At 65.2% G+C, this 91,837-nt stretch carries 83 protein-coding genes and 4 pseudogenes; 54 read left to right on the plus strand and 33 right to left on the minus strand.

Features of this window, described 5'->3' with window-relative positions; genetic code table 11:
- Window positions 1–98: 98 nt before the first annotated feature.
- A pseudogene (locus tag ACVWZ5_RS21505) lies at window positions 99–953 on the plus strand (cyclase family protein); the annotation flags it as partial.
- A gap of 15 nt (window positions 954–968) precedes the next feature.
- Here the strand turns inward: ACVWZ5_RS21505 and ACVWZ5_RS21510 are convergent.
- Both ACVWZ5_RS21510 and ACVWZ5_RS21515 read right to left on the minus strand, forming a co-directional pair.
- Window positions 969–2,114, minus strand: coding sequence for an AAA family ATPase (locus ACVWZ5_RS21510; protein ID WP_186599963.1), 1,146 nt, complete (start codon window positions 2,112–2,114; stop codon window positions 969–971).
- A 14-nt stretch (window positions 2,115–2,128) separates the two neighbouring features.
- On the minus strand, window positions 2,129–2,989 hold the full coding sequence (locus ACVWZ5_RS21515) for an RNA ligase family protein (protein WP_280070627.1): 861 nt from the start codon (window positions 2,987–2,989) through the stop codon (window positions 2,129–2,131).
- Window positions 2,990–3,287: 298 nt separating this feature from the next.
- Between ACVWZ5_RS21515 and ACVWZ5_RS21520 the strand changes: the two genes are divergently transcribed.
- The 3 genes from ACVWZ5_RS21520 to ACVWZ5_RS21530 all read left to right on the plus strand — a co-directional run bounded on the left by ACVWZ5_RS21520 (window position 3,288) and on the right by ACVWZ5_RS21530 (window position 4,901).
- A complete protein-coding gene (locus ACVWZ5_RS21520; protein ID WP_023630431.1) occupies window positions 3,288–3,506 on the plus strand; it encodes a hypothetical protein in 219 nt (72 codons plus the stop codon).
- 238 nt (window positions 3,507–3,744) lie between these two features.
- The gene (locus ACVWZ5_RS21525) at window positions 3,745–4,170 is read left to right on the plus strand and encodes a potassium channel family protein (protein WP_028688838.1); all 426 of its coding nucleotides are present in this window, start codon (window positions 3,745–3,747) and stop codon (window positions 4,168–4,170) included.
- Between the two features lie 161 nt (window positions 4,171–4,331).
- Window positions 4,332–4,901, plus strand: a complete 570-nt coding sequence (locus tag ACVWZ5_RS21530) for a GNAT family N-acetyltransferase (protein WP_062574025.1) — start codon at window positions 4,332–4,334, stop codon at window positions 4,899–4,901.
- 42 nt (window positions 4,902–4,943) lie between these two features.
- On the opposite strand, the gene ACVWZ5_RS21535 is transcribed toward ACVWZ5_RS21530, so the two are convergent.
- From ACVWZ5_RS21535 to ACVWZ5_RS21545, 3 genes are read right to left on the minus strand one after another with little or no spacing between them, the layout of a single operon-like run.
- Window positions 4,944–5,588 (minus strand): hypothetical protein, encoded by a 645-nt coding sequence (locus ACVWZ5_RS21535; protein WP_253249259.1) that lies wholly within the window; start codon window positions 5,586–5,588, stop codon window positions 4,944–4,946.
- A 19-nt stretch (window positions 5,589–5,607) separates the two neighbouring features.
- Window positions 5,608–6,975 carry an MBL fold metallo-hydrolase RNA specificity domain-containing protein gene (locus tag ACVWZ5_RS21540; RefSeq protein ID WP_084942288.1) on the minus strand — a complete coding sequence of 456 codons (1,368 nt, stop codon included), beginning with the start codon at window positions 6,973–6,975 and terminating at the stop codon, window positions 5,608–5,610.
- Window positions 6,966–7,892 (minus strand): universal stress protein, encoded by a 927-nt coding sequence (locus tag ACVWZ5_RS21545; RefSeq protein WP_186599961.1) that lies wholly within the window; start codon window positions 7,890–7,892, stop codon window positions 6,966–6,968. The genes ACVWZ5_RS21540 and ACVWZ5_RS21545 overlap by 10 nt, the downstream gene beginning before the upstream one ends.
- Before the next feature lie 177 nt (window positions 7,893–8,069).
- Between ACVWZ5_RS21545 and ACVWZ5_RS21550 the strand changes: the two genes are divergently transcribed.
- Entirely contained in the window at window positions 8,070–8,618 is a 549-nt protein-coding gene (locus ACVWZ5_RS21550; protein ID WP_062574022.1) for a GNAT family N-acetyltransferase, read from the plus strand.
- Window positions 8,619–8,647: 29 nt separating this feature from the next.
- Here ACVWZ5_RS21550 and ACVWZ5_RS21555 read toward each other — a convergent pair whose 3' ends face one another.
- Window positions 8,648–9,574, minus strand: coding sequence for a universal stress protein (locus ACVWZ5_RS21555; protein ID WP_028688832.1), 927 nt, complete (start codon window positions 9,572–9,574; stop codon window positions 8,648–8,650).
- A gap of 118 nt (window positions 9,575–9,692) precedes the next feature.
- Here ACVWZ5_RS21555 and ACVWZ5_RS21560 point away from each other — a divergent pair, with 118 nt between their 5' ends.
- The 3 genes from ACVWZ5_RS21560 to ACVWZ5_RS21570 are packed head-to-tail and all read left to right on the plus strand — an operon-like array spanning window position 9,693 to window position 12,198.
- Complete coding sequence (locus tag ACVWZ5_RS21560) at window positions 9,693–10,151, plus strand: hypothetical protein (RefSeq protein WP_280070625.1); 459 nt, start codon at window positions 9,693–9,695, stop codon at window positions 10,149–10,151.
- Window positions 10,152–10,153: 2 nt separating this feature from the next.
- The gene (locus tag ACVWZ5_RS21565) at window positions 10,154–10,975 is read left to right on the plus strand and encodes a helix-turn-helix domain-containing protein (RefSeq protein WP_280070624.1); all 822 of its coding nucleotides are present in this window, start codon (window positions 10,154–10,156) and stop codon (window positions 10,973–10,975) included.
- Window positions 10,960–12,198, plus strand: a complete 1,239-nt coding sequence (locus ACVWZ5_RS21570) for an MgtC/SapB family protein (RefSeq protein ID WP_096050158.1) — start codon at window positions 10,960–10,962, stop codon at window positions 12,196–12,198. Before ACVWZ5_RS21565 ends, ACVWZ5_RS21570 begins: the two co-directional genes overlap by 16 nt.
- A gap of 115 nt (window positions 12,199–12,313) precedes the next feature.
- On the opposite strand, the gene ACVWZ5_RS21575 is transcribed toward ACVWZ5_RS21570, so the two are convergent.
- Window positions 12,314–12,856, minus strand: coding sequence for a chalcone isomerase family protein (locus tag ACVWZ5_RS21575; protein WP_280070623.1), 543 nt, complete (start codon window positions 12,854–12,856; stop codon window positions 12,314–12,316).
- 107 nt (window positions 12,857–12,963) lie between these two features.
- Here ACVWZ5_RS21575 and ACVWZ5_RS21580 point away from each other — a divergent pair, with 107 nt between their 5' ends.
- Window positions 12,964–13,734, plus strand: coding sequence for an SDR family NAD(P)-dependent oxidoreductase (locus ACVWZ5_RS21580; RefSeq protein ID WP_280070622.1), 771 nt, complete (start codon window positions 12,964–12,966; stop codon window positions 13,732–13,734).
- A gap of 14 nt (window positions 13,735–13,748) precedes the next feature.
- On the opposite strand, the gene ACVWZ5_RS21585 is transcribed toward ACVWZ5_RS21580, so the two are convergent.
- Both ACVWZ5_RS21585 and ACVWZ5_RS21590 read right to left on the minus strand, forming a co-directional pair.
- Entirely contained in the window at window positions 13,749–14,075 is a 327-nt protein-coding gene (locus ACVWZ5_RS21585) for a putative quinol monooxygenase (protein ID WP_062574016.1), read from the minus strand.
- 64 nt (window positions 14,076–14,139) lie between these two features.
- Window positions 14,140–15,147, minus strand: coding sequence for a zinc-binding alcohol dehydrogenase family protein (locus ACVWZ5_RS21590; protein ID WP_084942294.1), 1,008 nt, complete (start codon window positions 15,145–15,147; stop codon window positions 14,140–14,142).
- A gap of 106 nt (window positions 15,148–15,253) precedes the next feature.
- Here ACVWZ5_RS21590 and ACVWZ5_RS21595 point away from each other — a divergent pair, with 106 nt between their 5' ends.
- Complete coding sequence (locus ACVWZ5_RS21595; protein WP_280070621.1) at window positions 15,254–16,144, plus strand: LysR family transcriptional regulator; 891 nt, start codon at window positions 15,254–15,256, stop codon at window positions 16,142–16,144.
- Here the strand turns inward: ACVWZ5_RS21595 and ACVWZ5_RS21600 are convergent.
- The 4 genes from ACVWZ5_RS21600 to ACVWZ5_RS21615 form a co-directional block, all read right to left on the minus strand.
- Window positions 16,138–16,761 carry a dTMP kinase gene (locus ACVWZ5_RS21600; protein ID WP_084942295.1) on the minus strand — a complete coding sequence of 208 codons (624 nt, stop codon included), beginning with the start codon at window positions 16,759–16,761 and terminating at the stop codon, window positions 16,138–16,140. The genes ACVWZ5_RS21595 and ACVWZ5_RS21600 overlap by 7 nt on opposite strands.
- Window positions 16,762–16,804: 43 nt before the next feature.
- Window positions 16,805–17,227, minus strand: coding sequence for a PA0061/PA0062 family lipoprotein (locus ACVWZ5_RS21605; protein WP_084942296.1), 423 nt, complete (start codon window positions 17,225–17,227; stop codon window positions 16,805–16,807).
- Between the two features lie 173 nt (window positions 17,228–17,400).
- A complete protein-coding gene (locus ACVWZ5_RS21610; protein WP_280070620.1) occupies window positions 17,401–18,300 on the minus strand; it encodes a proline iminopeptidase-family hydrolase in 900 nt (299 codons plus the stop codon).
- Between the two features lie 98 nt (window positions 18,301–18,398).
- Window positions 18,399–19,160 (minus strand): LuxR family transcriptional regulator, encoded by a 762-nt coding sequence (locus ACVWZ5_RS21615; RefSeq protein WP_062574010.1) that lies wholly within the window; start codon window positions 19,158–19,160, stop codon window positions 18,399–18,401.
- 172 nt (window positions 19,161–19,332) lie between these two features.
- Here ACVWZ5_RS21615 and ACVWZ5_RS21620 point away from each other — a divergent pair, with 172 nt between their 5' ends.
- The 6 genes from ACVWZ5_RS21620 to ACVWZ5_RS21645 are packed head-to-tail and all read left to right on the plus strand — an operon-like array spanning window position 19,333 to window position 25,549.
- The gene (locus ACVWZ5_RS21620; RefSeq protein ID WP_062574009.1) at window positions 19,333–20,223 is read left to right on the plus strand and encodes a proline iminopeptidase-family hydrolase; all 891 of its coding nucleotides are present in this window, start codon (window positions 19,333–19,335) and stop codon (window positions 20,221–20,223) included.
- Between the two features lie 3 nt (window positions 20,224–20,226).
- Complete coding sequence (locus ACVWZ5_RS21625) at window positions 20,227–21,174, plus strand: ABC transporter permease (protein ID WP_062574008.1); 948 nt, start codon at window positions 20,227–20,229, stop codon at window positions 21,172–21,174.
- Window positions 21,171–22,019, plus strand: a complete 849-nt coding sequence (locus tag ACVWZ5_RS21630) for an ABC transporter permease (RefSeq protein WP_062574007.1) — start codon at window positions 21,171–21,173, stop codon at window positions 22,017–22,019. The genes ACVWZ5_RS21625 and ACVWZ5_RS21630 overlap by 4 nt, the downstream gene beginning before the upstream one ends.
- Window positions 22,016–23,002, plus strand: a complete 987-nt coding sequence (locus ACVWZ5_RS21635) for an ABC transporter ATP-binding protein (protein WP_280070619.1) — start codon at window positions 22,016–22,018, stop codon at window positions 23,000–23,002. Before ACVWZ5_RS21630 ends, ACVWZ5_RS21635 begins: the two co-directional genes overlap by 4 nt.
- Window positions 22,999–23,973 (plus strand): ABC transporter ATP-binding protein, encoded by a 975-nt coding sequence (locus ACVWZ5_RS21640; protein ID WP_084942297.1) that lies wholly within the window; start codon window positions 22,999–23,001, stop codon window positions 23,971–23,973. The genes ACVWZ5_RS21635 and ACVWZ5_RS21640 overlap by 4 nt, the downstream gene beginning before the upstream one ends.
- Before the next feature lie 34 nt (window positions 23,974–24,007).
- Entirely contained in the window at window positions 24,008–25,549 is a 1,542-nt protein-coding gene (locus tag ACVWZ5_RS21645; protein WP_280070618.1) for an ABC transporter substrate-binding protein, read from the plus strand.
- Between the two features lie 43 nt (window positions 25,550–25,592).
- Here the strand turns inward: ACVWZ5_RS21645 and ACVWZ5_RS21650 are convergent, their stop codons facing one another.
- Together ACVWZ5_RS21650 and ACVWZ5_RS21655 are read right to left on the minus strand one after the other, a co-directional pair.
- A complete protein-coding gene (locus ACVWZ5_RS21650) occupies window positions 25,593–27,740 on the minus strand; it encodes a hypothetical protein (RefSeq protein WP_457340838.1) in 2,148 nt (715 codons plus the stop codon).
- Window positions 27,727–28,929, minus strand: a complete 1,203-nt coding sequence (locus ACVWZ5_RS21655; protein WP_084942299.1) for a DUF3142 domain-containing protein — start codon at window positions 28,927–28,929, stop codon at window positions 27,727–27,729. Before ACVWZ5_RS21655 ends, ACVWZ5_RS21650 begins: the two co-directional genes overlap by 14 nt.
- 592 nt (window positions 28,930–29,521) lie before the next feature.
- On the opposite strand from ACVWZ5_RS21655, the gene ACVWZ5_RS21660 reads away from it, so the two are divergent.
- The 12 genes from ACVWZ5_RS21660 to ACVWZ5_RS21715 are packed head-to-tail and all read left to right on the plus strand — an operon-like array spanning window position 29,522 to window position 45,323.
- Window positions 29,522–31,396, plus strand: coding sequence for a 3-dehydroquinate synthase (locus ACVWZ5_RS21660; RefSeq protein ID WP_280070616.1), 1,875 nt, complete (start codon window positions 29,522–29,524; stop codon window positions 31,394–31,396).
- 5 nt (window positions 31,397–31,401) lie between these two features.
- A complete protein-coding gene (locus ACVWZ5_RS21665) occupies window positions 31,402–32,271 on the plus strand; it encodes a UbiA family prenyltransferase (RefSeq protein ID WP_374119868.1) in 870 nt (289 codons plus the stop codon).
- The gene (locus ACVWZ5_RS21670; RefSeq protein ID WP_062573999.1) at window positions 32,268–33,041 is read left to right on the plus strand and encodes an EboA domain-containing protein; all 774 of its coding nucleotides are present in this window, start codon (window positions 32,268–32,270) and stop codon (window positions 33,039–33,041) included. The genes ACVWZ5_RS21665 and ACVWZ5_RS21670 overlap by 4 nt, the downstream gene beginning before the upstream one ends.
- 25 nt (window positions 33,042–33,066) lie before the next feature.
- Complete coding sequence (locus ACVWZ5_RS21675) at window positions 33,067–33,951, plus strand: TatD family hydrolase (protein ID WP_062573998.1); 885 nt, start codon at window positions 33,067–33,069, stop codon at window positions 33,949–33,951.
- Window positions 33,948–35,180, plus strand: coding sequence for a metabolite traffic protein EboE (gene eboE, locus ACVWZ5_RS21680; RefSeq protein WP_280070615.1), 1,233 nt, complete (start codon window positions 33,948–33,950; stop codon window positions 35,178–35,180). The genes ACVWZ5_RS21675 and eboE overlap by 4 nt, the downstream gene beginning before the upstream one ends.
- Window positions 35,170–36,615, plus strand: coding sequence for an alkaline phosphatase family protein (locus ACVWZ5_RS21685; protein WP_457340850.1), 1,446 nt, complete (start codon window positions 35,170–35,172; stop codon window positions 36,613–36,615). Before eboE ends, ACVWZ5_RS21685 begins: the two co-directional genes overlap by 11 nt.
- Window positions 36,594–37,736 carry a hypothetical protein gene (locus ACVWZ5_RS21690; RefSeq protein WP_062362262.1) on the plus strand — a complete coding sequence of 381 codons (1,143 nt, stop codon included), beginning with the start codon at window positions 36,594–36,596 and terminating at the stop codon, window positions 37,734–37,736. Before ACVWZ5_RS21685 ends, ACVWZ5_RS21690 begins: the two co-directional genes overlap by 22 nt.
- Window positions 37,737–37,746: 10 nt before the next feature.
- The gene (locus ACVWZ5_RS21695; protein WP_084942302.1) at window positions 37,747–40,134 is read left to right on the plus strand and encodes a hypothetical protein; all 2,388 of its coding nucleotides are present in this window, start codon (window positions 37,747–37,749) and stop codon (window positions 40,132–40,134) included.
- A 57-nt stretch (window positions 40,135–40,191) separates the two neighbouring features.
- Window positions 40,192–41,115 carry a hypothetical protein gene (locus ACVWZ5_RS21700; RefSeq protein ID WP_343580309.1) on the plus strand — a complete coding sequence of 308 codons (924 nt, stop codon included), beginning with the start codon at window positions 40,192–40,194 and terminating at the stop codon, window positions 41,113–41,115.
- A gap of 18 nt (window positions 41,116–41,133) precedes the next feature.
- Window positions 41,134–42,426 (plus strand): hypothetical protein, encoded by a 1,293-nt coding sequence (locus tag ACVWZ5_RS21705; RefSeq protein ID WP_457340839.1) that lies wholly within the window; start codon window positions 41,134–41,136, stop codon window positions 42,424–42,426.
- 3 nt (window positions 42,427–42,429) lie between these two features.
- Entirely contained in the window at window positions 42,430–44,250 is a 1,821-nt protein-coding gene (locus tag ACVWZ5_RS21710; protein WP_343580312.1) for a hypothetical protein, read from the plus strand.
- A 23-nt stretch (window positions 44,251–44,273) separates the two neighbouring features.
- A complete protein-coding gene (locus ACVWZ5_RS21715) occupies window positions 44,274–45,323 on the plus strand; it encodes a hypothetical protein (RefSeq protein ID WP_084942306.1) in 1,050 nt (349 codons plus the stop codon).
- A gap of 317 nt (window positions 45,324–45,640) precedes the next feature.
- Here the strand turns inward: ACVWZ5_RS21715 and katB are convergent.
- The 3 genes and pseudogenes from katB to ACVWZ5_RS21730 form a co-directional block, all read right to left on the minus strand.
- Window positions 45,641–47,181, minus strand: a pseudogene (gene katB, locus ACVWZ5_RS21720) (catalase KatB).
- Between the two features lie 168 nt (window positions 47,182–47,349).
- The gene (gene arfB, locus ACVWZ5_RS21725; protein ID WP_084942307.1) at window positions 47,350–47,763 is read right to left on the minus strand and encodes an alternative ribosome rescue aminoacyl-tRNA hydrolase ArfB; all 414 of its coding nucleotides are present in this window, start codon (window positions 47,761–47,763) and stop codon (window positions 47,350–47,352) included.
- A gap of 56 nt (window positions 47,764–47,819) precedes the next feature.
- Window positions 47,820–49,046, minus strand: coding sequence for an NADH:flavin oxidoreductase/NADH oxidase family protein (locus ACVWZ5_RS21730; RefSeq protein ID WP_028688797.1), 1,227 nt, complete (start codon window positions 49,044–49,046; stop codon window positions 47,820–47,822).
- A gap of 207 nt (window positions 49,047–49,253) precedes the next feature.
- On the opposite strand from ACVWZ5_RS21730, the gene ACVWZ5_RS21735 reads away from it, so the two are divergent.
- The gene (locus ACVWZ5_RS21735; RefSeq protein WP_084942329.1) at window positions 49,254–50,207 is read left to right on the plus strand and encodes an acetoacetate decarboxylase (ADC); all 954 of its coding nucleotides are present in this window, start codon (window positions 49,254–49,256) and stop codon (window positions 50,205–50,207) included.
- A gap of 114 nt (window positions 50,208–50,321) precedes the next feature.
- On the opposite strand, the gene ACVWZ5_RS21740 is transcribed toward ACVWZ5_RS21735, so the two are convergent.
- Window positions 50,322–50,747 (minus strand): MerR family transcriptional regulator, encoded by a 426-nt coding sequence (locus ACVWZ5_RS21740; protein ID WP_062573988.1) that lies wholly within the window; start codon window positions 50,745–50,747, stop codon window positions 50,322–50,324.
- Window positions 50,748–50,865: 118 nt separating this feature from the next.
- On the opposite strand from ACVWZ5_RS21740, the gene ACVWZ5_RS21745 reads away from it, so the two are divergent.
- The 12 genes from ACVWZ5_RS21745 (at window position 50,866) to ACVWZ5_RS21800 (ending at window position 65,623) form a co-directional block, all read left to right on the plus strand.
- Window positions 50,866–51,696 (plus strand): alpha/beta fold hydrolase, encoded by an 831-nt coding sequence (locus tag ACVWZ5_RS21745; protein ID WP_028688795.1) that lies wholly within the window; start codon window positions 50,866–50,868, stop codon window positions 51,694–51,696.
- A 108-nt stretch (window positions 51,697–51,804) separates the two neighbouring features.
- Window positions 51,805–52,818, plus strand: a complete 1,014-nt coding sequence (locus ACVWZ5_RS21750) for a ligase-associated DNA damage response exonuclease (protein ID WP_062573987.1) — start codon at window positions 51,805–51,807, stop codon at window positions 52,816–52,818.
- A complete protein-coding gene (locus ACVWZ5_RS21755; RefSeq protein WP_062573986.1) occupies window positions 52,815–54,461 on the plus strand; it encodes an ATP-dependent DNA ligase in 1,647 nt (548 codons plus the stop codon). Before ACVWZ5_RS21750 ends, ACVWZ5_RS21755 begins: the two co-directional genes overlap by 4 nt.
- The gene (locus tag ACVWZ5_RS21760) at window positions 54,461–57,058 is read left to right on the plus strand and encodes a ligase-associated DNA damage response DEXH box helicase (protein ID WP_457340840.1); all 2,598 of its coding nucleotides are present in this window, start codon (window positions 54,461–54,463) and stop codon (window positions 57,056–57,058) included. The genes ACVWZ5_RS21755 and ACVWZ5_RS21760 overlap by 1 nt, the downstream gene beginning before the upstream one ends.
- Window positions 57,055–57,717 carry a ligase-associated DNA damage response endonuclease PdeM gene (pdeM, locus tag ACVWZ5_RS21765; protein ID WP_457340841.1) on the plus strand — a complete coding sequence of 221 codons (663 nt, stop codon included), beginning with the start codon at window positions 57,055–57,057 and terminating at the stop codon, window positions 57,715–57,717. Before ACVWZ5_RS21760 ends, pdeM begins: the two co-directional genes overlap by 4 nt.
- Window positions 57,718–58,085: 368 nt before the next feature.
- Window positions 58,086–59,243 carry a cationic peptide resistance protein CprA gene (gene cprA, locus ACVWZ5_RS21770; RefSeq protein ID WP_062573983.1) on the plus strand — a complete coding sequence of 386 codons (1,158 nt, stop codon included), beginning with the start codon at window positions 58,086–58,088 and terminating at the stop codon, window positions 59,241–59,243.
- 267 nt (window positions 59,244–59,510) lie between these two features.
- Window positions 59,511–60,809 carry an NAD(P)/FAD-dependent oxidoreductase gene (locus ACVWZ5_RS21775; RefSeq protein WP_062573982.1) on the plus strand — a complete coding sequence of 433 codons (1,299 nt, stop codon included), beginning with the start codon at window positions 59,511–59,513 and terminating at the stop codon, window positions 60,807–60,809.
- A gap of 30 nt (window positions 60,810–60,839) precedes the next feature.
- Entirely contained in the window at window positions 60,840–61,205 is a 366-nt protein-coding gene (locus ACVWZ5_RS21780; protein WP_050705511.1) for a cupin domain-containing protein, read from the plus strand.
- Window positions 61,206–61,400: 195 nt separating this feature from the next.
- Entirely contained in the window at window positions 61,401–62,372 is a 972-nt protein-coding gene (locus ACVWZ5_RS21785) for a helix-turn-helix transcriptional regulator (RefSeq protein ID WP_457340842.1), read from the plus strand.
- Between the two features lie 96 nt (window positions 62,373–62,468).
- A complete protein-coding gene (locus ACVWZ5_RS21790) occupies window positions 62,469–63,338 on the plus strand; it encodes a transporter (protein WP_186599926.1) in 870 nt (289 codons plus the stop codon).
- Between the two features lie 9 nt (window positions 63,339–63,347).
- Window positions 63,348–64,517 (plus strand): MFS transporter, encoded by a 1,170-nt coding sequence (locus tag ACVWZ5_RS21795; RefSeq protein WP_457340843.1) that lies wholly within the window; start codon window positions 63,348–63,350, stop codon window positions 64,515–64,517.
- The gene (locus ACVWZ5_RS21800) at window positions 64,514–65,623 is read left to right on the plus strand and encodes a class II histone deacetylase (RefSeq protein WP_062573978.1); all 1,110 of its coding nucleotides are present in this window, start codon (window positions 64,514–64,516) and stop codon (window positions 65,621–65,623) included. The genes ACVWZ5_RS21795 and ACVWZ5_RS21800 overlap by 4 nt, the downstream gene beginning before the upstream one ends.
- A 91-nt stretch (window positions 65,624–65,714) precedes the next feature.
- Here ACVWZ5_RS21800 and feaR read toward each other — a convergent pair whose 3' ends face one another.
- The 5 genes and pseudogenes from feaR to ACVWZ5_RS21825 form a co-directional block, all read right to left on the minus strand.
- Window positions 65,715–66,680 (minus strand): transcriptional regulator FeaR, encoded by a 966-nt coding sequence (feaR, locus tag ACVWZ5_RS21805; protein ID WP_081100287.1) that lies wholly within the window; start codon window positions 66,678–66,680, stop codon window positions 65,715–65,717.
- Window positions 66,681–66,830: 150 nt separating this feature from the next.
- On the minus strand, window positions 66,831–67,394 hold the full coding sequence (locus tag ACVWZ5_RS21810) for a DUF3156 family protein (RefSeq protein ID WP_457340844.1): 564 nt from the start codon (window positions 67,392–67,394) through the stop codon (window positions 66,831–66,833).
- Complete coding sequence (locus ACVWZ5_RS21815; protein ID WP_062573976.1) at window positions 67,375–68,874, minus strand: APC family permease; 1,500 nt, start codon at window positions 68,872–68,874, stop codon at window positions 67,375–67,377. The genes ACVWZ5_RS21810 and ACVWZ5_RS21815 overlap by 20 nt, the downstream gene beginning before the upstream one ends.
- Window positions 68,875–69,086: 212 nt before the next feature.
- Window positions 69,087–69,596 (minus strand): annotated as a pseudogene (locus ACVWZ5_RS21820) (flavin reductase family protein); the annotation flags it as partial.
- Between the two features lie 62 nt (window positions 69,597–69,658).
- The gene (locus ACVWZ5_RS21825) at window positions 69,659–70,828 is read right to left on the minus strand and encodes a p-hydroxyphenylacetate 3-hydroxylase oxygenase component (protein ID WP_028688782.1); all 1,170 of its coding nucleotides are present in this window, start codon (window positions 70,826–70,828) and stop codon (window positions 69,659–69,661) included.
- A gap of 287 nt (window positions 70,829–71,115) precedes the next feature.
- Between ACVWZ5_RS21825 and ACVWZ5_RS21830 the strand changes: the two genes are divergently transcribed.
- From ACVWZ5_RS21830 to ACVWZ5_RS21855, 6 genes are all read left to right on the plus strand, one after another.
- Window positions 71,116–72,603: an aldehyde dehydrogenase family protein gene (locus ACVWZ5_RS21830; protein WP_457340845.1), complete on the plus strand. Its 1,488-nt coding sequence runs from the start codon at window positions 71,116–71,118 to the stop codon at window positions 72,601–72,603.
- Complete coding sequence (locus ACVWZ5_RS21835; protein WP_253249263.1) at window positions 72,603–73,265, plus strand: helix-turn-helix transcriptional regulator; 663 nt, start codon at window positions 72,603–72,605, stop codon at window positions 73,263–73,265. The genes ACVWZ5_RS21830 and ACVWZ5_RS21835 overlap by 1 nt, the downstream gene beginning before the upstream one ends.
- Before the next feature lie 76 nt (window positions 73,266–73,341).
- On the plus strand, window positions 73,342–74,160 hold the full coding sequence (locus ACVWZ5_RS21840) for a molybdenum cofactor biosynthesis F family protein (protein ID WP_084942315.1): 819 nt from the start codon (window positions 73,342–73,344) through the stop codon (window positions 74,158–74,160).
- Window positions 74,157–74,948 (plus strand): SDR family NAD(P)-dependent oxidoreductase, encoded by a 792-nt coding sequence (locus ACVWZ5_RS21845; protein WP_301141784.1) that lies wholly within the window; start codon window positions 74,157–74,159, stop codon window positions 74,946–74,948. Before ACVWZ5_RS21840 ends, ACVWZ5_RS21845 begins: the two co-directional genes overlap by 4 nt.
- On the plus strand, window positions 74,945–75,712 hold the full coding sequence (locus ACVWZ5_RS21850) for an SDR family oxidoreductase (protein WP_457340846.1): 768 nt from the start codon (window positions 74,945–74,947) through the stop codon (window positions 75,710–75,712). The genes ACVWZ5_RS21845 and ACVWZ5_RS21850 overlap by 4 nt, the downstream gene beginning before the upstream one ends.
- A gap of 168 nt (window positions 75,713–75,880) precedes the next feature.
- The gene (locus ACVWZ5_RS21855) at window positions 75,881–77,167 is read left to right on the plus strand and encodes an alginate export family protein (RefSeq protein WP_253249264.1); all 1,287 of its coding nucleotides are present in this window, start codon (window positions 75,881–75,883) and stop codon (window positions 77,165–77,167) included.
- Between the two features lie 86 nt (window positions 77,168–77,253).
- Here the strand turns inward: ACVWZ5_RS21855 and ACVWZ5_RS21860 are convergent, their stop codons facing one another.
- Window positions 77,254–78,132 (minus strand): Dyp-type peroxidase, encoded by an 879-nt coding sequence (locus tag ACVWZ5_RS21860; RefSeq protein WP_084942318.1) that lies wholly within the window; start codon window positions 78,130–78,132, stop codon window positions 77,254–77,256.
- Window positions 78,133–78,306: 174 nt separating this feature from the next.
- On the opposite strand from ACVWZ5_RS21860, the gene ACVWZ5_RS21865 reads away from it, so the two are divergent.
- The gene (locus tag ACVWZ5_RS21865) at window positions 78,307–79,200 is read left to right on the plus strand and encodes a bile acid:sodium symporter family protein (RefSeq protein WP_062573968.1); all 894 of its coding nucleotides are present in this window, start codon (window positions 78,307–78,309) and stop codon (window positions 79,198–79,200) included.
- Window positions 79,201–79,215: 15 nt separating this feature from the next.
- On the opposite strand, the gene ACVWZ5_RS21870 is transcribed toward ACVWZ5_RS21865, so the two are convergent.
- Complete coding sequence (locus tag ACVWZ5_RS21870; protein ID WP_084942319.1) at window positions 79,216–79,677, minus strand: sterol desaturase family protein; 462 nt, start codon at window positions 79,675–79,677, stop codon at window positions 79,216–79,218.
- Window positions 79,678–79,750: 73 nt separating this feature from the next.
- Here ACVWZ5_RS21870 and ACVWZ5_RS21875 point away from each other — a divergent pair, with 73 nt between their 5' ends.
- Window positions 79,751–80,521 carry a class I SAM-dependent methyltransferase gene (locus ACVWZ5_RS21875; RefSeq protein WP_062573966.1) on the plus strand — a complete coding sequence of 257 codons (771 nt, stop codon included), beginning with the start codon at window positions 79,751–79,753 and terminating at the stop codon, window positions 80,519–80,521.
- A gap of 338 nt (window positions 80,522–80,859) precedes the next feature.
- Window positions 80,860–81,573 (plus strand): MgtC/SapB family protein, encoded by a 714-nt coding sequence (locus tag ACVWZ5_RS21880; protein WP_084942320.1) that lies wholly within the window; start codon window positions 80,860–80,862, stop codon window positions 81,571–81,573.
- On the opposite strand, the gene dksA is transcribed toward ACVWZ5_RS21880, so the two are convergent.
- From dksA to ACVWZ5_RS21895, 3 genes are all read right to left on the minus strand, one after another.
- Window positions 81,570–81,977 (minus strand): RNA polymerase-binding protein DksA, encoded by a 408-nt coding sequence (gene dksA, locus ACVWZ5_RS21885; protein ID WP_028688769.1) that lies wholly within the window; start codon window positions 81,975–81,977, stop codon window positions 81,570–81,572. The two genes, ACVWZ5_RS21880 and dksA, sit on opposite strands and share 4 nt — an antisense overlap.
- Window positions 81,978–82,054: 77 nt before the next feature.
- On the minus strand, window positions 82,055–83,392 hold the full coding sequence (locus tag ACVWZ5_RS21890; RefSeq protein WP_084942321.1) for a dihydroorotase: 1,338 nt from the start codon (window positions 83,390–83,392) through the stop codon (window positions 82,055–82,057).
- Window positions 83,393–83,394: 2 nt separating this feature from the next.
- Window positions 83,395–83,955, minus strand: a complete 561-nt coding sequence (locus tag ACVWZ5_RS21895; protein WP_062362175.1) for a gamma carbonic anhydrase family protein — start codon at window positions 83,953–83,955, stop codon at window positions 83,395–83,397.
- A gap of 146 nt (window positions 83,956–84,101) precedes the next feature.
- Between ACVWZ5_RS21895 and ACVWZ5_RS21900 the strand changes: the two genes are divergently transcribed.
- From ACVWZ5_RS21900 to ACVWZ5_RS21910, 3 genes are all read left to right on the plus strand, one after another.
- The gene (locus ACVWZ5_RS21900) at window positions 84,102–84,611 is read left to right on the plus strand and encodes a GNAT family N-acetyltransferase (protein WP_062573964.1); all 510 of its coding nucleotides are present in this window, start codon (window positions 84,102–84,104) and stop codon (window positions 84,609–84,611) included.
- 64 nt (window positions 84,612–84,675) lie between these two features.
- Window positions 84,676–86,304: an MFS transporter gene (locus ACVWZ5_RS21905; RefSeq protein ID WP_280070598.1), complete on the plus strand. Its 1,629-nt coding sequence runs from the start codon at window positions 84,676–84,678 to the stop codon at window positions 86,302–86,304.
- Window positions 86,301–87,431, plus strand: a complete 1,131-nt coding sequence (locus ACVWZ5_RS21910) for an HlyD family secretion protein (RefSeq protein ID WP_457340847.1) — start codon at window positions 86,301–86,303, stop codon at window positions 87,429–87,431. Before ACVWZ5_RS21905 ends, ACVWZ5_RS21910 begins: the two co-directional genes overlap by 4 nt.
- Before the next feature lie 19 nt (window positions 87,432–87,450).
- Here the strand turns inward: ACVWZ5_RS21910 and ACVWZ5_RS21915 are convergent, their stop codons facing one another.
- The 4 genes and pseudogenes from ACVWZ5_RS21915 to ppk2 all read right to left on the minus strand — a co-directional run bounded on the left by ACVWZ5_RS21915 (window position 87,451) and on the right by ppk2 (window position 90,465).
- Window positions 87,451–88,140, minus strand: a complete 690-nt coding sequence (locus ACVWZ5_RS21915) for a hypothetical protein (RefSeq protein WP_457340848.1) — start codon at window positions 88,138–88,140, stop codon at window positions 87,451–87,453.
- Window positions 88,137–88,742, minus strand: a complete 606-nt coding sequence (locus ACVWZ5_RS21920; RefSeq protein WP_280080850.1) for a hypothetical protein — start codon at window positions 88,740–88,742, stop codon at window positions 88,137–88,139. Before ACVWZ5_RS21920 ends, ACVWZ5_RS21915 begins: the two co-directional genes overlap by 4 nt.
- Window positions 88,743–88,806: 64 nt before the next feature.
- Window positions 88,807–89,511, minus strand: coding sequence for a hypothetical protein (locus tag ACVWZ5_RS21925; protein WP_457340849.1), 705 nt, complete (start codon window positions 89,509–89,511; stop codon window positions 88,807–88,809).
- Between the two features lie 135 nt (window positions 89,512–89,646).
- A pseudogene (ppk2, locus tag ACVWZ5_RS21930) lies at window positions 89,647–90,465 on the minus strand (polyphosphate kinase 2).
- Window positions 90,466–90,722: 257 nt separating this feature from the next.
- Between ppk2 and ACVWZ5_RS21935 the strand changes: the two are divergent.
- Window positions 90,723–91,355, plus strand: coding sequence for a hypothetical protein (locus ACVWZ5_RS21935; RefSeq protein WP_062573960.1), 633 nt, complete (start codon window positions 90,723–90,725; stop codon window positions 91,353–91,355).
- The last annotated feature ends 482 nt before the right edge of the window (window positions 91,356–91,837 follow it).

The raw sequence follows: 91,837 nt of genomic DNA on the forward strand, positions 1-91,837 counted from the left end.
TCCACAGCTACAACAACTACCTGTCGCCAATAGCCATGGAGCAGCAGGCGGCTTGATCACCGTAATCGGTGTCCGGAAAAACTTGACCAGAACAATCCTCCCCCTACGGCCCAAACGACGAAATCGGCGCCGCCAACCTCCTCACCCCCGAGGTGGTCAAGCAAGCCATCACCCTGGTCAAGACCGGCAAGACCTACCCCCTCGCCGTCCCCGTCAGCAAGGACCTGCCTGCCTTCCGCCACCGCAGCTTCCACCTCTACAACATCCAGCCCGGCGAACAGGCCGGCCAGACCCTGGGCAAGAACAAGTTCAGCTTCAACGACGAGTTGGTCAACGGCTGGACCGGCGTCGGCACCCAGCTCAACGGCATCGGCCATATCGGTATCGACAACGTCTACTACAACGGCAACAAGGCCGCCGACTTCGTCACCGTCGAAGGCGTGACCAAGCTCGGTGTGGAAAAAGTGCCGCCGATGGTCACCCGCGGCGTGGTGCTGGACATGACCGCCTACTATGGCAAGGCCATCGTGCCGGGCGGTACGTCGTTCACCGTCAACGACATCAAGGCGGTGCTCAAGCGACAAGGCATCACTCTGCGCAAGGGTGACGTGGTGCTGTTCAACACCGGCTGGCTGGAGCTGATTGGCAAGGACAACGCGCAGTTCCTCGCCACCGAGCCAGGCATCGACCTGCCGGCGGCCGAGTGGCTGGCCGACCAGGGCATCGTTGCCTTCGGCGGCGACACCTGGGCCTCGGAGGTCTACCCGAACCCTACCGGTGAGGAGTTCCCGGTCAACCAGTTCATGCTGGCCAAGCGCGGCATCTACAACCTGGAGCTGATCGACACCCGCGCCCTGGTACGCGACAAGGCCTTCGAGTTCCTGTTCGTGCTGGGTCAGCCGCTGTACAAGGGTTCGACGCAGGTCAATATCAACCCAGTGGCCATCTACTGATCGATCGGGTGCCGCTCACCCCGTCACCACCTCATACCTCACCCGATGCGCCTCGGTCGGCAGCGGCACCTCCCACTTGAACAGCATCCGCCGTATATCGTCATTGCGCAGCGATGTATCCCGTCGCTGGTTACGCCGCATGACCTCGTCCTCCGGCCGCTCCAGGTAGACGATCTCCACTTGCGCCCCGTAGCCATACAACAAGTCCAGGGTACGGCTGCGCATCTGCGCCGACAGGTGCGTCGAGTTCCACACGAAGGGCCTGCGCTCACGCAACAGTGCCTTGGCCCGGTCGATGGCGTAGTGCGCGGCGGCGCCTTCGTTCTGGCCGTGACGCAGGCCCAGGGCCTGGCGCGCGTCGTCGAACGACACCACTGGCAGGTCCGGGTGGTGTCGGGCGGTCCAGGTGTCCTTGCCGCTGGCCGGCAGGCCCGAGAGCATCACCACCTGGGACCCTTGGGGTTCATGCAACGCATAGTCCGGATGCACACGGGCGCCACGCAGGTATTGAATGCGCGTGTAGTCGTCAGCAAACGCCCTGGGCCCATGCAAGCACCCCTCCTCTGCCGCCAGATCGCGCCACAGTTCGATGGCGATCAGCACATCGGCCTTCCCGGCATAGTGGCGCCCCTGCATGTCAGCCTCGGCCACCGCACAGAGCATCCACACCGGCAGCTCCCAGGACAGCTTGTGCAGCAGGAACTCCGCGCTGCGTCCGCTGCGGTCACCCTGCAGGGCAAAGAACGGCAGTTGATGCACAGTGATGATCCGGCAGATCTGTTCGCGCAGCGCGAACGGCACGCCGGCGCGCCACAACAGCAGACGCGCATCCACCGCGCCCCGGCGCGAGTGGCCGGGTTGGCCGATGCGCCCGGTCTGCGGGTCGATCACCGTGGTGTCGGGCTTGGCGATGTCATGCAGCAAGGCGGCGAAGAACAGCACGAAGCGCTGCTCGGCGCTGGCGTCGCGGTAGGCGCGCTGCGCCAGCAGCGCCTCGACCACCAGGCGGGTATGGACCCATACATCGCCCTCGGCGTGATAGGTCGGATCCTGCGGGGTGTCGGCCAGGCGTGCCAGGGCCGGGATGGCCGCCAGGCAAGCGGCGCTGTCCATGTCGTGCCCGGGGTCGGGCACCAGTTGTTGCAGTTGTCGAATATCCATTTCAGGAAGCTCCTTCAATCGCCGCGGCGTGCGCCGTGCCAGTCCTGGGACAGGCGCGGTGCGTAGAGATCGACGCCGGCGGCCAGTTGATTGGGTATGTACGGTTGGTTGGCATGGTGCTGGTCGGCGTCGAGGATGGCCTGGACGAAGTCCTGGCGCACCCACTTGAGCCGGCCCAGGGTCTGGCGCTCGTCTTCAAGCTTCAGGTACAGCCCCTCCATGCGGCTCGAGCGGTCGCACTGGCGCCAGGCGCGGGCCAGATCGAGGCCTTCGCGGCGCACCACCTGCTCGAACACTTCGCGCCATTGCGCGGTCTTGGCCAGCGAGTCGCCGAGCAACGCCATCAGCTCGGCGTAGCGGCGCGGTGCCGGGCCTTCGTACAGCACCGGCACCGACAGCACCGGGCCGTCGGCGAGCAGGCGGCGGCGCGCCGCGGTGGACAGGAACAGCCCCGTGGCGCGGTCCCACACGTCGAACTCGCAGAAAAAATGCGGCAGGTGGTCGTAGAACACCGAGTGCTTCTTGTGCAGCCACTCGCCATACAGCACGAAGCGGTCTTCAAGACGCTCCAGCAACCAGTGCTCGTGGGCGACGGCCCATTGCTTGAACAGGTTGAACTGGCGCTCGCGGCCACCGCCGGTGAGGTAGTGGCCACGCGACTGCAGGCGGAGTTCTCCACCGTTGCTAAAGCTGATGCCGGCGTTGGCGCCGTCGAGTTTCTCTTCCACCACCAGCCATTGGCCGGTCAACGTGCCATAGGCCACCTGGCCGGCATCGCTGTCGTCGTCCTGCAGGCGCGAGCCTTGCAGATGGGGTGTGCGAGGGTATTTGAGCAGTTCGAGGGAATGTGCGTCGGCACGAAAATCCATGTTCATGGGTTTCTCCTTGGAAATAGGGAAAAACCGACGACAGGATCAGGCAGGTACGAGGATGAAGCGCCGCCGCGCGCAGGCGCGGGCAGCCATCAGGCACGATGGACCGTCGTCGGTATCAGGCGTGTTTGATGGCGCAGGGCACTGGCTTCACCACTTTGGGAAAAGGTTGCGGGGATTCGAGGGCGCGCATTCAACAGCATGTGCCGTCAGCAAGTCAAGCCCTCAATGAAAGCAATGTGATAGCATCCGCGCGCCCCTGGAGGGGCAATCTTTTGAAATCCCGCAAGGAATAGGCTTCGTGAAAGACTTCGTCATCAGCGTCAACAACATCGTCCTCTACGTTTCCCTGGCCGTTATCTGGCTCTTCGCGCTCATCACCCTGTTCACCGGCGGGTTCCTGCCTGCCCTGGGTGTGTTCGTGGTCGGCAGCCTCGGCTGGTGCATCGTTTCCGGCTTCTGGTTTGTCCAGTCCGCCACCTACGAAGAGCTGCGCAAGCTCAACGCCAGCAAAGACTGACGTGTCCGGGCGGCGCGGCATCGTGTCTCGCGACCGCCCTACCCTTGCTCCTGCGCCGTGGCGCCGCGAAGCCATGGCAGCGTTGACCCATTCAGTCCGGCGCTGGTCCATTCTTGATAAATATCAAGGCCTCTCGGCGCGATAGCGCCACCCTGAGTCGTAAGTGCGAGGCCAACGGTCCTACTGGCTAAGCATGTCGACATGCACGAGATGAACCGCCCTTCCTAGAGTTCCTGCGATGCTCACCGTCACGCTGATCAACATGCTGGTCGTGATCCTGGTGGTGATCATCCACTACGAATGCCTGCTGCGTCTGAATGACTGGCTACCGCGCCTCAAGCTCTGGAGCCGGTTTCGTATCGTGGCGGGCGTATTCGGCGCTCTGTTGGCCCATGCCCTGGAGGTCTGGTGCTTTGCCCTGGCCTACTACCTGATGGTCCATGCCAAAGGCTGGGGCACGCTCAACGGCAATTTCGACGGAAGTCTTCTGGACTGCGTGTACTTCTCCTTTACCACCTACACCACCATCGGCTTCGGTGATGTTGCCCCCAGCGGGCACCTCAAGTACCTCACGGGCCTGCAGGGATTGACCGGCCTGGTGCTGATTACCTGGACCGCTTCATTCCTGTTTCTGGAAATGCAGAAGTACTGGAAAGCCAAATAGCCGCTGGGGCCATTCGGCTAACCAGCCACGCCCCTGCACTCGCTACGTCTTCCTGCTGAAAGTGGCCGCCAGCCGCGCAGTTGACAACGATCAAGTCGGAGCGAGGCTGCGCACCGAAACTGTCTTCCCACTGTTCATTCCAGACGCATGAGGGCATCGCCATGACTCCCGTCAAACCTCCCCATCAACCTGCTGCCTCGGCGTTTCCTACGCCCGTTGGCGAGCACTGGATCGAAGCACTCGACAATGGTACCCATGTGCTTGTCAGGCCCTTGCAAGCCAAGGACCGGCAGCGTGAAAGGGCCTTCATCGAACGCCTGTCACCAGAATCACGGCACTACCGTTTTCTGTGCCAGATCAAGGAGCCTGGTGAGGCAATGCTCGACCAGTTGATGGCGGTCGATCAGGACCGCCAGGCCGCCTTCGTCGCGCTGGCGCATGTGGACGGCGAACTGCAGGAAGTGGGCATTTCCCGTTACGCCGCCTGTGCTGATCAAGATGACTGCGAGTGCGCGGTCACCGTACTCGACAGCTGGCAACACCATGGTCTTGGCCGCTTGCTGCTCAAGCACCTGACTGATCAGGCACGGAGCAAAGGTTTCCGGCAAATGTATTCGATCGATTCAGCCGCCAACCAGGCGATGCGTGAGCTGGCCAAGGCCGCAGGATTCACCACGACAACCGACCCCGATGATCCGAGCCAGGTCATCCACCGGCTTGCACTGAGCTGACCTGAAGTCGCGCGCCATGACCAGTCGTGGCGCCGGCCTGGTTCAGGGCGTGCGTGCATGAGGCTCCTCGGGCAGCAGGTCGAACTGCTCGAGACAGCGCTGCTCATCATCGGGCGTGAGCGCTTTCAAACCGGTCACGCCCTGCAGGGGCGTTTCGAACAAGGCCATGCGCAATATCCCATTGCGTGTCATGAACCTTTGCGCCAGGCACGTGCAAACGGGTCTGCCGACCAGCGCGTTGAGCTTTTCATGTTCGGGTGTGTCGACTTGGGCCTGCAGATTGGCCTCGCAGTTCGCTGCGATCTGCGCCACCGAACGCCCCGCCAATCCTAAGGTGCCCGTGCCCAGCAAGGCCAGGCACACCAGCATCGCCAGCAGGAGGTTCGATTCCCGGGCCACTGAGCGCAGGAACGCCAAGCGGTCCTGCCAGCCTGTCTCCTGGCCGTTGAAGATAGCCTTGCCGACCGTGCGCCTCACACCCCGCTGCACTGCCCAGCCTAGCGCCACGCTAAGGGCCAGTATGGCCAGCAGTACTGCCGGATCATGCATGATAAGGCGCCAGGTCGGGCTCAGTCCGCGGTAGACCGACGTGGCCAGCAGCAATACAACGATTGCCAGGATCCAGCCCAGGCTCCCCTTGGGACGTTGCATCCATGCCCTGAGCTTTGCCCTTGCTTGAATAGTCATGAGCACCTCCCGCGCCAGGCTAGCGCACAGGGTCGATGGCAACGGTTTCCTGATACTCAGGCACGCACACCTGCCAGCCCAGTTCGAGGCTTATCCGCCGCCGCAACGTGTCGGCAGCGTGGGGCTCGCCATGGATGACATAGGTCTGACGTGGCGGCCGGGTGAACCCGCGCAGCCATTCCATGATCTCATCGGCATCGGCGTGCGCAGACAGGTTCTCCATCGCATGCACCCGTGCACGAATCGGCACATCCTCGCCGTGCAGACGCACGCTGTGGGCACCGGCGACGATATCGGCGCCCCGCGTGCCCCCGGCCTGAAAACCCGAGAACAGGATACTGTTGCGTGGGTTGGGGGCCAGCGCCTTGAGGTGGTGCAGTACCCGCCCACCGGTCGCCATGCCACTGGCGGCGATGATCACCGCAGGCTCGCGCAGCTGGTCAAGGTGCCTGGACTCATCGACCGTGCGGACGATGTGCGTGCTCTTGCACAGGGCGGCGCACTCAGCCGCTGTCAGCCGATGTTCGCTGCAGTACCGTTGGTACAGGACAGTGGCATCGGTGGCCATCGGGCTGTTCAGGTACACCGGGATATCAGGAATCAACCGGTCGCGCTTGAGCGTGTAAAGGTAATGCATGAGCAACTGGGCACGGCCGACGGCGAACGAGGGCACAAGGATGATGCCATGGCGCAGGAGCGTTTCATTGATGACCTTGGCCAGGTACTGCTCGGTCGATTCCGCAGGGTGCTTGCGATCCCCATAGGTAGACTCGATCAACAGCACGTCCGCCGTTCTGACCAGCTCGGGCGCGCGCATGATCGGGTCCTGGGGGCGTCCCAGGTCACCCGAAAACAGCAAGGTCTGGCCTTCGGCGCTGATCTGGACCGTGGCCGCTCCCAGAATGTGTCCGGCGGTACGCAACAGCAGTTCCATGCCCTCGGCGATCGGCGTCGGGTGGTGCAGTTCCACGGGGCGAAACAGTGCCAGGGCCCGTTTGGCATCCTGCTCGGTATAGAGCGGTCGTGCCGGTGAGTGCCTGGAGTAACCGTGGCGGTTGGCATGCTCAGCCTGTTCTTCCTGCAACCGGGCGCTGTCGAGCAAGAGGATTTGCGCCAGGGCGCACGTCGCCGGCGTGGCGTAGATCGGCCCGCTATAGCCTTCCCGGACCAGTACCGGTAGATAGCCGCTATGGTCGAGGTGGGCGTGGGTCAGCACCACCGCCTCCAGCGCCCTCAGTGCCGGCGCCGGTGGCGCCCAGTTGCGCAGGCGCAATTGCTTGAAACCCTGGAAGAGTCCGCAGTCGACCAAGATCCGCGTGCTACCACGGGTCAGCAGGAACTTGCTGCCAGTCACCGTCCCGGTGCCGCCAAGAAAGGTCAGTTGCATGGCCAGGGCTCCCAGGTTTCGGCGACTTGGGGATGAACCGCGAGTATGCTGCACGGTGGACGGCTGACGAGACGTTCGGTGGTGTCGCCCAGTAATTTATCCAGCCCTTTGGGCTGTACCACGCCCATCACCAGGGCATCGATGTCCAGTGCCGCGACCTGTTCACGGATCACTTGTACCGGACGGCCCTCAATGAAGTGCCTGCGCTCCGGCGCAACGCCTTCGGCGTCGGCCAGTGCTTCGAAGGGTGCCTGCAGTGCATCGCGCATCTCTTCGATCCAAACCTGGGTGACGTTCATGTCCGAGGCGAATACCCCAGCCAGGCTGTAAGCCGAAAGCAGATGCAACTGCGCGTCGCATTGCAATGCCAAAGCCTGGGCAGCACGGATCAGTCCACGGTTGAAGCAGGCCTGGACGTCTTGCGTCTCGCTGAATGCCGTATCCACGGCGATCAGGATACGCCGCGGCAGTGAGATGGCCGCCGCCGGCACGAATTGGCTGACACCCTTGAAACCACGCATCAGCGCACAATCCAACGGGATACCGAACAGCCGCCCCCAGGCCGATACAGCTTCGCTGTCCTTGATGACCATGTCCGGCCGCAGCTCACTGATGTAATCGATCGCCTGGCTACGGACATCCTCTGCATTCAGGCTGTCGACCGTCAGCGCTATTGCGCTGCCGTGATACCGCTCGATCAAGCCTTTCAACTGCACGCGGTAGTGCTCGTATTGGCGCGTGATATCGGCCACATTCAGCCGCTCCTCACGCAGCAGGTGCTGCTGGTTCGGCGTGAACAAGCCCAGCACATGCACGCTGGCACCGCTGAGCTGGGCCAAGGCAAGCCCCCTGCGCAAAGCAGCGGAATGTGGATCGACTTCGGTGAGCAGCACCAGCAGATGTCGATACTGACCCATGGTGAACCTCCGCGCTCGTGGGCATGATGCGTTCGATGTTCCGCGCGAAGGGTCGGTGTTGCTTGATACAGATCAGAAAGCCGCTACCCAGCCTGAACTTGATGATTGTCAGAACCACGCTGGCCCGCCACGTTAAAACGGCTGCAACAGCTACTGATCACGTCATCAGGAGGCACCATGAACGGGCAGCAGGCCGCACAGCCGCAAACAGCTGAACACTGGGTCGAAAAGCTCGAGGATGGCTCGGCGGTGCTGATCCGCCCACTACGCGAGGAGGACCACGAAAGGGACAGGCGCTTTCTCAGCACAATTGCCTATGACTCCCGGCGCTTTCGTTTCATTGCCGGACTCAGCGGCTGCTTGCCTGGTGTAAACACGCACTGCATGCCAGTCGATCATCCCCCGTGCATGGCCTATGTCGCCTTGGTGCATGCAAACGGTAGATTGCAACAGATTGGCATCAGCCGTTACGCCGGCATTGCCGGTAGCCAGTATTGCGAATGTGCGGTGGCGGTCAGCGAAGACTGGCAGCGCAAGGGGTTGGGCAGGCGCCTGATGCGACACCTGATCGCGGCAGCACGCCGCGAGGGATTTGAGCGCATGGTATCCAGGGACATGGCGAGCAACTATGCCATGCACCGGCTGGCCAAGGCTCTGGGCTTTACATCATGCTATCCGGGTGGAGATGTGCGCGAGATCCTGCACCAACTGGATTTGCGGCCTTGAGCAGGCGAGGCCCTTGCGGGCCTCGTGCTTCAGCCTTGGGAGCGCTCGGGCGAAATTACCAGCACACTGCTGGACAACCGATGCAGAACCCGCTCGGCAGTGCTACCGATGAACCCGCCGACGCCATGATGGTGATAACTGCCCATCACCAGCACATCGATTTCATTGTTATCCATGAACAGCGCCAGGGCCTTTGCCGGGTCACCTATGCGCATGTGGCGGTGTTCGACGGCGATCCCGTTACGTTCGGCAAGCGCCTGGAAGGCAACGCTCTGGGCTTCGTGGAGGGTCTGGGCGAGGTTCGAGTCGAACAGGAACGAGTGCTCACGGCTACCGTCGACGCCCAGGTACAGGGTGCCCAGGTCGTAGGCGTACAGCAATTCGACCTGGGCACTGCATTGCAAGGCCAGTTTCAACGCTTCACTGATGATCTGGTCGTTGAAGCCTTCATATTGTTCTTCCGGCCTGGACAGGTCCACCGCGGCCAGAATCCTGCGTGGCAATGCCTGGCTGGCGTTGTGTACCAGGTGCAAAGGGATTCGCGTTTCGCGCAGCAGCTGAATATCCAGCGAGGTGAACATGGCGCGCATCCACCAGGGCTCATGTTCGAGCGCCTTGATCAGCATGGCGAATGGCTGTTCACGCAAATGCACCAGGATCTCGTCCAAAGGATGCTGCACCCACACCACTTCGGTGGTGACGATGACGCCGTTGCGCCGCATCGACAGTGCCTGGCTTTCCAGCCATTCACGGTGTTGGCGCACGTAGCCCTCGCGCATCACCGCCAGCGCCTGGTCGTTCACCAGGCCTGCCGTGGCAAGTCCTTCCAGATAGTCGAATGCCACGATGTGCAGTGCCATCCCCTTGGCCTTGGCCAGGGCCGCTGCACGGTCGTAGACCGGGGTTCGGCGCATCAGGGGCGATGCGATCAGCAGGAGTCTTTGCGGCGTTTGCATGGCTCACCTCCGGGATTGCGCCAGGTAGCCAGAGCATCTACTTCCCACGTCTTGCACGTTTGATGTTTGTCAACTGGAGGCGCCTGCAGACCAACGGCATTACCCAAGACGCTGGACATTGACACGGATCAATGCGGCGAGCGTTCGCTGGCGCACTTTATTCCCATATTCCAGACACATTCAGGTATCCGCAGATACTGCGCTGCGGGTCACGCACCGCTTCCGGCTCGCTGACACTGAGGTTGCCTGCGAAGTGTTCGCTCAACAGCGCGACGGTGTGATCCACGCCCCGCTGCCAGCATGGACGCTTTCATTACCTATCCATGCTTTGGAGGCGCTGATGAACATCCATGTCGAAAAAAGCTCCGAGCCGGAACGCTGGTGGGTGCATATGGATGACTGGCGGGTGGGGTTCAGTACGGCTGCCGAAGCCGAGCAATTTGTCGAGCGGCTCACAGGCCGCCTCGAGGCTCCCCATTCGCTTGACATGCTGGTTGATAGTTCACCTCGCGGCACCCGCGGCATGCATACTGACGCAGGGGCCCAAGGCGATCAGCGACGAGCGAAGGAGGCCTGAAAATGTACGGCCAATTGAAGGTCAGGTCGCTCGACTCGCCCAACGTTTCGTGTACGACCAATCCCATCCACCTGAAACCCTCGGTGTCCCTATGCAGGGATTGCCGGGTCAGCGGTCTGTGCCTTCCCACCGGTTTGCCTGTTCACGACAACAGCTGCCTGGGCGCATTGATAGGCCCGCGAATGCGCATGCGAAGGGGCGCCGCGCTGTTCAATGCCAATGACCCGCTGACCCTGCTCTATGCCGTGCGCTGTGGCAGTTTCAAGACCCGCATGAACACCGCCGAGGGCCAGGGTGTGGTGATCAACTTCTGGATGCCGGGTGACGTGCTTGGGCTCGATGCCATTGCCACTGAGCGCCATGTCTGTGACGCCATTGCCCTGGAAGACAGCGAAGTCTGCCCGATCCCCTATCACCGCTTGCAAGCACTGGCGCGTGACTTTCCGTTCCTGCAACAAAGCCTGAATCGCTTGATGAGCCGGGAGATCGTGCGCGAACACAAGCGCGTGCTGATGCTGTGCAATCTCACTGCGGAACAACGGCTGGCGGGCTTCCTGGTGGAGTTGTCCGGGCGCTTCGCCTGTCGCGGTTATTCTGCCCATGGCTTCATGCTGCGGATGTCCCGGGAAGACATGGCCTCGTACCTGGGTTTACGCTTGGAAACCGTGTGCCGATCCGTCGCCCGCCTGCGCGCACTGGGTATCGTCGAAATCCATGGCAGGCTGGTGCAGATTCTTGATATGGCCGCACTGATCGCGCTGCAACAAGGCGACGGTGAATGGGAGGCCAGGGCCATTATGAAGGCACCATGCTCGATGCCGTGAATGTGGGCCACGGTGCAGTGGCATTGGGCATTGGCATGCTGGTGGGCCTTGAGCGCGAGCGCAGGAAAGGACGTAACGAACGCCAAGCTGCCGCTGGCTTGCGGACATTTGCTATCACGGCGTTGCTAGGCTACCTCAGCATGGTACTGGCAGGGGCGGTGCTGGTAGCGGTCGCGAGTCTCGCACTGGTGTTGATGCTCTGCACGCATTACCGAAAGCATGTCGACAACGACCCTGACATTACCAGTGAAATTGCGCTGCTTCTGGTACTGACACTGGGCGCACTGAGCCTGAATGAACCTGAGCTCGCCGCCGCTGCGGGTGTGGTACTGACCGTGCTGTTGGCGCTGCGACGCGAATTGCATCATTTCGTGCTGCAGCAACTGAGCGAAGAAGAGCTGCGCAATGGCTTGATGCTGTCAACGGTGGCATTGGTGGTGCTGCCGTTGACTCCGGACCAGTTTCTAGGCCCCTACAACGTACTCAACCCGCGTACGATCTGTAATCTGGTGGTCTTGCTGATGGCTGTCGGCGCTTTGGGACACATAGCCATGCGCCTGATGGGGCCTCGGTACGGATTGCCCTTGAGCTCAATCGCATCGGGTTTTGCCTCGAGCACTGCCACCATTGCCTTGCTCGCACACCGCGCTCGTCAGCAAGGCTCTGCTGCCAGGTCATTCGCCGGATCTGCCATATTGTCCAATCTCGCCAGCCTCACCCAGTTTTCCCTGGTGCTGGGCATCATTGATCGTCGCTTGCTCGAGCCTTTATGGCCTTCGATCTGGCTCGGTGCGCTGGCCACGCTTGTGTATGGGGTACTTCTGCTGGCGCCCTGGCGTTCGACTCATGGCGGGTCGGCGGCGCAGCCGGGGGCTGGTGCGTTCAGTCTCTGGACCGCTATGGCCGTCACCGCTGCCATAACCGGCATCTCATTGTTCTCGGCGTTTCTTCTTCAGCATCTGGGACACAACGGCGCGAACGTCGCGGCGTTCGTCAGCGGGTTGGCCGACGTCCATGCGGCCACTGCCTCGATCGCCTCGCTGGTCATCGCCGGCAGGCTCGGTATTGATGACCTGGTGATATCAGGATTACTTGCATTGACCGCAAACGCGCTGACCAAATGTGCTCTGGCTCTGAGCAACGGCGGTTTCAGTTTTGCTCGATACCTAATTCCCGGCCAGTTGGTCATTCTTGGGGCGGTATGGCTGGGATTGCTCTTGTAGATGTTCAGGGGCTATGCGTGTTCAGGTTCAGGGCGCGGGCTCCGGCAGCCGGCGGAAGAGCAGCCACAGCTCCCCAGCACCAGGCAGGCGACCAGCAACAGCGCCCTGTACATGTTCATGATCCTCCTCGGGGCTTGCCGGCCAGGCCGAGCAGCTGCAGGCGCAACTGGGCGTCCCGGGCCCGCGGGTCCAGCCAGATGGCGAAGAACGCCCGGGCAAAGGCCGGGTCGGCAAGGGTGCGGGTGGGCTGGTCATCGACATAGAAACGGCCGCCCTGCCCCGGCAGGTACAAGCCGGTGATGCGCATGCCGGGGCGCACATCCACGAATGCCTCCTGCAGTACCTTGGCCCAGGCGTCGAGCTGTTGCGGCGTCACGCGACCGGCGCCGAGGCGACGCATCTCTTCAAGGCTGGCTTGCACCAGCGTGTCCCGGGACAATGAGCGGTGGTAGGTCAGTTCCAGGGCGAACGGCTGATTCCAGTCATGGTGCGGACCTTCGGTCCACAAGCGTGCGCTGTACAGCCGCAGCCCGAACCAGGTGAAGTCGCCACTGCCCAGTTGCTGGGCCGCCGGCAGCGCTGCACGCCAGTCCGCAATGGCCGCTGGCATCGACGTCAGCAGCAGGCAGAGACAGGCCAAGCGCGCAAGGAATGCCATGACGAATCTGCAAGAAGACTTAACTTGTACAATAATAGTTTTTTGTACAGATAAATCAAATCGTGTATAGGTTTAAGCTCACCTGCAGCTATCAGGTAGATTGCCCAATGAGCCTGATCCCCCATCTCAATCCACCCGCCAACGTGCTGGTCTGCGGCGCCAGCCAGGGCATCGGTCTTGCCCTGTGCTCGCAGCTGCTGGCACGTGATGACGTCGGGCTGCTGCTCGCTGTTTCGCGACAGGCAACCAGCAGCCCTGAGCTGGATGTGCTGGCCCAGACGCATGGCCGCCGTTTGCTTCGCCTCGACTGCGACGCCCGGGATGAACAGGCGCTGCAAGCACTGGCAGATCAGATTCGTGGCTGCTGCGATCAACTGAACCTGGTCATCAGCACCCTCGGTGTGCTGCAAGCGCCGCCGGCGCGGGCCGAGAAGTCGCTGGCGCAACTGGATCTGGCGGGGTTGCAGGCCAGTTTCGCCACCAACGGCTTCGCCCCTGTCCTGCTGCTCAAGCACCTGTTGCCGTTGCTACGCCGGCAGCCCGTCACCTTCGCGGCCCTGTCGGCGCGGGTCGGGTCGATCGGCGACAACCACCTGGGCGGCTGGTACAGCTATCGCGCCAGCAAGGCCGCACTGAACCAGCTGTTGCGCACGGCCAGCATCGAACTCAAGCGGCTCAATCCCGCCTCGACAGTCCTGGCCCTGCACCCTGGGACCACCGATACCCTGCTTTCACGCCCGTTCCAGGGCAATGTGCCCCTCGAAAAGCTGTTCGCGCCAGCGTTTGCCGCCAGTTGCATCCTCGAACTCGTCGGCCAGCACGGGCCGTCAGAGACCGGCACGTTCTGGGCCTGGGATGGCAGCCCCGTTCCCTGGTGATCCGCAGGTCCTCCTCAGGGATGAGGCGCGACGGCGGTGGACACCGGGTCAAGGAAGACCAGTTGCAGCGGCTCTGCCAACAGCTGGTCGGCCTGCTCGGCAAAGCGCTGGAAGTGGGCGGTGGCCAGGTGCGTGTCCAGGGCCTGCTGGTGGTCGAACGCCTCGCGCATGTAGAACGTCCCGGGCTCATCGCTGCGCTCGAAAAGCATGTAGTCGCGGTTGCCGGGTTCCGCCCGGGTCGGCTCGATCAAGGCCAGCAAGGCTGCTTTCAACGACGCTGCCAGGCCTGGCTTGGCCTTGAGGATGGCAAGGGAAACGAGGGGATGGTCTTGTGGGTTCACATCATGCTCCTGGTCAATCGCAAGGGGCCGGATCGACCGGCCCGCCGTTGTCTGTCGGATGGGCTCAGAAACCTTCCAGAACGATCTTGCCGCGCGACTTGCCACTCTCGACCAGCGCATGGGCACGGCGCATGTTGGCGGCATTGATGGCACCGAAATGCTCGCCCAGGGTGGTGCGCAGGATGCCCTGGTCGATCAGCCCGGCCACCCGCTCGAGCAGCTCGTGCTGGCGCACCATGTCGTCGGTCTGGTACAGCGAGCGGGTGAACATCAGCTCCCAGTGCAGCGACAGAGACTTGCGCTTGAGCGGCATGACATCCAGGGTCTGCGGGTCGTCGATCACCCCCAGGCGACCTTGCGGCCTCAGCACCTCGACCAGTTGCGCGAAATGTTGCTCGGTATGGGTGAGGCTGGCGACATGGCTGACCGACTCGATCCCCAGGGCCTGCAGTTGCCCGTGAAGCGGCGCGCTGTGGTCGATGACATGATGGGCGCCCAGTTCGCGCACCCAGTCGGCGGTCTCGGCGCGGGAGGCCGTGCCGATCACCGTCAGGCGGGTCAGTTGCCGGGCCAGTTGCACCAGCATCGAGCCGACACCGCCGGCGGCGCCGACGATCAGCAGGGCATCGCCCTCCCCGCCGCCTTCGACCAAGCCTAAGCGGTCGAACAGCAGTTCCCAGGCGGTGATGGCCGTCAGCGGCAGCGCTGCCGCCTGCGCCGCGCCCAGGCTGCGCGGTTGGTGCCCGACGATACGTTCGTCGACCAGGTGGTATTCGCTGTAGCTGCCGGGCCTGGCGATGGAGCCGGCGTAGTACACCTGGTCGCCTGGCTTGAACAGGGTCACCTGTGGGCCGACTTCGCGGACGATACCGGCCGCGTCCCAGCCAAGTATTTTTGGCTCGGCCGTGAAAGTGCCGGCACGCACCTTGGTGTCGACGGGGTTGACCGACACGGCCTTGACCTCCACCAGAAGGTCCCTGGGACCTGCAATCGGCCTGGGCATGTCGATGTCCTGAAGGGACGCAGGGTCTTCGATGGGCAGGCCGTTCTGGATGTAACCGATCGCTTTCATAGGCACTCGCTGCTGGATATGGTTTGATTCGTGAACCCAGTCTGGCGTGTCCGGTCCTTGGGAAAAACGGGGCGTACCCGTGAACACTTTCATTGCAGGAGTGAAAATGATTCGTCTCGACGACCTGGGCATCTTTGTGCGCAGCGCCGCGCTGGGCAGCTTTACCGCGGCCGCCCATGAAGCCGACCTGCTGCCCGGCCAGGCGGCCGAAGCGGTCAAGCGCCTGGAACGTGAGCTTGATGTACGGCTGTTTGCCCGCACCACGCGCAGCCTGCGCCTGACGGCCGAGGGCGAGCAGTACCTGCCCTCGGCCCTGGCCGCCTTGGAAGCGCTCCGGCAAGGGCGGGACAACCTGCTGCGCGAGAGCGCCCAGCTAAGCGGAACGTTGCAAGTGGCCGCGCCGTCCGACCTGGGGCGCAACGTGCTGTTGCCCTGGCTTACGGCGTTTCGCCGCGAGCACCGGCAGTTGAACCTGCGCCTGTTTCTCTCCGACCAGATCGCCGATCTGTTTCGCGACCCGGTGGATATCGCCATCCGCTACGGCCTGAATGCCGATGCCAACTACATCGCCCTGCCACTGGCGCCGTGGAACCGCAAGGTGCTGGTGGCCTCGCCCGAGTACCTGGCGCGGCAAGGCACGCTGCGCACTCCCGAGGCGCTGCGCGAGCACCAGTGCCTGCTGTACATGCAGCAGGGTCGGGTCTACGACAAGTGGCAACTGGGGACGCAGACCGTGCAGGTGCGTGGCGCCCTGTTCTGCGACGATGCCGATATCGCCCGGCGCTGGGCCGTGGCGGGCGAAGGGATCACCTACAAGTCCTGGCTGGATGTGAGCGACGATGTGCTGGCGGGACGGCTCGTCGTGCTGTTGCAGGATCACCCCGGGCCGACGCTGCCGCTGAGCCTGGTGTGCCCGCACCGCAAGCAGTTGTCGCCTGCGGTGAAACAGCTGCACGCCTGGCTGTCGAGCCGCCTCGCCGCGCTGGAACGCTACTGATCAGACGGCGGCAGCACGCCCTGGATCGCCGATACCACCTGCCGCGTCGCCGCTTCGAGGGTGCCTTCATTACGGCACAAGACCCAGCCGTGATCGGCAACCGCTCGCTCGAAAGCTTGCGTGCACACCACGTGCTCATGCAGTTCATGCATCACGGTACTGCTTAGCCCACGCGAGCGCGCCGCTGCCCTGCTCCACGAGATTTCGGGGTCGGTGACAACACCAACATGCAGGTCCGGCACACGCACGCCGTTTTCGATGTTCAGCCGCAAGATCTCGGCAAACGGCACCAGCCGGCGAAACGCGGCTTCGGACGGGTACCAGCGATCGATCAGGATGATGCTGTCCTTGGGCTGCCTGGCCAGCACATGTTGGGAAATCCAGGCCCGGCTCAGCGCAAGGCGCTCACAGACCTTCATCTCCAGATCCCGGCAAGGGTCCCTGACGAACTGGTTGACCAGGGCCATGGTTTCGCCCCGATAAGGATCGCTTTTCTTCTCGCTGATGCGGATCACCTTCCTGTTGTCCGCCCTCAGCGCCTGGGTGACGGATTCCAGCAGCGTGGTCTTGCCGGTGCCCTTGGGCCCGTCGAGGGAAATGAACAGCGAATGATTCATGCGTCACACAACGGTTGGATTTCCTTCATCGACAGGCATTGGCTTACATCAGGCAGTAGAACTCGCTGAGCTCTGCGACGATCTCCCGGGCGGTATTGTACAGCCTTGCCTCAGGTGTCAGGGCCATGGAGCGGGCTTCGAGCAGATAACGCTGGCCGGCCTGGAAGTGGGCGTAGTCGAGGGTCAGATAGCATTGGCGGACGGTGGTGCCGCCCATCATGCTCAACCCGCCTGCGCCACTCGTTTCGTAGTCGAACCTGACGACCAGTTGATGGCTGCCGGGAGTGACCTGGAAGAAGCGGCCCTCCTCCAGGCGCTGCTTGTCCAGGCGTTCGGCCAGCAGCACGCGGTCGTTGGGGAATGGCAGCGAAAGGTCGACCCAGGCCATCTCGGGGTTGGCAACTGGCATCGGAGCCTGGCAGCCCGGAATGGCGGTAATCAGCAACAGCAGTAGCAGCCGGCGCATGATGGGTAATCCTCTGGGGAATGGTCAAAGAATAGCGCTGGGGGGGGGCAGGCTGTTAATCGTCTGGTTCGAGGCCTGGGATGACGGCTGATGTGAAGGAAGGAATAAAACTCAGGCCCGCCGGGATGAACCCGGACAGGCCTGAGGAAGGGAAAACGGTCGAATGCTACGCGCTACAGACTCTCGTCAAGAAACTTCACCACCGTCCCCATGCACGCCACCCGCTCTTCCACATGAGGCATGTGGCTCGAGTTTTCGAACAGCGCCCAGCGGATCCCGGGGATCAGGTCGAGGTACGGCTTGACCACCAGCGGCGTCGCCTCGTCATAGCGCCCGGAAATCAGCAGGCTTGGCACGTTGATCTGCGGCAGGCGGTCGACGATGGTCCAGTCCTTGGTACTGCCGATGATATGGAACTCGTTTGGTCCGGTCATGGCGTGGTACACGGTCGGGTCGGCATCCACCTGGGCGAAGGTGCGCGCCACCTCTTCCGGCCAGGGTTTGAGACGGCACACATGACGGTCGTAGAACACCCGGGTGGCGGCGATGTAGTCGGCGGCGGTGTAGTCGCCGACGGCCTCGTGGCGTAGCAGGGTGTCCTGGACGTCCTTGGGCAGCTCTTCGCGCAGGCGGTTGGCCTCGCGCACCCAGGTGTGCATGTCCGCCGGCGAGTTGGCGATCACCAGGCAACGCAGGCCCCGCGGCTGGCGCACCGCGTGCTCGCTGGCCAGCATGCCGCCCCAGGACTGCCCCAGCAGCGCGTAGCGCTCGCTGATGCCCAGGTGCTCCAGCAGGTTGTCGAGCTCCTCGAGGAACAGCTTGACCGTCCAGAACGACGCCGGCATGTGTGGCAGGTGGGTCGAGCGGCCATTGCCCAGTTGGTCGTAGTGAATGACCGGGTAGCCACCGGCCGCGACGTCCTTGTAGGCGTCGACATAATCAAAGGTGCAACCTGGGCCACCGTGCAGGATGACCAGCGGGGTGCGGCCGCAATCCAGGTCACCGGTGACGCGGTACCAGGTCTGGTAGTCGCCGAAAGGGGCAAAACCTTCACGCGATTGGGTGAGTTCCATGTCATCCGGCTCCGTGCGAATCATGGTGCACACAATAACCCTACGCGTGGCGCGGCATAACTAGAGAGTTCTCTAGGTTTTCGACCTTTTTTGTTGCTTCATTGGTCCAGCAGACGGTAGTGCACCGCCCGGGCGACCGCCTGGACGCGGTTTTTCGCCCCCAGTTTGTGCATGGCCGAGGTCAGGTGCAGGGAAATCGTCGCCAGCGAGCGGTTGAGCTTCTCGGCAATCTCCCCTGCCGTCAGGCCTTCGGCGGCCCAGCGCAGGCATTCGACCTCGCGGCGGGTCAGGCGGATGACGCGGGTGGCGGACTCCTTGGCCAGCAAGGGATAGGCCGCCTCCTGCAAGGCATGGGCGATCAGGCTGAAATCGCCCAGGTGCTCCCGGGCGTCGTCCAGGTCGCGTTGGCTGGCCTGGGGGCGCAGGCCGGTCAGGGTCGCCAGCCCGCCCCGTGGCAGGTGGATGGGCACGGTCACGCCGCAAGTCAGTTGCGCGTCGTGCAGGTAACCGACCACCGGAGCGTGGCGCTGGTCGATGTGGCGCTGCAGAACGGTCTCGCCCTTGGGCAGGTACGACCAGGCGAAGGGGGCGATGGAGGACACCGCCACCTGCTGCACCGGGTCGATCTGGTAAAAACCCTCGGAACACCACAGGTCCTGCCAGTCCTTCGGGGTCTGGCGCAGCCGGACTACGCTCGGGGTGATCAGCTCGCCGACATGATCCAGCGGCACCGGGCTGTAGTCGTACACCAGGGCATCGAAGCCCAGTTCCGCCGCCAGTTCGGCGACGCTGTCCATCTGCTCATCGAGGCTATCGTCCGACGCCAGACGCGCATTGAGTTCAGCCATCTTGGCCTGCATACCTGACACTCCCTGTGATTCCTTTTGGATTTCCATCTCGAAGTCCGGCACGTAGAATGCCACGGCTTGGCGCGGGACTGCCATACGAAACCTATAGGAAACACTAGCTTGTAGGCGACGAAAACTCCTGCGCTAGTTATAGCTGCAAGCCATGGCCAACAGGAGAGTAGCGATGTGGCGTGAGATGCAACCTGACCAGCAGTTCAACGTATCGGTCGATGGCCACAATCTCGTGGTGTACAGCTTTGGTGAAGGGGACGAGGTGCTGTTGTGCCTCAATGGTGGGCCGGGGCTGCCCTGCGACTACCTGCGCGACGCCCATGCCTGGCTCAAGGACAAGGGTATCCGCGTGGTCGCCTTCGACCAGCTGGGCACCGGCGCCTCCGACCGCCCCGATGACGACAGCCTGTGGAATATCACCCGCTACGTGGCCGAGGTCGAGCAGGTGCGCCAGGCCCTGGACCTGGGCCGTGTGCACATGCTCGGGCATTCCTGGGGCGGCTGGCTGGCGATCGAGTACGCCATTCATCACCCGCAGTCGCTGAAAAGTCTGATTCTCGAGAACACCGTCGGCGACATCCCGCACCTGATCACCGAGCTGGAACGCCTGCGCGGCGCCCTGGGCAGCGAAACGGTGGCGATGATGCAGCGCCACGAGGCCATGGGTACCCTCGACCACCCGCAGTACCAGGCCGCCATCACCCTGCTCAACTACCGCCACGTCTGCCGGCTTGATGAATGGCCGGCGCCGATCCAGCGTTCGCTGGGCGACTGGAACATGGGCCCCTACAGCACCATGCAGGGCCCCAACGAGTTCCTTTATATAGGCAACCTCAAGGATTGGAACCGCCTCGAGCAGATGGGCTCGTTCCGCATGCCGGTGCTGATCACCACCGGCCAGCACGACGAACTGACTCCGGCCTGCGCCATGCGCATGAAGCTGGCGCTGCATGATCGTGCCGAGCTGCATGTGTTCCCCAACAGCAGCCATATGCCGTTCTACGAAGAGCCCCAGGCCTATTTCCCGGTGTTGCTGGATTTCCTGCAACGCAACCGGGGTTGATCGATGAGCCTGGCACGCTACCGGTTCGTCCTCATCCGTCCGCTGCAACTGCTGCCGGTGCTGCTGGGCATCAGCATCATCACCTTCGTGCTGGTGCGCTCGATCCCCGGGGATCCGGCGCGGGTGCTGCTGGGGGCGCGCAGCACCCCGGACGCGATCCAGAAGATCCGCGCCCAGTTCGGCCTCGACGAGCCGATCTGGGTGCAGTACCTGTACTTCCTGAAGAACCTGCTCAATGGCGACCTGGGCAAGTCGCTGCTGTACAAGGTCGACGCCCTGCCGCTGATCGCCAGCCGTATCGAGCCGACCCTGATGCTGGTGCTGGGCAGTGTCGTCCTGGCGCTGCTGATCGCCGTGCCGCTGGCCACCCTCGCCGCCCGCCACAAGGGCGGCTGGGCCGACAACCTGATCCGCCTGTTCACCACCGCCGGCCTCGGCTTGCCGGCTTTCTGGCTGGGCTTGATGCTGATCCTGCTGTTCAGCGTGCACTGGGGGCTGTTCCCGGTGTCCGGCTATGGCCGCACCTGGGCCGACAAGCTGCACCACCTGGTGCTGCCCTGCCTGACCATCGCCCTGGCGCTCTCGGCGGTACTGGTGCGCAACCTGCGCGCCAGCATCCTGCTGGAGATGCAGGCCGACCATGTCACCGCCGCCCGTGCCCGGGGCCTGGGCGAAGGGGCGATCCTGCGCCGGCATGTCCTGCCCAACTCCATGGTGCCGACCATCAACCTGCTGGCGGTCAACATCGGCTGGCTGATCAGCGGCACGGTAGTGATCGAGAGCCTGTTCTCCCTGCCGGGCGTCGGCCAGTTGCTGGTGCGCGGCATCTTTACCCGCGACTACATGGTGGTCCAGGGCGTGGCCATGGTGCTGGCCTGCGCCACGGTGGCGGTGAACTTCCTCGCCGACGTGGCGACCACCGTCCTCGATCCGCGGGTGAAGATCCAATGAGCGCCACCTTCGCCCTGCGCGCACGCCTGGCCTGGAACCTGGGCGATGGCCGCCTGACCCTGTACTGCGGCCTGGCCATCGTCTTCGGCTGGTGCCTGCTGGCGCTGTGCGCGCCGTGGGTCGCGCCGTTCGATCCGCTGCTGCAGAACGGCGACCTGCGCCTGGCCGCGCCCAGCCTGGCGCACCCTTTCGGCACCGACAACTTCGGCCGCGATGTGCTCTCGCGGGTAATCTGGGGCGCCCGCGTCGACCTGCAGATGGCCTTGATCGGGGTGATCTTCCCGTTCCTGCTCGGCACCTGCATCGGCGCGGTGTCCGGTTACGTCGGCGGCTGGCTGGACAACGCCTGCATGCGCCTGATCGACATCGTCCTGGCCTTCCCGTTTCTGGTGCTGATGCTGGCGATCATGGCCATTCTCGGCCCGGGCCTTGGCAGCTTCTATATCGCCATGGCCCTGGTCGGCTGGGTGTCCTATGCGCGGCTGGTGCGCTCGCAGATCCTCGTGCTCAAGCAGAGCGACTTCGCCCTGGCCGCCAGGAGCCTGGGTTTCAGCCACCGGCGCACGCTGTTCGGCCACCTGCTGCCCAACGCGCTGTTCGGCTCGGTGGTGTTCTGCATGTCGGATGCCGTGCTGGTGCTGCTCAACGGCGCCGCCGTCAGCTACCTGGGCCTCGGTGTGCAACCGCCGACCCCGGAATGGGGCACCATGGTCGCCGAGGGGCAGAGCTTCATCACCAGCGCCTGGTGGATCTGCACCTTCCCGGGCCTGGCGGTGGTGACCCTGGCCATGGGCTTCAGCCTGCTGGCCGACGGTGTCGCCGAACGCCTGGGAGACCGCTCATGACCACGCCCCTGCTCCAGGTCTGCGGGCTGAGCGTCATCGCCCGCGCCGGCCAACGGGATATCACCCTGGTCGATCGGCTGTCCTTCGACCTCGGCGAAGGCGAGATCCTCGGCCTGGTGGGCGAAAGCGGCTCGGGCAAGACCCTGGCCTGCCGGGGCCTGATGCGCCTGCTTCCAGCAACGAACCTGCGGGTCGAAGGCCAGGCCGTGCGCCTGGCGGGCCATGACCTGCTGCGGCTGGACGAAGCTGGCATGCGCCGCCTGCGCGGCCGTGAGCTGGGGATGATCTTCCAGAACCCCAGCAGCCACCTGGACCCGCTGATGCGCATCGGCGAGCAGATCGCCGAAGGTATCCGCCTGCACCAGGGCGCGTCTCGCCGCGAGGCCCGGGCCGAGGCCATCGAGGTGCTGCGCCAGGTCGGTATCCCCGACCCGAAGTCCCGGGTCGACAACTATCCCCATGAGTTTTCCGGCGGCATGCGCCAACGGGCGATGATCGCCGTGGCCCTGGGCTGCAACCCCAAGGTGCTGATCGCCGACGAGCCGACCACGGCCCTGGATGTCACCGTGCAGGCGCAGATCCTGCGCCTGCTGCTGGAGCTGCGCGACCGCCGCGGCCTGTCGATGATCCTGATCAGCCACGACCTGGGCGTGGTGGCGCAGACCTGCGACAGCATTGCCGTGATGTACGCCGGGCGCCTCTGCGAGCACGGCGCCAAGCACGAGATGCTGGCCCGGCCCAAGCATCCCTACAGCGCCGGGCTGCTGGCCTGCCATCCTGCCGCGCAGCCTGAGGCATTACGCATGACCACCATCGCCGGGCAGCCACCGCTGCTTGATGACCTGCCGCCAGGCTGCCGTTTCGAATCGCGTTGCCCACAGGCCATGCCGCTCTGCCGGCAACAACTGCCCGAACTGCTGGAATCAAGCCCCGGCCACCGCCTGGCCTGCCATACCCCGCTGCTGGCCGGAGGCCCGTCATGACCACGTTGTTGCAGGTCAAGGACCTGCAGGTGCAGTTCCCCGCCGCCGGCAGCGGCCTGCTCAACCTGCGCCCGCGCAAGGTCAGCGCGGTCAACGGCGCCTCGCTGAACCTCGCAGCCGGCGAAACCCTTGGCCTGGTGGGCGAGTCGGGCTGCGGCAAGAGCACCCTGGCCAGGGCCATCCTCCAGCTCACCCCGAGCTGCGGCGGCCAGGTGCTGTTCGACGGCACCGACATGAACCAGGGCAGCCCGGCGGATATCGCCCGCCTGCGCCACGAGACCGCGATGATCTTCCAGGACCCGTACAGCGCGCTCAACCCACGCCAACGCATCGGCCAGATCCTCGCCGAGGTGCTGCAGGTGCAGCGCAAGGTGCCCGCCGCGCAGATTCCGGCCCGGGTCGGCGAACTGCTTGAACTGGTCGGTCTGCGCGCCGAGCTGGCCGAGCGCCGGCCCGCTTCGCTGAGCGGTGGCCAGTGCCAGCGGGTCGGCATCGCCCGGGCCCTGGCCGTCGAACCCCGGCTGATCGTCGCCGACGAATGCGTCGCCGCGCTGGACGTGTCGATCCAGGGGCAGATCATCAACCTGCTGCTGGAGTTGCGCGAGCGCATGGGCCTGGCGCTGCTGTTCATCACCCACGACCTGGGCGTAGTACGCCGCCTGTGCGACCGGGTGGCGGTGATGTACCTGGGGCAGATCGTCGAGGAAGGCCCGGTGCATGAGGTCTTTACCGCCCCGCGCCACCCCTACACCGCCGCGCTGATCCAGTCCATCGCCGACATCGACCCGGCCCGGCGCCTGCCGCAGGACCCGCTGGCCGGCGAGCCGCCAAGCCCGCTGCACCTGCCCTCCGGCTGCGCCTTCCATCCCCGTTGCCGGCACGCGCTGCCCGGCTGCGCTGAAACCACGCCACCCGAGCATATCCAGGGCGCCCGGCGCCACGCCTGCGTGCATCCGCAACTGCCCTGCTGACATCACCACCATGACCATCAAACGGAGCTTGAGCATGAAACCCGCCGCATTGAAACTTCTCACCGCCGCCATACTGGCCGCCAGCACCCTGGCCAGCGGCATGGCCCAGGCAGCCGGCGTGCTGACCATCGGCTGCCGTGAGGAAAGCACCACCTTCGACCCGATCAAGAGCGCGCAGAACCGCGACAGCTGGGTGTTCGCCAACGTCTATGACGTGCTGATCCGCGTCGACAACAGCGGTACCCAACTAGTACCGGGCCTGGCCGAAAGCTGGAAGGTCTCGGACGACGGCCTGACCTACACCTTCAAGATGCGCAACGCCAAGTTCTCCGACGGCTCGCCGATCACCGCCGAGGACGCCGCCTTCTCCCTGCTGCGCATCCGCGACAACCCAGGTTCGCTCTGGGCCGACTCGTACAAGATCATCGACACCGCCAAGGCCGCCGACCCGCATACCCTGGTGGTGACCCTGCACAGCAAGTCGGTGCCGTTCCTGGCCCAGCTCGCCACGGCCAACATCTCGATCCTGTCGAAAAAGGCCATGGACAAGCTCGGCGAGGAGGAATACGCACAGAACCCGGTGGTGTCCGGGGCTTTCAAACTCAAGGAATGGCTGCGGGGCGACCGGGTGATCCTGGAGAAGAACCCCGAGTTCTGGCAGGCCGACAAGGTCAGCCTGGATGGCGTGGAGTGGATCTCCATCCCGAATGATCGCACGCGCATGATGAAGGTCCAGGCCGGCGAACTCGACTCGGCGATCTTTGTGCCGTTCACCCAGGTGGACGAGTTGCAGAAGGACAAGAAGATCACTATCCATATCGACCCCTCGACCCGTGAAGACCACCTGCTGATCAACCACTCCAAGGGTCTGCTGGGCAAACGGGAAGTGCGTGAGGCGATCGACCTGGCGATCGACAAGAAGGCGCTGGTGGACACGGTCACCTTCGGTCACGGCGAAATGGCCTACTCCTACATTCCCAAGGGTGCGCTCTACCACAACGCCAACAACCCACAGCGCCCGTTCGACCCGGCCAAGGCCCGCGAGCTGCTGAAGAAAGCCGGCGCCGAGGGGATGAAGGTCAACTACGTGGTCAACGCCGGCAACGAGGCCGACGAGCAGATCGCCGTGCTGGTGCAGAAGCAACTGGCCGATGTCGGCATCACTGCCAACCTGCAGAAGGTCGACCCGACCCAGAGCTGGCAGATGCTGGTCGACGGCGACTACGACCTGTCGGTGATGTACTGGACCAACGACGTGCTCGACCCGGACCAGAAGACCACCTTCGTACTGGGCCACGACACCAACATGAACTACATGACCCGCTACCACAACGACAAGGTCAAGGACCTGGTGGCCGCGGCCCGTGTCGAGACCGACCCGGTCAAGCGCAAGCAAATGTATGAGGAGCTGCAGAAACTGGCCAAGCAGGACGTGCACTGGATCGACCTGTACTACAGCCCGTACATCAACATCTCGCGCAGCAATATCCAGAACTTCCTGCAGAACCCGCTTGGGCGTTTCACCCTGGAGGAGACGGTGAAGCTGGAAGCCGGGCAGAAGACCGCGCAGAACTGACGGCGGTTTATCGAGCGCCGCCCTCGCGGCGCTCGATCTCATTTCAAGCCCTTGCCTTGCGCCGCCGCATCCACGCCCAGGCAACCCCCGCCAGCACCACCAACCCCACCGGCAGTACCTGCGCCTTGTACGGCCGCAACGCCGTGCGCACGCTATCGAGCTTCTCGGTCAGGTAGCGCTTGTTGGCCTGGTCGAACCGGGGCTCCTCGCATTGCTTGCCGAAATCCTCCGCCCACTGCACGAACGGCCCCTGCTGGACGTAGCGCCTGTACAGCGCGCTTTCCTGTTCGCTGCCGGGCACCCAGCCGGCCGCGATGCACAGCACTGCGGCGAAGGCCTGGCTGCTGCGTGGCAACTGGTCAGCGGCCTGGTTGGCCAGGTCGGCGGCGACATAGCGGTAGTGGTATCGCTGATCGGGCTTGGCCTCGGTCGCCCGTTGGCGCTGCACCTCGCCAGCAGCCAGGAACGGCCCTGGCTGCACTTCGGCGCGGCCCAGGCTGTAGCTGCCGCCCAACCAGGCGTAGTCGGGCGCCATTTCATAACCGAGGATCTCCATGCCCGCGCTGCGCGCCAGGGTTGCCGCAGCGTACAGCGCCTCGGCGCGGCCAGTGGGCGTCCAGCGCGAGACGGCATCCTGGCGGTGCTGGCCGTAAGCCTTGGCGTCGGCCTGCAATTGCGGCGTGGCGAAGTAGCCGGGCGCTTCGTCGTAGCGTCCTTCGCGCAGCAAGCGTCGCCCCAGCAGCTCGCGCAACCGGGCCGCCACCGGGCGCGGCACATAGCCGCCCTCTTCCACCTTGGGCGCTGGCGGCGCTGGCACATGAGCATCGACATAGCCTTTGAGCTCATCCAGGGTCAACACGCGGTCAGCCACGTTGGCCGTGTCCTGCCAGTAGATTTCCTGACTGCGGTACAGCAGGTCGAAGGCCTGCAGGTAATCGCCGCGCTCCAACGCCAGGATCGCGCCCTCGCCTTCGACCCGGCAGCCGGGTTTAACGCTCTCATAGTCCCAATCGGGTGTCTGTCGCGAGCCCCATGATTCTTCACGTGGGAACGCGGCCGCAGCCTTGGCATAGGCAGCCGCCGCCTGGCCCTTGTCACCGTCGCGCAAGGCAAGCTTGGCGCGCAACCACCAGGCAAGGCCAGTATCGCCAGCCTGCTGCAGATAGCTTCTGGTCGCGGCATAGTTGCCTTGCTGGTAGGTCAACGCGGCCAGGCGGTCGGCGTCTTCGAGCTTGCCGCCGACACTGGCCTGCAGCAGCGCGGGCAGGCGTCGGACCTGGGGCGGCGGCTGGCCATCGTAGTCCCAGCCGACATGGCTGAGCAGGTAGGCGGTGAGCAGCTTGCGCGGCATTGGTTGTGCCAGCAGCGCCTTCAGCTGTTCATCCGGCAGGCTCACCAGTTCGTCGGCAAGCTGTCTGAGCGAGCTGTAGCCGCTGCCCGAGCCCAGGCGGCTCTGGCTGGCATACAACTGGATGGCGCTGTTCCAGTCGCCGGCGAGCTTGGCCAGACGGGCCTCCTCGCCAAGGCTGGCCACCCCAAGCTCCAATGGGTCGCTGAAGCCTTCGGCGCTGAGCGCGCGGGCCTTCTGGAAGGCCTCGCGGGCCTGGGCTTGCAGGGCCTGAGGCGCCTGTTGCGGATCTTCGCCGGCCTCGAAGCTGCGGGCCATCAAGGCCCGCCCCAGCGAGTAGGCCGCCCAGGTGCTGCGCAGCTTGCGTTGTTCGCCAGGCAGGGCCAGCACCTTGGCGAAATAGTCCGCCGCCAGGGCGTGATCGCCGGCATCGAAGGCCACTGCGCCGGCAATGTACAGGCGCAGTTCATCCGCCAGTTCGGCGCCCTGCTCCAGCACTTGTTGCGGATCGTCCAGGGCACGCAGTTGCGCGACCTTCTCGCGCAGCGACTCCGGCAGCTCGCTGGCCTCGATACGGCTGCGCTGCTCACGGTACGGTCGGTCGTTGTCGTCACCGTCCCAGTAAGGAGTCAAGGTCATCTCGGTGGTGGGCTTGAGGCCTGCCAACTGTTCGCCGAGGCGATTGACCTCGAAGCCGAAATTGCCTTCTGGCAGCTCGGCCAGGGTTTGCGCCCGGTCGTCCAGCAGGCGCATCGGGAAGTCCGGGCCACAGGCCAGCGCCGTGCCGACCGGCACGCTCAGGGACAGGCACAGCAAGCGGCGGGTCCAGTCAGGGGTAGACATTCCAGGCTCCTTGTTCGATTCCATGGCAGCGCGCCCAACCAAGGACGCGCCGGCCGCCAGCGGCCACACGCACGCTGGACTGGCGGTTGAAGACGAGGTGTTGCGGGGATTGCTGCAGGCGGTAGCCGTTGAGCCCGTCCGCGGCGTCGCAGGACTCAACGTTCAGTTCCACCCGCGCGGGTGCCGGCAGGTCGAGGTTGCCGACGTTGACCAGGCTGAAGTCGTAGAGCCCGGCCTGCCCGGACAGTTCGAGCCGCCATTGACTGGCGAGCGCGTCGCCGCGCGCCACTGCCGTCAAGGTGGTCAGGCTCCAGGCCCGACGGTCGCCGGGCAACGGCAGGCGGAACCAGATAAGCCCGGCCAGGTGCGCGGGCGGTTTGTCGCGCAGTTGCCTGCCCAGGTCCGCCAGTTGCTGCGGGTCGGCCAGCAGCTCGCGGCGCTCGCCGGCTCGGTTCAACGGGGTTTCGCTTTCCACCAGCGGCGCGCCGCCGGTATCCGCCAGCAACGCGACGCCATAGGCGGGCAAGGCCAGGTAGAACGGCCTGTCGCTGACCCGCCCCCAGCGCTCGGCCCAGGTTTTCGCCTGGTTCGGATCGAACAGGCCTCGCCGCGGATCGCTCACCGCGTGTACCTGCAGCACGCTGCTGTCCACCGCCTGCAACAGCGCCGGCAGGTGTGGGCTGTCGAGCCAGGCGGGCAGCGCGGTGATACTCAGTTTTACGCCCGGTGGAAGTTGCTCACGCAGTTTCAGAAGGAACTGGGTGTAGCCCGGCAGGCGAGCGCTGCCACTGTCGTGGTCGATCTCAAGTCCACTCGGGTTCACGCCAGCCGCCTGCCAGTCGGCCAGCAATTGGGCGATGTGGGTACCGGCCGCCTGTACGTCGAGCGCGGGCAACTGGCCATCAAGACGCACCACGGCGATCACCGGGCGGCCATCGCTCCTGAGCTTGGGCAACTCGACCAGCGCCCTGCTCCAGCCGGCCTTGGGCTGGGCTTGCAAAGCCAGCACACGCAGGGTGGAGAAGTCGGCACGGCTTGCGGCCAAGGCCTGTTCATGGGCCGGCCGCCACTGGCGTTGCCAAATGTACAGTTGCTGGTCGAGGGGCGGTGCAGGTTCGGGCTGGCAGCCGGTGAGCGTTGCGAGAACGGCGGATAGGAACAGACGCCGAAGCGTGGGAGTGGCGGGCATACAATCCTTTGTCTGACGGGTTTGAGCGCCGGGAACAGGTGGGAATTTTACCTCAATGCAAGATCCAGCGGACACCCCTGAAAGGGCGTCGAACCAAGAAGAGTACAAATGTATCCTTGCCGGCCTCCGGTAGCCGTGGTGCCTGCGCCCAAAAGTTTCTGCCGGTCTTCGCTGCTTAAAGAGACTTATATATGCAGGCTGCAACTTTTATAAACAGGGCACCAACGATTATCAGGTTTCGAGATTACCAGACCTTGACGCAACCACCCTCTCGCACACTAACGATCCTCATTAGAGATCAAACCCGTTATCGAAGCCATAAAAAATAATTAATCAAAAGGATTTAATCAAAAACAATAATTCGCAAAGCTTCTAATACCGCGGCGCATCCCCAGCGTTTCATCTAATGATTCCGGGCCTTTTGCCCTTGCAAAAGCGACGCGACCGACTAGTTTTGTGATTGTCTTTGCCAACACTACAACTACAACACGACCGCCCCTCAGAGCAGGAGAATCTATTCTTCCAGGCGACGCCTGCCGCTGCATGTAGTTACTGAAACGGAACTCAGTCAAAACAACAAGAGGGACGCTTGATGAAGCGCAGCCATGGCTATCGCGTGCTCTTTGAAAAAGGGCCGGCCGCCCATTTCTGGTTGTCTCTGCTGTGTTTCTCAGGGCTGGTTATTACCAGTTTCCTGTTGTTCGAACAGCAGATCCAGGGTTTCCTCACCCATCTTGACCTGTATCGCCCTTCAACCCCCGTCCAGATGTTCAACCTGGCACTGCTGCTGATCGCCTTGCTGGCCCTGGACGTGGTGCTGCCCGTACCTTCAAGCATGGTCGCGCTGCTGGCCGTGGCCACCCTGGGCAGCATCGGCGGTTACCTGACGATCTTCATTGGCCTGTGCCTGGGCGCCGGGCTGGGCTACGCGTTGGGTGCCGGGTATCTGCGGATGTTGTCCAGCCGCCTCGGCCTGCACCAACGCCAGCCGGGGCAACTGGCGTACCGCCTGGGCACGCTGTCGCTGATCTGTCTGCGCGGCGTGCCGGTGCTGGCGGAAACCTCGGTGGTGGCCGCCGGCATGCAGCGCTATCCGTTGCGCGCTTTCGTGCTGGTCACCACCTTGGCCAACGCGGGCCTGGCCTTGGCTTACAGCGCCATCGGCAGCTTCCTCGTCGAGCAGAACGCACTGCTGGTGACGATTCTCGCCAGCATGATCCTGCCCGGCCTGTTCATTGCCGGGTACAGCCTGTTCAAGGCCTTGCGCCGTCGCCAACCGGCACTGCCACTGCGCGGGCGCTTCACGGTCAGCTACGACTATCCGGTGCTGTTCACCGACCACCTGTTCGATCCGCTCAACCCCTGCCTGCATCGTCAGCTCACCGCCCAGCAGCGCGGTCGGGTGACGGTGCTGATCTTCGCCGATGAGCAGCTGCTGCGCTGCGCACCGCACCTGCCGGGCCAGATCGACGCGTACTTCGTCGCCCATGGCGCCGACCTGCTCCTGAAGGCGGCACCGATCGCCGTGCCCGCCGGCGAGCTGAGCAAGGACGCCCAGGTACTGCAGCAGCTGTATGCAGACATGCTGGCCCATGGACTGGACCGCCACTGCTGCGTCCTGGCCCTCGGCGGTGGCGCCGTGCTCGACGCGGTGGGCTACGCCTGTGCCACTTTCCACCGGGGCATGCGCCTGATCCGCCTGCCTAGCACGGTGCTGGCGCAGAACGACGCCGGCATCGGGGTGAAGAACGGTATCAATGCCTTCGGCCAGAAAAACCTGCTGGGCGCCTTCTATCCCGCCACCGCGGTGATCAACGACTTCCAGTTGCTGACCACCCTGGGTCACCGCGACCAGATCGCCGGGCTCGCCGAGGCGGTCAAGGTGGCGCTGATCAAGGACCGCACCTTCTTCGAGTGGATGGAGCGCCAGGCCGACGCCCTCGCCCGCTTCGACCACCCGGCCAGCCGCCATGCCATCCGCCGTTGTGCCGAGCTGCACCTGGGGCATATCACCGGCGCCGGCGACCCTTTCGAGCGCGGCAACGGTCGTCCACTGGACTACGGCCACTGGGCGGCGCATCGGTTGGAGAACCTCAGCCAGCATCGACTGCGTCATGGCGAGGCCGTGGCGGTGGGCATGGCCCTGGACGGGTTGTATGCCAATGCCCTGGGGCTGTTGGGCGATGCCGACAGCGAGCGGATCTTGAGCCTGTTGCTCAGGCTCGGCTTCAACCTGTGCCCTGCGGAGCTGAACCTGAAGGATGACCAGGGACGTTCGCGGGTGCTGCTGGGGCTGGAGGAGTTCCGCCAGCATCTGGGCGGCCAGCTGTCCATCCCCATGCTCAGCGGCATCGGCGCCTCGGTCGACCTCCACGAGATCGACGACGGCCTGATGGAACAGGCGCTGCTGCGCCTCGCTAGCTATCGCGGCAATCTGCTCGCCCTCGGCGAGGGCTGTGCGCAATGAGCCAGATGAAGACCTGGATGACCGTCGGCCGCGTTTCCAACCTGCCCACGGTATGGACCAACACCCTGGCCGCTGCACTGTTGGCCAGCAGCGCCGGGGCCCTGGCACCGCCCTCGTCGCTGGTGTGGATCCTGCTGCTGGCCATGCTGTCGCTGCTGTACCTGGCGGGCATGCTGCTCAACGACTTGCTGGACGCCGACTGGGACCTGCAGCATCACAACCCAAGGCCCATCACCCTGGGCTTGGTAAGCCGCCGTCAGGTGCGCCTGGCCACCTGGCTGGCATTGCTGCTGGCCGCAGCCGCAGCCCTGGGGCTGAGCCGGTTGATCGAGCAACCGCATTGGCTGCTGGCCAGCGTCACCCTGCTGGTGGGCTGCATCCTCGGCTACAACCTGCTGCACAAGAAATACGCCCACAGCGTCTGGTTGATGGGCGCCTGCCGCTCGGCCCTCTACCTCACCGCGGCGGCCAGCCTGGCGATGCCGGCCCAGCCCATCTGGCTGTGCGCCTTGCTGCTTGGCGTGTACATCAGCGGCCTGACCTACCTGGCGCGCCAGGAGCACCTCAACCAACTGCTCAGCCGCCTGCCGCTGGTGTTGATGCTGAGCCCCCTGGCCCTGGCGGCCTACGCCGACACCCTGTGGTTCTGGCCGGTGCTGCTGCTGTGGCTGGGCTGGCTGGGCTGGCACTACTGGCTGCACCTGGCCGATCCGCGCCGCCGCCAGGTGCGCGCCTTCATCGGCGCGGGGCTGGCGGCCCTGCCGCTGTTCGATGCCCTGGTGCTGGCAGTGGCCGACCAGCCCCTGGGCAGCCTGCTGTGCGTCCTGGTGTTCTTCCTGCTTCCACACCTACAGCGCTGGATCAAACCGACATGAACAGTGATATCGCTACGTCGACAACGGCGGCGCTCAAGATGCGCCACGACTGCCTGGCCGTACGGCACCAGGCCCTGGCCGCGCAGCTCGAACCGACCGAGTTGCAATGGTGGCACGAGGCCCAAGAGCGCCTCGGGCAGTCACCGGATGCCAATACCGCGGCACTGCTCAGCGGCCAGTGCAAACGCCGGATCCGCGAACGGGCCATGCGTGACGATGAGCATTGCAGCCAGCTGCAGCTGGCGCGCGCCCTGTTGCTGGCCCAGGTTCTCGGGGAGCAGCCCCAGGCCAACCAGTTGCCCTTGCTGCGCCAACTGTTCCTGTGGGGCGACGATCAGGAAAAGGTCGCGCTGCTCAAGGCCTTGGACTGGATCGACAGCTCGGGACTGTGCGTCCCGCTGGCCTTGCAGGCCGGGCGCACCAGCAACAGCGAGGTATTCGCCGCCCTTGCCCTGGACACCCCCTACCCATCCCGCCACTACCCGGAGCGTGCCTTTCACCAACTGGTGCTCAAAACGCTCGGCATGGGGCTGGACGTGCGGCGGCTGGTCGGCCTGGCGCAGCGTCACGGCGTCTGTTTGAACCAGCTGGCCCTCGACCTGCTGGACGAACAGCTTGCGGCAGCACGCACGGTTTCGCCCGGTTTGCACCTGGCCATCGCCTTCGACCTGCTCAGCCCGGCGCAACGCCAGCGCCTGCTTGGCCTTCACCAGCAAGAACGCCTGCCGTCGGCGTGGCATGACCACCTGGCCGACCGCCGCGAGACCTGATGCCTTCCCCTGACGAGGATTTACCATGCCCAAGTATTTCGACCCGCATATCCACATGGTCAGTCGCACCACCGACGACTACCAGAACATGGCCGCCGCCGGTATCACCGGGGTGATCGAGCCGGCGTTCTGGCAAGGTCAGGCCCGTACCAGCGTCGGCAGTTTCGTCGACTACTTCGATACCCTGCTGGGCTGGGAACGCTTTCGCGCCAGCATGTTCGGCATCCATCATTTCTGCACCATCGGCCTGAATCCCAAGGAGGCCAACGACCTGTCGGTGGCCAACGAAGTGCTGGAGATTCTGCCGCGCTACCTGGTCAAGGACGGCGTGGTTGCCGTCGGCGAGATCGGCTACGACGACATCACGCCCGAGGAGGATCGCTTTCTCGCGCTCCAGCTGGAACTGGCCCGGCAGTTCAACCTGCCGGTGCTTGTACACACCCCGCACCGCGACAAGATCGGCGGTACCAAGCGCACCCTGGCGGTGATTCGCGAAGTGGGGATTGCCGAGCACCTGGTGATCATCGACCACCTCAACGAACTGACCCTGCCGCTGGTGCTGGACAGCGACTGCTGGCGCGGCCACTCCATCTACCCCAACACCAAGATGTCGGAGCAGCGCATGGTGGCCCTGCTCAAGGAGTACGGCACCGAGAAGATGGTGGTCAACAGCGCCGCCGACTGGGGCATCAGCGATCCGCTGAAGGTACCCAAGACCGGTCAGGCCATGCTGGCCGCCGGTTTCAGCGAGGCCCAGGTGGAACAGGTACTGTTCCACAACCCGGTGGACTTCTTCGCCCAGAGCGGCCAGCTGGACAAGGCCCAGGTCGCCACGCCGCTGCCTATCGACCAGCGCCGCCGCTGGCAGGAAAACTCGGCCCTGCGTGGCCAGGATCCGGTGATCAAATGACCGCTGCCCGGGGTTGGACCGTCGCACAGCTCGGCTACTGCGCCAATGTGCATCCGGCACGCGACCTGGCCGCGCTGCGCGTCGCCATCGACCGGCACTTCCAGGGCGTGCGCAGGCTGCGCGGGCTCGACCAGCAGGACAGCGGGCTGTGGATCAGCGCGGCAGCCGCAAGCGAACTGCGGGAGCCGCCGAAACGGCGGGCGTTTTTCGATCTGCTGCGGCGCAGCGGGCTACGCCTGACTTCACTCAACGGCTTCCCCTATGGACAGTTCCATGAGGGCGCGGTGAAGGCGGCCGTCTACCTGCCCAGCTGGGCCGAGCCGCAACGGCTGGCCTACAGCCTGGACCTGGCGCGGCTGCTGGCCGAGGCCCTGCCGCCGGAGTGCCCGCAGGGGGCGATCTCCAGCGTGCCGCTGGGCTACGCCGCCCACTGGAGCCCGACGCTGCAGCACCAGGCCGAGGAGCACCTGCGCCAGCTCACGGCGGCACTGGCCCGGCTGCACCAGGAAACCGGCAGGAAGATCGTGATGTGCCTGGAAATGGAGCCGGACTGCGTGCTGCAGACCACCGACCAGGCCATCGCCTTCTTCCGCCACTGGCAAGCCGGCGACCCGCATCATGAGTACCTGGCGCTGTGCTTCGACGTCTGTCACCAGGCTGTGATGTTCGAGGACTGCCGGCGGTCTCTGGAAAGCCTGCGCCAGGCCGGGGTGCCCATCGGCAAGATCCAGCTGTCGAACGCGATGATCTGCCGCCTGCCGACCGACGACCCGAGCCGCTGCGCTCAGGTTCTCGACGTGCTGGGCAGCTTTGCCGAAGCCACCTACCTGCACCAGGTGCAGGCGCGCGACGTCCGGGGCCGCATCCAGTGCTGGGCGGACCTGCCGGCCGCGCTTGCCGCCTGTGCGTCGCAGCCTGGGCGCTACCCGGAGCTGAGGGTTCATTTCCACATTCCGCTGTTCAGCGAACACCTGCTGCTGCCCGAACTCGGCGGCAGCCAGATGGCCCTGGCGCAGACCTTCGATTTCCTGGCCGCGCACGAGGATGCGCGCCCGGTGCTTGAGGTGGAGACCTACAGCTGGGGCGTACTGCCCGCGCCAGTGCGACCCGGCGACGAACAGGCCCAGCACCGGGGCATCCGCGACGAGCTGCGTTGGGTCGAGGACCAACTGCGCCAGCGCCGCCTGCTGCGACCCCAGGTTCGGGAGGTACATGCCGATGCCCTCTGACTCGCCACGTCAACCGTTGCTGCTGATCAACGTGGTCGGCCTGACGCCCGCGCTGCTCGGCGCGGCAACACCGCACATCAACCGGTTGCTGCAATCGGCCAGGATGGCCAGCCTGAAACCGGTGTTTCCCGCCGTCACTTCCACCGTGCAGGCCTCGATCCTCACCGGCCTGCCACCGGCCGAGCACGGCATCGTCGGCAACGGCTGGTATTTTCGCGACCAGGCCGAGGTGCGCTTCTGGTTGCAGCCCAACGCCCTGATCCAGGGCGAGAAGGTCTGGCAGACGCTCAAGCGCGAGCTGCCGGGCTTTCGCTGCAGCCAGTTGTTCTGGTGGTACAACATGTATGCGGACGTGGACGCCGCCATCACCCCGCGCCCGCACTACCCGGCCGATGGCCGCAAGCTTTTCGGGCTGTACTCGTCACCGGCAACGTTGCATGCGCGGATCGAGGCGCAGATCGGCGCGTTTCCGTTCCCGGCGTTCTGGGGGCCGGCCGCCGGCATTGCCTCCAGCCGCTGGATCGTCGACTGCGCCATCGCCGAGTTCCAACTCGATCAACCGGACCTGCAACTGGTCTACCTGCCGCACCTGGACTACTGCCTGCAACGGCTGGGGCCGGATCATCCGTCGATCGCCGACGAGGTGCGGGCCATCGACCACGAGGTCGGCCGCCTGCTGCGCTTGGCCGAGGAACAGGGCGCGGCGGTAATGCTGCTGTCCGAATACGGCATCGAGGCGGTCAGCCAATCGGTGTCCATCAATCGCCTGCTGCGTACCGAAGGCCTGCTGCAGGTGCGTCAGTCATTGACCTGGGAACTGCTCGACCCCGGCGCCAGCGATGCCTTCGCCGTCGTCGATCACCAGATCGCACACATCTATGTGCGCCAGTCCGTGGACATCGCCAGGGTCAAGGCACTGTTGCAGCGCCAACCCGGCATCGAGCGGGTACTGGACAAGACCGAGCAGCGGGCCTGGCAGCTGGACCACCCGCGCAGCGGCGAGCTGGTGGCAGTGGCCGCCGCCGGTCACTGGTTCGACTATCACTACTGGCTCGACGCGCGCAAGGCACCGGACTTCGCCCGCACCGTGGACATCCATCGCAAGCCTGGCTACGACCCGCTGGAGCTGTTCATCGACCCGGCCATCCGCTTCCCCCGCTTGAGGGTGGCGCGCCGCCTGCTGCAGAAAAAGCTCGGCTTTCGTTACTACATGGACCTCATCCCGCTGGACACCACGCTGGTGCGCGGCAGCCATGGCCGGCTGCCCGCCAGTGAGCGGGAAGGCCCGCTGCTCATCACCAATTGTGACCTGCCGTTGCCGCAGCGCCTTGCGGCAACGGCGGTGAAACAACTGCTCCTGCAGCATTTCCTGGGGCACCCCTACACCGAACTGGCCAATGCCAAGGAGCACACATGCGGCGAGCCCTCTCAATAACCGTCCTCAGCGCACTGGCCGGACTGGTCCAGGCCGAGGGCACCAACAGCTTCGATTGCAATCAGTTCATGCAGTTCGGCGGCAACGTCGACCAGGCCCGCCAGGCGTTCGCCCAGGGGCCTGAAACCATGAGCTGGAACTGGTTCGTCTGCCTGAACCAGCCGGTCGAGTCCAACAGCCCCAACCGGGTCTGGGAAACCCTCAAGCCTTCGGATCAGGTCTACCTGAGCAATGGCGCCGCGCCGCTGCCCTGGGGACAGAGCCAGCCGGTGCCGGCTCCGGTGTTGCTGGCGGCCCAAGCACAGGGCCTGGACCTCAACCGCACGTTCCATAACCTCAACGCCGTCCAGCAGGTGGATGGCCTGATCCTCGAGATGGGCGGCGCGGTACCGACCGCGCAACAGGGCCAGCCGGTGCGCTTCCAATTGTTAATGGGCGAGGACACCTTCGACTACATCGTGCAGAAACAGGTGTACAACGTAAACGGCCAGGCCGCCTTGACCAGCAACCTGGACTTTCCCTCCACCGCCTGGGAGCTCAAGGCCGCCTGGCTGTGGATCGGCAACGACCCGAGCTACCAGCAGCAACTGCAAGACGATGGCTACTACATCGCCCAGGCTTACTACCAGCAGGACAACGGCCAATACCAGGTCGGCTACGCCGCGCTCAGCGGCCTGCACGTGGTCAACAAGCTGAACCCGCAATGGGTCTGGACCACCTTCGAGAATCGCAACAACGGCAAGTACACCGTGACCAACGCGATTCCGCCCACCCCGATGAGCAACAGCACCGGGCCGACGCCGGCGGCGCAGACGGCCAATACCGCCTTCCAGGCGCAGTACCCGCAGCTTGCCCAGTACGAACTGATCGGCACCCAGTCCGAGACCAATCCGACCCTGCTCGCCAACTCCCAGCTCGAGTCGGCCTTCCAGAGCCAGTCGTCCTGCTTCGCCTGCCACGGCACGGCGGCGTACTCCAAGACCAAGGGCTACTTCAACTTCGCCCAGAAGCAGCAGGACGGCATCGTCTACCCCACGGCCCCGGTACCGGCGTCCGAATTCGCCGGATACAACAAACTGGACTTTGTCTGGTCGCTGAAACGCGCCCAGTGGCAACGCTAAGGAGCAAGACATGAGCGTACTGAACTTTCCGCGCATCTACCTGGGCGGCCACATGTACTGGAACCCGCCGACCGCCAACAACAACGACATGTTTCCACTCTACGACGCCTCGAAGATGCGCCTGAACTGGCGCTTCCTCGAGTACTACGGGATCAACCCGGCGAATGCCGCCAGCAAGCTGATGCCGTGGGTGATCGCCCCGCAGATTCTGCTCGAGGCCCCCGAGTATGTCACCCAGGTGCCGGGCAACGTCGCGCAGAACCCCAGTGTGATGATCCCCGGCGAATGGAACCTGTTCGGTGACAACGCCTGCGGCACGGTCAACTACACCCCAACCGACCCCACCATCCCGGCGACGGCCTCCGTCATCACCGGCGGTGAACTGCCCGGCGGGGGTTACGTCAGCCAGGACCCGTTGATCAACCAGACCTACAACCTGTTCGGCAACCCGTTCGGCAGCGACGCGCCCACCCCGGCCCGCTTCGTCGACGTCAGCCCTTGGCAGAACACCTTCACGGCGCTGTATTTCGACCGGCTGGTGCTGGGCGATGCCCAGTGCGGCCTGACCCTCAAGCGCCAGCACCGCATGCTCGACCGTTTCCTGAACTTCAACTGGGCAAGCCTGGGTGGCCTGATCTACGTGACCACCACCTGGCAGACCTGCTTCCCGAAAGAGAACCTGAGCTGGGTGATCGGCAACTCGCAACTGCTGCAGAACCTGCAGCAACAAATGGAACAGCAGAACGCCAAGGGGCTGATGTTCCGCTTCTCCACCTACCTGACCTGCTACGACAAGAACGGTGTCTTCAACGACCAACCGCCCATCAATACCCATTCCACCACACCGGCGGATCTGGCCAATGTTCAGCAGATGTACCAGAAGGGCCTGGACAATGTCGGCAGCATCTTCTTCAACCCTGCCTACAGCCGTACCGCGGGCACCCTGGGCTTGTGGTTCGACGACGAGTTTCCCACGGCGCCGGCCGGGCGGCGGCTGGTTCCTTGCACGCCGGTGCAGTTGCAGAAGGACGGCGTGGATTTCAAAGCCATGACATTGGGCGTGATCTCTGCGCAGGTGCATGACAACACCCTGTCTCTGGACCTGCTCAACGGGTTCCCCAGCTATGCGCTTGATGCCCAGGCCAAGATACCGGTAGCGGCGAAGTTCAACGCTGGCAACTACCAGCTGGGGATACGCCAAGGCGGGCAGTTCACGCCGCTGGCCAGTTTCGGCTACGACGACTACCAGCAGGCAGCCTTTGACAAACGCTCAGGGATTCTCGACCTGCCGCTGAGCGCCGAGGCGCAAAAACAGCTGCAAAGCGGCGCGCTGGAGCTGCAGCAGCAAGGCGCGACGCCTGTGCAGGCGGCGACCCAGCAGATGTGGACCGCCGAGGTGGTCGAGAGTGCCAGCTTCATCGACGTCGGCGACAGCAAGACCTTGCAGATCATGGTGCAGTACGACGGCCTGCCCGCGCCGGCCGGCACCGTGCTGACGGTGGCCGAGTACAACAACGCCTACATGATGTGCACCACCGACTACTACCTGGCGTTCAGCAACCAGGCTGATTTCACGCTGTTTTTCGACGATCCGGACAACCGCGCCAACAATACTCCCAACCTGCCACAGTTTGTCGGTACGCCGTCACTCACCCGCCAGCTGAGCGAAGGCACGGGGCGTCGGCTCACAGCGATCCACCCCGCCGACTCGACCGTCGGCATGAAGCCGGTGAGCTACCAGCAGTACCTGCCCACGCCAGGCTCGGTGGCCCTGAGTCCCAGCCTGGCGTTCGCCAACCCCATCCAGGGCCAGGGCTCGCTGAAGGATGAGCCAAAGGGCAACGTGCAGTACAGCACCACGCAGATCACCACCGACGCCAACGGGATTGCCCTGCTGACCGTCAAGGCCGTGGCACCCGGCTTCCCGACCCTGCGCTTCTTCGTGCATGAGGGCGGGCAGGCGCCGCAGGTTCCGTTCAGCTTCAAGTTGTCACAGGCCTATACCGACTTCCTGGCGCCGCTGCGCGTGCTGCCGCAGGAGCCGGACATGCAGCAGGCGTTCGTCGATGCCTGGAACCTGGTCTACCAGCAGCAGGATGCCGGCCAGCAGATCTGGCAGCGCTTCATCTACCCGTTCATCCTGCAGCCGTTCTTCTACATGTACCCGATCATGAACAAGTACATGCCGCTGAACTCGCTGGCGCGCATAGAAGGCGCCGTGGACCAGCTCATCGTGCTGATCAGCAAGCAGTACCAGGAAGAGAGCACCCTGGCGATGCCGATCACCCGCGACATGCCGCAAAGCCGCCGGGCGGTGCTGGAGCTCTGGGCGCAGGCCCTGGTGAAACGCAACTACCCGCCCATCCCGCTGAGCATGAGCGACTACCCGCAGGCTTGACCACAAGGACCGCCGGGTGACGGGGCTGTCACCCGGCATACTTCACAGGAGTGTCCAATGAACAAGCGCATCCTCGACCGACTGTTGCTGCTGATCCTGCTGCTGTGCCCTGCGCTGGTCGCCCAGGCGGACGACAGCGCCGTCTACTTCACCATGGGGGTGCACAACTCCCTGGGCTGCGATGCGAGCAACGGCAATTGCATCGCCAAGCGCACGGCCAGCGACCCGTCCGATCCGTTCTTTCCGGCGTACTGGATCAGCGACTGGACCATGTACCGGGTCATGCGCAACTACCAGAACAACCCGCCGCCCTACAGCAACCCGCCCGCCACCCTGAGTCCGGCGGACTACACGGTCTCTCGCGGCACCAGCTACTACGACACCACCTACATTCCGCCGGACGGCGACGGCTTCGGCGCCATGATGGAGCACTACGAGAAGTACTGCCTGCCGATCTTCCCGATCCGCAACAACAATTACACCTGCTCGTTCGTCTCGCTGGGCAACAAGGCGTACTTCCTGACCTACCCGCAGGACCGCCCCAAGGACATGCCGGCCTGCTGCCTGTTCTCGCCGATGAACCATCCGCCGCGCCAGGACTTCATCAAGCACCTGCCCTACAGCGCCGCGCGCAGCCAGCACCTGGGCGCCAGCGTGCAGGCCTACGCCCTGGACCTGGACTCGCCCCAGGGGCCGATCCTGTTCGGTTATGCCTTCTACCGCAAAGCCTCGGGACAACCGCCCTACCGGCAACCGCAGTCGTTCTACTTTTCCGGGGACGCCAGCGTCGCCAATGCGCCGATCGTCAGCCAGAACTACACCGGTTTTCGCATGGTCAAGCCCGACCCGGCCCAGACCTGGGCGCGTGTCGCCGCCATGTGCCCGGCAAACCCGCCGCCCTGCCAGCTGTTCGAGCCACCCGCCGCGCAAAGCAACGGCCAGAAGGCGCAGTGGAACCAGCTGATGCAACGCAAACCTTGAGCAATGCGAGGGATCGCCATGAAACCGATGATGCGTTTTTCCGTGCTGCTGCTGGGCCTGGCCTGCCTGCCGGCGCTGGCCAGGGAACAGGCCTTGCCAGCGCCCCTGGCCACCCAGCTCAACTGCCAGCCACCGGCCAGTGCGCCGGCCCCCACGGCCGGCCAGGCGCAGTTCGACCAGTACAGCTGGCAACTGTTCATTGCCCTGAACTGGCCCGCCCAGGACCGCCGACGCGGCAATCCGGACTGCACCCGGCAACCCGGGGACGCCGGCTACACCGTCTGGCAGACCTACAAGACCGTTGACGAGATCTTCCTGCCGGGCGGCGCCGATCCGGGCCCCTGGAACAGCCCGCTGGGCCCTCGAAGCCTGGGCATCATCAACATCGCCGCGCTGAAGAACAGCTCGCTGGTCAACGCCATCGACCAGGCCGTCGGCGGCTGGCTGATCGACCAGGCCGGCAACCCGACCTACTACGACATCTCGGCCAACGAGGCGTCCTACAACTACATCGTCGGCAACCGCTTCTATAACGCCGATATCGTCTCCCGGGCGCGCAACATCCAGTTCCCCTACGGGGTCATCGAGATCAAGTCGAGCTGGCGCATCCTCGGACCCCGGGACAACGCCAGCCGCTACCTGACCATGCTGGCGCGGATCGCCACCTTCGACGACCAGGGCCGGCGCAACGGGGTCACCGAAGCCTTCCTCGGGCTGGTGGGCCTGCACGTCATCACCAAGGCCAAGGGTTATCCGCAGTGGATCTGGTCGACCTTCGAGCAGGTCGACAACGTGCCACCCAAGGCGCTGGTGAACGGCCAGTGGGTGGACCAGCCGGTGCCTGGCACCGCCTACGCCTACTTCAACCCCGCAGCGCCCGCCGCCAGCCTCAACCAGTCGCCCTGCAACTGGCAAACCCAGGGTACGCAGCTGGTCTGCGTGCCCCGTCCCGGCACCACCTTCAAGACCCCGAACCCGCTGAACCGGGTCACCCCGATCGCCGACATCACCCAGCAGGTCAACGCCAGCTACCGCGCCGCTCCAGGGCTGCAACGCAGCGTGCTGAAGTACTACCAGTTGATCACCACCCAACGCCCGCTGATGCCCGACAACCCCGGCAACCCGCTGGGCCAGCCGACGCCCGCGTTGTCGGCCAACGTCACCATGGAAAGCTACATCCAGCCCAACAGCAGCTGCATGAACTGCCACTCCATGGCGACGCCGGTGAAGAGCCCCTACAAGTCCGACTACTCCTACCTGTTCAAATTCGCCCATTCCCCCCTGGGCAAACCCATCAAGGACGAGGATTGAACCATGAGCATCCTAAATGGCCCACGCCTGAACTTCTGGGGTGGCATCCGTACCGATGTCAGCCTGCCGAACAACTCGCCCACCATCCCCTACGAGGACAACGATGAGTGGCCGATCTTCGACCTGACCACCTCGACCCTGGCCCCGGGTGCCCAGTCCTTCACCGACGATCAGTTGAACGCGATGCTCAATGCCCCGACGGGTGATTACTACACCGCCGGCGGCTGGAACCACTACGGGCAGCATGTCGTCGACCTGCAGAGCGCCGTGATCAGTTCCCAGGGCAGCCCGGGCAATGTCGGCACCACCGGCGACCTGGTGGGGCAGCCGGTGTACCTGCTCGGCTCGGTGGACCCGGTGACCGGGCAGGCGCCGGTCTCCGGGCCGATGATGGTGGACCTGGACCCGACCTCGACCACCACCACGCAGATATTCGTCGGTGGCCTGCAGATCGGCGCCAGCAGCAATATCCAGCTGCTGATCCACGGCAACACCGTCTGCAGCAGCCTGGATGTGAAGAAGCGCGTGCTGCTGCCCACGTCCATGGATGCACCAGGCTCGTTCCGCCTGAGCGGCACCTTCCAGCTGACCTTCCCACTCAGCAGCATCGTCAGCTGGAACCGCAACAGCCCCGGCCTGCGCGCGATCATCCAGGCGCCCGGGGCGACCGGGATCGTGCTGCGCTTCGTGATGTTCGAGATGTGCCCGGCCATGACTACAGCGCAACTGGACGCCGATTACGCCGCCGGTCGCTATACCCCCAACCCGAGCATCGGCCGGGTCATCGGCACCCTGGCCCCGGCCTTCGCCAATGAACCGCTCAATTGCCAGCCCGGTCGCCAGCTGGTGAACCAGAGCACCGGCAGTACGGCCTATGCCGAGCTGGGCGGCAATGGCCTGCTGAGCATCGACATGGTCAACCTGATTCCGAAGCAGACCTTCAGGGCCGTGCGCGATGACATCACCAGCCCCATCGGGCCCAACGCCAACTACGGGCCGGTCACCCTCACCGCCGGCGCGGTTCCCTTGGCCACCCTCGACCCGAACAGCAATCCACTGTTCAACTACTACGTGTATGGCGGCATCGTCGACCTGCCGCTCAACCCCAGCCAGCAACAGGCAGCGAAATCCTCGGTCCTGCACGTCGATGCGCCCGGCGCGGTCGCCGGCACCCTGCTGCATGCGTGCGAGTCGGTCTATCGGGTCTACGCCGACCAGCGCAACGTCTACACCGAGGACTACCCCAATGGCCTGTCGATCACTTTGCAGGTCCGCTACCTGGGCGGTCCGGTGACCACGCCCTGCAAGATCAACCTTGGCACCGCGCCCTCGGGCCCGTCATACGGCTCGCCGCAGAACTGGGACTTCCTCGATGTTCCCGACTCGCTGCCCGTCAACCCCGGCCAGCTCACGGTCAGCGTGCCCGTCAAGGTAAGGCCCGGCACCTCTGGGCAGGCCGGTTTCGTCGCCCTGAGCTACAGCGTCAACGGCCTGGCCGCCGGCGGCTACTTCACCAATTTCCGCAAATTCGCCCAGACCGACTTCGGCATCCCCAGGGGCAGCCGTGTCACCTGGCAGCAGGTGTACCCCAACGTGCTGCGGTTCCACTACCTGGCCTTCCCCGCCATGTCCCGCTACGTCCCGCTGAACCAGCCCGACGCGATCATGGCCGCCAAGGCACCGATCCTCGCCCGCACCGCGGATGCCTACAAGAACACCACGCTGTTCATGCCGGTGGTGCGCTCGATGTCGCCCAGCCAGCGGGCGCTGCTGCGTGCCTATCTGACCGGTGAGCCTTGGCAACCGCCACAGCAGCCGCACTGACCCCTTGTTGACGGAGCGTTCCCATGCCTGTGCTTGTCCCGATACATCCTGATGAAACCCTGCGGTCCAGCACGTTCATCGCCGAGGGCCTGCTCAACCCACGCGGCGTCTGCCTGCTGGCCGACGGTAGCCTGCTGCTGGCCGAAGCCGGCTCGGGCCTGGCCGAGCAGGCCTTCAGCGGCCGCATCAGCCAACTGCGACCGGACCCGCGCGCTCCCGGCGTCTACCTGCCCCGGGAAACCGTGGCCCAGGGTTTTCGCGCCATGAACATGCAGGCACGCATGTGGCGCGACGAAATCATGGGCCTGTCGGATATCGCCTGCGGTGATGGCCGTTGCCTGGCCAGCCAGACCGACTACGTCGGCGGCTCGCGGTTGCTGGACCTGCGGTTCACGCCGCCCGAGCCGGTGTTTCACAGCCACGGCAACCTCAATGCGCTGTGCTACCACCCGACCCGCTGCAGTTGGCTGGCGGTGAAGCCCGATAGCAACCAGTTGGTGGAGTTCGCCGACGGCCAGCAGGAGCATGTGCTGGTGGCATTGCCCGAACTGGACCAAGGCCAGGAGGCCGTGCCTGTCACGCTGGTGTACGAGCCGGCCACCGACGCGGTGCTGATCAGCCTGTTCTCCGGCGAGCTGCACGATGATCCAGGTCGCCGGGGCATCGACTTCGCCGACAAGGCCGGCCAGGTGATCCGGGTTTGGCCGGACAGTGGCCGGATCGACATCGTGATCGCTGGCCTGCAGCTGCCCACCGGCCTGGCGCTGGACCGCGACGGCAACCTGCTGGTGCTGGAGCTCTGCGACAGCCTGCAGCAACCCTTGACACCCGACTGGCAAGGCGAACCGCGGCATGGCGGTTTTACCCGTTTCAGCGGACGGCTCCTGCATTGCAATCTGCAAACGCAGCAGGTGACCGTGCTAGCCCGTGACCTGGACACCCCTTCCAACTTGTGCCTGGTAAAGGATGCGGTGCTGGTGAGCGAAGGCATGGGGCTGGTGGGGCGGGCACTGCCTACACCGGGAGGCGAGGTGGTGCCGTTGACTGGCAGGCTTCGGCGGGTGCAGTTGTAATTAGCTGCATCGGCCTCCTGAGCGCGGCCGATTGACCGCTGTATCTCAGGCTCCATCCTGAGCCTGAGATACAGTGCCATGTGATCTTCGAGCCTGAGTGATGCACGGTGCGAAAGCGTTCGACGTCGAGCATGCACGTGCACCATGCGTCGGGAAGACGGAGCGCTTTCAAATCATACTATTTAGCGAAAATATCGTACAAAACCTGCAAGAAGTCCTGAAATATATGATCAAAAGCGTTTTCATACATGGCACGTAGTACACAATTCGTTCTGCTTTGCAGCTTCAAATCAAAGGACCTGCGCAGCAATGGCCGTTCAGTCCTTGAGCTTCGCCGCCAACTCCCGGACCCGCTCGAGGTCGGCCTTGGCCACCTTGGCCAGGCCAGCCCCGTAGTCCGCATCCGCCTTGTAGAAGAACGACAGCATGATGTAGCGGCTCTGCTCATCCGCCGTCGCCAGTGCCTGGCCGAGGCTGTTGATCAGGTCGGCCTGGTCCTTCTTGCCGTAGGAACGGAACAGCTCGCCCGCCTGCTTGAAGTTCTGCTCGCGCTGGATCTTCGCCTGCTGGGTGCTGCCGCTCAGCGGGGTCTGCACGTAACGCGCGTCGGCCTGCTCGTCACGCGGCTGGCGGCGGCTCGGCTGGTAGTTCACGCCGCTGTCGGTGTGCCCGGCGTTCATCGCGCCATCCTGGTTGACGGTGTTGACCTCGGCACGCGGGCGGTTCACCGGCAGGCTCAGGCCATTGGCGCCGACCCGGTACATCTGGGTATCGGCGTAGGCGAACAGGCGCCCCTGGAGCAGGCGATCCTCGGATGGCTCGATGCCCGGTACCAGGTTCGACGGCGCCATGGCCACCTGCTCGGTCTCCTGGAAGAAGTTGTCGACGTTGCGGTCCAGCACCATCTGGCCGATCTTGCGCTCCGGCACGTCGGGCCAGATCTTGTCGCGTCCAGCGGGTCGAAGTCGAACTTGGCCAGCTCCTCGGGCTTGAGCACCTGGATGTACAGGTCCCATTTCGGCAGCTTGCCCTGGTTGATCGCACTGACCAGGTCGTGGGTCATATGGCTGTAGTCGCGGCTCTGGACCTCGGCGACCTGTTTCGGGTCGAGGTTCTTCTGCCCTTGCAGGCTCTTCCAGTGGAACTTGACGTAGTGCACCTGGCCCTTGGCGTTGACCAGCTTGTAGGCGTGCACGCTGTTGCCGTCCATCTCGCGGTAGCTGGCCGGCGTGCCTTCGTTGGAGTACAGCAGGGTCAGGGTGCGGGTGGCTTCCGGTACATGGGAGAAGAAGTCGAAGCGGCGCGAATCGTCATCGAGGTTGTTGCGCGGGTCCGGCTTGAAGGCGTGGACCATGTCCGGGAACTTGATCGCGTCGCGGATGAAGAAGGTCGGGAAGTTGTTGCCGACCAGGTCCCAGTTGCCGTCGGCGGTGTAGAACTTGGTGGCGAAACCGCGCGGGTCACGCAGGGTTTCCGGCGAGTGGTTGCCGTGCACCACCGAGGAAAAGCGCACGAACACCGGGGTCTTCTCGCCGGGGCGGAACACCTTGGCCATGCTCAGGTCGCTGATGTCGGCACTGGCGGTGAACTGGCCATGGGCGCCGGTGCCGCGGGCGTGCACCACGCGCTCGGGGATGCGCTCACGGTCGAAACGCTGCAGCTTCTGCAGCAGCTGCACATCCTGCAGCAGCACCGAGCCGTTGGGGCCGGCGGTCTGCGAGTTCTGGTTGTCGCCCACCGGCGCGCCGTTGTCACGGGTCAGGGTGGCGGCCTGCACGGACAGCGACAGCAGACTGGCGGCGAGGCTGCCCGCCACCAGCAGGCGACCGGGTTGGAACAGCTTGAGCAAAGGGATCATGGGGTACTCCTAAAGGTTCTTTTCAGGCGTCTTGATGCGCCTCGAAAAGGGTAAGGAGCCTGTCACCGATCACTAAATTGATCCTGCTCATCAGGGCAATGGGTAATTTCAATCCTGTTTTTTATTCGTGAATGCTATAGGCAGGCAAAGCAGGCCTGGCCAAGTTCACTAGAAGTCCACCTTGCCGCGCCCCGCCTTGATCGTGCCGCGCCTGGACTTCGAGTCGAGGCGGCGGGTCTTCGAACCGAGGGTCGGCTTGGTCGGCCGGCGCTTCTTCTCGACCTTGCCGGCGCCGATGATCAGCTCGGCCAGACGCTCCAGCGCGTCCATGCGGTTCTGTTCCTGGGTGCGGTACTGCTGGGCCTTGATGATCAGCACGCCGTCACCGGTAATGCGGCTGTCGCGCAGCGCCAGCAGCCGCTCCTTGTAGAACGCGGGCAGTGACGAGGCCGGAATGTCGAAGCGCAGGTGCACGGCGCTGGAGACCTTGTTGACGTTCTGCCCGCCGGCGCCCTGGGCGCGGATGTAGGTCAGTTCGATCTCGGCATCCGGCAGATGCACGTTGTTGGAGATGATCAGCATGGTGCGCCTCTAGTGATAGCGCGGCCATTATCGCATCTCCTTGGCGCCCTGGGGTGTCAGGCCTGTGCCATGCGCCGCCGGTACTGCCTGGCGCGAATGGCATCGGTCCATTGCTGGCGCAGCAGTGCCCACCAAGGCGAAACCCCGGGTTCGGGCGCCTTGGCCTCGCTCAGCCTGCGCAGCTGGAACTTGACCATGGCCATGTTGCCCAGCGAAGCCAGCGCCTTGTTCTTCCAGGTGATCGGGCGCAGTTCCGGCACCACCACCTGCCCCGCCTGCCACGCACGGGGCAAGGCCGGCGCGATGGCCAGGGCGGTGCCGATGCCGACCATCTCGACGCCGCTCTGCATCACCTGCTCGGCGACCGGTCGACGGCGGATACCGCCGGTGACCATCACCGGCATCTTCGCTACCGTGCGAATGTCCCGGGCGAACTCCAGGAAGTACGCTTCACGCGCAAGCGTGCGGCCATCCCGCGCCTGGCCCTGCATCGCCGGCGCCTCGTAGCTGCCACCGGACAGCTCCACCAGGTCGACCGCCAGCTCATTGAGCAGGCGCACCACCTGCCGGGCATCGTCAGCACTGAAGCCGCCGCGCTGGAAGTCCGCCGAGTTGAGCTTGACCGCCACAGCAAAGCCCGGCGACACCACCGCGCGCACCGCCTTGACGATCTCCAGCAGCAGCCGCGCGCGGTTGTCCAGGGAGCCGCCCCACTGGTCGGTGCGCTGGTTGCTCAACGGCGAAAGGAACTGGCTGAGCAGGTAGCCATGGGCCGCGTGGATTTGCACGCCGCTGAAGCCGGCCTGCTCGGCAAGCCACGCGGAGTTGGCGAAGCGCCGGATCACCTCGTCGATCATCTCCGGGGGCATCGCCCGCGGGGTGGCGAAATGCCTGGACATGTTGCCCAGGTCCAACGCCACGGCCGAGGGGGCCCAGGTCTGCTGCCCGAGGCTCGCCGGCATCTGCCGGCCGGGGTGGTTGATCTGCAACCAGAACTGTGCCCCCTTCGAGCGGCCAACGGCGGCCCACTGGCGAAAACGCTCCAAGTGTCGGTCATCCTCCAGCACCACGCCGCCGGGGCCGGTCATGGCGCGCTGGTCGACCATGACGTTGCCGCTGATGAGCAGTCCGGCGCCACCCTGCGCCCAGGCCTGGTACAGGCGCATCAGCCGATCCGAAGGCGCATGGTCGGCATCGGCCATGTTTTCCTCCATGGCGGCCTTGGCGATGCGGTTGGGGACGACCGCGCCATTGGGCAGGGTCAGGGGGGAGAACACGTCCATCGGCAATACCTCGAGAAAGTGGCGTTGCGCAGACGTTAGCCTTGAAGCCAACTTTAAGGTCAAGCCCTGGATTGGCGAACATTTGAGCATTGACTCTCAAGTTGGGTTGAACGTTAGGGTGATTGCGCAGTGACTGCCTCTACCCACCCCTGGAGATACCGCACCGTGAAACTCGCAAGCGCAACCGCCTTGGCCAGTGCCCTGCTGATGCCCGTCGCCCACGCCGCCAATGGCCTCCCTGAACACGCCGAAACCACGCAGATCGACATTGCAGGGCGCTCGGTGCCGGTGCTCAAGGGCGGGCTGTACGACCGCTACCGTTCCAACCCGCCGCTGGCCGTGATCCAGGCCGAGGCGCCGGGCATCGACCTGAGCTGGTTCAAGGGCCTGGAAAAGACCCGGGTCGACATGGGCTTTACCTCATATTCGCCGAACTTCTACTACAGGAACAGCCGCGTCACCGCCGTCTATACCGCCGACCTGGACCGCCTGCGCGCCCTGATGCCCGCCGAAGTGCTGGAACAAGTGCAACCGTTGCAGGTGTGGCCGGGGCGCGGGCTGGTGGCGTTTACCGCCTACACCTATGACTACTGCGACAACGACAGCTACAACGAAATCGCCCTGTCGATCATCACCAGCAAACCCGGCAAGGCGAACTTCGGGCCCTTCTCCCTGATCGGCCAGTCGATGTCCAAGGATTTCTGGGGTTATGTGCTCAAGCTGCCGGTCAATACCGAGCTGGCGCGGGTGCGCGGCGTGGTGGGCTACAACCTGCCCAAGTGGCTGACCGCGATCGACCGCCGCGAGGATGCGCGGGCTGTGATCTACGACATTGGCGATGCGCAGAGTGGCAAGGTGGATGTGATCTTCAGGGCGAAGAAGCTCGACGGGCTGTCCGATGAACCGGGCCTGGTGACCAACAGTTTCACCAACCTCGACCACCAGGGCCGGCTGGCCTATGGCTATGCCACCTCGCGCCAGACCCTGCATGCCTCGAGCATGAGCGGGGATTCGGCGCAGCTGGTGCTGGGGGATGGCGAACTGTCGCGCTATATCCGCGATCTGCAGCTGGGGCGGATGGTCAAGTACGAGTATGTGCCCGAGTTCCAGAGCGCGCTGTATGCGCCCAGGCCGCTGGCGGCGCTGGCCTCGGGCGACTGAGACGGAACGTGATTCCTTGATTTGACTGGGTCTGCGTGGGAGCGGGCTTGCCCCGCGATGCGGTGCATCGTGCCGAATGATCGCGGGGAAAGCCCGCTCCCACGCTGGTGGCATCTACAACTTTGAACGCTGGGCAAGCTCCTCGCGCAACCGCTCCAGCACCCGTTGCGAGTTGTCCACGCAAGGCATGCCCTCGGGCTTGCTCTCGATCCCTTCGATCACCAGCAGCAACTGCGCCTTGTTGCGCGCCAGGCGCTCCTGCAGCCGCTCGATCTCGTCGACCTTGCGCTTGAGCCCGCCAAGCAGTTCGTCATGCTGCCAGCCCTTGGCCTTGGCCGGCAGCAACTGGCGGATCTCCTCCAGCGAGAACCCGGCAGCCTGGGCGTTGGTGATCATTTCCAGCACCCACACCGCGTCGGCGTCGTAGTCGCGATAGCCATTGGCCTTGCGCTCGACCGAGCTGATCAGCCCGCTGGCCTCGTAGAAGCGAATGCGTGACGCGGCCAGCCCGGTAAGTTTGGCCAACTCTCCTATTCTCATCCGGCACCTTTGAAATTGCATTGACCTTGAAGCGCACTTTAATCCTAGAGTTGTCCGGTGGCCAGGTGAACCATCACCGGCCTGACCGCTCCACACCCTGGAAACAAGGAGAAGCGAAATGGGATACGTCACAAGCAAAGACGGTGTCGAAATCTTCTACAAGGACTGGGGACCACGTAACGCCCAGGTGATCTTCTTCCACCACGGCTGGCCGCTGAGCGCCGACGACTGGGATGCCCAACTGCTGTTCTTCGTCGCCGAGGGCTATCGCGTGGTCGCCCATGACCGCCGTGGCCACGGCCGCTCGAGCCAGGTCTGGGATGGCCACGACATGGACCACTACGCCGACGATGTGGCCGCAGTGGTCAAGCACCTGGGCGTCGAGGGCGCGATCCATGTCGGCCACTCCACCGGCGGCGGCGAGGTGATCCACTACATGGCCCGCCATCCCGAAGACAAGGTGCCCAAGGCCGCGATCATCGCTGCGGTTCCTCCCTTGATGGTCAAGACCGACAGCAACCCCGGCGGGCTGCCCAAGTCGGTATTCGATGACCTGCAGGCCCAGCTCAAGGCCAACCGGGCGCAGTTCTACCACGACATTCCGGCGGGTCCGTTCTACGGCTACAACCGCCCCGGAGCCAAGGCGGACCAGGGGGTGATCCTCAACTGGTGGCGCCAGGGCATGATGGGTGGCGCCCAGGCGCACTACGACGGCATCGTCGCATTCTCCCAGACGGACTTCACCGAGTCGCTGAAGAAAGTCAACGTCCCGGTACTGGTGATGCATGGTGACGACGACCAGATCGTGCCCTACGACAATTCAGGGCCACTGTCGGCCAAGTTGCTGCCCCAGGGCATCCTGAAGACCTACAAGGGCTACCCCCACGGCATGCCGACCACCCACGCGCAAGTCATCAACCAGGATCTGCTGGCGTTCTTCCGCGCCTGACCGACGGGTCAACGTCCGACGTCGATCCTGAGATCGGACGTTGGCCCGAATGAACCTGTCCCGTCTCCCGACGCTCTGAGCTTTTAACCCCCAAGGCCAAGGTGCGCCATGGAGCTGATCGTCGCCCGCCCCGAGGGCCTGTACTGCCCTCCCGGTGATTTCTACATCGACCCGTGGCGCCCGGTGGACCGGGCGGTCATCACCCATGCCCATGGCGACCATGCCCACCGGGGCAATCGTCACTACCTGGCAGCCGCGCCCGGCGCGGGCATACTGCGCGCCCGACTGGGCGCAGACATCGACCTGCAGACCCTGCCCTACGGCGCCCGCCTGGAGCACCGTGGCGTTACCCTGAGCCTTCACCCGGCCGGCCATGTGCTCGGCTCGGCCCAGGTGCGCCTGGAGTACCATGGCGAAGTATGGGTCGCCTCGGGCGACTACAAGGTCGAGGCGGACGGTACCTGCGAGCCCTTCGAGCCGGTGCGCTGCCACACCTTCATCAGCGAATCGACCTTCGGCCTGCCGATCTATCGCTGGCAAGCCCAAGCCCGCCTGTTCGCCGACATCGATACCTGGTGGCGCGCCAATGCCGCCGCCGGACGCGCCAGCGTGCTGTTCGCCTATGCCTTCGGCAAGGCACAGCGAGTTCTGCATGGCATCGATGCCAGTATCGGCCCGCTGCTGGTGCACGGCGCCGTCGAACCGCTGAACCGTGTCTACCGCGAGGCCGGCATACACCTGCCCGATACCTTGTCCGCCACCGCGACCGCCCGGGGCGATCCGCTGCTGCGCCAGGCATTGGTACTCGCCCCTCCGTCGGCCGCCGGCAGCACCTGGCTGCGACGGTTTGGCGACTACAGCGATGGCTTCGCCAGCGGCTGGATGCTGCTGCGCGGCGCCCGGAGGCGGCGCGGCGTGGACCGCGGCTTCGTGCTCTCCGACCATGCCGACTGGCCCGGCCTGCTCTGGGCCATCGAGCAGAGCGGGGCCGAACGGGTGATGGTCACCCACGGCCAGGTCAACGTGCTGGTCCGTTACCTCGGTGAACGTGGCTTGGATGCCCGCGCCTTCCACACCGAGTACGGCGAGGAAGACGACACCCTGGAGGCACCCGCGCCATGAAAGCCTTCGCCGACCTCTACGCCCGGCTCGACGCCACGACTTCGAGCAATGCCAAGCTTGCCGCGCTGCAGCAATACTTCGCCAGCGCCCCACCGGCCGACGCCGCCTGGGCTGTTTATTTCCTGGCCGGCGGACGCCCGCGGCAAGTGGTGCCGACCCGTCTGCTGCGCGAGCTGGCCATTCAGCGCTGCCAGTTGCCCGAGTGGCTGTTCGAGGAAAGTTACCAGGCGGTCGGCGACCTGGCCGAAACAATCTCGCTGCTGTTGCCCGAGTCGCCCCAGGCTTCGGAGCACAGCCTGGTATGGTGGCTGGAGCAGTTGCTGCCGCTACGCGGGCTGCCTCCGGAAACACTGGGCGAACGCCTGCAGCAGCTTTGGGCGCTGCTTGACCGCCAGGGCCTGATGGTCAGCCTGAAGCTGCTCACCGGCGCGTTTCGCGTCGGCGTCTCGAAACTGCTGGTGACCCGGGCGCTGGCCAGTCTGGCCGGGGTCGACGCCAAGCGTGTGGCGCAGCGCATGGTGGGCTATACCGACCTTTCGCATCGGCCGACGCCGCAGCGCTACCTGGCCCTGATTGCCCCTGAATCCCACGAGGAGCACGCCCAGCGTGGCGGCCAGCCCTACCCGTTCTTCCTGGCGCATCCGCTGCAGGAGCCGGTCGAGCGGTTCGAGGCCTTGCTCGGGCCCGCCCAGGATTGGCTGGTGGAATGGAAATGGGACGGTATCCGCGCCCAGCTGATCAAGCGCGACGGGCGTGGCTGGCTCTGGTCGCGCGGCGAGGAGCTGATTACCGAGCGTTTTCCCGAGCTTGCCAACCTGGCCGCCGCGCTGCCCGAAGGCACGGTGCTCGATGGCGAACTGGTGATCTGCAAGGACGCCGCCGGCGACGGGTTCGGCGTGCAGCCGTTCGCCTTGCTGCAGCAACGCATCGGCCGCAAGACGCTCGGCAGGAAGCTGCTAGAGGAGTTGCCGGCAGCCCTGCTGGCCTATGACCTGCTGGAATGGCAAGGCCAGGATTGGCGCAACCGCAGCCAGGATCAACGTCGGGCACAGCTGGAACAACTCGTCGACGAAGTCGGCGACGCGCATTTGCGCCTGTCGCCCAGGCTGGGTGGCGAAGACTGGCTGGCGCTGGCCCGTCAGCGCGAGTCCTCCCGCCAGCTCGGCGTCGAAGGCATGATGCTCAAGCGCCGCGATTCGCTGTACGGCGTCGGGCGCACCCGCGACCTCGGCGTGTGGTGGAAATGGAAGATCGACCCGTTCAGCGTCGATGCGGTGCTGATCTACGCCCAGCGTGGCCATGGTCGCCGCGCCAGCCTGTACAGCGACTACACCTTCGCGGTGTGGGACGACAGCGCCCCGGGCGAGCGCGTCCTGGTTCCGTTCGCCAAGGCCTATTCCGGCCTCACCGACGATGAAATGCGCAAGGTCGATGCGATCATTCGCAAGACCACCGTGGAGAAGTTCGGGCCGGTGCGCAGTGTCACGCCGACCCTGGTGTTCGAACTGGGCTTCGAAGGCATCTCCCTGTCCAGGCGCCACAAGAGCGGCATTGCGGTGCGCTTCCCGCGCATGCTGCGCTGGCGCACCGACAAGACCATTGAACAGGCCGACACCTTGGCCACGTTGCAGGGGCTGCTCTGATGGTGACGGCGAAACGGCCACGGCCTTCGTCGACCTGGTTCGCCGAGCGAGGCTGGAAACCCTTCGCCTTCCAGAAGGAGGTCTGGCAGGCCGTCGATCAGGGCGAGTCGGGCCTGCTGCATGCCGCCACCGGTGCCGGCAAGACCTATGCGGTATGGTTCGCCGCGCTGGATCGCTTCGCCCAGCCAGCGGCGCTGACAACGCGTGGGGCCAGGAAACCAGCCATGGCCCCGCTGACGGTACTGTGGATCACGCCGATGCGCGCGCTGGCTGCCGATACGACAAAAGCCCTCCAGGCGCCCCTCGATGCGCTCGGGATAGACTGGCGCGTCGGCTTGCGCACCGGCGATACCGGTAGCGCCGAACGTGCGCGTCAGGGACGGCGACTGCCCAGCGCCCTGGTCACCACACCGGAAAGCCTGACCCTGCTGCTGACCCAGGCCAGTGCTCGCGAAGCCTTCGCCAGCCTGCGCATGGTGGTGGTGGATGAATGGCACGAACTGCTGGGCAACAAGCGCGGTGTGCAGTTGCAGCTGGCACTCGCCCGTCTGCGCCGCTGGCAACCTGGCCTGCTGGTCTGGGGGTTGTCGGCCACGCTCGGCAACTTGCAACACGCCCGGCAGGTGCTGATGCCCGCCGGCCGGCTGGTGCAAGGCCGCACCGCCAAGGACCTGCGCATCGACACCCTGCTGCCGGCTGTGTTCGAGCGCTTTCCCTGGTCCGGCCACCTGGGCCTGCGCATGCTCGGACAGGTCATCGCCGAGCTGGAGGGCAGCGCCACCACGCTGGTGTTCACCAACACGCGCTCGCAGGCGGAAAACTGGTACCAGGCGCTGCTCGAGGCCCGCCCCGACTGGGCCGGGTTACTGGCTTTGCACCATGGTTCGCTGTCGCGCGAGGTGCGCGACTGGGTCGAGCAGGCCCTCAAGCTCGGCCAGTTGAAAGCGGTAGTGTGTACCTCAAGCCTGGACCTTGGAGTGGATTTCCTGCCGGTCGAACGGGTGCTGCAGATCGGCTCGGCCAAGGGCGTGGCGCGCCTGATGCAGCGCGCCGGGCGATCCGGTCACGCACCGGGGCGAGCGTCCCGGGCGACCCTGGTACCGACCCATGCCCTGGAGCTGCTGGAGGCCGCCGCCGCGCGCACTGCGGTGGCCGAAGGCAAGGTCGAGGCGCGCCAGGCGCCCGAGCATCCGCTGGACGTGCTGGTCCAGCACCTGGTGAGCATGGCGCTTGGCGATGGGTTTCATGCCCAAGAGCTGCTCGCTGAGGTGCGCGAAGCCTGGTCGTACCGGGCGTTGACCGACGCCCAGTGGCAGTGGGCGCTGGCCTTCATCCGCCACGGCGGCCATTCGCTCACCGCCTACCCTGACTTTCGCCGTGCCGAGCCGGACGCCAGCGGCCTCTGGCAGGTACCCGACGCGCGGCTGGCGCGTCGTCACCGCATGAGCGTCGGTACCATCGTCAGCGACGCCAGCCTCACGGTGAAGTTCTGGGGCCGAGGCGGCAGCGGCTCGCTGGGCACCATCGAGGAAGGCTTCATTGCCCGCCTGCGCCCTGGGGATACGTTCCTGTTCGCCGGTCGCTCCCTGGAACTGGTGGAGGTGCGCGAAATGACGGTCTACGTGCGTCGCTCAACCCGCCGCAAAGCCGCCATTCCCCGCTGGAACGGCGGGCGCATGCCGCTTTCCGGCGAGCTGGCCGATGCCATGCTGGCCAAGCTGGATGCGGCGGACCAGGGCGTGTACGACGGCCCGGAAATGCAGCTGCTGCGCCCCCTGCTGCAGGTGCAGAAAGCCTGGTCGGCGTTGCCCGGCAAGGACACCTTGCTGGCGGAAACGTTGAAGTCGCGCGAGGGCTGGCACCTGTTCCTCTACCCCTTCGCCGGACGCTCGGTCCATCTGGGGCTCGCCAGCCTGCTGGCTTGGCGGCTGGCGCGAAATGTGCCCCTGAGTTTCTCGATCGCGGTCAACGACTACGGCCTGGAGCTGCTCTGTGCCAGCGCCATTGATTACGCCGAAGCCCTGACCCCAGCCTTGTTTGCCAGCGACGACCTGCTGCCTGAGGTGCTCGCCAGCCTTAACGCCGGCGAGCTGGCACGACGACGCTTTCGCGAAATTGCCCGGGTCGCCGGGCTGGTGTTCACCGGCTATCCCGGTGCGCCCAAGAGTGCCCGCCAGCTGCAGGCCTCGAGCGGGTTGTACTTCGATGTGTTCAGACAGCACGATCCGGACAACCTGTTGCTCACCCAGGCGCATCAGGAGGTACTCAGCCAGGAACTTGACGTAACGCGCCTGGACCAGACGCTGCAGCGCCTGCGCGGACTGCGCCTGCTGGTAAGGCCGCTACGGCGCGCGACACCGTTCGCCTTCCCGCTGCTGGTGGAGCGGTTCCGCGAAGGCCTCAGTTCGGAAAAACTGGCGGACCGCATCCAGCGCATGGTAGCCGAGCTGGAAGAGGCAGCCGGAGACGCGAGCGGCACGGGCACGGCCCTGGCGCCGCCACGGGTGGAATGTGCACAGCCTCGAGCCGCAGCCCAGAGGCGATACAAGGATGGCCGACCCCGGCCGAAACGTCATGCCCGGAACAACGAGCCATGACCCACCCCGTTCACCAGGTCGTACAGGTGGCCGGAAGCGAACTCTGGCTGCTCGCAGGCAAGGCAGTGTGGTGGCCTGAGCAACGTACCTTGCTGGTCGCCGACCTTCATCTGGGCAAGGCCGCCGGTTACCGGGCGCTGGGCCAGCCGGTGCCCAGCGGCACCACCGCTGAAAACCTGCAGCGTCTTGACACCCTGCTGAGCGGCTTCGCCTGTCGACAGCTGGTGCTGCTCGGTGACTTCCTGCACAGCGCGGCGGGGAGGACACCTCGCACACTGGCGGCGTTGGCCGAATGGCGCGGTCGCCATCACGCACTGCCGATGCTGCTGGTGCGCGGTAACCATGACCGACATGCCGGCGATCCACCTGCGCAGCTGGGCATCGAGGTCGTTCCCGAGCCCCTGCTGCTCGGGCCGTTCGCCCTGCAGCACGAGCCGATCCCGTTTCCAGGCCGTCACGTGCTGGCGGGCCATGTGCATCCTGCGTATCGCTTGCGTGGCCGGGGCCGACAGCAGGTGCGCCTGCCCTGTTTCAGCGTGAGCGAACACCTGACCCTGCTGCCAGCATTCGGCAGTTTCACCGGCGGCTTCACCGTGCAGGCCACTGTCGGGCAGCGGGTTTTCGTCATCGGCGACGGCGGGATCTGGGAAGCACCGTGAATAACCTTCGTGTGAAAAAGTGTCAACCGCGCGCCAACTTTAAATATATTTACATATTGATAACACCGATTTACATCGACTCACCACCCATTAAAATTATTTCACTAAAAACATTAATATCGCGCACAACAGTTAATTGAATTCACGTTTCAACGGACCGACAATCAATCGCCGCCCTGGTCCACGACTGGCGTGGCAACGGGGTGTTCGCCCTACACCGAGCACTTCATCTTTTTGGTCAGCGTCTTTCCTTTTAATTAAAAGGAAAGACGCGCCCCATGCAATTGTGTTGCAACTGCACCGTACACAAAACTTTTACATCCATTCCATGGCATGTAGTACGGGCAAAACATCTACCGAGGAAAACTATGAACACCCCAGCCACCGGCGCGCCCGACACGTTCAACGCAACGCAGGAACGTATCCTGCTGACCGGCGCCACAGGTTTTCTCGGGGGCGCCGTCGCCGCCCGGATGATCGCCGAAGGCCAGGCCAGCGCCCTGTGCTTCCTGGTCCGCGCCGACAACCCGGCCCAGGGCCTGCAGCGCCTGCGCGACAACCTGCGCCAACACGGCGTCGATGAGCGCCAGGGCCTGGCACTGAGCGAGGCGCAGATCATCTGCGGCGATTTTCTCGACACCGCCTGGCTGGCCCGCGAGACCCCACGGCTGATGCAGATCGACCGGGTAATCAACTGCGCCGCCGTGGCGTCATTCTCGAAGAACCCCAACATCTGGCCGGTGAACGTCGAGGGCACCTTTGCCTTCGCCCAGGTGCTGAGCCGCTCCACGCGCCTGAAGCGCTTCCTGCACGTGGGCACCGCCATGTGCTGCGGCCCCCAGCGGGAGTCGCCGATCAGCGAATCCTGGGAATTCCCCGAGGCGGCCCAGCAACTGGTGGACTACACCGCCTCGAAGGCGGAGATCGAGCGACGCCTGCGTGAAGCGCTGCCCGCCCTGCCCCTGGTGGTAGCGCGGCCGTCCATCGTGGTCGGCCATCGCAGCCTGGGTTGCCAGGCGTCGGGCAGCATTTTCTGGGTGTTCCGCATGGGCTTCGCCCTGGAAAGCTTTACCTGTGGCCTGGACGAACAGATCGACGTGATCCCGGTCGACTATTGCGCCGAGGCGCTGATCGGCCTGGCTCTCAAGCCGCGCCTGGGCCATGACCTGTACCACATCTCCGCCGGCCACGGTTCGGCCTGCACCTTCGCCGAGATCGACCAGGCCTTCGCCCTGGCCAATGGCGCGCAACCAGTGGGCGAGCGCTACCGCAAGGTCGATGTCGACGACCTGAAGTCGCTGGCCGGCCGCTTCGAAGCCCGCATCGGCCCGGCCAACCCGCGTCTGGTGCTGCGCGCACTGCGCCTGTACAGCGGTTTTGCTGACCTCAACTACCTGTTCGACAACAGCCGGTTGCTGGAAGAAGGCATCGCCGTGCCGCCACGCTTCACCGACTACCTGGACGTGTGTGTCAGGTCGTCCAGCGGCGTGAGCATCGCCACGCAGATGCAGTGGGATTTCAAGTAAGTACCCAAGCCATTCGCCGCTCCTACAGGGAAAACAGTCGCTGGGGGTAATTTACTTAACATATTCATGAGGCGCATGATCACCACACCTCCCGTGGAGGTCATGCTGCCGTCGTATGCCTTTCGAGATGGAGTTTCTGGCAGCCTGAAGCAACACCCTGGCAGCCCCAGGCAAGACACCTACCTGTCGTTAGGTGCTCAATGCCTGTAACCGCCAGCGCTTGTGCAAGCCCTGCTGTCCAACAATTCCAACTGTCCAGGCTGCGCCATGATCAACATCGAAACGCCCACGTACTACACCGCCACCAAGAAGTACAACCTCAGCTTCCCCACCCTGGAAAGCGACATCGACGCCGATGTCGTGGTGATCGGCGGCGGCTTCTCGGGCATCAACACCGCCCTGGAACTGGCCGAGAAAGGCATCACCAACGTCGTCGTGCTCGAGGCGCGCTACCTGGGCTTCGGCGGCACCGGCCGCAATGGCGGGCAGATCATGGCCGGCATTGGCCACGACCTGGAGAAGATCAAGAGTAGCGTCGGCGAGCAAGGCCTGCGCGAGATCTTCGAGATCAGCGAACTGGGCGCCGGCATCATCAAGGACCGCATCGCCCGCTACCAGATCGATGCCGACTTCTGCCACGGCTACGGCTACATGGGCTTCAACGCCCGCCAGGAAAAGACCCTGCGCGCCTGGGAAAAGGACTTCAAGGCGATCAACGGCAAGGACGAGATTCGCTTTCTCGGCGGCTCGGAGGTCAAGCAGATCATCGGCTCCGACGCCTACAGCAGCGCCCTGCTGCACATGGGCGGCGGTCACGTGCATTCGCTGAACCTGCTGCTCGGCGAAGCCCAGGCCCTGGCCGGCCACGGCGCGCGGATCTTCGAGCACAGCCCGGCCCTGGAGGTGCACTACGGCGAGCGGATCACCGTGCGCACCGGACGCGGCTCGGTCAAGGCCAACAAGCTGCTGTGGGCCTGTGACAGCTTCCTCAACAAGCTCGAACCCGAGCTGCATGCGCGCACCGTCAACACCTACGCCTTCCAGCTGATGACCGAGCCACTGCCGGACGAACTCATCCAGCGCATCAGCCCGATTCGCGGCGCCTACAGCGACATCCGCCCGGTAATCGACTACTACCGCGTCACCCGCGAGAACCGCCTGCTGTTCGGCGCCGCCACCCCGTTCGTGGAACACATCCCGAAGGACCTGAAGGCCTGGAACCGCAACCTGATGCTGAAGATCTTCCCCTACCTCAAGGATGTGCGCATCGACCTGGCCTGGGGCGGGCCGATGGCCACCAGCGCCAACCTGTTCCCGCAGATCGGCACCCTGAGCAACCGCCCCAACGCTTTCTACGTGCAGGGCTATTCGGGCTTTGGCGTCACCCCCAGCCACATCATCTGCAAGATCCTCGCCGAAGGCATGAGCGAAGGCTCCAGCCGCTACGACCTGATCAGCTCGGTCAAGCATGCGCGCATCCTCGGCAAGGACCATATCCGCCCGCTGCTGCTGACCGCCGGCAAGACCGTGCATCAGCTGTCGGGCTTCTTCAACGGCCGCCGTTGATTCCTTTTGAACAAGACCAGGAGAACCACCATGACCCTCACCGCCGTCCGCCAGGGTGTGCAACTGTCCGAACTCGACGCCTGGGGCACCGTTGCCGACCTGGGCTCGACCATCCTCGAAGGCGAGGTCAAGTGCTACGGCAAGATGACCCACGGCGCCCCCACCGACCCGGTCAGCAGCGCCTACTTCGGCACCACCCAAGGCAAGTTCCGCATGGTCTATCCGTTCAGCGAGCAGGCGGTGATCGTGACCGGCGAGATCCAGCTGACCGATGAATCCACCGGTCAGGTGACGCGCTACAAGGCCGGGGATGCCTGGTTCGTGACCAAGGGCACGCCGGTGCTGTGGGAGGTGCTGAGCGAGACCTTTGTGAAGCATTACCTGGCGATCGCCTGATCCATCGCAGGGGCCGCGTTGCGGCCCTTTCGCGGCGCAAGGCCGCTCCTACAGGGATCGCATGCCCCCGTATGAGCGGCGACTGCGCAGCAGTCCCCGCATCCTGCATCTGCAGGATGGTCTTCCCCCTCCCCACTTGGCGATACTCCCCCCAGGCCCTGACAACAACAAGAACGTCGCAGCCAGGTACCGCCCATGTCCGATTTCCTTGCGTCCCCAGGCTTCACGCTGTTCAACGCCCTGGTCCTGGAACTGCAACGCCTGGCCCAGGAACAGCCGCTGCCAAGCTTCCATGACCGCATGCTCGAACGCGCCGGCGAGCTGATCCCGTTCGACAAGGCCTGGTGGGGCCGCGCCGCGCTGGTCGACGGCTTGCCCCACGAACACAGCAGCCATGTCTACAGGCTGCCGCCTGGCTACGTGCAGGACTGGCAGTCGATTCGCCACCAGGACATCACCGTGCAACAGGTGCACGCCCAGCCGGGCCGCTCGGTGATCATCGACAGCCAGGCCGACGACGCCCCCGAGGGCCTGCGCTGGCTCGGCGCCCGCCACGGTTTCGGCGAATTCCTGTGCATCATCCATATCGATTCGCAGACCCGCCTCAGCGTGCACCTGACCCTCTACCGGGCCCACGGCGCGGCCAGCTTCACCGCCCACGAGCGTTTGCTGCTCGATCACCTGATGCCGCACCTGGTGGCCGCCGAGGGCGCCAACCAGATCCGTGCCCTGGTGGCGCTGCGCGAGGCGCTGGACGGCGCCAACACCCTGTCGCTGGCCGTCTGCGACCGCCAGGGCACCCTGCACCACGCCGAACGCGGCTTCGTCGAGCGCCTGCTGCTGGAGTGGCCACGCTGGAGCGGCCCGCACCTGCCGCCCGAGGTCAGCCCCGCCAGCTACCGTGGCCAGCACCTGCAACTGGACGCCACCGCCGTGGGCGACCTGTTCCTGTTGGCCGCCCGGCCCCGTTCGGCCCTGGCCCAGCTCAGCGCCCGCGAGGCGGATGTGGCCGAACGCTTCGGCGGCGGCGGCACCTACAAGCAGATCGCCCGCGAACTGGGGGTGGCGCCCAATACCGTGCGCCACCACATCCGCAGCATCTACAGCAAGCTGGGCGTGAACAGCAAGGCCGGGATCACCCAGCTGCTGCATCACCCTCCCATCTGACACCTTCCTGACGCCCTCCAGCCCGCCGGCCTTGTCGGCGGGGTTGGGGCGCCTTTGCCCGCTGTTCGCCAACCACAACAACAAAGGAACACGCCCATGCCCGACCCTCGCAGCCGCTGGCTTCCCCTGGCCCTCACCCTGGCCGGCGCCCATGCCCAGGCCGCCGACCTCAATGCCCGCGATTTCGTCAGCGCCCCGGTGGGCACCAGCCTGGGGGTCGCGTACCTGCCGCTGACCCGCGCCAACGACTACCATGGCGCCGCCGACGGCAACGGCAAGGCGGACCTGTCGGTCAACGCCTTCGCCTATCGCCAGTTGTGGTTCAGCGACATCTGCGGCACGTTGTGCACGCCGCAGTTCATCGTGCCCTACGTCGACACCGAGGCGCGCCTGCCGGGTAGCGACGGCCACACCCGCGAGCGCGGCATCGGCGATCCGCAGGTCGGTGGCACGCTGTTCTTCATCAATGATCCGCAAAACCGTACCTACAGCGGGCTGCTGGCATTGCTCAGCGTGCCGGTCGGCGAGTACCACGCCAGCAACCCCGGCGTATCGCCCGGCGCCAACCGCTGGGCACTGCACCTGAACTACAACTACACCCAGGGTGTGGGCGAACGCTGGCTGCTCGAGGCCAACCTCGAAGCCCAACTGTACGGCCGCAACGACGACTACTTCGACAGCGAGCTCAAGCAGAAACCGCTGTACCGCCTGCAGGCCTTCGCCTCCTACGACTTCACCCCCACCACCTACGGCGCCCTGCGCCTGATCCACGCCGACGGCGGCCAACTGGAGCTCGATGGCCGGCGCCTGGACAACAGCCACCAGCGCTACACCCAGGTCGGCTTCGAGCTCGGCCATTGGCTCGACCGGCGCAACCAGGTGCTGCTCGGCCTGACCCGCAATGTTTCCACCGACAACGCCTACGCCCAGGACAACCTGCTGCTGCGCTTCGTACACGTCTTCTGAGGAATCGTCATGCCTGTGTTCACTGCTATCGGCCTGCCGCCTCTGCGGCTGCTGGCCATCGTGCTGTTCGCCGCCGTGGTGCCCTGCGTGCTGATGACCGCGCCGGCGGTCGCTGGCCAGTACGCCGCCCAGCTGGGCGTCGGGCCGGCGCGTGTCGGCCAGCTGTTTTCCGCGGAGCTGGCGGCCATGAGCCTGGCCACCCTGCCCGCCTACTACTGGCAGCCCCGCTGGGACTGGCGTCGGGTGGCGCGAGGCGCGGCGCTGCTGTTCATCCTGGCCAACCTGGCCTCGGCCGGCTGCGACAGCTACCTGGCGCTGATGGCCCTGCGCGTGCTCAGCGCCCTGGCCGGCGGCACGCTGATGGTGGTGTGCATCGCCAGCGCGGCCAGCAGCCGGCAGCCCGACCGGGTGTATGGGCTGTGGGTCAGCGGCCAGTTGATCCTCGGCGCCGTGGGCTTGTGGCTGCTGCCGCCGCTGTTCGGGTCATTCGGGCTCAAGGCCCTGTACCTGGGCCTGGCGCTGCTGATGTTGCTGTGCCTGCCGCTGGTGGGCGCCTTCCCGGCCTCGGCCACGCCCGGCCCGATGAAGCCTGCGCACGACCCACTCGAACGCCGCTGGCTCCCGGGCCTCTGTGGCCTGCTGGCGGTACTGCTGTTCTACACAGGGCTCAGCGCGGTGTGGACCTTCATCGGCAGTATCGCCGCCAGCGCGGCGATCGACCCGGGCAGCAGTGGCCGGATCCTGTCCATCGCCACCCTGATGGGCATCGCCGGCTCGCTGTGCGCCACGCTGATCGGCCCACGCTGGCCGCGCAACCTGCCTCTGGCCTTGGGCATCGGCCTGATGGCGCTGGCCGTCGCCCTGCTGCTGGGCAGCCCCGACCTGCGCCGTTTCGCCCTGGCCGCGCTGCTGTTCAAGTACTGCTGGACCTTCGCCCTGCCATTCATCCTTGCCTGCCTGGCCGACCACGACCGCGCCGGGCGCCTGATGAACAGCGCCAACCTGGTCATCGGTGGCGGCCTGGCCCTGGGCCCGGCCATCGCCGGCCCCCTGCTCGAATCGCGCCACGGCATGCCCGCCGTGCTGCTCGGCAGCATCGGCTGCCTGCTGCTGGCGTTCATCAGCCTGATGCTCGCCCGCCTTCCCCGTTCCCCGCTCACCACTGGAGTCCACCCATGAGCCGCCGTACCGCGTTTTTCTCCGATGAACTGTGCTTCTGGCACAGCGCCGGGCTACATGCCCTCACCTTGCCGGTCGGCGGTTGGGTGCAGCCCCCTGCTGCCGCGGGCTTCGCCGAGTCGCCGGAAACCAAGCGACGCCTGAAGAACCTGATGGAAGTCTCGGGCCTGTCGCGCCAGTTGCTGCAGCGTGGCGCCGAAGCCGCCTGCGACGCCGACCTGCTACGCGTGCACCCGGCGCATTACCTGGCGCGCTTCAAGGCGCTGAGCGATGCCGGAGGCGGCGAACTGGGGCTGCAGGCGCCGATCGGCCCGGGCACCTTCGAGATCGCCAGGCTCTCCGCTGGCCTGGCCATCGCCGCTGTTGACGCGGTACTGCGCGGCGAAGCCGACAATGCCTACGCGCTGTCGCGCCCGCCGGGGCACCACTGCCTGGCCGACCAGGCCATGGGCTTCTGCTTCCTGGCCAACATCCCCATCGCTATCGAGGCCGCCAAGGCACGCCACGGCCTGGGACGGGTGGCGGTGATCGACTGGGACGTGCACCACGGCAACGGCACCCAGTCGATCTATGCCCAGCGCGGTGACGTGCTGACCGTGTCCCTGCACCAGGAACACTGCTACCCGCCGGGCTACAGCGGCGCCGATGAGCGTGGGGTGGGCGATGGCGAGGGCTGCAACCTGAACATTCCGTTGCCGGCCGGTACCGGACATGCGGGGTACCTGCAGGCAATGGAGCAGATTGTGTTGCCGGCATTGCAGCGCTTCCAGCCGGAACTGATCGTGGTGGCCTGCGGCTACGACGCCAACGCGGTCGATCCGCTGGCGCGGATGCTGCTGCACAGCGAGTCGTTCCGGGTCATGACGCGGATGCTGCGCGAGACCGCCGAGCAGCTGTGCTCAGGGCGATTGGTGATGGTGCACGAGGGTGGGTATGCCGAGGCCTATGTGCCGTTCTGTGGGTTGGCGGTGATGGAGGAGTTGGTGGGGGTGAGGACAGCGGTGGAAGACCCGATGCTGGCATTCATCGAGTTGCAGCAGCCGGGGGCGGAACATGGGTGTTTTGTGGCGCAGTACGTAGAAGGGCTGCGAGCGCGTCTGGCCTGACTGCATCATCACGGGCAAGCCGCATCGGCGCACCGCCGCTCCCACAGGTTCGATGAGTACCTTGTCGGAGCGGGCTTGCCCCGCGATGTCCTTACCGCCCAGGCATCAGAGCCATCGCCCGGAAATCCTTCGGCGACTGCTCGAAGTGCTTCTTGAATGCCCGGCTGAAATGCGCCGAGTCGGTGAACCCCCATTTGTAGGCGATCGAGGTGATCGACTCGCGCTTGAGGAACGGGTTGGACAGGTCATCCGCGCTGCGCTTGAGCCGTGAACGCTGGATGTAGCGGCAGACGCTGTCGCCCTCCTCTTCGAACAGGCGGTACAGGTGGCGCACCGAGATGCTCAGGCGCTCGGCCAGGTTTGCCGGGGTCAGGCCCGGCTGGCCCAGCGACTCGTCGATGACCTTCTGCACGTAGCCGCGCAGGCTGGCGCCGCTGAGCCCGGCGAGGGACCCGGGATTGTCGTCACCCCGCTCGAAACCTGGCTCCAGCAAGGCGATGAACGCCGCCTGCAGCGCCTCGCCCTGGGTTTCCCCGGCCTCGTCGCCTTCGCGGCACAACTGGTCCATCAGCAGGTGCAGCATGCGCCCGCAGGCGTTGGTCGAGGAGATCTTGCCGAAGGTCGCGCCCTGCCCGGTCACGTGCTTGCGCACCTGCTCGCGGGACAGCGACAGCGAGACATGCTCGATCAGGCCGAACGGGGTGATCTCGCACGGGCCCACCGAGTCCATCAGCAGCAGTTCGCCCGGCGACAGCTGGATGCTCACGCCATCCTGGGTGATCTGCGAGTAACCCATGCGCTGGCTGACCAGGAAGCAATGCTGGTCGTCGTCGCGGTCAGGGTTGTCGCCCAGGCGGCGGATAGTGCCGGCGTTGGTGCGCAGGTTGGCCAGGGCCAGGCCGGCGCGGTTGTAGGTCGAGATCTCGCCGATGAACAGAGAGCGGTTGAAGGCCAGTTCGGTCTGGAACCGGCCGCAGACCTTCTGCATGGCCGTGGTCCAGCGCTCCAGGCCGTCCAAGGCGGGTCTGGCGTTGCACTGAGTGACGGGCTGGGGCATGGCAACCTCCACACGCGGGCGTTGTTGTTATGCGCTAATTGTTAACATGTTATCAATGAGCGTACAACTGTCATTATTTGCCGGTGTTGGCAGCAGGTTCCGTGCCAGGTGAATTGAGCAAGACACAAGGCCGCAAAGCGGCCCCTGGCTCTACAGGTCGCTCAGCATCAGTTGCAGCGCATCGAAAGCTCGCCAGAGATGCTTGCGCTGCTCAATGTCGAGGGGGATGTAGCGGCGAAACGCGGGCACCCGATTGACCACCTCGCTGGCGCCCATATGCTCCAGGGTTACCTGCCACTGACCGTCGCGGCACTCGATGGCCAGGCGCTTGAAATCCAGCGGCATCAATACAGCCTGAGCACGCCCGAGGCGCTCGCGCAGCGCTTCGAACAGCACCTGATCGCCGCCCCGCAGGCGGCATGCCAGCCCCGTTCGGCGCAACGCCCCGGTATGGTGCAGTTCCACCCGCACCGCGCCCTGCCCCAAGGCAGGCACCTGCAGGATGAACTCGCACAGCACCAGATGCATCAGCAGATGGCTCTCAGTGCGCTCGCGCACTTCGATCCGAGGGCCATCTTCACGGTAGGTAAACGATGCTGCGGATTGCAAATCCGTCAATCCCAGGTTTCGCCACACCCGCTGCAAGGTCGCCCCAGGCCGATAACCGGCCGGGGTGCGTGGGCCGGTCAGGCGTTCAAGCCAGCTTGCCGACATGGCGCACCTGCTCGTGGTGAGAATGACCGGGTTCGGCGGCGAACTCCTTCTCCAGCACGTCCTCGACCCGCGCCGGGCGGAACGGGTTGACCTTCTGCACACACAGCGTCCAGAACAGCGCGTAGGCCGCGGTGGCGCCGAGCATCACGGCGAACGGCACGTAGACATCGGCCGGGTTCATGCCCGGCGGGGTGATGAACCACATGCCCAGCAGGATGCCGATGCTGGAGACGATCTGCGGCAGCGGGAACCACGGCGAGCGGTAGGCGCGGGGCAGGTCCGGCCGGCGGATGCGCAGGATCACCACCGACAGGGTCACCAGCAGGTACGCGGTGCTCCAGGCGCACACCGCCGCCAGCACCAGGTGCAGGATATTGTCGGTGTTGCCGCCCAGGTACCAGGCGTGCAGGCACGGGATCAGCGCCACCACCAGGATGCACAGCAACGGCGTCTTGAACCGTGGGTGCAGGTAGGTGAACACCTTGGGCAGCGCCCCGTCCACCGCCATGCCGTAGAGAATCCGCGGCACCCCGGCCATCAGCGTGTTGATGGTGGCGGCGCCGGCGAACAGGAAGCCGATGCCCAGCCACACCGGGCCGATATCGCCCATCACCTGCTCGGCGAAACGCGGGATGGCCATGGGCGTGTCCAGCAGGTGCACGCCGCTGGCGGCGTCAAGCACGACGTTCTCCACCTGGCGCTTCATCGCCGCGCCGTAGATGAACATGCAGCTGGCCACGCCGAACAAACCCAGGGCCATGGCCTTGGGCATGACCCAGGCCGAGCGGCGCAGTTCCGGGGCCAGCGGGGTGACGAATTCGCAACCGACGAACATGAACATGGCCATGCCCACCAGCGACAGAATGGTCATCAGGTCGGTGCCGACCAGCGACACGCCGAACGGCCCTTCCAGCTCCACGGCGGGCGCCGCGATCAGGCCAAGCACGCCAAACACCATCAGCGTGGTCCACATGCCGAAGGTCAGCACCACTTCGGCGCGGCCAAAAGCGCTCACGCCGAAAGCGTTGAGCACGCCGAACACCAGCACGAAGCCCACGCCCAGCAACCACGAACCACCGGCCGACTCGGCCAGGGTGTTGAGGTGCTCGAAGTTCACCAGGGCCATGACCCCGGAGAGGATGGTCTCGGCGGTGCCGGCGAACACATGCACGATCAGGTACGCCGACAGAGTGCCGGTGATGGCGAAGAAACGGCCCAGGCCGCAGTTGATGTAGTCGTAGACGGAGCCGGTGGTCGGCAGGATCGCCGCCGCCTCGGCGAAGGTGGTCGACTGCGCCAGCATCATCACCGCGGCGATCACCATGGCCACGGCGAAGGCGCTGCCGCCGATGCCGAAGCCCATGGTCGCGGTGAGGATCACGGGGCTGGCCATGATCAGGCCGACGGTGCTGGCCAGCGCGGTGGGGAAGCCGACGCTGCCACGGTTGAGGTGCTCGGTGAGCTTATTGTTGATTGTCATGGGTGGGCCCTGGGTGGACGAGGGAAAGATTCTTCCCTGTCACTTTGCGGCCTGCACCCGGGCGGGTCTTGCCACTGCCTGCCGCAGGGCTTGATCCGTGTTGCCAGGTGCTTGGCGATAGTCTTGCAGCGCTCTTGAGATCGAGCGCCGCGCGGGCGGCACTCGATCTCACAGGCACTGCAACTCTAGTGTCGAATACCTCGAACCAATTACCCCTGTGCGCAACGGTCCATCACCCCATGCGGCAGAACCCTGGAATAGGCCCCCTGGTGATAAAGCAGCGGTGCATGCCCCAGGTCGTCGAACGCCAGCACCCGGCCAATGAGAATCCAGTGATCACCGCCATCGATCTGCTGGAACTTCTCGCAACGAAAACGCGCCGAACAGCCCGGCAACAGGGGCGCGCCGCCCTCGCCGGTCTCATGCTCGATACCGGCGAAGCGGTCTTCGCTGGGGCGGGCGAAGGTGTTGGACAGGTCGATCTGGTCGGCGGCCAGCACGTTCACGGCGAAGTGCCCGGCGGCCTCGAACACCGCATGGCTGCCGGAGCGCTTGTCGATGCTCCAGAGCACCAGCGGCGGGTCGAGGGATACCGAGTTGAAGCTGTTGGCGGTGACCCCGACCTTGCGCCCCGAGGCGTCGGCGGCGGTGATCACGGTAACGCCGGTGGCAAAGTTGCCAAGGGCGCGGCGGAAGGCGCGGCTATCGAAGGGAGTGGACATGCAAGGCTCCATCATTGTTGTTGGGCTAGGCTGGGGCGCCAGCCATGTTCATTGGCTGAAGCTCAGGTCATCGCTGGATCCGGCTCCAGCCCCATCAGCTCGCGCCCGAGGATCTGCGCGCAGACGTCGTAGTCGGTGTAGGCATGCGCGCCGGTCATGTGCGCATCGCGAAACAGCCGCTGCAGCTCGTTGCCATCGAACCAGGCACCGCCGCCGGCCGCCTCCATCAGCCGATCCACGGCCTGGATGCACAGCTTGACCGCATAGCCCTGGTTGGTGCGCCAGTACGTAAGCTCGGTGCGCGTCGGGTATTGGTGCCGGGCGCTGTACTCGGCGATCTGCTCCCAGCTTTTCTCCAGCAGCGCCCGCGCCGCGGCGACCTGGTGGGTGGACTCGGCCAGGCGCATCAGCGCCGGGGTGGCCGCGCCGACGGCGGCGCCGGTGTAGGCGCGCACGCGGTTGCGGGTCTTGTCCCTGAAGACCTCGAGCATGCGCTCGGCGATGCCCAGGCTGACCGTGGAGAACCCGCTGGCGAAGTACGGCCGGTAGGGGTTGAAGTAGATCGCGCTGTCCGGGTACAGCCCGAAGCCCGCCGACTGGCCCTCCATCATGTCCCTGGCCTTCTGGATACGGTGTTCGGGCACGAAGGCGCGCTCGACGATCAACGTGCGGCTGCCACTGGCGCGCATGCCGGCGGCGAACCAGTCGTCGCGGATCTGGTAGTCGCTGCGCGGCAGCACGGCGAAGCAGTAGTCCTGGCCGCCCTCAGGGTTGGCCCGGCGAAAGCCCATGATCGCCCACTCGGCGTGGTCGCAGCCGCTGCTCCAGCCCATCTCGCCGCTGAACAGCACGCCGCCCTCGACCTCCTCGGTGCGACCGAACGGGGCGATGCTGCTGCTGGCGGTGGCGTCCGGGTCACGACCCCAGATCTCGTCCTGCAAGCGTGCCGGGAACATCGCCAGCTGATGGCTGTGGGTGCACAGCAGGCTCATAGCCCAGGCGGTGCTGGCGCAGGCGCCGGCCAGCGCGGCGATGCATTCGGCGAACTGTGGCAGGCTTATTTCCAGGCCGCCGTAATGCCTGGGCAGGAAGGCCTTGTGCAGGCCAATGGCCTTGAGCGCGGCGATATTCTCGACGGGCACGCTGCGCTCGCGCTCGGCCTGGTCGGCGCGAGCGGCGATGGCCGGCAGCAGGGGCTTGAGGTCTTCGAGCAGGGAATTTGGCTTTTTCATGGTCTGGCTCATTGTTATTGGACCCTGGCGAACGCTGCCCGGAATGGGCCGCTCGCTGATGAATGCCGGGTCAGTATGGGAGCCGTGGCCGAGGCGGAAAATGCAACTTCCGCACCTCGGATTGCACTTTTCGTGGCACCTGGCAGGCAGGGTCATGGGGGCGGCATGGGCAGACAAGATCACCAGCGTGTCGCGCTTTAATCTGGGGGAAATCAGGCCGCAACAAGGCCCATCGCGGGGCAAGCCCGCTCCCACGAAGCCCTCGGCAAACCACCCGGAGCCCTGCCATGAGCGACATCGCCCTCCTCCCCAGCGTCAGCGCCTTCCTGGCCCGCGACCACGGTCTGTACATCCATGGCACATCGGTCGCCAGCCAATCCACCGCCCGCATCACCGTGCACAACCCGGCCAACGGTGAAGCCATCGCCCAGGTCGCCGACGCCAACCTGGCCGACGTCGAACGCGCCGTCGAATCGTCCCGCCAAGGCTTTGCCAGCTGGTCGCGCACCAGCCCCGCCGCCCGCGCCGCGGTGTTGTTCCGCCTCGCCGACCTGCTCGAGGCCAACCGCGAGGAGCTGGCCCAGCTGGAGACCCTGCAGTCGGGCAAGCTGATCGGCATCGCCCGCGCCTTCGAGGTGGAACAGGCCGCGCACTTCCTGCGCTATTACGCCGGCTGGGCCACCAAGATCACCGGCCAGACCATCAGCCCATCCCTGCCCTCCATCGCCGGCGAACGCTACAGCGCCTTCACCCTGCGCGAGCCGGTGGGCGTGGTGGTGGGCATCGTGCCATGGAACTTCGCCACCATGATTGCCCTGTGGAAGCTGGCCTCGGCCCTGACCACCGGCTGCAGCATCGTGCTCAAGCCCAGCGAGTTCACCCCGCTGACCCTGCTGCGCATCGCCGAGCTGGCCAGCGAGGCCGGCCTGCCGCCGGGCGCGCTCAACGTGCTGACCGGCGCCGGCCAGGTGGGCAAGGCGCTGGTCGAGCACCCTGGCACCGACAAGGTGTCGTTCACCGGCTCCGTGCCCACCGGTATCGCGGTCGGCCAGGCGGCCATGGGCGCCAAGCTGACCCGGGCGACCCTGGAGCTGGGCGGCAAGAACGCGGTGGCGTTCCTGCCCGACGTCGCCGTCGACAAGGCGGTGGACGGCATCATCGAGGCCGGTTTCCTGCACTCCGGGCAAATCTGCGCCGCCGGCGAGCGCTTCTACGTCCATCGCTCACGCCTCGATCCGCTGCTCGAGGCCCTGTCCCAACGCCTGGGCCAGCTGAAGATCGGTTCGCCGCTGGACGAAACCACCCAGTTCGGCCCGGTGGCCAACAAACCACACCAGCAAAAGCTCGGCGAGCTGTTCGCCACCGCCCGTGCCGAGGGCAACCGTATCATCCATGGCGGACGCCTCGGCGAAGGTCCGGGCTGCTTCGTCGAGCCCACGGTCATCCTTGCCAACAACGCAGGTGACACCCTGCTCAACCAGGAAACCTTCGGCCCGGTGGCGACCTTCCTGCCCTATGATCATGAAGACGAACTGATCCAGCTGATGAACGCCTCACCCTACGGCCTGAGCGCGAGCCTGTGGACCAACGACCTGGGCAAGGCCATGCGCCTGATCCCGCAAATCCAGGCCGGGACGCTATGGGTCAACATGCACACCCTGCTCGACCCGGCGGTGCCGTTCGGCGGCATCAAGGCCTCGGGTATCGGCCGCGAGTTCGGCTCGGCGTTCATCGACGACTTCACCGAGCTGAAGTCGGTGATGATCCGCTACTGATCATGGCCAGTGCCAACCACGACCTGGGCCGCTACTGCCTGCAGGCTTTCAGCCAGCAGGTGCCGGCCTCGCTGGCGGCGTTCTACCGCATCGATGCCGGGCAGCAGGCCTGCGACTTCCTGTTGCAGGACCTGCAGGCACCGATGCATGCCCGCTACCTCGAGCACTACCGGGCTTTCGACCCGCTGCAGCCCGGACGCTGCCTGGCCATCGGCCGCCCGGTGGTGTCGCTGCGCCAGGGCCTGGCCCGCCTGCCCGAAGCCCAGGGCCAGACCTACCGGCGGTTCCTCACGCAGCATCAGGTGGTGGACGTGGTCGAGATCATCGCCCAGGCCGATGGCCGCCCCGTGGCCGGCGTCTCGCTGCTGCGCTGCGCCAGCCTCGGTGAGTTTCGCGGCGACGAACTCGAACGCCTGCTGCCCCTGCACGGGCTGATGCAGCTCGCCGTGGCCAGCCAGCCGCTGGCGTGCGCCCCCGCGTCCGTCGAACTGACGCCACGGGAACGGCAGATCGCCGAGCTGCTGCGCCAGGGCAGCAGCAACAAGCTGATCGCCCGCGCCCTGGGCGTCGGCCTGCCGACGGTCAAGACCCACCTGATCAACCTGTTCCGCAAACTCGGCGTGCGCAACCGCACCGAGCTGGTGGCCAGCCTCTACCTGTGACTCAACCTTCCGGTTGATACCGTCGCCCGACGCGCCGTTGCACCCTGTGGCCACCCCAACCACAGGAGTCACCGCCATGCCCAATACCGCCGACTGGATCACCGTGGGCGCCCTCGCCGACGGCTTCGCGCCCGAAGCCTTCATCCTGCCGCAACTGGCCGACCTGTCCGGGCGCACGCTTACCCTGCACTTCGCCAATGGCTGGGTCATCGAACACCGCTTCGACAGCGAGCGCCTGCACTGGCGCGCCGCGGACGGCCACAGCAGCGGCAGCGCCGGCTACCGGGCGACTTCGGTACGCCCCGGCATCTACCTGGTCGACTTCATCAAGCACGAGGCCGGCCAGGCCTGGTCGGTGTCGCTGGTGCTCGACACCCTAGAGCACGCCTTCACCGCCGTGCTCGGGCGCCTGCCCGACCAGGCCCGGACTCAGCGCGGCCTGTATGCCCTGGCCCTGGCCGGCGAAGCGCTGACTGGCGTCGAGGCCAGCTTCCTGCACGGCAGCCTCGACCACCCCTGGCAGGCCGGTGCCTGTCCCCACGCGCCGACCACCGAGCTGGTCGGCCTGCGCAACCACTACCGCTACAGCCCCACCGAGGAGTACGAGCACATCTACCTCAATGCCAACTACTACAGCTGGCAATGCCTCAAGGGCGTCGAGCAGGGGCTGTGCGACACCGACCGGGCGTACTACTACAAGATCGCCGAGCAGCTGTACCTGTTCGTCTGGTGCGAGAAGATCGTGCCCACCCTGGGCCTGGTGATGATCGACCTGGCGCGCCACCGCAGCGACGGCAAGATCTTCGGCTACCAGGGTGGCGGCTTCGATGCGCTGGCCAACTTCCCGGTGTCGTCCCACTGCCGGGTGCTCAATCGCACGGAGCATGCGCAGTGAACCGCAGCGTGCTGATTACCGGGGCCGGCAGCGGCATCGGTGAAGCCTGCGCCCTGCGCCTGGCCCGCCAGGGCTGGCGGGTGGCGCTGGTGGGCCGCCGCCGTGAAGCGCTGGAGCGCGTCGCGCAGTTGTGCAATGGCCTGGTGCTGGCCGGCGACGCCGCCGACAGCGCCACCTGGGCAGGTGTCATCGAGCAGGTTCGCGCCCGCTTCGGCGGTCTCGACGCGGTGATCGCCTGCGCCGGCGGCCATGGCCTCGGGCGGGCCGAGCAAACCAGCGACGAGGCCTGGCGCGAGGCCCTGCGCGGCAACCTCGACAGCGCCTTCCACACTGCCCGGGCCTGCCTGCCGTTGCTGCGCGAGCGGCGCGGCAGCCTGGTGCTGCTGGGCTCCATTGCCTCGCTGGCGGCCGGTCCCGAGGTCTGCGGCTACACCACCGCCAAGCACGCCCTGGTCGGCCTGACCCGCTCGCTGGCTCGCGACTACGGCCCGTTCGGCGTACGGGTCAACTGCGTCTGCCCAGGCTGGGTGCGCACGCCCATGGCCGACCAGGAAATGCAGCCAGTGATGGATCACTACCAGGAAGACCTCGACGCCGCCTACCGCCGCGTCACCGCCGACGTGCCGCTGCGCCGCCCGGCCGGCAGCGACGAGATCGCCGCCGTGTGCCAGTTCCTGGTCGGCGTTGAGGCCAGCATCGTCACCGGCGCGGTGATCACCGCCGATGGCGGTGCGACCGTGGTCGACGTGCCGACCCTGGCCTATACCCGCCTGGAGCCGTCGGCATGAACGCGCGCTACGACTTCCAAGGCCGCACGGTGCTGGTCACCGGCGCGGCGGGCGGCATCGGCCAGGCCATCGTCGAGGGTTTCGCCCGTGGCGGCGCCCGGGTGCTGGCGCTGGACCTCGACCCGCAGGCGTTGCAGCGCCTGGTCGAGGCCCAACTGGCGTTGGGCCACGAGGTGCGTGGGGAGATGCTCGACCTGGCCGACCCCGGCGCGATCCGCGCCTTGCTGGCCGGGCTGGAACGCCTGGATGTGCTGGTACACAACGCTGCGTACTTTCCACTCACCCCATTCACCGAGATCGACCCGGCCCTGCTGCAGCGCACCCTGGCGGTGAACCTGGAGGCATTGTTCTGGCTCACCCAGGGCGCCCTGCCGCTGTTCCGCCGCCAGGGTGGCGGATGCGTGCTGGCCACCTCGTCGGTGACCGGGCCCCGGGTCGCCTACCCGGGCCTGAGCCATTACGCAGCGTCCAAGGCCGGGGTCAATGGCCTCATTCGCAACGCCGCGCTGGAACTGGCGCCGTTCAACGTGCGGGTCAACGGCGTGGAACCGGGGATGGTGCGCACACCGGCCATGGACAACCTCGGCGATGCCACCCTCAACGCCCGGATCGCCGCCGGCGTGCCCCTGGGACGGCTGGGCGAGCCGGCCGATATCGCCGCGGCGATGCTGTTCCTGGCCTCTGACGCTGCCCGCTACATCACCGGCCAGACCCTGGTGGTCGACGGCGGCGCCACCTTGCCGGAAACCGCCGCGCGCCTGTGATGGCGGCGACAGGCAAGGCCGCTGGCAGCCACGAGCAAGACCACCGCCAGCGTTCCACGCGCTAATAGCCCGTCACCTTTCGACACTGCCTCCACAACGACGCGGCACCCAAGACCGCACACAACAAACGAGGATCGATCCATGCGTCTCACCCCACGTCGCACCGCAATGGCCACCGCCCTGGCCCTGCTGGTCCATGGCCAGGCCAGCCCGGCCTACGAGCTGTACGCCGACGACGACAGCCACCTGAACGCCGACCTGCTCGCGGTCTGGGGCATGTTCAACAGCCGCCACAACTACGACGGCACTCCCGGCGGCTCGACCTGGCGCGAGGGCTTCATCAAGTACGGCCTCAGCGGCGACCAGGGCCTGGGCGGCAACGGCTCGCTGTACGGTGCCCTCAACTGGGTCAGCTCCGGCGCCTGGGGCGACGGCGACGCCGGCGGTAACCAGGACGGCTCCGAACGCACCACCAAGATCGAGGACGCCTACCTGGGCTGGCGCTCGGGCGACCTGTTCCCGCTGCTGGGCAAGGATGGCGTGGACCTGTCCGGCGGCCGCCAGGTGATCCGCCTGGGCAGCGGCTTCCTGATCAACGACGACGGCCCCAACCTGGGCAAGGGCCCGGCCGATGGCCAGCTCAACCGCGGCGGCGGCTTCTACCTGGGCGCGCGCAACGCCTTCGACCGTACCGCTGTGCTGCGCCTGGGCGGCAAGGAGGGGCTGCATGGCAGCGTGCTGTGGCTTAAGTCCGACAACCGCGCCCAAGCCGAAACCGAGCTGGCGGCCGGCACCCTGGACTACACCCATGACCTGGGCACCCTGGGCCTGACCTATATCCACGGCATCGACGTGACCGACCAGTGGGCCAGCGAATTCCAGAAGGCCCGTGAAGGCATGGATGTCTACAGCCTGCGCGGCGAAGGTGGCGTCGGGCTGGAAAACACCCGCTTTGCCTTCGAGTATGCCTGGCAGGACACGCGCGGCGGCCGCGAGACCGCCTGGTTCGCCGAGGCCAGCCATACCTTCGCCGAGGCCCCGTGGGCACCGCAGCTGACCTACCGCTACACCCGCTATTCGGCGGGCTGGGACCTGCTGTTCACCGGCCTGTCCAGCGGCTACGGCACCTGGATCCAGGGCGAGGTCGCCGGCAACTATTCCGGGCCGTTCAACACCAACAGCGGCATCCACCATGTGGGCCTGAAGGCCACGCCACGGGACGACCTCACGGTCGGTGCGCTGTTCTTCGACTTCGACACCGTGCGCAGCCGCGACACCCTGAAGCTGGATGCCCAGGAGCTGGACCTGTATGTGGAGTGGGCGGTCAACGAGCACCTGGTCGTCACCCCGCTGCTGGGGCTGTTCAAGCCGCGCAAGGATCAAAGCAATGGCGGCAACCAGGTGGGGAGCGGGACCAACGTTTACAGCCAGCTGACGGTGGCGGTACCGTTCTGAGTCATCGCGGGGCAAGCCCGCTCCCACGCCGAGCTGGGCATCAGGCTCAAGGCGTGGGAGTGGGCTTGCCCCGCGATGAGGGCCTGTCAGCCCAACAGAAGGCGCAGGTCTGCACCCGCTTCAGCCAACGGCGGGCACCAGTAGTACCCCCCCGTCAATGGCCGGCTGAAGCGGTACAGGCCATCGACCACACCATCCTCGAGCCCGCTCATGCGCCGCAGCTGTACCTCGAAGGCATCCAGCGAGAAGCCCAGGGCGACGAACGCCAGGCCTGCGCCACGCTCGTCGGTCCAGGCCACCGAGCGACGCACCATGAACGCCTCCGGCGCGAAGCTTTCCTGGGCGGTGCGCTTGACGTGGGCCGACTCGGGCGCGTCGTCGAGCTCTTCGTTGTCACTCAGGCGGCGACCGATGATGTTGTCCTGCTCAGCCTGGGGCAGCGACTTGAAGTACTCCAGGTCGTGCTTCCACAGCTGGAACGCGGCGAAACTGGAGCCCGCCAATCCAGGCTGATCGCCCGGCACGATGGCGGCGGCGACGGCGTCTTCGTCCACCGGGTTTTCGGTGCCGTCTTCATAGCCGGTCAAGTCATGGCCGCCGCGGTGCAGGAAACCATCGACGCTGTCGACCAGGCGCAGCGCCGGAGCCAGCGCCTGCTGCAGGGCCTGGGCGCGCAGGAACAGCTCGCCGCGCTCGGCGCCGCGCAGCCACAGCCACAGGGCGTGCTGGGTCGCCGGGTTCTCCACCATCGCATCCAGTTGCGGGAAGCTGCGCAGGCCCGGCACTTCGCGGCCCAGGGCCTTGGCCAGCGGCGCGCCGATGCCCAGGATCAGGCGCTGCCCATCGACCTGCGGCAACAGCTGGTCGAGGACGGCGGGCAAGGCCTCGAGCGAATCGAGGGCGAAGAACAGGTGACGGGCATGGGCCGGCACCGGGGTGGCAAGCAGACCTGGCTGGAACGGCATGACAGGCGAATCCTCGGCAAAAGCGCGAATGCTACTGCGCCGGGCGATGCATCGCAACGCGACACAGGGCCGCTCGCCCCGGTAACAATCGGTTACCAAGGCGCGCCGTTTGCGATTAGCTATCGTTGCGCCACCCCCTACACTCCTCGGAATCCTTCGCCCGAGAGACCGCCCATGACCGCCTCCCCGCTGCTCACCGCCCTCCTGCCGCTGGCCCTGGGCATCATCATGCTCGGTCTGGGCCTGTCACTGACCCTGGCCGACTTCGCCCGGGTGGTGAAGTACCCCAAACCGGTGGTGATCGGCCTGGTCTGCCAGATCCTGCTGCTGCCGCTGGTGTGCTTCCTGATCGCCAACGGCTTCGGCCTCGAATCGGCACTGGCGGTCGGCCTGATGCTGCTGGCCGCCTCTCCGGGCGGCACCACCGCCAACCTGTTCAGCCACCTGGCCCATGGCGACGTGGCGCTGAACATCACCCTGACGGCGGTCAACTCGCTGATCGCCATCCTGACCATGCCGCTGCTGGTTAACCTGTCGCTGATCTGGTTCATGGAATCGGACCAGGCCATCCCGCTGCAGTTCGCCAAGGTCATGCAGGTGTTCGCCATCGTCCTGCTGCCGGTGGCGCTGGGCATGCTGATCCGCCATTGGGCGCCGCGTTTCGCCGCGCGCATGGAAAAACCGATGAAGATCGTCGCGGCGCTGTTCCTGGCCTTCACCATCGTCCTGGCCCTGGCCAAGGACTGGCAGACCGTGGTCGAGTACGCGCCGATCGTCGGTGGCGCCGCGCTGCTGTTCAACCTGCTCAGCCTCGCGGTGGGCTACTGGGTGCCGCGCCTGCTGAGCATCCCGAAACGCCAGGCGATTGCCATCGGCATGGAGATCGGCATCCACAACGGCACCCTGGCGATTGCCCTGGCCCTGAGCCCGACGCTGCTCAACAACGCGACCATGGCGGTGCCGGCAGCGATCTACAGCCTGATCATGTTCTTCACGGCGGCGGGGTTTGGCTGGTGGGTGAGTCGAGGGCATCGTCGCGAGGACGTCGCGGTCGAGACCGTCAATTGAAAACATCGCGGGGCATCAGCCCCGCCGCCGCTTCAGCTGTTGCTTCAGCACCCGCAAGGGCGGCGCGTAGAAGAACCCGAACGACACGCTGCCCTGGCGCCCCTTCACCGCATGGTGCAGGCGGTGCGCCCGGTACAGGCGCTTGAGATAGCGGTTGACCGGCTTTGGCGCGCGGGGCCAATGCCGGTGGAAGAAGCCGTCGTGGGCCAGCACATAGGCCACGCCATACCCCGCCACCCCGGCGCCGACCCACTGCAACGGCGCATGCCCGGCCTTGCCCAGGGCCACCAGCGCCGTGGCGATCAAGCCCAGGGCCAACAGGTAAAGGTCGTTGGTCTCCAGCATGCCCAGCTGCGGCTCGTGGTGCGAGCGGTGCAGCCACCAGCCCCAGCCGTGCATGACGTACTTGTGGGCCAGCGTGCCGACGCCCTCCATGGCCACCAGGGTGGCGAACAGCACGGCGAGATTGAACAACATGGATCGGTCCGGGGGTTTGGCAACGAAAGGCGCAAGGGTACCATTGCCGCCAGGTCATTCGGAGGGATTTTCCATGAAGGATGTGCACACCTCGGCCAGCACCGGTTTCAGCCGTCAGTCGAGCAACTACGAGCAGGGCCGGCCCGACTACCCGGTCGCCTTGCAGGGCTGGCTGCGCGACACGCTTGGCATCGACGCAGGTACCCCGGTGCTCGACCTGGGCGCCGGCACCGGCAAGTTCACCCGCCTGCTTACCGCCCTGGCGCCGCGCCTGACGGCAGTGGAGCCGGTGGCCGCCATGCGTGAGCGATTCCACGAGCGACTCCCCGAGGTTCCCGTGCTCGAAGGCACCGCCCAGCATATCCCACTGGCCGACGCCAGCCAGCAGGTGCTGGTCTGCGCCCAGGCCTTCCACTGGTTCGCCGATGCCGCCGCCCTGCGCGAGATGCACCGGGTACTGGCGCCGGGCGGGCGCCTGGGGCTGATCTGGAACGTGCGCGACGAAACGGTCGACTGGGTGGCGCGGATCACCGAGATCATCACCCCCTACGAGGGCGACACCCCGCGTTTCCACACGGGTCGCTGGCGCGACGCCTTCGCGGGCAGCCGCTTCAGCGCGCCGCAACTGACCACCCTGCCCCACGTCCATGAAGGCAACCCGCAGACGGTGATCCTCGAGCGCCTGCGCTCGGTCAGCTTCATCGCCGCCCTACCCCAGGCCGAGCAGGACAGGGTCATGGCCCGGTTGCAAGACCTGGTCGACAACCACCCGGCGCTCAAGGGCCGCGAGCGCGTTGCCTTCCCGTACCAGACCCAGGCCTACGTCTGCCAACGCCTGGCGTAATGCAATTGTCATGATTCATGCCTTGACCCTGCACGGGTCAAGGCGTATGGTCCGCCGCGCATTCAAGCATCCCCCACACAGGAGTCCCCTGCATTGGACAGTAGCCCCAGTCGATTGCGACAGGCCCACACGGCGAGCTAGTCCGGCAGCGTTCCTGCCACTGTCTCGCCGCATCCGGTAGACGGTGGTTTCCTTCAGCCCAGCGTGGCTGAACATTCCTCCTTCTTTTCCAGCCCTGCCACGTGGCATGGCGCGTGGTCCTGCGCATTCCTCGCTTTCATTCGCGCCGCCCTCGGTCGGCGCTCGTGCGGGCCATCGCCCGCGGAACGGAGTTCGCTATGGATTGGAAAATCTTTCTGCTGCGCGTCAGCGTGGCCCTGCTGCTCGGTGCCCTGATCGGTGCCGAGCGTCAACTGCGCCAGCGCCTGACGGGCCTGCGCACCAACGCCCTGGTCAGCACCGGCGCCTGCCTGTTCGTGCTGGTGACCCAGGCCGTGCCGGGCATGGCGCCCACCGATGCCTCGCGCATCGCCGCCTATGTGGTGTCGGGCATCGGCTTTCTCGGCGGTGGCGTGATCATGCGCGACGGTTTCAATGTACGCGGCCTGAACACCGCCGCCACCCTCTGGTGCACCGCCGCGGTCGGCGTGTTGTGCAGCCTCGGCTTGCTGCTGGAGGCCTCCCTGGGCAGCCTGGTGGTGCTGTGCGCCAACATCCTGCTGCGCGACCTCGCCCAGCGCCTGGACCGCCAGGACGTGGTGCCGGCCAGCGAGGTCGAGCAGCGCTACGAGGTGCGCATCGTCTGCCGCGCCGAGGACGAGATCCAGGTACGCAGCCTGATGCTGCACAGCCTCAGCGACCCAGGCCTGCGCCTGCAGTCACTGCACAGCGAGGACCTGCCCGACCCGGCACGCCTGGAAGTGCGCGCCGAACTGCTCGGCACGCCGCAGGCGCCGACCCAGCTGGAGCGTCTGGTCGGGCGGGTGAGCCTGGAGAAAGGTGTCAGCGCCGTGCGCTGGCAGTTGCAGGCCCTGGGTCTGCCCACTGACTAAACGTCGTCACGCACGTGCCGTTCGCGCAGTTCCTGGCGCTCCTTGGCCTCGACGCACAGGGTCGCGGTGGGCCGCAGCAGCAGGCGGCGCAGGCCGATCGGTTCACCGGTCTCCTCGCACCAGCCATAATCGCCACGGGCCAGGCGCTCCAGCGCCTGGTCGATCTTGTCCAGCAGCTTCTTCTCCCGCTCCAGCGAGCGCAGTTGCCAGTGGCGTTCCTCCTCGGCACTGCCGATGTCGGCGGGGTCGCTGTGCACTTCCTGTTCGCGCAGGGCGCGGAACTCCTGCTCGATGCGCGTCTGCAGCTCGCCGCGCTGGGTCAGCAGCAGGTTGCGGAAGAACTGGCGCTGGGGTTCGTTCATGTAGGCAGTGGCGGGTTGTTGCAGCAGTTGCTCTTCAGTCATGGGGGTCACTCCGGGACACTGGGGGCGCCTTGCGGCCTTTTCGCGGCATGAGGCCATTTCTACGGGATCTGGGGGATTCAGCGGTCGAACATCAAGGGCAAGCCCTGGCATTGGTCACGTACCCTCCCCTGGTGCCAGGCCAACTGCCCGGACACCACCGTGCTGCGCACCACATGGTGGAAGGCGCGCTGCTGGAACGGCGTCCAGCCGCAGTGCGCCAGGATCGGATCGTCAGCGACGGCCCGTGGGCTGGCCAGGCGCTCGACGATGGCGAAGTCCGCCCAATACCCCTCGCGCAGGAAACCGCGTTCGCGAATGGCGAACAGTTCGGCCACCGCGTGGCTGGTCTTGTTCACCACCTGGGCCATGCTCAGCACCCCTTCGCTGACCAGCTCCAGCGCCGCCGGCAAGGCATGCTGCACCAGCGGCAGGCCCGATGGCGCGCGGGTATACACGCGGCGCTTTTCCTCCAAAGTGTGCGGCGCATGGTCGGTGCCGATCACATCGATGCGGTCGCGGGCCAGGGCGTTGCGCAGGGCATCGCGGTCGGTACCGGTCTTGATCGCAGGGTTGCACTTGATCAGGTGACCGAGGCTGGCATAGTCGCTGTCGTCGAACAGCAGGTGGTGCAGGCACACCTCGGCGGTGATGTGCTTGCCGCTCACCGGGCCCGGCGTGAACAGCGCCAGCTCGCGCACCGTGCTCAGGTGCAGCACGTGCAGGCGCGTGCCGAAGCGCCGGGCCAGCTCCACCGCCAGGCTCGAGGAGCGGAAGCAGGCGTCGGCGTCGCGGATCAGCGGGTGTGCGGCGGGGGGAATGAACTCACCATGGCGGGCCCGCCACCAGCCCTCGTTCTCGAGGATGCTCGGAGTGTGCTCGCAGTGGGCCAGGACGAGGGTCGGCGCATAGACGAAGAGCTTTTCCAGTACCTGCGGGTCATCCACCAGCATGTCGCCCGTGGAGGCGCCCATGAACACCTTGATCCCGGCCACTTCGCGCGGATCGAGGGCAGCGATGGTGTCCAGGTTGTCGCGGCTCACGCCGAAATGGAAGCCGTAGTTGGCCCGCGAACTCGCCGCCGCCCGCCGCTTCTTGTCGGCCAGCGCTTCCAAGGTCAGGGTCGGCGGGTTGGTGTTGGGCATGTCCATGTAGCTGGTGATGCCCCCGGCCACCGCCGCCCGCGACTCGCTGGCGATGCTGCCCTTGTGCGGCGCCCCCGGCTCGCGAAAATGCACTTGGTCGTCGATCATCCCCGGCAACAGCCAGGCGCCCTTGGCATCGATCTCCAGCGTCGCCCGGGCATTGTCGAGGCTGCCGGCGATCCGCTCGATGCGCCCGTGGCGCACCAGCAGGTCGCCTTCGAACTCGCGCCCTTCATTGACCAGCCGTGCGTTGCGCACCAGCAATGTGTCCATGTTCAGAACTCGTTCTGCAGAGCCTTGTAGCCCTGGACCAGGTCGATGTTGGTGCGCGCCACGTCCTCGGAGAACTCCGAGGCCGACACGCTGACCGGCGGGTAACGCTCCAGGTCGGTGTGCGGGCCAATGTGCTCGGTGGGCGGCACATAGAAGCGCGGCGGCAGGTCGCGGCCATCGACCACCGAGTTGTGCCGCACCACGCTGCCGTCGCCGACCTTGCAGTTGAACAGCACGCTGTTGAAGCCGATGAACACCCGGTCACCGACCTCGCACGGGCCATGCACGATGGAGCGGTGGGCGATCGAGCTGTACTGGCCGATGCGCACCGCCGCGCCGGACTTGGAGTGGATCACCACGCCGTCCTGGATATTGGAGTTGGCACCGATGACGATCGGCTGCATGTCGCCGCTGCCATCCACCTCGTCGGCGCGGATCACCGCGTAGGGGCCGACGAACACGTTGTCATGGATGATCACCTTGCCGCAAATGATGGCGGTGTGGTCGATATAGGCCGATTCAGCAATTTGCGGGAGATGGCCGGAGGGGTTTCTGCGGATCACGGTAAGAGCTCTGCAAGGAAGGAAGAGCATAAATGTTACGTTATAACATTTACAATGCAACACCTCCTCACGCCGATCTGGCAAACTCCGTCTACCTGCGCGACAACGCGCGGGCGCATTATCGCACCTACAGGTCCTGATCCCCCATGCGTATCCGCCCCACCCTCGTCAGCGACATCCCCCTGCTCCCCGCCCTGGAACGTTCCGCGGCCCAGGCTTTCCGGCAAATGCCACACCTGGCCTGGCTGGCCGACAGCGATGTACTGGGCGAAGTCGAGCACCTGGCGTTCGTCGCCGAGGGCGGCAGTTGGGTTGCCGTGGATGACCAGGACCTACTGCTGGGTTTTCTCTGCGCCAGCACCACCGGCGACGCCCTGCACATTCACGAACTGTCGGTCCGCCAGCAAGCCCAGGGCCAGGGCCTGGGCCGCGCCCTGCTGGACCAGGCGCGTGCGGCCGCGCGCCGGAATGGCTTGCCCTGGCTGACCCTGACCACCTTCGACGATGTCCCCTGGAATGCCCCGTTCTACGCCCGCTATGGCTTCGAGCGCATCCCGGCGTCGCAGCTCGATACACGGCTGCAAGGCATCCTCGCCGGCGAACTGGCCCATGGCCTGGGCAACCGCTGCGCCATGCGCCTGTCGCTCGGCGTTTGAGCGATGTTTTCATCCAACCGGCCATTGACGTAGAGTCGGATCACCCGCGGTAACGGACAACCCGATGGACAAGTACGCCCCCCGCCAGTGGCTCCCCCACGAGAAGCCCACCCTGCCCGGCTCGCCCTCGACGCCGCTGCACGCCCCGGCCAAGCGCCTGGCCTACGGTTTGGTCGGCCTGCTGGTGGCCATCACCGGCGGCCTGGGCAACGCCCTGGTGGTTGCCAACCTGCCGTTCCTGCAGGGCGCGCTGGGGGCCACCAGCGCTGAAATGGCCTGGTTGCCGGCCGCCTTCGTGATGACCAACGTGTCGATGAACCTGCTGCTGGTAAAGTTCCGCCAGGAGTTCGGCCTGCGCGCGTTCACCGAGGTGTTCCTGATGCTTTATGCCCTGGTCACCCTCGCCCACCTGTTCGTCAACGACCTCAACTCGGCCATCGCCGTGCGCGCCGCCCACGGCATGGTCGGCGCCGCGCTGAATTCGCTGGGCCTGTACTACATGATCCAGGCCTTCCCCGCGCAGTGGCGGCTCAAGGCGATGGTCCTGGGTTTGGGCGCCTCGCAGCTGGCGGTGCCACTGGCCCGGGTATTCTCCGAAGACCTGCTGCAGATCGCCGAGTGGCGCGGACTGTACCTGTTCGAGCTGGGCCTGGCCCTGACCGCGCTGGGCTGCGTGCTGCTGCTCAAACTGCCCCCCGGTGATCGCTTCAAGACCTTCGAACCCCTGGATTTCCTCACCTTCACCCTGATGGCCAGCGGCACCGCCCTGCTCTGCGCGGCGCTGTCGCTGGGACGCATCGACTGGTGGCTGGACGCGCCGTGGATCGGCGTAGCCCTGGCCGCCGCCATCGCCCTGATCCTCTCGGGCCTGGCCATCGAGCACAACCGCAGCAACCCGTTGCTGATGACCCGCTGGCTGGGCAGCGGCGCGATCATCCGCCTGGCCCTGTGCGTGGTCCTGATCCGCATGGTGATCTCCGAGCAGTCCACCGGCGCCGTGGGGTTTCTCCAGGCGCTGAACATGGGCAACGAGCAGATGCGCGCGCTGTACGCGGTGATGCTGTTGGGCGCGGTCACCGGGCTGGCCACCAGCGCCCTGACCATCAACCCCCAGCACCTGGTGCTGCCGCTGTTCATCTCCCTGGCCGCCATGGCCACCGGCGCCTTCATGGACAGCACCTCGAGCAACCTGACCCGTCCGGCGCAGATGTACCTCAGCCAGTTCCTGCTGGCCTTCGGCAGCACCTTCTTCGTCGGCCCGTCGATGGCGCTGGGCATCGGCCATGTGCGCGCCAACCCGCGCAACCTGGTGAGCTTCTCGGTGCTGTTCGGTATCTGCAACAACCTCGGCGGACTGATTGGCTCGGCGTTGCTGGGCACCTTCCAGACCGTGCGCGAGAAGTTTCATTCCAGCCAGTTGATGGACCGCCTGAGCGCCCTGGAACCCCTGGTCAGCGCCCGCGTGCAGGGCGGTGGCGCCGGTTACGCCGGGGTATTGGCCGACCCGGCGCTGCGCAACGAGGCCGGCATGCGCCTGCTGGCCAACGCCGCGACCCGCGAGGCCAACGTGCTGGCCTACAACGATGTGTTCATGCTGATCGGTACCATCGCTATCCTGACCATGATCTGGATCTTCATTCGCAGCCTGTACCTGCGCTACAGCCACTCCACCAGCGGTGCTTCGAGCCGATGACCCAAGAGACGCCAACGACCACCACCACCGCCCTCGCCGAAACCCCGGAAGGCACGCCGCCGCCCAGCGAACCGACCAGCCCGGCGCGCACCCGGCGGGTGCGCCTGCTGTCGTCGCTGAGCTTCGCCGCCGTGGCCCTGGCCGGTATCCTGCTGGTGCTCTACGCCTGGCGCCTGCCACCGTTCAGCAGCGCCATCGAGAGCACCGAGAACGCCCTGGTGCGCGGCCAGGTGACGATCATCGGGCCACAGCTGGGCGGCTATATCGTCGAGGTGCCGGTGCACGACTTCCAGTTCGTCAAGCAGGGCGACCTTCTGGTACGCCTGGACGACCGCATCTACACCCAGCGCCTGGCCCAGTCCATCGCCCAGCTCAAACAGCAGGAAGCGGCGCTGGCCAACAACCTGCAGCAACGCAACAGCGCCGAGGCCGGCATCGCCCAGCGCCAGGCCGCGATCAGCGACGCGGCAGCCCAGGCCGACAAGGCCAAGGCCGACCTGCAGCGCAACCAGGCGCTGGTCAGCGATGGCTCGGTGTCACGCCGCGAACTGGACCTGAGCCGCGCCAGCCATGCCGCCGCCGTCGCCAGCCTGGCCCAGGCCAGGGCCGCGCTGGAAATCGCCCGCCAGGACCGCGAGACGGTGATCGTCAACCGCGCTGCGTTGCAGGCTTCGGTGGAGAATGCCAGGGCTGCCGTGGAGCTGGCCCGAATCGACCTGGACAACACCCGGGTCAAGGCGCCGCGCGACGGCCAGCTGGGGCAGATCGGCACCCGCCTGGGCGCCTACGTCAACCCCGGCGCGCAGTTGATGGCGCTGGTGCCGGACACCCTGTGGGTGATCGCCAACCTGAAGGAAACGCAGATGGCCAACGTGCGCATCGGCCAACCCGCCACCTTCACCGTCGATGCGCTCAACCACCTGAAGCTGCGTGGCCATGTGCAGCAGATCTCGCCGGCCACCGGCTCGGAATTCGCCCTGTTGCAGGCCGACAACGCGACCGGCAATTTCGTCAAGATCGCCCAGCGCATCCCGGTACGGATCACCGTCGATGACGACCAGCCCGAGGCCAGGCAACTGCGGCCGGGGATGTCGGTGGTGGTGAGTATCGATACCCAGGAGCACTGAAATGCAGCGACACGGTCGGTCATGACGATCGCAGTTGGCGATCCTGCAACCAGGGGCCTGCCCAAGCTGCCTCCTCCAAACGTTCAAACACCCTGGATACTACGCTGAAACAAGCCCCTAACGAGATACCCTCCAAGCTCTCCTCTACGCGCCTCCAGTCACCGTGCGCAAAGGCGTTGCGAATGCTGCGAAAGTCAGCAAGGATAGCCAGCCATTCACTGTCGAGGTTGAATTCCAGTCCACGCTGAGTCAGATCCTGTAATAGGAACTCAATTTTACTTAGCCCTTTTTGCGGTTTTCGGCAAACGTCACCATACAAATCGTTCGTCACCTGCTTCAACGCCCACTCGACAAAGCTACAGAGCAATACCAAGGCTGTCGCCCTGGCGATCACGCTGAGGTTGTCATCCCAGTTTCGGATTTCATCGTCGAGGTAGTCCAGCTCGGCGGCATCCGCATCAGCACTCGCAAGGGCTTCTGCTTGCTGACTGAGCAATTCGGCATTGCGCTGTTCGCCCGCCAACAACTGGTGAAAACAATAGTCATTAAGCTGGGCTAATTTGTCGAAAAGGGAAAAGAATGTTTGGGAAAAATAGGTAGACTGATAAATATAGCTACCGTCTGCCAGCACTTCACCGTTTTCACCCAACGCCTCGCCGCGTGCCCAGTAAAGCGCGTGCCTTGTGGCAATGTCGATTTCGTCAATCATGCACCGAGCCCGTCACGGATGACCGGTGGCGTGATGAACATTTCAAGGTTATGGAGAGTACCTTGCATCGAACGAATGAACTCGCTCAGCTCTATCTCCCACCAAGTGCCCCACATGTCATCTGACAATGAACAAACCTCCAACGCCGCGCCATCGGGATATGGCGTATCGTCCCAGAGCTCTCTAATTGATTTCTGCGCTCCGGACTTGAGCCCGTAGACATACACTTTCAAAAGCGGCGTAGACGCCTCTAGCCTGGTGGGATCCGGTTGCACATTGCCATGCCGATTGGCCTTGACCAATAAGGGGTCGGCCAACACTCTAAACTGGATGGCAACCTGCTGCTGGTCATCGGTACGCGTATAAACGAAGTTGGCGTTCAGCAATGGCAAAAAATCCCACGCCCACTTCGAGGCAGGCGAAGTGTAAGAGATACACGGGCGATCAAAGTCAATCGGATTCCAATGCCAAAAATTAGCACCACACCTTGTCGCGAGGCTGTCCAATGCCATTAGAAGCCGTTGATAATAACCCGCCAGTAACCGATGAGCGTCCTGCACTGTCTTGACCAAAGACAAGGCATCATTTGAAGTCAAATCCATCTCCCACTTCCTTTGCATGATTATTAATTACAGCCGCTGCACTCACACACATTGACGGAGGAATTCAAAGGGAAGGCCAGCATTCCAAAGTATGAAGCGCGCTTCGCAGATCGCCGATCTTGCCAACCGATGGGAGCAAGTCTGTAAACGGTAGCGGCTGGACATTCATCCCGAACAGACTGAACGCCTGAAGCCACTCCTCGTAGACTCTTGCATCACGCAGTTGGAGCAGGGGCTTGTGTGCTAAAAGGCCGAGGTGAAGATCGCGCCACTCTCGGCCAACCACACGCACGGAGAGATCAGTAAATTCTGCCTCCAAGGTGGCCGCCCAGCTTTTCCACTGAGCAGGGTTGTTACCCAGTGCCAGCAACACTGTCTGCTTGGGATCATTTTCTTGAGCAAGAAACGCCTGGAGTTCTTCCCGCCACTGTGGCAGTGATTGTTTTCCGCCAGCAGGTGGCTTGACTTCGACCAGAACCCTGCAGCGCGGGTACTCGATGACGACATCCGGCTCTACAAAGGATCTGCCCTCTTTCTCGAGTTTCGGCCAGAACACGATGTCATCCAACGGCCCCAAGGCCGCAGCAATATCCGGCCCCAGCAGAAGGCTGGTTACATTGGCTTGAGCCTCATCCGAAAGATACGGCATGCGGCCGAACAGGACAGCCGTCAATAAATCTTCCCGTTGACGAAACACTTCACGCCAGCTCACAGAACGCCCATCAAGCGCCACGCGTCCCGCTTTACCATGCAATATTGCCGTCAGCATGTTGATTCCTATTGATGCACTATTCTCTGCGCGACGACAAGGGAGAAACCTTGGACAACGAGCCGACGTCAACTTAAGGAGCCGATACTACACCGAAAGGCTTCGAGTAGCTGTTGTGCATCGACCTCTGTGTACTCAGAACCGCTCGGCCACCATCTTGAACGGATACGGCTGCGCCTTGTACTTGTCGATCTTGCCGCGCTTGGGCAGCTCCACCTTGTGCGCCTTGCCAAGTTCCTTGTACGGGATCTGCTGCAACAGGTGGCTGATGATGTTCAGCCGCGCCTTGCGCTTGTCCTGCGAACGCGCCATGTACCACGGTGCCCAGGATGAGTCGGAGGCGGCGAACATGTCATCGCGGGCACGGGTGTAGTCGTCCCAGCGGGTGTAGGACTTGACGTCCATCGGCGACAGTTTCCACAGTTTGCGACCGTCGCTGATGCGGTCCTGCAGGCGGCGGGTCTGTTCCTCGGCGCTGACTTCGAGCCAGTACTTGATGAGGATGATCCCCGACTCGACCATCATCCGCTCGAACATCGGCACCACGGTGAGGAACTTGTGGGCCTGCTCGTCGCTGCAAAAGCCCATCACCCGTTCCACCCCGGCGCGGTTGTACCAGCTGCGGTCGAAGATCACCACCTCGCCCGCCGCCGGCAGGTGGGTCAGGTAGCGCTGCGCGTACATCTAGGTCTTCTCGCGCTCGGTGGGCGCCGGCAGCGCCACCACGCGGAACACCCGCGGGCTCACGCGTTCGGTGATGGCCTTGATGGTGCCGCCCTTGCCGGCGCCATCACGGCCCTCGAAGACGATACACACCTTCAGGCCCTTCTCCACCACCCACTGCTGGAGCTTGACCAGCTCGACGTGCAGCCGCCGTAGCTGCGCCTCGTAGGTCTTGCGCCCGAGTTTCTCCGTGGCGTCACCCTTGCGTTTCTTCCTCTCGCCCTTGGCCATCGGCGGCTCCTCTGTGCTCGTTGCAGGTCTGTCCGTTGACGGCTGCCCGAAGGTGCCGGAGCGGACCCGAGGAGTATGGATGAGCGTCGCCATTTTGCCGGAACTGGCGCCGCACTGGCGTTGCCAAACAGCGCACAGCGCCAAGGATATGTCGTCTTGCCACGATTGCGAGGGCTCTGGCCCGCGGGTTCTAATCCCGTACCAGCCGGCCCGGCCGGCGCGCAACCCTGCAATTGGCAACTCAAGGAAGCCTTACGATGGACAGGAAGATCATCCCGCTGGCCCTGCTGGCGACCCTGGTCGGCTGCTCGGACGGCCAACAGCCCCACGAAGCCGAGCTGCGCCAGGCCGCCCAGGCCTACCTCGACACCCGGTACCCGCACTGTTTCGTGATCAGCGCCTTCCCCACCCGCACCCGTGACTTCGATGTGGAGGGCACCAACAAGGCCTTGCACGCCCTGGCCCGGGTCGGGGTGGTCAGCGAGCGGGAAGTCGCCCGTACGGAGGTGCCGGAGCGCCTGTGGCAACCAGCGCGCACTGACATCTACTACGCCTATGACCTGACCGACGAGGGCCGGCGTTACTACAAGGCCGACGCCCGGCCCAGGGCGAACGGCGCCAGCACTGGCGGGCTGTGCTTCGGCAAGGCACGAGTCACCGCCGTCAAGGGCTTCAGCGCACCTGTCGAGCACAATGGCCGACGGCAGTCCCAGGTGACCTACAGCTACCAGGTCACCGAGCTGCCGGTGTGGGCCAGTGACGCAGCGGTCCAGGCCGACATCGCCGGGCTTGGGCAGGCGGCGGGCAGCTCGGCCAAACCGCTGGAGGAAACCCGATCCATGGTGCTCACGGCTCAGGGCTGGGTGCACGAGCAGCTGCTGGCCAACTGAACGGGGTGTGTTAATCCTGGGAAAATCCGTGGCCTCCATTCTTGCCTCGATCCGGCTGCCAGGGTGGCCGGTTTCAAGGTCAATCAATGGAGGTTTTCCGGTGAACAAATCCTTAGCATCTGTGCTCGCGCTTTTAGTAATGATCTGGGCGGGTTCGGCTTTTGCGGAAGGTGGTGCTGATCGTCTCAAGGAACGGAGCGATCAGTGGGCGCTGCAGCGGCAGCAGGCTGAGCAGGTTGCCCAGGGGGGCGTGCCCTTGTCGGATCAGTCGCGGGGTGGGCAGCAGCAGGGGGTTGGGAGTGACGATAAGCCTTCCAGTTGATTAGGTTCGGGTTCGGGTTTCAGGGTGTGGGTTTTTAGTTTTTTATGCGCATTCGTAGAATATAACGACATTTAGTCACCTTTCCGCCCTTACGGCGGGTTACTTTGGTCTTGGCCAAAGTAACCAAAGCCGCCCCGCTCCGTTCATCCGGCCCCTGCGC

This window comes from Pseudomonas sp. TE6283, from assembly GCF_054060555.1.

What these genes read in the sequence shown, in the direction of transcription:
- ACVWZ5_RS21655 (WP_084942299.1), bottom strand. Translation starts at nt 28,929, where the DNA reads ATGCCCGCCACTCCCACGCTTCGGCGTCTGTTCCTATCCGCCGTTCTC.
- ACVWZ5_RS21555 (WP_028688832.1), bottom strand. Translation starts at nt 9,574, where the DNA reads ATGCAAACGCCGCAAAGACTCCTGCTGATCGCATCGCCCCTGATGCGC.
- pdeM (WP_457340841.1), top strand. Translation starts at nt 57,055, where the DNA reads ATGACCCACCCCGTTCACCAGGTCGTACAGGTGGCCGGAAGCGAACTC.
- ACVWZ5_RS21525 (WP_028688838.1), top strand. Translation starts at nt 3,745, where the DNA reads ATGCTCACCGTCACGCTGATCAACATGCTGGTCGTGATCCTGGTGGTG.
- ACVWZ5_RS21745 (WP_028688795.1), top strand. Translation starts at nt 50,866, where the DNA reads ATGGGATACGTCACAAGCAAAGACGGTGTCGAAATCTTCTACAAGGAC.
- ACVWZ5_RS21600 (WP_084942295.1), bottom strand. Translation starts at nt 16,761, where the DNA reads ATGAATCATTCGCTGTTCATTTCCCTCGACGGGCCCAAGGGCACCGGC.
- ACVWZ5_RS21530 (WP_062574025.1), top strand. Translation starts at nt 4,332, where the DNA reads ATGACTCCCGTCAAACCTCCCCATCAACCTGCTGCCTCGGCGTTTCCT.
- ACVWZ5_RS21630 (WP_062574007.1), top strand. Translation starts at nt 21,171, where the DNA reads ATGAGCGCCACCTTCGCCCTGCGCGCACGCCTGGCCTGGAACCTGGGC.
- ACVWZ5_RS21905 (WP_280070598.1), top strand. Translation starts at nt 84,676, where the DNA reads ATGGACAAGTACGCCCCCCGCCAGTGGCTCCCCCACGAGAAGCCCACC.
- ACVWZ5_RS21925 (WP_457340849.1), bottom strand. Translation starts at nt 89,511, where the DNA reads ATGCTGACGGCAATATTGCATGGTAAAGCGGGACGCGTGGCGCTTGAT.
- ACVWZ5_RS21670 (WP_062573999.1), top strand. Translation starts at nt 32,268, where the DNA reads ATGAACAGTGATATCGCTACGTCGACAACGGCGGCGCTCAAGATGCGC.
- ACVWZ5_RS21640 (WP_084942297.1), top strand. Translation starts at nt 22,999, where the DNA reads ATGACCACGTTGTTGCAGGTCAAGGACCTGCAGGTGCAGTTCCCCGCC.
- ACVWZ5_RS21625 (WP_062574008.1), top strand. Translation starts at nt 20,227, where the DNA reads ATGAGCCTGGCACGCTACCGGTTCGTCCTCATCCGTCCGCTGCAACTG.
- ACVWZ5_RS21615 (WP_062574010.1), bottom strand. Translation starts at nt 19,160, where the DNA reads ATGCAGGCCAAGATGGCTGAACTCAATGCGCGTCTGGCGTCGGACGAT.
- ACVWZ5_RS21825 (WP_028688782.1), bottom strand. Translation starts at nt 70,828, where the DNA reads ATGAAAAAGCCAAATTCCCTGCTCGAAGACCTCAAGCCCCTGCTGCCG.
- ACVWZ5_RS21580 (WP_280070622.1), top strand. Translation starts at nt 12,964, where the DNA reads ATGAGCCTGATCCCCCATCTCAATCCACCCGCCAACGTGCTGGTCTGC.
- ACVWZ5_RS21710 (WP_343580312.1), top strand. Translation starts at nt 42,430, where the DNA reads ATGAGCATCCTAAATGGCCCACGCCTGAACTTCTGGGGTGGCATCCGT.
- ACVWZ5_RS21935 (WP_062573960.1), top strand. Translation starts at nt 90,723, where the DNA reads ATGGACAGGAAGATCATCCCGCTGGCCCTGCTGGCGACCCTGGTCGGC.
- ACVWZ5_RS21605 (WP_084942296.1), bottom strand. Translation starts at nt 17,227, where the DNA reads ATGCGCCGGCTGCTACTGCTGTTGCTGATTACCGCCATTCCGGGCTGC.
- ACVWZ5_RS21775 (WP_062573982.1), top strand. Translation starts at nt 59,511, where the DNA reads ATGATCAACATCGAAACGCCCACGTACTACACCGCCACCAAGAAGTAC.
- ACVWZ5_RS21815 (WP_062573976.1), bottom strand. Translation starts at nt 68,874, where the DNA reads ATGACAATCAACAATAAGCTCACCGAGCACCTCAACCGTGGCAGCGTC.
- ACVWZ5_RS21645 (WP_280070618.1), top strand. Translation starts at nt 24,008, where the DNA reads ATGAAACCCGCCGCATTGAAACTTCTCACCGCCGCCATACTGGCCGCC.
- ACVWZ5_RS21540 (WP_084942288.1), bottom strand. Translation starts at nt 6,975, where the DNA reads ATGCAACTGACCTTTCTTGGCGGCACCGGGACGGTGACTGGCAGCAAG.
- ACVWZ5_RS21695 (WP_084942302.1), top strand. Translation starts at nt 37,747, where the DNA reads ATGAGCGTACTGAACTTTCCGCGCATCTACCTGGGCGGCCACATGTAC.
- ACVWZ5_RS21635 (WP_280070619.1), top strand. Translation starts at nt 22,016, where the DNA reads ATGACCACGCCCCTGCTCCAGGTCTGCGGGCTGAGCGTCATCGCCCGC.
- ACVWZ5_RS21800 (WP_062573978.1), top strand. Translation starts at nt 64,514, where the DNA reads ATGAGCCGCCGTACCGCGTTTTTCTCCGATGAACTGTGCTTCTGGCAC.
- ACVWZ5_RS21740 (WP_062573988.1), bottom strand. Translation starts at nt 50,747, where the DNA reads ATGAGAATAGGAGAGTTGGCCAAACTTACCGGGCTGGCCGCGTCACGC.
- ACVWZ5_RS21840 (WP_084942315.1), top strand. Translation starts at nt 73,342, where the DNA reads ATGCCCAATACCGCCGACTGGATCACCGTGGGCGCCCTCGCCGACGGC.
- ACVWZ5_RS21850 (WP_457340846.1), top strand. Translation starts at nt 74,945, where the DNA reads ATGAACGCGCGCTACGACTTCCAAGGCCGCACGGTGCTGGTCACCGGC.
- cprA (WP_062573983.1), top strand. Translation starts at nt 58,086, where the DNA reads ATGAACACCCCAGCCACCGGCGCGCCCGACACGTTCAACGCAACGCAG.
- ACVWZ5_RS21650 (WP_457340838.1), bottom strand. Translation starts at nt 27,740, where the DNA reads ATGTCTACCCCTGACTGGACCCGCCGCTTGCTGTGCCTGTCCCTGAGC.
- ACVWZ5_RS21810 (WP_457340844.1), bottom strand. Translation starts at nt 67,394, where the DNA reads ATGTCGGCAAGCTGGCTTGAACGCCTGACCGGCCCACGCACCCCGGCC.
- ACVWZ5_RS21755 (WP_062573986.1), top strand. Translation starts at nt 52,815, where the DNA reads ATGAAAGCCTTCGCCGACCTCTACGCCCGGCTCGACGCCACGACTTCG.
- ACVWZ5_RS21575 (WP_280070623.1), bottom strand. Translation starts at nt 12,856, where the DNA reads ATGGCATTCCTTGCGCGCTTGGCCTGTCTCTGCCTGCTGCTGACGTCG.
- ACVWZ5_RS21865 (WP_062573968.1), top strand. Translation starts at nt 78,307, where the DNA reads ATGACCGCCTCCCCGCTGCTCACCGCCCTCCTGCCGCTGGCCCTGGGC.
- ACVWZ5_RS21750 (WP_062573987.1), top strand. Translation starts at nt 51,805, where the DNA reads ATGGAGCTGATCGTCGCCCGCCCCGAGGGCCTGTACTGCCCTCCCGGT.
- ACVWZ5_RS21570 (WP_096050158.1), top strand. Translation starts at nt 10,960, where the DNA reads ATGCTCGATGCCGTGAATGTGGGCCACGGTGCAGTGGCATTGGGCATT.
- ACVWZ5_RS21660 (WP_280070616.1), top strand. Translation starts at nt 29,522, where the DNA reads ATGAAGCGCAGCCATGGCTATCGCGTGCTCTTTGAAAAAGGGCCGGCC.
- ACVWZ5_RS21620 (WP_062574009.1), top strand. Translation starts at nt 19,333, where the DNA reads ATGTGGCGTGAGATGCAACCTGACCAGCAGTTCAACGTATCGGTCGAT.
- ACVWZ5_RS21760 (WP_457340840.1), top strand. Translation starts at nt 54,461, where the DNA reads ATGGTGACGGCGAAACGGCCACGGCCTTCGTCGACCTGGTTCGCCGAG.
- arfB (WP_084942307.1), bottom strand. Translation starts at nt 47,763, where the DNA reads ATGCTGATCATCTCCAACAACGTGCATCTGCCGGATGCCGAGATCGAA.
- ACVWZ5_RS21870 (WP_084942319.1), bottom strand. Translation starts at nt 79,677, where the DNA reads ATGTTGTTCAATCTCGCCGTGCTGTTCGCCACCCTGGTGGCCATGGAG.
- ACVWZ5_RS21855 (WP_253249264.1), top strand. Translation starts at nt 75,881, where the DNA reads ATGGCCACCGCCCTGGCCCTGCTGGTCCATGGCCAGGCCAGCCCGGCC.
- ACVWZ5_RS21685 (WP_457340850.1), top strand. Translation starts at nt 35,170, where the DNA reads ATGCCCTCTGACTCGCCACGTCAACCGTTGCTGCTGATCAACGTGGTC.
- ACVWZ5_RS21700 (WP_343580309.1), top strand. Translation starts at nt 40,192, where the DNA reads ATGAACAAGCGCATCCTCGACCGACTGTTGCTGCTGATCCTGCTGCTG.
- ACVWZ5_RS21795 (WP_457340843.1), top strand. Translation starts at nt 63,348, where the DNA reads ATGCCTGTGTTCACTGCTATCGGCCTGCCGCCTCTGCGGCTGCTGGCC.
- ACVWZ5_RS21545 (WP_186599961.1), bottom strand. Translation starts at nt 7,892, where the DNA reads ATGGGTCAGTATCGACATCTGCTGGTGCTGCTCACCGAAGTCGATCCA.
- ACVWZ5_RS21790 (WP_186599926.1), top strand. Translation starts at nt 62,469, where the DNA reads ATGCCCGACCCTCGCAGCCGCTGGCTTCCCCTGGCCCTCACCCTGGCC.
- ACVWZ5_RS21665 (WP_374119868.1), top strand. Translation starts at nt 31,402, where the DNA reads ATGAAGACCTGGATGACCGTCGGCCGCGTTTCCAACCTGCCCACGGTA.
- eboE (WP_280070615.1), top strand. Translation starts at nt 33,948, where the DNA reads ATGACCGCTGCCCGGGGTTGGACCGTCGCACAGCTCGGCTACTGCGCC.
- dksA (WP_028688769.1), bottom strand. Translation starts at nt 81,977, where the DNA reads ATGACTGAAGAGCAACTGCTGCAACAACCCGCCACTGCCTACATGAAC.
- ACVWZ5_RS21515 (WP_280070627.1), bottom strand. Translation starts at nt 2,989, where the DNA reads ATGAACATGGATTTTCGTGCCGACGCACATTCCCTCGAACTGCTCAAA.
- ACVWZ5_RS21595 (WP_280070621.1), top strand. Translation starts at nt 15,254, where the DNA reads ATGATTCGTCTCGACGACCTGGGCATCTTTGTGCGCAGCGCCGCGCTG.
- ACVWZ5_RS21830 (WP_457340845.1), top strand. Translation starts at nt 71,116, where the DNA reads ATGAGCGACATCGCCCTCCTCCCCAGCGTCAGCGCCTTCCTGGCCCGC.
- ACVWZ5_RS21730 (WP_028688797.1), bottom strand. Translation starts at nt 49,046, where the DNA reads ATGGACGTGTTCTCCCCCCTGACCCTGCCCAATGGCGCGGTCGTCCCC.
- ACVWZ5_RS21915 (WP_457340848.1), bottom strand. Translation starts at nt 88,140, where the DNA reads ATGATTGACGAAATCGACATTGCCACAAGGCACGCGCTTTACTGGGCA.
- ACVWZ5_RS21550 (WP_062574022.1), top strand. Translation starts at nt 8,070, where the DNA reads ATGAACGGGCAGCAGGCCGCACAGCCGCAAACAGCTGAACACTGGGTC.
- ACVWZ5_RS21535 (WP_253249259.1), bottom strand. Translation starts at nt 5,588, where the DNA reads ATGACTATTCAAGCAAGGGCAAAGCTCAGGGCATGGATGCAACGTCCC.
- feaR (WP_081100287.1), bottom strand. Translation starts at nt 66,680, where the DNA reads ATGCCCCAGCCCGTCACTCAGTGCAACGCCAGACCCGCCTTGGACGGC.
- ACVWZ5_RS21890 (WP_084942321.1), bottom strand. Translation starts at nt 83,392, where the DNA reads ATGGACACATTGCTGGTGCGCAACGCACGGCTGGTCAATGAAGGGCGC.
- ACVWZ5_RS21920 (WP_280080850.1), bottom strand. Translation starts at nt 88,742, where the DNA reads ATGGATTTGACTTCAAATGATGCCTTGTCTTTGGTCAAGACAGTGCAG.
- ACVWZ5_RS21690 (WP_062362262.1), top strand. Translation starts at nt 36,594, where the DNA reads ATGCGGCGAGCCCTCTCAATAACCGTCCTCAGCGCACTGGCCGGACTG.
- ACVWZ5_RS21900 (WP_062573964.1), top strand. Translation starts at nt 84,102, where the DNA reads ATGCGTATCCGCCCCACCCTCGTCAGCGACATCCCCCTGCTCCCCGCC.
- ACVWZ5_RS21705 (WP_457340839.1), top strand. Translation starts at nt 41,134, where the DNA reads ATGAAACCGATGATGCGTTTTTCCGTGCTGCTGCTGGGCCTGGCCTGC.
- ACVWZ5_RS21735 (WP_084942329.1), top strand. Translation starts at nt 49,254, where the DNA reads ATGCCCGTCGCCCACGCCGCCAATGGCCTCCCTGAACACGCCGAAACC.
- ACVWZ5_RS21780 (WP_050705511.1), top strand. Translation starts at nt 60,840, where the DNA reads ATGACCCTCACCGCCGTCCGCCAGGGTGTGCAACTGTCCGAACTCGAC.
- ACVWZ5_RS21875 (WP_062573966.1), top strand. Translation starts at nt 79,751, where the DNA reads ATGAAGGATGTGCACACCTCGGCCAGCACCGGTTTCAGCCGTCAGTCG.
- ACVWZ5_RS21910 (WP_457340847.1), top strand. Translation starts at nt 86,301, where the DNA reads ATGACCCAAGAGACGCCAACGACCACCACCACCGCCCTCGCCGAAACC.
- ACVWZ5_RS21880 (WP_084942320.1), top strand. Translation starts at nt 80,860, where the DNA reads ATGGATTGGAAAATCTTTCTGCTGCGCGTCAGCGTGGCCCTGCTGCTC.
- ACVWZ5_RS21610 (WP_280070620.1), bottom strand. Translation starts at nt 18,300, where the DNA reads ATGGAACTCACCCAATCGCGTGAAGGTTTTGCCCCTTTCGGCGACTAC.
- ACVWZ5_RS21510 (WP_186599963.1), bottom strand. Translation starts at nt 2,114, where the DNA reads ATGGATATTCGACAACTGCAACAACTGGTGCCCGACCCCGGGCACGAC.
- ACVWZ5_RS21715 (WP_084942306.1), top strand. Translation starts at nt 44,274, where the DNA reads ATGCCTGTGCTTGTCCCGATACATCCTGATGAAACCCTGCGGTCCAGC.
- ACVWZ5_RS21785 (WP_457340842.1), top strand. Translation starts at nt 61,401, where the DNA reads ATGTCCGATTTCCTTGCGTCCCCAGGCTTCACGCTGTTCAACGCCCTG.
- ACVWZ5_RS21675 (WP_062573998.1), top strand. Translation starts at nt 33,067, where the DNA reads ATGCCCAAGTATTTCGACCCGCATATCCACATGGTCAGTCGCACCACC.
- ACVWZ5_RS21590 (WP_084942294.1), bottom strand. Translation starts at nt 15,147, where the DNA reads ATGAAAGCGATCGGTTACATCCAGAACGGCCTGCCCATCGAAGACCCT.
- ACVWZ5_RS21860 (WP_084942318.1), bottom strand. Translation starts at nt 78,132, where the DNA reads ATGCCGTTCCAGCCAGGTCTGCTTGCCACCCCGGTGCCGGCCCATGCC.
- ACVWZ5_RS21565 (WP_280070624.1), top strand. Translation starts at nt 10,154, where the DNA reads ATGTACGGCCAATTGAAGGTCAGGTCGCTCGACTCGCCCAACGTTTCG.